Here is a 112217-nt window from a genome sequence, read left to right as displayed (position 1 = left end):
AATTTGCCAGCAAAGCCAAAATCGATGTCACCCATGTGCCCTTCAAAGGCAGCGCCGACGGGGTGCAAGCGGTGTTGGGTGGCCACGTCATGTCGCACAGCGACGCGACGGGATGGGCCCCGCAGGTCGAGGCGGGCACCATGCGCTTGCTGGCCACCTACGGCAGCAAGCGCACCAAGCGCTGGCCCAATGTGCCCACGCTCAATGAACTCGGTTTCGACACCGTCTCTGATTCGCCCTTTGGCATTGGCGGCCCCAAGGGCATGGACCCGGCCGTGGTCAAAAAGTTGCACGACGCCTTCAAGCAAACCTTGCAAGACCCGGCCGTCATGGCCAGCTTTGACAAATACGACCAATCGGTGATTTACATGGGCACAGAGGAATACACCCAGTTCATCCGCAACACCTTCCAGTCCGAAAAAGCAACCATCGAGCGACTGGGTTTGGCCATGAAAACCTGACACCCCAGTCCCGCACCAAAACAAAAAGGCAGCCGAGGCTGCCTTTTTGTTTGCGACGCTGGCAACGGTTTGAGGACCGCTGCCAGAGGGTGCAGCCGATCAGTAAGCCTGACCCAGCTGACCCAAAATCGCCGGGTTTTCCAGCGTTGAGATGTCTTGCGTGATGGCTTCGCCTTTGGCCAGCGAACGCAGCAGGCGGCGCATGATCTTGCCCGAACGGGTCTTGGGCAAGTTCTCACCGAAGCGGATGTCCTTGGGCTTGGCGATGGGGCCGATTTCTTTGGCGATGTGGTCACGCAACTGCTTGGCAATCGCCTTGCCTTCTTCGCCATTGGGCAGCGCGCGCTTGAGCACCACAAAGGCGCAAATGGCTTCGCCCGTGGTGTCGTCGGGGCGGCCCACCACGGCGGCTTCGGCCACCAGCTCGGTGCAGCTGACCAGGGCCGATTCGATTTCCATGGTGCCCATGCGGTGACCCGACACGTTCAGCACGTCGTCGATGCGGCCCGTGATGGTGAAGTAACCGGTTTTCTCGTCGCGGATCGCGCCGTCGCCCGCCAAGTAGTACTTGCCCTTGAAGTCTTCAGGGTAGTAGCTCTTTTTGAAGCGCTCGGGGTCGCCCCAGATGTTGCGGATCATGGAAGGCCAGGGGCGCTTGACCACCAAGATGCCGCCTTGGCCATTGGGCATGTCCTCGCCGGTTTCGCTCACGATGGCGGCCTGGATGCCTGGGAAAGGCAAGGTGCAAGAACCGGGCACCATGGGGGTCACGCCGGGCAGAGGCGTGATCATGTGGCCACCGGTTTCGGTTTGCCAGAAGGTGTCCACGATGGGGCAACGGCCGCCACCGACGTGCTGGTGGTACCACTCCCACGCGGCAGGGTTGATGGGCTCGCCCACCGAGCCCAAGAGGCGCAGGCTGCTCAAGTTGTAGCTCTTGGGATGCACGGCGTCGTTGGCTTCAGCCGCCTTGATGAGCGAGCGGATGGCGGTGGGCGCAGTGTAGAAGATGGTGGCTTTGTGGTCCTGGATCATTTTCCAGAAACGGCCGGCATCGGGGTAAGTGGGCACGCCCTCGAACACGATTTCGGTGCCGCCCAGCGCCAGGGGGCCATAGGTGATGTAGGTGTGGCCCGTGACCCAGCCGATGTCGGCGGTGCACCAGAACACATCGTCTGCCTTCAAGTCGAAGGTCCACTTGGTGGTCAATGCGGCATGCAGCAAATAGCCACCGGTGCTGTGTTGCACGCCTTTGGGTTTGCCGGTGGAGCCGGAGGTGTAGAGCAAGAACAAGGGGTGCTCGGCGCCGACCCACTCGGGCTCGCAGGTGGTGGCTTGCTGGTCAGCCAGATCGGCCATCCACTGGTCGCGACCTGCGGTCATGGCGATCTCGGCACCCGAGCGCTTGACGACCAACACATTCTTGATCGAGCCGCAACCGCCCAGGTTGATGGCTTCGTCCACGATGGACTTGAGGGGCAGCAGCTTGCCACCGCGCACTTGGTTGTCGGCGGTGATCACGGCCACAGCGCCCGTGTCTTCGATACGGTCACGCAGTGACTGGGCCGAGAAACCACCGAACACCACCGAGTGGGTGGCGCCAATGCGGGCGCAAGCTTGCATGGCCGCCACGCCTTCGATGGACATGGAGATGTAGATGACCACACGGTCACCCTTTTGGATGCCCAGGCTCTTCAAAGCGTTGGCGTACTGGCAGGTTTTGGCCAGCAGTTGGCTGTAGGTGACCTTGCTCACTTCGCCGCCATCGGCTTCAAAAATGATGGCGGTCTTGTCGCCCAGGCCTTTTTCGACGTTGCGGTCGAGGCAGTTGTAAGAGGCGTTGAGTGTGCCGTCTTCGAACCACTTGAAAAACGGCGCATTGGACTCGTCGAGCACCTTGGTGAAAGGGGTCTTCCAGCTGATCAGCTCTTTGGCCAAACGGCCCCAGAACCCTTGGTAATCGGTTTGCGCCTCTTTGCACAGGGCTTCATAGGCGGCCATACCGGAGATGTTGGCGTTTTGAACGAAGTCTGCGCTGGGTTGATAAAGGTTGGAACTCATCGGATTTGTCTCCTCAATGACATGGGCGTTTTCTAAACTGGTGCAAATGTCGGCTTTCGCTCTTACAAAGCACTGACTGACATCAGACTTGCACGGGCATGGGAGAGAACAGCCCTTCTACCGCCTAAAATCTCATCTCGCCTCAAGGCCAGGCCTACAAGCAACATTCAGGAAAACCATGTCCCCCAAGCAGCCCGCCCCCAAAGGCAAATTGAGCCCCTTGAACAGCTTTATTTTTGCCAGCCGTTGGCTGCAATTGCCCCTTTATTTGGGCCTCATCGCCGCTCAAGCCGTGTACGTTTTCCACTTTTGGGTGGAATTGGTGCACCTCTTGGAGGCAGCATTTGGCAGCCAAACCGCCCTGCAGGCCTTGATCACCAGCATCGGTTACAAAACCGACGCCCCCATCACCTCACTGAACGAAACCGTGATCATGCTGGTCGTTTTGGCCCTGATCGATGTGGTCATGATTTCCAACTTGCTGATCATGGTCATTGTGGGCGGCTACGAAACCTTTGTCTCCCGCCTCAATCTGGAGGGCCACCCCGACCAACCCGAATGGCTGGACCATGTCAACGCCTCGGTGCTCAAAGTCAAACTGGGCACCGCCATCATCGGGATCAGCTCCATCCATTTGCTCAAAACCTTCATCAACGCCGCCAACTACGATGAAAAAGTGCTGATGTGGCAAACCATCATCCACATGGCTTTCTTGCTCAGCGCCATTGCCATTGCTTATGCAGACCGCCTGATGTCGCACCACGACAAGGCCCATTGAACAAACCGTTTTTGATTTTTCTTGGACGCCACCACCATGACCACACTGATCCAACAAGACGACCTGATCGAATCCGTCGCCGCTGCCCTGCAGTACATCAGCTACTACCACCCAGCTGACTTCATTTCCCACCTGGCCAGTGCTTACGCGCGTGAACAAAGCCCTGCCGCCAAGGATGCGATTGCGCAAATCCTGACCAACAGCAAGATGAGCGCCATCGGTCACCGCCCGATTTGCCAGGACACCGGCATCGTCAACGTCTTCCTCGAAGTCGGCATGGACGTGAAATTTGACGGCTTCACGGGCAGCTTGGAAGACGCCATCAACGAAGGCGTGCGCCGGGGTTACAACCAATCGGACAACATGCTGCGTGCCTCTGTCGTGTCTGACCCGCACTTCAACCGCAAAAACACCAAAGACAACACGCCTGCAGTCATCTTCACCAAAATCGTGCCCGGCCACCATGTGCATGTGACTGTGGCGGCCAAAGGTGGCGGCAGCGAGAACAAGTCCAAGATGATCATGCTCAACCCCGGTGACAGCATCGTCGACTGGGTGCTCAAAACGGTGCCCACCATGGGCGCGGGCTGGTGCCCGCCTGGCATGCTGGGCATCGGCATCGGCGGCACCGCCGAAAAAGCGGTCCTGTTGGCCAAGGAAAGCCTGATGGACGACCTCAACATGTACCAGCTGCTCGAAAAATCCAGCCAAGGCCAAAAGCTCGACCCCGTGGAAGAAATGCGCTTGGAGCTGTACCACAAGGTCAATGCCCTGGGCATTGGCGCACAAGGCTTGGGTGGCCTCACCACCGTGCTGGACGTGAAGATCAAGATGTACCCCACCCACGCGGCCAGCAAGCCCGTGGCGATGATCCCCAACTGCGCAGCCACGCGCCACGCGCACTTCGTGCTGGACGGCTCTGGCCCCAGCTACCTCGAAGCCCCCTCGCTCGACCTGTGGCCCAACGTGGGCTGGACGGCCGACACCGAAAAGAGCCAGCGCGTGGACCTCAACACCCTCACGCCTGAGCAAGTGGCCGCTTGGAAACCCGGCCAAACCCTCTTGCTCAACGGCAAGATGCTCACCGGCCGCGATGCCGCACACAAACGCATCCAGGACATGCTGGCTAAAGGCGAAAAACTGCCCGTGGACTTCACCAACCGCGTCATTTATTACGTGGGCCCGGTCGACCCTGTGCGCGACGAGGCCGTCGGCCCTGCCGGACCCACCACCGCCACCCGCATGGACGGCTTCACCGAAATGATGCTGGCCAACACCGGCCTGATCGCCATGATCGGCAAAGCCGAGCGCGGCCCGGTCGCCATCGAAGCCATCAAGAAGCACAAGAGCGCTTACTTGATGGCCGTGGGCGGTGCTGCTTACCTGGTGTCCAAAGCCATCAAACACGCCCAAGTCGTGGGCTTTGCCGACATGGGCATGGAAGCCATTTACGAATTCGACGTGGTGGACATGCCCGTGACGGTTGCGGTGGATGCGGGCGGCACCAGCGCGCACATCACCGGCCCGGCCGAATGGCAAAAACGCATCGCCACGGGTGAGTTCAAAGGCATCGGCGTCAGCGCAGGCTGAGCATGAACGCGCCCATCGGCGTTTTTGACAGTGGCATTGGGGGCCTGAGCGTGTTGCGGGCCTTGCAAAAAGAGCTGCCGCACGAACGCTTCGTGTACCTGGCCGACAACGCCTACGCGCCCTACGGCGAAAAAAGCGAAGCCTTTGTCAGCCAACGCACCCACGCGGCCGCCGAATATTTGCTGGCGCGCCACCAGATCAAGGCCTTGGTGGTGGCTTGCAACACCGCCACTGCGGCGGCCATCCAAGCACTGCGTTTGCAACACCCCGCCCTGCCCGTCGTGGGCTTAGAGCCTGCACTCAAGCCCGCTTTGGCGCTCAGCCACACCCGCCGCATCGGGGTGATGGCCACCCGCGGCACAGTGGGCAGTGAGAAATTCGCACGCCTGCTGTCCAGCGTGCAACACGAAGCGCAGTTTGAGGTGCAAGCCTGCAACGGCCTGGCCTTGGCCATTGAACAAAGCACCCTGCCCGATCAGGCCGAGGCCGCACACGCTCAGATCGCGCATTTGGTGCAGACCTACACCCAAGCCATGGGCCCCTTTGGATCGGCACCGGGTGAAATCGACACCTTGGTATTGGGCTGCACCCACTATGTGTTTGTCGAACAGGTTTTGCAGCAGCTGTTGGGGCCGCATGTCCAACTGGTCTCGACCGGAGAACCCGTGGCGCGTCAAACCCACCGCTTGCTGGCTGCCGCCGAACGCTTGAACACGGAAGTGGCGCAAGAGAGCGAACAGCCCATGCGCTTGTTGACCACGGGCAACTTGCAGGGGCTGCAAGCGGCTGCCCAGCGTTGGCTGAACGGGACGTCCGAGATCTGCCAGGCTGTCCCGGCGTCACTGGCCCTGGCTTGATCAGGCAGAGGCTTGCGCGGCCAATCGACCACGTTCCACGTCCACCGGCAGCAACAGCACCCAACCCAAAATGAACAACAGCGCGGTGGACCCGATCGCCAAACGCTGGTTGCCATCGCTCAACCAAGTGATCAGACCGTAGGTCAGCGGCCCCAAGATGCTGGCCAAGCGAATGGCAAATGTCCACAAGCCGAAAAACTCACCCAGACGCTGCGGAGGCACCATCAAAGCCGCCATGGCACGGCCTGACGATTGGCTCGAGCCCATGCAAAAACCGGCAATGGCTGCCGCCCACCAGAACACGTCCTTGCTGGTGGACAAAGCCGCGATGATGCAGGTGGCCACCCAACCCCACAAGGTCAGAGACAAGGTCAGCTTGTGCCCGAGATGGTCTTGCAGATGCCCCAGCAAAAAGGCGCCCACAAAAGCAGCGATGTTCAGCACAAAGATCAGCACCATGGTTTCCTGGGGCTGGAAACCGATCACCTGCTCGGCGTAAATGGCCGCCAGCGTGATGGCCACGGCCACGCCACCTTGGTAAGCCACGGTACAGGCCAGCAGCCGCAAGAAGTCGGGGTAAGGCTGGGCATCACGCAAGGTTTGTCGCAGGCCACGCAAACTTTGCAAAACGGTGCGTGCAGGCATATGGGGTTGCGCTGCCGAATGCTCTTTCAAAAGCGCGAAAGTCACCAGCGCCGCTGCGCCGTAGATCACCGCGGTGATCAGCATGGTCACAGGCACGAACTGGCTGCCTGTTTCGCCGCGCGCCTGGGCGGACAACACGTAGGCCAAGCAAATACCCAAGGTGAGCATGCCGCCGATGTAGCCCAAAGACCAGCCCCAGCCACTGACACGGCCCATGGCTTCGGGCCGAGCCAGCTCCGGCAGAAAAGACGCTGTGAGCGACTCGCCGTAAGAAAAGAATGTGTTGGACACCACCAAGATGCCCAGGGCCAAAGCGACCTGCCCTGGCCCGACGAAAGCCAGGGCGGCTGTGCTGAGCACACAGCCGGCCGTGACCCACATGAGCATGCGTTTTTTGCCCGCCACACGGTCAGCACGGGCGCCCAAGCCGGGCATGGTCAGCATGACGATCAGGTAGGAAACACTCAAACCGGACGTCCAAGCCAAAGTGGCCCAATCGGCTCCGCCGGCCACGCCACCCACAAAATAGGCCGCAAAAACGGCCGTGATGACCACGGTCGTATAGCCCGAGTTGGCAAAATCGTACATGGCCCAGCCCAACACCTCGCGCCTTCGAACGCCGGGATTGAGGGCTGCGCGAGAGATCAGAGGGGGCATGGAAACCATTTCAGTGAAGGTGTCGTGGTCGGCGGCCACCGCCATGGCCACTGCCGCCGCCATTCCCGCCTGGGCCTCGGGGCGGTTTGCCCAGCTCCAAGGAGCTGACGAGGTTGTCAAAGCGTTGGCTGAACAGCTTGTCAATTTCAGCGACAACGCCAGACAACTCGGAGCCATCAAAATGGCGCTCCATCATGTTCACCACATCGTGAATCAAGAGGTCACGCTGCGCTTGCATGATGGCGCCTGGATCAGGCCCGACAAACAGCATGACGAAATCATCGCGCGATTCGGTACCGCTGGCTTCGTCTTCGTCGTCGAATTCGGTGTCGTAAAAGGTGACCTCGATCTGTGCCCCTGCAGCCGACAAATCATTGATGTTCATGCACAGGTCTTCCATGACCATGCGGAAATCATCGTCACCACGAACCGTCCAGCACATTTGCAGACGACTCACATCGCTGTCGAAACGGATGCCGGGTTCTTCTTCGTAGAGGCTGGAGGAGCCATCGCTCAAATTGCGAGCGCCGGCGTAACGCCAAAGGGGTTTGAGGGCTTCTTGGATGGCTTGGATGTCCGTCCCAGGTTTGATGGGCACATCACCATGCACATGAATTTCAAGCGGTGCGTTGTCGTTTTTCATGATGGTGTTTCCCCAGAATGGTGCCCCGAACCGGAATCGAACCGGTACGCCCGCTATGAACGAAGCAACGGATTTTAAGTCCGGTGTGTCTACCAGTTTCACCACCGGGGCAGAGCGCTTATTGTGCCTTGATTCACCGGGGTTTTGACCTCAATCCATCTGCAAATTGAGCATGGCCAAAGCGTACAGAGCGAGCACAGTCAAATAGGCTGCCGACCACACCATGGTGCGCCACTTGGCCTTGTCGCTGACATAGCAAAACACATAGGCCACACGCATGAGCACGAAAAACACAGAGGCGCCATCCACGATGCGGGGGTCAACCCCCGTCAACAAGGCCAAGATGACACCCACCGCAAAGAAGGGGAAAGCCTCAAAACAGTTGGCCTGCGCGGCATTCGCCCGGGCCCGAAAGCCCGTTTGCCGCGCCAACCAAGCGCGCGGGTCGCTGTTGTCATAGCCCTTGAAGCCTGACTTGGCAATGCCCGCGCACACCACAGGCATGAGACCGGCCACCAACAATGCACCGTAAGACATCAGCATTCACAGCTCCTCAAGTTTCAGGCCTTCACGCAAAAGGCCTGCAGCCACACAAAAAAAAGCCACTGAGATCATCAGTGGCCGTTCACTGGCTCGGCGCACGGCCGAGCGCATGGGGATCAACCGCCTTTTTTGGAGCGCTTGCCTGGGTTCTTCTTGCTGCGGGTGGCGACACCACGCTCAAGGCTCACGCGCTGACCGCGGCCTGCGGTACGCAAGGTCACGCCGGGCAATGCTGGCAATGGTGGCGTGAATTTACGATCTGCTTCGGTAACGATTTTGTTGCCCATCTACGGCTCCAGATAAATAATGCAAAGCGATATTAAGCCACAAGAATGGACCGTTTTGACAGCGTCAAGCGCCAAGTTGATCGGCAGGTGATTCAAATGCCGCGTGTCGGAGGCGATAAACTGCCGACATGGACTTCACCATTTGGCTGATCGTGGCCTATTTCGCCATGCTGGCGATCAATCTGCGCAAACGCTGGGGCGTCATCGACGGTCCTTGGCTGTTTTTTTTCCGGGCTTTTTTCCCCAACTGGAAGTTCTACCATGGCATCCAGCTGTCACCCAGACTGTATGTGCGGGGACAATCCGACGCATTGACCTGGACCGATTGGCAGCTGATTTATCCCCGATTGACCCGCAAAGCCCTTCACCTTGTTCACAACCCTGACGTGAATTTGGCCTTGGCCCACCAAAACCTGGTGGACCACCTGGCCAACGACATCAACGACATGGCTGAAGGTGAAGACATTCGGGACCGCGTGACCTACCAAGGGGTCGAGCAACTGGCCAGGCAAGCCATCTCAGGAGCATGCTGGGACGAGCGACCCATGCTGCCCCATCCTCTGAAATCCAATCTGTCCGCCTTTCAGTTTCAAGTGCGCATGGAGCTGCCCGATGGCCAAAACAGCCAATTGATGCTGCAATCCCCGGTGGTCGATCGATGACCTTGACATGGGCTGTTCGCGCCTTTGAAATTTTGCTGGGCTGGAGTTTGCTCGTTCAAACGCTGGAGTACCTGCGCCTGCCATCGCTGGACAAGCTCACCCGCTGGCCCCTCTTGCTGCAAGAAATTCCGGCGCGGCCCGCCTGGCTCAAAGCCCTGCTGAATCAATTTTTCCAGCCCAAACCGTACACAGCTTGGCTGTGTTTGCGAGGTGTTTTGGCGCTTGGGCTGATGTTGGGTCAAGTGGGCTTGTTGGGCGCCGCCTTGTTGTTTGTGATGGCGCTGCTGCTGCTTCTGCGATGGCGGGGGGCCTTCAACGGGGGCAGTGACTTCATGACCCTGGTGGGCATCTCAGGCTTGCTGCTGTCCCACCTCGTGGGTGCATTCACGGATGCTGCGTTGGGCTGGCAGGCTGGCTTTTGGTACATCAGTCTGCAGACCGTCAGTTCGTACTTTGTCTCCGGCTGGGTCAAGCTCCTGCGCCCTGAATGGCGCTCTGGGCGCGCTCTGCCCCTGTTTTTGGACACGGGGGTTTACGGCCCACTGGCCAAGCGCAGCATTTACCGCAAGCGCTGGGTCGCACTCGTGTGTTCATGGTCGTTCACACTGTGGGAGGGACTCTTCCCGTTGGCGCTGCTCGATCTTCGACTGGCCGTGATTTGGTGCGCTGTCGCCACCCTCTTCCACTTTCTGGTTTTTTGGTTTCTAGGGCTCAACCGGTTTTTTTGGGCCTGGGTCAGCAGCTTCCCGGCCGTGCTCTATTGCGCCAGCATGACGCCTCATGTGCTCAGAGGCTGACGGGTTGGCGACTGCCCACCCATTTCTGCACCGTTAGGATGGGGTTTTGATTGTCAGGCTCTGATCATGACCCAACTCACACTTGAAGCATTCACCGCCCAATCCATGGATGAGGGCTTTGACGAAATCATCGTCCGGGAGTGGGATGCCCACCTGAAACTGGACATGCACACCCACCCCTTTGACGTCAGCGCCCATGTCGTTCGTGGTGAGTATTGGCTGACGGTGGGTGAAAAGGTCCAGCACCTGAAAGCGGGCGACGATTTTCGACTGGCTCGCAACGTCCTGCATGCGGAGTTGTATGGCCCAGAAGGGGCGACAGTGTGGGTGGCCCGCGCCAACTGATCGAGCGCCAAGGTGCTGTGAGGTCAAAAAAATACCCCTGAGGCATGAACCGCAGGGGCATTTGTTTGGAGGCGCGACCCAGAGTCGAACTGGGCTAGACGGATTTGCAATCCGTTGCATAACCGCTTTGCTATCGCGCCAAAACCGTTGCTGACTGACAAAAATGGGAAGCATTTGCTTCCCATGATTCTGAAAACTGTCTGTTTTTCACAGATTTGGAGCGGGAAACGAGATTCGAACTCGCGACCTCAACCTTGGCAAGGTTGCGCTCTACCAACTGAGCTATTCCCGCAAACTGGAAAAATCAAATGAAAGAGCTTGGTACCTCTTTCAGAATGTGGAGCGGGAAACGAGATTCGAACTCGCGACCTCAACCTTGGCAAGGTTGCGCTCTACCAACTGAGCTATTCCCGCGTATTTCACAAAACTCAGCATTCTATGCTTTGTCTTCTGGAATGCCCAAATTGTAATGCAATTTCAGGGGGGCTTTGAACTCCCCCTGAAAATTTTGCATCAATGCTTCACCGCCTCAGGCTTGGCCGTCGCTGTCGCCGCAGACAGGGCCGCAGCCGCCACTTCTTCGTCGCTCAAAGGCGTGGGCTTGGCTTCCAAAGCGACCTCCAAAACCTGGTCGATCCATTTGACCGGGACGATTTCCAAACCATTTTTGACATTCTCAGGAATGTCCTGCAAGTCTTTCACGTTGTCTTCGGGAATCAACACCGTTTTGATCCCACCGCGCAGAGCCGCCAGCAGCTTTTCCTTCAGGCCACCGATGGCGGTGACTTCACCGCGCAGGGTGATCTCTCCCGTCATGGCCACATCGGCTCGCACAGGGATCCCCGTCATGGCAGACACCATGGAGGTGGTCATGGCGGCGCCAGCGCTCGGGCCGTCTTTGGGGGTCGCGCCATCGGGCACGTGGATGTGCAGGTCCTTCTTTTCAAAGACCTCGTCCTTGATGCCCAAGAGTCGAGAGCGGCTGCGCACCACCGTGCGGGCGGCTTCAACAGACTCCTTCATCACATCACCCAAAGAGCCGGTGCGGGTGATGACGCCTTTGCCGGGCATCAGCGCGGCTTCAATGGTCAGCAAATCGCCACCCACTTCCGTCCACGCCAGACCGACCACCTGACCCACTTGGTTTTTCTGTTCCGCACGGCCGTAGGTGTACTTGCGCACACCCAAAAAGTCATTCAAGTTGTCGGCGTTCACCACCACCTGCGGCGTCATCTGTTTGAGCAACAAGGCTTTGACGACTTTGCGGCAGATTTTGCCCAACTCGCGCTCAAGGGATCGCACACCCGCTTCACGGGTGTAATAACGAACCACGTCGCGAACGGCCGCTTCCGTCACCTGCAACTCGGTGTCTTTGACGCCATTGTTGGTCATTTGCTTGGGCAGCAAATACTTCATGGCGATGCTGGTTTTCTCATCTTCCGTGTAACCTGACAAACGGATCACTTCCATGCGGTCCAACAAGGCCGAAGGGATGTTCATCGAGTTGGAGGTCGCCACGAACATGACATCGCTCAAATCAAAGTCCACCTCGACGTAATGGTCCCCGAAGGTGTGGTTTTGCTCGGGATCCAACACTTCGAGCAATGCACTCGAAGGATCACCCCGGAAATCCGTGCCCAATTTGTCGATTTCGTCCAGCAGGAACAACGGGTTCTTGGTGCCCACTTTGTTCAGGTTTTGCAGCACTTTGCCAGGCAAAGCGCCAATGTAGGTGCGGCGATGGCCGCGAATTTCGGCCTCATCGCGCATGCCGCCAAGCGCCATGCGCACGTATTTGCGGCCCGTGGCCTTGGCGATCGACTGACCCAAGGAGGTCTTGCCCACACCCGGTGGGCCGACCAGGCACAAGATCGGGGCTTTGACTTTGTCCACGCGTTGTTGCACCGCGAGGTATTCCAAAATGCGGTCTTTGACTTTGTCCAAGCCAAAGTGGTCTTGGTTCAGAACATCTTCCGCATTGGCCAAATCATGCTTGAGCTTGGTCTTTTTGCCCCAAGGCAGACCAATCAAGACATCCAAGTAGTTGCGCACCACGGAGGCTTCAGCCGACATGGGCGACATGAGCTTGAGCTTTTTCAGCTCGCCCTCGGCCTTTTTGCGGGCCTCGGCCGACATTTTGGCGGCCTTGATCTTTTTCTCGAGCTCCTCAATGTCGGCGCCCTCTTCGCCATCTCCCAGTTCCTTTTGGATGGCTTTGACCTGTTCGTTCAGGTAAAAATCGCGCTGGTTCTTTTCCATCTGGCGCTTGACACGACCCCGGATGCGTTTGTCCACATTCAGGATGTCCACCTCATGCTCCAACTGGGCAAACAGGTTTTCCAGGCGTGACTTGATGTTGGCCAGATCCAGCACCTGTTGCTTGTTTTCAAGCTTGAGCGGCAGGTGGGCCGCAATGGTGTCGGCCAGGCGACCCGGGTCGTCGATGCTGGAAATCGAGGTCAGAATTTCTGGCGGAATTTTCTTGTTGAGTTTGACGTACTGGTCAAACTGCTGCATCACGGCGCGGCGCAGCGCTTCGATTTCGCTGCTGTCATCGGACAACTCGGAGACCGGGTCCACTGGGGTCACGGCAGCCACAAAGTGGGCTTCACCATCCACGATGGTCTTGACCAAGGCGCGCTGCTGGCCTTCCACCAAGACCTTCACGGTGCCGTCGGGCAGTTTCAGCATCTGCAAAATGGTCGAGACACAACCCACGTCAAACATGTCGTCCACGGCGGGTTCATCTTTGGCGGCGGTTTTCTGAGCCACCAGCATGATGCGGCGCTCGGCAGCCATGGCCGACTCCAGGGCTTTGATGCTTTTTGGGCGCCCCACAAACAAAGGAATCACCATGTGAGGGAACACCACCACATCGCGCAAAGGCAACATGGGCAGTTCAATCAAGGTGGGCGGCAAAGGTGTGTGTCCAGACATGGTGTGTCCCTCGTGTCAATTCAGCTACACATGGTTGCTGCTCGCGCGATTTCAACCCAGCAAGAGCAAAGGGTAAAAGGCAATGCGCAGCGCATGGGGGTCAGGCCTGCTTGGCCGACTCGCGGTAAACCAGCAACGGTGGCTTGTTGTCGTCGATGACGGACTCGTCCACCACCACTTTTTCAACATTCGCTTGGTTGGGAAGTTCAAACATGGTGTCAATCAGGGCCTGCTCCATGATGGAACGCAGTCCGCGGGCACCGGTTTTTCTGGCCAGGGCTTTGCGAGCCATGGCGGTCAAAGCATTGGGGCGAACTTCCAGCTCAACGCCTTCCATGGCCAACAATTTGGTGAACTGTTTGACGACGGCGTTTTTCGGCTCGGTGAGAATTTGCACCAAAGCCTCTTCGGTCAACTCGGCCAAGGTGGCAATCACGGGCAAACGGCCCACCAACTCGGGAATCAATCCGAACTTGATCAAGTCTTCGGGTTCCACATCGTTGAACACGTCGGTCAGCGAGCGCTGCTTTTTGCTTTTGACAGAAGCGCCAAAGCCAATACCGCCGGATTCGGTGCGGTTTTCAATGACTTTTTCCAGCCCTGCGAAAGCGCCGCCGCAAATGAACAAAATGTTGGTGGTGTCGATTTGCAGGAAATCTTGGTTGGGGTGCTTGCGGCCTCCCTGAGGCGGTACGCTGGCCATGGTGCCTTCAACCAGCTTGAGCAAGGCCTGCTGCACGCCCTCGCCCGACACGTCACGGGTGATCGATGGGTTGTCCGATTTGCGGGTGATTTTGTCGATCTCGTCGATATAAACAATGCCGCGCTGGGCCCGCTCGACGTCGTAATTGCAGGTTTGCAACAACTTGGCCACGATGTTTTCGACGTCTTCACCCACATAACCGGCTTCGGTCAAGGTGGTGGCGTCGGCCATGACAAAAGGCACATCCAGCATGCGGGCCATGGTTTGGGCCAGCAGCGTCTTGCCCGAGCCTGTGGGGCCGATGAGCAAAATATTGCTCTTGGCCAATTCGACCTCGTCTTTTTTGGCCGTTTCTTTGTGCTTGAGGCGTTTGTAATGGTTGTAGACCGCCACCGCCAAGCTGCGCTTGGCCTTTTCCTGGCCAATCACGTAGTTGTCCAGGTTGGTTTTGATGTCCAGCGGCGTCGGCAAACCTTCTTTGTTGCCTTCGGCCACTGTGGTGGTGGCCAATTCATCGCGCACGATGTCGTTGCACAAATCAATGCATTCGTCGCAAATGAACACCGATGGACCTGCGATCAGCTTTTTGACCTCGTGCTGGCTTTTGCCGCAAAAGGAGCAGAACAGGTTTTTCTCAGTCGTTGAGCCTTTTTTATCGGCCATAAATGTCGCCTCGGTATCCGGAATTCGTCAATGATAACGAAAGAAAAACGGCGCTCACCCTTTGGAGGTAAACGCCGTCAGCTGGGGTGCCGGTCAGCCCGGCCACACTCAAGCGCGTTTGGAGATGACTTCGTCCACCAAACCGTAGTCTTTGGCCTCGGTCGCAGACAGGTAATAGTCGCGTTCTGTGTCAATTTCGATCTTGGACAGCGGCTGACCCGTGTTCTCCGACAAGATGCGGTTCAAATGGGCGCGGGTCTTGACGATTTCGCGGGCTGCAATCTCAATCTCCGTGGCCTGACCCCGTGCGCCGCCCAAAGGCTGGTGAATCATGATCTTGGAGTTGGGCAAGGAAAAACGCTTGCCTTTGGCACCGGAGGACAGCAAAAACGCCCCCATGCTGGCGGCCATGCCGTTGCACAGCGTGGAGACATCGGGTTTGATGAAGTTCATCGTGTCATAGATGGCCATGCCGGCGCTGACCGAACCGCCCGGTGAGTTGATGTAGAGCGAAATGTCCTTTTCAGGGTTTTCGCTCTCCAAGAACAAGAGCTGGGCCACGATCAGATTGGCCATGTGGTCGTTGACCTCACCCACCAAAAAGATCACACGCTCCTTGAGCAAACGCGAGTAAATGTCGTAGGCCCGCTCGCCACGGCCCGATTGCTCGACGACCATGGGGACCATGCCCAAATTTGTGATGTCCAGTGCGCTCATCTTTTCTCCAGAAGTTTCTTGGAAGACTTTAACCGGGTTTTCAACCCCACCAATGAGATGGGGCTTGTGAGCCAGACTACAAGCCCGGCACAAGCCCCATGCTTCATGGATTCAAAAGACCGATCAGGCCTGTTGACCCATCAGTTCTTCAAAAGAAATGGCTTTTTCGACCACTTTGGCCTGGGCCAGGACGAAATCGGACACATTGCTCTCGATGACCACGGCCTCGACTTCGGCCATTCGCTGGTTGTCGCTGTTGTACCAGCGCACCACGTCGTCCGGACGCTCATAACTGGCGGCCAGCTCTTCGATGTGGGCTTTGATCTGCTCGGGCTTGGCGTGCAGGGTGTTGCCACGCACAACTTCAGCCACCACCAGACCCAAGCGCACGCGCTGCTCGGCTTGAGGACGGAAGATGTCGTCAGGGATCGGGGCCTTGTCGGCATCTTTCACGCCACGCTGCTTCAGGTCGGCACGGGCACCTTCTTTCAGGCGCTCGATTTCGTTTTGCACGATCGACTGAGGCAGGTCCAACTCGGCCTTGGCGACCAAAGCGTCCATGGCGGCTTGCTTGTTGCGGGCCAGCAAGCGGAATTTCACTTCGCGCTCGAGGTTTTTGCGGATGTCGGCACGCAGGCCTTCAACGGACGCATCGGCAATGCCCAAAGACTTGACCAAGGCTTCGTTGACTTCAGGCAAATGGGCCGCTTCGATTTTCTTGACGGTGACCAGAAAATCGGCTGTTTTACCGGCCACATCTTGACCGTGGTAATCGGCGGGGAATGCCAAGGGGAACGTCTTGCTTTCGCCGGACTTCATACCGCGCACGGCGTCCTCAAATTCCTTGAGCATCTGGCCGTCGCCTAGGATGAACTGAAAGTCTTCGGCTTTGCCGCCAGAAAACACTTCACCGTCGATCTTGCCTTCGAAGTCGATGGTGGCCCGGTCACCGTCTTGAGCGGCGGCGTCTTGCGCGCGCTGAGCGAAGGTGCGGCGCTGTTTGCGCAGGATGTCCACGGTCTTGTCGATGGCGGCGTCGGAGACTTCAGCCGTCAATTTTTCAACTTCGGTGTCGGCCAGGTTGCCCAGCTTGACTTCGGGGTACACCTCGAAGATGGCTTCAAAGTTCAGCTCGCCCTCAGGCGCGCCTTCTTTTTCGGAAATGCGGGGCTGACCTGCCACGCGAACCTGGGCTTCGTTGGCCGCGATGGCGAAAGCCTGACCGACTTGGTCGTTCAGGACTTCGTACTGAACCGAGTAACCGTAACGCTGAGCGACCACGTTCATGGGCACTTTGCCTGGACGGAAACCGTCCATCTTGACCGTGCGGGCCATTTTCTTCAGGCGTGCATCCACTTCGGTCTGAATGGCCGCCACAGGCACCGTCAGGTTGATCTTGCGTTCCAGCTTTTCAAGGGTTTCAACAGTCACAGTCATCGTCGTTCTCGGTTAATTGAATGTCTCACAGGCCGCTGGTTGTCCCATCGGCCACAAGTCGGTTGGTGCGCGGGGCGGGACTCGAACCCGCACAGTGTTGCCACCGTCAGGACCTAAACCTGGTGCGTCTACCAATTTCGCCACCCGCGCCTGTCCAAACAAAAAGGGCGACAGGTGGGCAAAAGGGCTTCAAAGCTCTGCGACTCACCTGACCGCCCGCTTGAAATCGGTCAACTTTCTATTTTAGCCGCTTCAAATAGGCAATTTCAGGCCCGGGCTTGATTTGGCCGCTCAATTCGGAACCAGGCCGCGTACATGGCGGGCAGCGCCAGCAAGGTCAAGGCCGTGGCCACAATCAGCCCCCCCATGATGGCCACCGCCATCGGGCCCCAAAAGATGCTGCGTGAGAGCGGAATCATGGCCAAAACAGCCGCCGCTGCGGTCAGCACGATGGGTCTCAAGCGCCGCACGGCCGACTCCACAACCGCTTGCCAAGCGACCATGCCCGCCGCTCGGTCTTGCTCGATTTGGTCGATCAAAATCACCGAATTGCGCTGAATCATGCCCATCAGGGCGATCACGCCCAGCAGCGCGACAAATCCAAAAGGCCTGTCCAAAACCAACAAAGCCCCCGCCACGCCCGCCATGCCCAGAGGTCCGGTCAAGAAAACCAGCATCGCACGGCTGAAGCTTTGCAGCTGCAGCATGAGCAAGGTGAATGTGATGAACAGCATGACAGGCACACCTGCGGCAATCGAAGCGGAGCCTTTGGAGCTCTCCTCCACCGCACCGGCCACCTCGATCCGGTACCCATTCAAACCCTGGCCTTGCCAGTAGGCTTCGGTCTTTTTGAGGTCCGGCAGCAACTGCGCCGTGACGGTGGCGCCCTGTAGCCCTTCGGCAATGTCGGCCTGCACCGTGATGGCAAACTGCCGCCCCTCGCGCCACATGACACCAGGCTCCCAAGCCAAGACCGGGTGGGCCACTTGGAGCAAGGGGATCGAGCGGCCAGAGGCGGTGGGGACATAAGCTTGGCTCAGATCCGACAAGGCATCCCGCTCGGCCAATGGTTGGCGCAACACCATGTCGATCAATTTGTCACCCTCGCGGAATTGCCCCACAGGGACACCCGACAACAAGGTCCGCGAAGCTTGCGCGATGGATTGGCTGCTCACCCCCAGAGCCCTGGCTTTGGCTTGGTCGATCTCCAGCCGGACCGACTTGACCGATTCGTTCCAGTTGTCGTTCACGCCACGGGTGTTGGGGTTCAGTCGCATTTGGGCTTTGATCTCGTCCGCCTTTTGGCGCAGAACCTGGGGGTCTGAGCCCACCACGCGGAACTGCACCGGATAGGGCACGGGTGGGCCGTTGGGCAACAACTTGACCCGCCCACGCACTTCGGGGAACTCCTGCGCCAGCAAAGCGGGCAGCTTGGCCCGCAGCACTTCGCGGGTTTTCAGGTCAACCGGCAAAACAATCAGCTGCGACACGTTGGTCTGCGGAAAAACCTGATCGAGTGGCAAATAAAAGCGTGGAACGCCTGAACCAATCCAAGCCGTGACCGATTTGACACCCGCCTCTTGCAACAGGCGTTGCTCCACACGCCGCGTGATGTCCTCACTGGCCAGGACGGGCGACCCCTCGGGCAACCACAAATCCACCATGATTTCTGGGCGCGAGGAGTCCGGGAAGAACTGCTGCTGCACCTTGCCCATGCCCACCATCCCCATGGCGAACAAGAACACCGTGATACCGATGGTCTTCCAGCGGTGCGTGACACACCAGGTCACCCAAGCGCGAAAGTGCCGGTAGAACGGGGTGTTGTACATCTCGGCCGAATCGAGTTGTTCGGCCGTCAGCGCGTGCGCCGGGGGTTTGAGCAAGCCAGCGCCCAAATACGGCACGAAGTACACCGAAGCCACCCAACTGACCAAGAGCGCCACCACCGTGACGGCAAAAATCGCGAAGGTGTATTCACCCGTCATGGACTTGGCCATGCCAATCGGCAAGAAGCCGGCTGCCGTGATCAAGGTGCCCGTGAGCATGGGCATGGCCGTCAACTCATAGGCAAAAGTCGCGGCACGCACCTTGTCGTAGCCCTCCTCCATCTTGCGCACCATCATCTCCACCGCAATGATGGCGTCGTCCACCAGCAAACCCAAGGCGATGATGAGGGAGCCCAGCGAAATTTTGTGCAGGCCAATGCCCAAATAATGCATGGCCAAAAACGTGACGGCCAGCACCAGTGGAATGGTGATGCCCACGACCAAACCGGGGCGAATGTCCAATGTCCAGCGGCGCCACAAGGGATTCACGCCAGGCCGCTTGTGCAGCCCCAACGCCAAGAAACTCACCGCCAACACGATCACCACCGCCTCGATCAGCACCTTGATGAACTCATTGACCGAATTGGACACGGCGCTCGGCTGGTCCTGCACCTGGGTCAAAGCCATGCCCGCAGGCAAGCCGGCTTGGATGGACACGATCGTTGAACGCAAAGACGCGCCCAGGGCGATGATGTCACCGCCTTTGGCCATGGACACCCCCAGGGCGATGACCTCTTGTCCGTCGTGGCGCACTTTGACGCTGGCCGGATCGGCATAGCCCCGGGTGACCTGGGCAATGTCCGACAAGCGGATCTGCGCGCCCGATGAGCCACGGATCGGCATGGCTTGAAGGTCTTCCAGCGTCTGAAACTGTCCGCCCACGCGCACCTGCACCACATCGGCAGGTGACTGCACGGCACCGGCCGACTCCACCGCATTTTGTTGGCCCAACTGGGCCAGCACCGCGCCCATGTCGAGCCCCATTTGCGCGAGTTTCTTTTGCGAGACCTCGACGAAGACTTTTTCGTCTTGCACGCCAAACAATTCGACCTTGGCCACATCGGGCACGCGCAGCAGCTGCTGGCGCAAGCTGTCGGCTTGCACCTTGATCTCGGCCGGGCTAAAGCCCTGCCCACCCAAGGCGTAGATCACGCCGTACACATCGCCAAACTCGTCGTTGAAAAACGGCCCCACCACGCCCGGCGGCAGACTGCCGCGCATGTCACCGATCTTTTTTCGCACCGCATACCAAAGCTGCGGCACATCGCCGGGCTTGGAGTTGTCCTTGATCTGAAAAATGATCTGCGCCTCTCCCGGCTTGGAGTAGCTGCGGATCTTGTCGGCAAAGGGCACTTCTTGCAGCGTTCGCTCGATCTTGTCGGTCACTTGCTCGGCCACTTGCGCCGCCGTAGCGCCTGGCCAATAGGCGCGCACCACCATGGCCCGGAAAGTGAACGGCGGGTCTTCGTCTTGACCCAGCTGAAAATAGGACGCCATGCCCAAGACCATCAGCACCACCATCAGGTAGCGGGTCAGGGCCGGGTGCTCCAGCGCCCAGCGCGAGAGGTTGAATCGGGTGTTGTCAGATTGACTCATGCCATCACCGCTGCGCTGCAGATGCGCCAGCTTGGGCGGGCGCAGCCGATTCGGCTGAAACAGGCACGGCGCCTGGTGATGAACGGCTCGCTTGGCCGGTCGCGTTGTAAATCGTCACCTTCTGACCGGGTGACAGCACATGCACACCCGCGCTGACCACCTGCTGCCCCAGTTGGAGGCCCGAGGTGATCACCACCTCGTTGCCGTCGACCCTGCCCACCTGAACGGGCTGGGTACGCACCGTCATGCTGACCGCATCCAACACCCACACCGCCGTGCCCGCACCCTCTTGGCGCAATGCGCTGGTGGGCAACTTGATCACACCCGCCTGGCTGCCCGGCAATTGCAAAGCCTGCACATTGACCGTGCTGCCCAGAGGCAAGCGCTCGGACGCTTGCAGGGCCAACTTGACGGCATAGGTGCGCGTGACCGGGTCGGCACTGGCGGACAATTCGCGCACTTGGCCTTGCAAGGCTTGACCCGTGCTGAGCAAGGTGGCCTTCATTTTCTGCCCGACTTTCAGGGTCAGGGCCATCGCCTCAGGGACGGCAAACACCGCATCACGGGGTCCATCGTGCGCCAATCGCACCACAGGCTGTCCGGCCGAGACCACCTGGCCGACTTCGGCATCCACACCCGTGACCACGCCCGAGTGGCTGGCCGTCAAACGGGCGTAACCCGCCTGGTTGCTTTGGGCTTGCGCTTGGGCTTTGGCTTGGCTCAGCTGCGCATCGGCAGCTTTCAGGGCCGCTTCGCGGCGCTCCAACTCCGCACCGCTGATGAAGTTTTGCGCTTTCAGTGCTTCAAAGCGCTTGAAATCTGCCAAGGCCAAATCGCGCTGGCTTTGGGCCGACACCACTTGTGCGGCTGCAGCCTGTGCAGACAATACATAGTCCTTGGCGTCGATCAAGGCCAACAACTGCCCTGCCGCGACACGCTGCCCCTGTTCAGCAGGGCGCTGGACCAGCTTGCCTGCCACCTGAAAGCCCAAGCGCGACTCCACCTGCGCTCGCACCTCACCGGCGTAGTCACCCGAAATGTTCAAATCTGCGCCCGCCACGGTGATCAGCTTCACGGACCTCAAGGGCTCTTGGGGAGCTTCTTTCTTAGAACAAGCTGCCAATACAGTCCAAACAGCAGCGGTGGCCAACAAACGAAAAACTCGCCGGTTGGCGAGTGACAAAGAGCTTGGCATGGGGTTTCCAGGAAAATAATGACTGACTGGTTAGTAATTTAAGCAATGACGCCCCATTTGTCAAGCGACAATCCGCATTGACCATGCCCTTCAGCGCCCTCTTCAACCGCCCCCCTGGCCCCGCCATCAGCGCCCAACTCCGGCGCATTTTGCGCGGGGTTTCACGCTCGTTTCACCTGTCCATCCAGCTGCTGCCTCCCGCTTTGCAGTCTCCGGTGGCGATTGGCTATTTGCTGGCCCGCGCCACAGACACGGTGGCCGACACCACCGCTTTGCCCATCGCACAGCGCCACGTCTTGCTGGACCTCCTCACGCAAAGCATCGCGGACACGACAAGGTCGAGCGAACAGATCGAAAAACTGACAGGCCTGACCCAGGCTTTTGCCGCGCAACAAACAGACCCTCAGGAACGCGCCCTGATGCAAGCCTTGCCCCAATGCCTGCCGCTCCTGCACAGCTTGGGGCAGGATGACCAGCGCAGCGTGCGACTGGTCCTGAGTCACATCACGCATGGCCAGCAGTTGGACATGACACGCTTTGGCCCGGGTCTCCATGCCTTGCAAACCGAAGCCGAACTGGCCGAGTACACCTGGCTGGTGGCCGGCTGCGTGGGGGAATTCTGGACCGAGCTGTGTGGCCGCCATCTGCCCGGTTACAGCCTGCTGCCGCAGCAAGAGATGGTGCAAATCGGCCGCTCTTACGGCATGGGACTGCAACGCCTGAACATCCTGCGCGATGCGGGCGCCGATCTGGAGGGCGGGCGTTGTTACTGGCCCATGGAGACGCTCGCAAAGGCAGGTTTGACCCCAGCCATGCTGGCGCAAACGGCGCAAACATCACAAACGGCCCCAACCCATCATGCCCACACGCTCAAAGCGCTGAGCCCGCTCTTCAACGAGGGCCTGGACCGCACCCAGGCCCATCTGGCCGATGGCATGCGCTACGCCTTGGCGCTCAAGCCCCTGCGCCTCAGATTGGCCAGTGCCTTGCCCGCCTTGATCGGTGCGCGCACCGTGGCGCTGCTGCGCCAGGCCGGACCTGCGGCCCTGAACCAGCGCGTCAAAATGCCACGCCAAGAAGTGCGCAGCCTGCTGTGGCGCATCGCCTTGGGCCGGGGAACTGCTGCCGTTCTGGAAAGAGAATTTCTCCGAGCGGCAGGCAAGCCCTTGCCGTGAACCTGCGCTTTGAATGCGAGAATCGGAGCCCATGAGCCCGCAAGACTACGTCCAGCAAAAAGCCGCCGCCTCGGGCAGCAGTTTCTATTACGCCTTTTTGTTTTTGCCCCCCGAGCGGCGTGCGGCCATCACCGCTTTTTATGCCTTTTGCCGCGAAGTGGACGACGTGGTGGACGAAATCACGGACCCCGGTGTGGCCGCCACCAAACTCGCCTGGTGGCAAAAAGAAGTGCTGCAAGCCTACGCAGGCCAAGCCAGCCACCCCGTCATGCAGGCCCTCATGCCCCTGGCCCCCACCTTCGGCATTGAAAGCCGCCACCTGATGGCGGTGATTGAAGGCTGCCAGATGGACCTGAACCAGACCCGCTACCTGGACTTTGCGGGCCTGCGCCAATACTGCCACTTGGTGGCGGGCGTGGTGGGCGAAGTCGCCGCCCGCATTTTTGGCCAGACAGACGACGCCACCACAGCCTACGCACACAAGCTGGGCCTGGCCTTTCAGATGACCAACATCATCCGCGACGTGGGCGAGGACGCCATGCGCGGGCGCATCTATCTGCCACTGGACGAGCAGCAACGCTTTGGTGTCAAAGCCAATGAATTGATCCAGCGCACTTATTCAGACAACTTCACCGCGCTGATGAAGTTCCAGACCGACCGGGCCCACGCCCTGTACGACGAAGCCCTGGCGCTGCTGCCCGCCGCCGACCGCCGCGCTCAAAAACCCGGCCTCATGATGGCCAGCATCTACCGCACCTTGCTGCGCGAGATCGAAGCCTCAGGTTTTCAGGTGCTGCACCAACGCATTGCCCTCACGCCGCTGCGCAAGTTGTGGCTGGCCTGGAAGATGCAGGCGCTGGGGCGGTTTTAAAAATTCCAAGCACCTTGAGCACAGTCTTTGTGCTGCGGTGCGGTCATTCGAACGTGATCGTCTTGCGCCCGCGCCTTCATTGGTTGCACCTGGCGGCGCAAGTTCCCTTCATCGCCTTGAGGGCTATTGACCTTCTGTCTGAATCGACAAATAATCTCCAGAACGTTTCAAGTCGGAAACGATGTTTTACTAAAGAAACAACATGAGCATCCTCGGCATTGACGAAATCACCTTCGGCGCACACGACATCGCCCGCTGCCGCCAGTTTTTTCTGGATTGGGGTTTGACACTGGTCGAAGAAACACCGCTGCGCTTGGTGTACGAATCGCTCAATGGCTGCCGCGTGATCGTGGCCCACTCCGACACACCAGGTCTGCCTGCAGGGATTGAAGCGGACCCCACACTGCGGGAGGTGGTGTGGGGCGTGGCCAACGCGGCGGACATGGCGCATTACGGCGCTGCCATGCAACAGTGGCCCGGTTTTGTGCAAAGTGACGCTCGCGTGGGGTGCACGGACCCGAGTGGTTTGACCATTCGTGTGCAGATCAGCCGCAAAAAAGACATTGACCTGGATTGCGCGCAGGTCAACACCTGGAACGAGCGGTCTCGCGTTGACCAAGCCAGCCCTGCATATGAGCGCGCTTGCCCCATCGAGGTCGGTCATGTGGTGCTTTTTGTCAAATCGCTGGAAGCGGTCACACAGTTCTACCAAGAGGTCTTGGGCTTTGTGATCTCGGACCGTTATCCAGGTCGTGGCCACTTCTTGCGCTGTGCCCCACGAGGAGGTCATCACGACTTGTTCTTGCTGCAATTGCCCGAAGCCCGCAACGGGCTGAACCATGTCGCATTCACCGTGCGCGATCACCACGAGGTCTTTGGGGGTGGTTTACACATGTCGCGCTGCGGCTGGGACACGGAACTGGGCCCCGGCAGGCACCCCATCTCGTCGGCCATCTTCTGGTACTTCAACAGCCCTGCTGGCGCTTTGGTCGAGTACTACGCCGACGAGGACGAGTTGACCGAAAACTGGCAGGCCCGTGAATTCACGCCCGGCCCCACCATGTTCGCCGAATGGGCCATCAAAGGCGGCATCGATGGGGAGACACGTCGGCAAAAGAACGCCGAGGCACCCAGCGGACGGTTCATGACCGACAAACCCAAGGCCTGAGCGGCTGCCATCTCATTTCATTTTGTATCTTGGAGCAAGCTTTCATGTCACACCACCCCGCTGCGCTTTACAACGAAACCCACCAGTCACGAACCAAGGCCCCCACCAATTACGAGAGTTTGCTGGGTGACTCGATTGAACGCGCCTTTGGTGCAGGCATCCAAGACCTCGACGGTCTGGTTCAGTACCTCAACACCACCGGGCCATCCGGACCCAATGGTCAAGCATGGACGGCAGAGTCCTACAAGCAAGAGATGGCCCGTTTGGCCGCCTGAAGCAACACCAAGGAAAACACATGAACGCTCACGTCATCAACGTTCAACTTGACCCCGTGGATGCCGTCCTGGAAGTCGGCTTGAAAGACCTTTGGTTTCCGGTGTGTCCTTCCGGCTTTGTCAAGGACAACCCGGTTTCTCTGCGCCGACTGGGCTACAAAATTGCGCTGTGGCGCGATGCCACGGGCCAGGTGCATGCCCTCGAAGACCATTGCCCGCACCGCGGCGCACCGCTGTCCTTGGGGGTCATCTTGGGTGACCGCATTGCCTGCCCCTACCACGGCGTGGAAGTGCGACATGACGGCACGGTGATGCGCGTGCCCGGCAGTCCTGGCTGCAAACTGGAAGGCTCACGCCCCACACGACGGTTTCACACCGCCGAATCCAACGGCGCCATCTTTTTGTTCAACGCCAGCAACCCGGCGCTGGACGAGGCCCCCGCCCTTAGGCTGCCAGAACAATTGACCTCGCCCGAATGGTCGTCCTTCCTTTGCTACACCGAATGGGGCGGTGACTACCGCTACGTGCTCGACAACATCATGGACCCGATGCATGGGGCCTACCTGCACAAACAGTCACACACCATGGCCGAAGGCGACATGACGGCTGAGTTCCAAATCCGGGACCTTGAGAATGGCTTCATCTTTGAAAAGAAGCACCAGCGCGATGTGAACTTTGACTGGACAGAGTGGATGGACACCGACATCCACCTGATGCGCTTGGAAATCCCCTACCCCAAAACCGGCGGGCCTGGCGGCAACTTCTCCATCATTGGCAGCTACACCCCCATCACCAACCGCGCAGCGGCTGTCTTCCACTGGCGCTGCCGCAAGGTCGAGGGCTGGCAGCGCGACACTTGGCGTTTCCTGTACAAAAACCGCTTAGAACAACGCCACTGGAATGTGCTCGAGCAAGACCGTGTGGCGGTGGAAAACATGGAGCCTGACGCCAACAAGCGCGAGCACTTGTACGCGCACGACATGGGCATCGTTCGCTTGCGCCGCCACCTGCGCAAGCTCGCCACCGAACAACTGAGCCAAGCCAGCACCTGACATGAGCACGATGCAAGCCTGGGTGCACACCCTGAAGTACGAAGCCCAGGACATCATCAGTGTGGAGCTGCGTCCCATGCCGGGCGAAACCCTGCCTGTGTTTGAGGCCGGCGCCCACATCGACCTGCATCTGCCTGGCGGTTGGGTGCGCAGTTATTCGCTGGCCAACGATTGCCGCGAGCGCCACCGCTACCTGCTGGGCATCCTCAAAGACAAAGCCAGCCGGGGTGGTTCTCGGTCCGTCCACGAGCAACTGCGCGTGGGCATGACACTCACCATCGGCGCACCCCGCAACAACTTTCCTTTGCACGAGGACGCCGACCACGCCGTGCTGATCGCTGGCGGCATTGGCGTCACGCCCATCTTGAGCATGGCGCAGCGCTTGCAGTCTCTGGACCGGTCTTTCGAGGTGGTCTATCTGGCACGCTCACGCCCGGCTGCGGCCTTCATTGAAACACTGAAGGCCTTGGCATGCCCGGTGCATTGGCATTTCGACAGCGAAGCTGGCGGCCCCCCGGACTTGAAAGCCTTGCTGGCCCAACGCAGCCCCAAGGGCAACACCCATTACTACGCCTGCGGCCCGGCTCCGATGCTCGACGCCTTCGAAAAATCCTGCGCCGAATTGGCCTATGCCAACGCGCACATCGAGCGCTTTGCGGCGCTCGAGGTCAAGGCGGCAGACGATGCGCGCCCACATTTCACTGTCGAGTTGCGCAAGAGCCAAAAAACTTTTGAAGTCACACCGGACACATCCCTGCACAAGCAGCTTTTGGCACTGAAAGTCAATGTGCCTTTCAGTTGTGAGGAAGGCATTTGTGGCTCGTGCGAAACCCGCGTACTGGAGGGCACGCCCGATCACCGGGACATGGTGTTGAGTGCTTCAGAGCAAGCCAGCAACCAAGCCATGATGGTGTGCGTGTCGGGTTGCAAAAGTGCGCGCTTGGTGCTGGACCTCTGAGCGCTCAGGCCGACGCCAGCGGGTAGGGGCTGGTGTTTGTCTGGCCAAGCATGGCATAAGCCAATTCGCCCATCAAGCGCATGCGCAGCAGCTGACTGGCCGGGTCGTTCCAAAGGTTGCGCAACTCCAAGGGGTCTGCGCGCAAATCGCACAGTTCGCCCCAAGGCTGGCCATCGTAGATGCTGATGCGGTGATCCAAGGTGCGCAAGGTCCGCATCCGGATGCGTTGGTCTAAGCCGAAATCCAAGCGCTGCCCTTCCTCTTCAATCAACACACTGGCGCGCAGCACATCGGTTTGACCTGTCACCACTGGCAACAAAGACCGCCCCTGCATGCCGTGGACTGGCGCAAGGCCTGCACGCGCCAGCACCGTGGCAGCGATGTCAATGGTCTGAGCCAATGCGGTTGTTTCTCGAGGCGCAAGGGATGACGGTGATGCAGATGACGCCAGGTCAGACCAAATAAAGGGAACCCGAGTGAGCCCGCCGTCATGCAAGCCGCCTTTGAACATCAGCCCGCGGTCGCCCAACAAATCACCGTGATCGCTGGTGAACATGACCACCGTGTTTTCGGCCAGGCCCAAGCTTTGCAACTCGGTCATGACGCGGCCAATGGCATCGTCAATGCAAGCGATGTTGCCGTAATTGAGGGCCAGGGCTTCACGGGCCTCTTGGTGAGTGACGGCAAAGGAGCCGTGACCTGGCTTGAAGTGGGCAGGTCGGTTGGCGCGCTGTGCGTGCAGCCAACGGACAGGCGGCGGTGCATCGATCAGTTCAGCATCAAAGCTGTGGGGCAATTCAACATCGCTTGGCCGGTACATGTCCCAATACCGGCCAGGCGGCGTGAAGGGATGGTGCGGATCGGGAAAAGAGCATTGCAAAAAGAACGGTGCATCACCCGCAGCAAAGCCCTGAAGCATCTCGCAACTTTTCTCAGCGATGTAACTGGTGGGATACAAGGCCTCGGGGACTTGGGTGCGCCAAGCTTGCCGCAAATGGGTCAAGGCCCAGTCGGGCGTTGGCAAGGCGTTGTCAGGCCCGATCAGGCGGTCGGCATCTGGCAATTGCCGACGCAACCAGCGCCGCCAATGCCCACTTTGCTCATCGGCATGGCCAATCGTCAGTGCCACTTGCTCAAAGCCGTAATAGGGCAAGTCCAATTCAAAGGCATCGTCTTCATCCCAACGGCGAGCCACCTCTTGGCCATACCGACCTGGAAACAAAGCTTTGGACTCTTGCACCAAACGCTCAACACCTTGCGGCCAAAAGGGCGGCACCGACGTGATGTTCTGCAAATGGCTCTTGCCGGCCAAGGCCGTGCGGTAACCCGCCTCGCGCAAGGACTGCACAAAGGTTTTCTCGCCATGGGAGAGTTCGCGGCCATTGAGCTGCAAGCCATGTGCGCTGGGCAGACGCCCCGTCATCAGCGAGGCTCGGTTGGGCTGGCAAATGGGCGTCGCGACATGAAACTCGGTGAAACGACAACCCCGCGCAGCCAGCGCATCGATGTGCGGTGTGCGCAGCAGAGGGTGCCCTGCGCAGCCCAAGTGGTCAGCTCGGTGCTGATCTGTGATGAACAGCAGGAAGTTGGGCCGCTCAGACCGGATCATCAGTCGGCTTTGATGTTCAGCTCTTTGGCCAGTTGGCCATAGCGCTGGCGATCGGCCTTCATGAACTCCCCCAAAACCTGCGACGATCCGCCCAGCACATCCAGGCCTGCAGCCGCCAGTTTTTCCCGCACGTCCGGCAATTTGAGAAGGTCGTTGATGTCGGCGTTGATTTTGAGGCGCACGGACTCGGGCGTTCCGGTCGGCGCAAAAACGCCATACCAGGCATTGACCTCCACACCGCGCACCCCTTGCTCTAAAGCCGTTGGCACTTCGGGCAAGAGTGGCGAGCGGGTCTTCTCGGTCAAAGCCAATGGCACCAGCTTGCCGGATTTGATGTGTGGCAAAGCGCCCCCCAAACCGACGAACAGAAACTTCACCTCGCCCCCCAGCGCAGCCATGACCGAAGGATTGACGCCTCTGTAGGGCACATGCAACAGGTCCACACCAGCGGCGCGTTTCAGCATTTCCCCGGCAAAGTGCATGGGAGAGCCATTGCCTGCACTGCCATACGGCATACCGCCCTGCTTTTTGGCCAGTGCCAGCGCCGATGGCAGGTCCTTCACGTTCAGCGTCGGCGTCACCAGCAAGGCCATCGGTGTGGTCGCAGGAGCCACCACCGGCATCAAATCGGTATGCACATCCACGCCACCGCCTGCACCCGGAGCCAACACATGGGGCGATATCACCATGGTGTTGGTGGTCAGCAGCAAGGTGTGTCCATCGGCGGGTGACTTGGCCACAGCCTGTGCACCGAGCAAGGCCCCTGCGCCGGGGCGGTTTTCCACCACGACAGGTTTACCCCATTGAGCCGCGAGTTTTTCTGCGAACACGCGCGCCATCAGGTCCGGCCCACCTCCGGGCGGAAACGGCACCACAAGGCTGACGTTCTTTGATGGGAAAGACTGGGCCCAAGCAGGCTGAAGCCAGCCCATCGCGAGACAGGCCACGGCCACCAGTGAAGAAAATAATCCCCATTTCTTTTGCATCCATCGTCTCCTGAGGGTGAATTAAAAAAATTGGAACGCTGGGTTCAGCCTTGCAAGCCCAGATCCACGGCCCAAGCATCGTAACCATAAACACCATCGGCATTGCCCTGGGTTTTCATCCATTGATTGCCACGCGAACCCAATTGAATTTCAGCCGTGCGCGTTTGGCGGGCCGCCGCATAACGTTGCAGAGCTGGCCCCACATCAATCAATGTCTGCGCCTTTTCCAGACAACGCGCCACCACCACACCATCTTCGATGGACATGCCCGCGCCTTGTGCCATGAAGGGCAACATGGGGTGGCAAGCATCCCCCAACAGACTCACACGACCCAGCGACCATTGCGGCAGCGGCTCACGCTCGTACAAAGCACTTTTGAGCACGCTCTCACAAGCAGCCAACAGCGCGCGTGCATCCGGGTGGTAGTCACGGTAGAAGCTGCGCAATTCGTTCACATCGCCCGGACTCGTCCAGGATTCCTCATGCCAGGAGTCCTGTCCCGTGGTGGCAAAGATGAAGGTGTCACGCCCCCGATTCAAAGGGAAGGTCACGATCTGACTTTGCGGGTTGGGGCCCCACCATTTGGTGAATGCCTCTATCTCGGGCACTTGCCGAACCTTATCGGTGGGCACGACCGCGCGAAAAGAAACAACGCCTGTAAAGCGGGGTTGCTCTTCGCCAAACAAGGCGGTACGAACCTTGGAGTGGATGCCATCGGCACCCAACACCACGTCATGCAGCGCTTGTTGACCGTCTTCAAACAACAGTTGCACTCCGGCATCACTTTGGCTGAGCGAGCGCAGTCGCTTGGCAAACTTCACCGCCTCGGCGGGCACCTGTGCAGCCATCACCGCCAGCACGTCAGCGCGGTGAATCGTGAGTTGAGGCGCGCCGTAGCGCTGCTCGGCTGTGTCACCCATGGGCAAACGCGAAGTTTCCAGTCCGGTGTCCCAATCGCGGCTGATGCGGAAAGTCGGGCGTGCGCCGCTGGCGCGAATGCCTTGCGCCACGGCATCGCCCAAACCATCCAAGGCGCGCACGGCATTGGGCGTGAGGTTGATGTCTGCCCCCACGCGCATGAATTGCGCTGCCTGCTCGTACACGGTGACTTGGTGGCCTTGCGCGCGCAAGGCAATGGCTGCGGTCAAACCACCAATTCCAGCACCCACGATGGCGATGTCGAGTGAAAGTGTCATTTGAAAATCCTGAAAGTGAAGAGAGACTTGGCGGCCCGGATGGTCAGAAGACCCCAGGAAAAGAACCACCATCCATCAAGATGTTCTGGCCGTTGATGTAGCCCGCATGCACGCTGCACAAATAGGCACAGGTGTTGCCAAGTTCATCGGGTTGACCGAATCGGTGCGCTGGGTGTTTGGCCAAACGTGCCGCGATGGCCTGATCGGTGCTGATCCCTTGCCTGGCAGCTTGCGCAGCAAAGTTACCGGCCAATCGCGCGGTGTCGAAAGTGCCAGGTAACAAATTGTTGATGGTCACGCCCTGGGCCACGGTGGAACGGGCCAGACCCGCCACAAAGCCCGTCAAGCCGCTTCGCGCACCGTTGGACAAGCCCAACCCGTCAACTGGGGACTTCACCGCACTGGAAGTGATGTTGACGATGCGGCCAAATCCACGTGCCATCATGCCGTCAACCGTGGCTTTGATCACGGCAATGGGCGCCAACATATTGGCTTCCAGTGCACGCAGCCAGATGTCACGGTCCCAGTCCCGAAAATCACCGGAGGGCGGCCCGCCTGCGTTGGTCACCACGATGTCAAAGTTTTGCTGTGCTTGCCAAATCAGCGCGCGGCCGGCTTCGGTGGTCACATCGGCGGCCACGCTCGAGACCGCGCCAGCACCCAACAGCCGCAAGCGCTCTGCCGCAGCCAACAAGGGCGCTGGCGTTCGCGCCACCATCAGCACATCAACGCCCTCGCGGACCAGGGCTTGCGCACAGGCGTAACCCAGCCCTGCGCTGGCACCGCACACCAAAGCTTTTTTTCCAGCAATCCCCAAGTCCATGTCTCAACTCCTCAATCGGCACACCCACATGCAACGCCCATTTGACAACGGGTATTTTTCAAGAGGCCGCCCAAGCCATGGGGGCCGTGTTCATGCCCCAGTAAAAGCTTTTCTGTGTGGTGTATTCCAAAATGCCTTGGCGGCCTTTTTCACGGCCTGTACCACTGAGCTTGACCCCACCAAAGGGGGTGCTGACTGAAAACAATTTGTAGGTATTGATCCACACCGTACCGGTTTGCAAAGCACGCCCGATGCGCCAAGCGGCTTTGTAGTCGCGCGTCCAGATGCCTGAGGCCAGGCCGTAATCGTTGTCATTGCATTGAGCGATCAGGTCAGCCTCATCCGTCCACGGCAAGAGCGCCAGCACCGGACCAAATATTTCTTCCCGGCACATGCGTGCGGTATTGGGCAGGCCCTCCATCACGGTCGGCAAATAATAGCTGCCCAGCTCGTAATAGCCGCCTTGTGGCCGCGCACCACCACACAGGATGCGGCCACCTTCGTCTCGACCGATTTGCACATACCGTTCAACGGAATCGCGGTGACCCCGATTCACCAAAGGCCCCATGTGGGTGCTTTCCAGCGACGGGTCGGCCACCCGCAAACCCTTGACCGCAGCCAACAATCGCGATTTGAACTCGTCGTACACCGAGGCATGCACAAAAGCCCGGGAACCCGCAATGCAAGACTCGCCCGAGGAACTGAAGATCCCGTACACCACACCCGCCACCGCATGGTCCAAATCGGCATCGGCACACACGATGGTGGGTGATTTACCGCCCAATTCCAGTGAAGTCGGCATGAGCTTTTCAGCAGCAAGGCGCTCAATGCCCATGCCCACCGACGTCCCCCCGGTAAAAGCGATGCGCTTGACCAGCGGGTGGCGCACCAACGCGTCGCCCACGACCGAGCCTTTGCCTGGCAGCACACTCACGATGCCGTCGGGCACACCGGCTTGCTGGGCCATGCGGGCCAGCTCGATCGCCATGCGGGGTGTGATCTCGGCCGGCTTGATGACGATGGCACAACCCGCAGCCAGCGCTGGGGCCATTTTTTGCGCTTCACTGGCAATGGGCGAGTTCCACGGCGTGATGGCCCCGACCACGCCCAATGGTTCGTGGAGACTCAGGGTCAGAAAATCACCTCGGACAGGCGTGACCGCATCCTCCCACGTCTCAGCGGCAGCGGCGAAGTACTGGAATGTTCCCGCTGCACTGGCCACCAGGGCACGGCATTCTTTGATGGGTTTGCCGTTGTCCAGGCGCTGCAATTGCGCCAAAGTTTCCGCTTGCTCACGGATGCCTTGGGCCATGCGGTGCAGCATGCCCGCGCGCTCGTGGGGCATGAGGCGAGCCCACGCGGGCTGCAAGCGCGCTTGCTCGGCTGCCTGGACAGCCTCGTCCACATCGCCTACGGTCGCCGCATGCAGCTGCGCCACGGCCGAGCCATCGTGCGGGTATTCGGTCACATAGGCTGGACCGGAAGCATCACGCCAACGGCCAGCGAGCAAGGTTTGGATTTTTTCAGTCATCTGGAAAGCTTCGGGTCAAGTGGTCACGCTGGCAGTTCGGTTGAGCAAAAAACGCACTGCCGACAAGACAGTGAGCGCCGATGTTTTGGGGTTGTCGGGTAGGGGCTTGCCGCGCATGCGCACCTGCATCTCGCCAAAAGCACCCTTGGCCTCAAATTCGTGGATGTTGTCGGTCACACCCGGATCGGCAATCAGCCGCACGCGCGTGCGGTCCAAGCCCAGACCGGCCCATGACAAAGTTGCGGCGACATTGGCATTTTTGGGGTAGAGTCGCGCCGCTTCGCGAGCGGTCGCTTCCAGAATCACCGTGGGCTCGGTCAAAGCATCCAGGTCCACCAGCTGCTCCGCAGGTGAGCCGCGCCAGCCGGCTGGCGGCTTGCGGCCAATGTAGGTCACGCTGTCCAAGCCCGCTTCCTTTGCCGCCGACAGTGCATCCACGCCACCGATCGCGCCTGCCAGCAAGTGCAGTTGCGTGCCGCCCTGCTCGGCCGCTGCTTGCAGCTGTTCGGGCAAGCCTGGCTCTGACAAGGCGCCAATCGACAACACCGCGCATTCCGTGCCCCGCTGCAAAGCGGGTAAGACATGTGCGGTCAAGGCGGTGTGCCCAGCGCACTCCAACACCAGAGGGGTGTTGACAGGCACCTGGTGCGTCACCGTGACGCCAGCGCCCAATTCGTTTTGCAAGGCGGCCACTCTGGCCTTTGTCACCACGATGTGCGTGATGCGCACACCCGCATGCCCAAGCATGCGTTGATGAACAGAACGCCCGATGGCGCCAAATCCAATCAGGGTCAGCTCTTGGATGCGCATGGCTCAATCCGTCTTTTTGGGAGGGCCGGCAAATTTCACCGCAAACGCACCCCAAGCCGCCATGTCCACTTCGACCACCACAGGGCCGGGGGTTTTCAGGGCCTGTTCCAGCACGGCATCGGTCTGCGCCGGATCGCTGAGTTGGTGATGGACCACCTGCAAACTGGCACAAAACTGAGCAAAGTCGGGGTTGTGCAGTTCCACGTAGCAGTGTCGGCTGCCATACACGGCATCTTGAATGTTTTTGATCACGCCGTAGCGGCTGTCGTTCATCAACACAATCAGCAAGTCGGCGCGCTCTTGCGCAGCGCATGCCAGCTCGCCCACGTTGAGCATGAAACCGCCGTCACCTGCCAACACCACGGTCTTGCGTCCAAGGGCATGTTCTTGATTGGCCAACGCCACACCAATGCCCATGGCAAGTCCCTGACCGATGCCGCCGCCCAAAGCGTGCACACCTGCACGCGGGTGGTCCAAGACGGGTGCACGGTTGCCCCACATCGTGTTGGACAAGGTGATGTCACGCACCCACCACAGGGCTTTTCCGGTTGCCGCTTGCAAGCTGTTTTTGAGTTGCACATAAGGCCCTAAGGTGCTGTCCACCAAAGCTTCGGCTTCACGGCGGGCATTTTTCAGATCCGTCAAGAAGGCCGGATCGGTCTGCATGCGGCCTTCCAGCGCATCGGCCAGCGCGTCCAAGGTCAAGGCCGCATCGCCCTGCACAAAATATTCACTGCCATAGGCGCGGTTCTGGGTCAGTGCATGGGCGTCAATGCGAAAACGGTGCGCAGGCAGTTGCAGTTTGTAGGTGAGCGTCTCATTGCTGCGCAAACGCGAGCCCACGACCAACATCGCGTCCACGCTTTGGTAGAAAGCCTCGCTGGGTTTTTGCAGGTTGTACGAGCCCAAGCTGGCCGGGTGGTCTTCGGGCAGAATCCCACGCCCTTGCACCGACGTGACCACCCCCCACCCCATCGCCACCAAGCGCTGCACCGCAGCCCCTGCGCCTCGGGCACCGCCACCCAGCCACAACAAGGGACGCTTTTTGGCAGCCAACAAGTCAGCCAAGGTCTGCACCGCTGAAGGTGCAGGCACCAGCGGCGCGACGGGCAGGGGCATCAGATCCAGCGGCAAAGGCAAGCGCATGGCTTGCACATCGATCGGGATTTCGATGCTGACCGGCCCACAGGGCGGCGTGAATGCGAGTCGCACAGCTTCGCGCAATGTGGCCAGGGCGGTCTCTGGATTGCGGATGCGAAACGCCTCCTTGCCCACCGACTTGAGCATGGCCAGCTGGGCCGGGTGCTCATGGATGAAACCCAAATCACGGTCCAGAAATTCCGATTCAATTTGACCGGTCAGGTGCAGCATGGGCGTGCCTGCGGTGATGGCTTCGACCATCGCGCCGGCGGCATTGCCGCAACCCGTCCCTGTGCTGGTCACACACACGCCCAGCACCCCACTCACGCGCGAGGCGGCATCTGCCATGTTGCAAGCACCGGCTTCCCCGCGGGCTGAGACAAAACGAATCTGCCCGCGTGTATGGAATGCATCCAAGATGGGCATGTTGTGAATGGAGATCACGCCAAAGGCGGTTTTGACGCCACAGCTCTCCAAAAATCGGGCGACCAATTCGCCCACAGTGATGGTCACGGCAGATGTGTTCATGTGCTTCTTTTGTCCTTGGTTTTGGCCGGAGTCACGCTGCGCTGCGGCAAATGGCTCAAGCGCTCGGTCAATTGTGAGGAGGCCGTCTTGACCAATTCGACGAGGGGCATGAGCGCATCGTCTTCAATCCGTTGAGAGGGCACCGAAATGCTGATGGCCGCAGTGACTCGTCCTTGTCCGTCAAAAACCGGCGCGGCAATGGTGGAGATACCGGTTTCGTAGCCCCCCATGCTGACGCCGTAACCCTTGTCACGGTCCTGATCAATCAACACCTTCAGGTCGTGCAAATTGGTGGGCGTCTTGGGCGTATAGGCTGGCAATGTTTTTTCGGGATACAGCGCAGCGAGGTCTTTCATGTCGACATCGGACAGCAAAGTGCGGCCCAGCACAGTCGCATGCGCTGGCAACCGAGCCCCCACCTGAATCGAGTGGAACATCGCATTGCCACCGGCAGCCTTGGCGATGAAGACCACCTCTCGTGCATCACGCACCACCAAGTGGGCAGAAAAGCCGCTCTGATCACGCAATGACTCGATGACGGGACGCCCGACTTCCGTCAACTCCATGGAGGACAGCAGCTCAAAGCCGAGCCGCAATACGGCCAAGCCCAGCTTGTAGCTCACCCCGTCTGGGCAGCGCTCCAAAAAACCGCTTTGCTCCAAGGTAAACAGCATGCGAAAAACCGAGGCTCTGGGCAAACCCAATCGGCGTGACAGTTCCGCGCCACTGAGTTCACGCTCATCGCGGTTGAATTGCATCAACAACTGAAGGCCTCGTGCCAGACCGGGCACCGTGTAGCGGTCGTCGCTGCTGGGCTTATCGTTCATCTCAAACACCTAAAGCGGGCAGGCCCAGCACATGGTTGACGGCATCGGCAGCCTCCAAAGCGCAAGCATGGCCAACAGGGCCCAAACTGATGCGCTCCAGGTCCAGCACCTGGGCCACGCGTTCGCAGCCCTCGGGGCTTGTGACCGTGTCATCGTCGCCACTGGCCACCGCCACCGGGCAACTCAGACATTTCAGGTCTTGCGCCAAGTTGGCTTGCCCCAGCATGTGCACCGCCTGGCTGTAACCTGCCGGATCAATTTGGGACATGGTCATGCGCACCGCCTCTTGCAACACGGGCGAGGCACGGGATGACAGCATGGCCGCCGCACGGGCCGCAGCCATGCCTTGCGGTCCAAGTTGCCGCAAATTTGTCAATCGGCCTTGCACCACGCGTTCACGCTCGGCCAAGGGCGCATCACCATAGCCACGGGCGGGTGCCAACAAAACAAGCCGGCTGACGCCCTGGGGCCTCAAACGCGCCGCACTGGCCGCCATCAAAGCGCCCAGGGAGTGCCCCGCCAGGATCACGGGGTGGCTCACATACAAAGCATCCAACCAGGACCACAGGCGCTCGGCATAGTCTTGAGCGCTGGGCACATCCATGGGCAAATGCGTGCTGCGGTCGTACCCCGGCGCGTCCCACGCCAGCAGGCGCACATCGCTGCGTCCGACAGCCGCCCCCAACTGAAAAGCCCAACTGGCTGAGGACGAGCCAATGCCATGCAACAAGACATGGGTCACTTGCGGGGCCATACCCGCACTGCGGAACTGGATCTTTCCGTGCGCGGTGTCCACGGTGGAGCGCACCACGCCCGACAAAGCATCCGATGGGGTGAGCTTCATGTCAACGCTTGATTTTGGACAAGGGTGAATCGGGCGGATAGACCGGCGTGATGGGCTTGGGCGTGCCCAACATCACGCACATCAAGGCATCTTCGTCGCCGATGTTCTGCTCTTCGCGGTAGACACCCGGCGGCACTGAAATCAAGTCACGCTCACCCAGCGTGGCTTCCCAGCGCTCGCCGTCTTTTTCGCAAATGACCTTCATGGTCCCACGCAAAACAAAGAAGATTTCCTCCACGTCGTAATGGATGTGCGATGGGCCAATGCCACCGGCAGGAATCAACATGGTGGAGAACGTAAAGTGGGCGGAGGGCACGGTGTTGCCGTCTTTGGCGACCCCCGTGGCACCCGTGCCGACATAGCGCATTTGGGCACGGCGGTATTTGGGGTCAAAGTCGGCTTGAAACTTCAAGGCATCCCAGTCGTAACGGCGAGTGGACTTGAGTGCAACCCGGCCTTGCATCCAATCCGCAAAAGACTGACCCGTTTGTTGCAACATGCTGGCCTGGATTTGCATCTCGGGCGGAATTTGGGCATTGAGCAAGCCGTTTTCATTGAAATGCGGCTGATTGGCCGCCTCCAGTACTTTCTTCGCGTGTGCGTCCATGATTTTTCCTTGTTTTTAATGCATGACAAAGCCGCCGTTGACCGGCAGCAACTGGCCCGTGATGAAGCCACTGCCCTGGGTTAACAGGAACAAGGCGGCCGCGTTCACGTCCTCTGGAATTTGGGGGCGTTGGATGGCGCGCCCGTTCAGGTAATGGTCGTGCCGCGCTTGCGGCACGTATTCAGTGGCCTCGACCAAGGTCAGGCCTGGCGCGATGGCGTTCACGGTGATGGCATCGTCGCCCATCTCTCGGGCCAACGACCGGGTCATGGCGATCACAGCCCCTTTGCTGGCCGCATAAGCGAGCAAACGGGGGGCGCCCCACAAAGCGGTGTCTGAGGCCAAATTAACCACCCGCCCCCGTCCACTGGCCGCCAGATGCGGCTTGGCCGCCTGCGTCACCAACCAAGTTCCGCGCACGTTCACATCCATCACACGGTCCCACATGTCGAGCGTCAACTCGTCCATGTTGCGACCCCCGGAGTTGGTGATGGCGGCGTTGTTGATCAAGCCGGTCAAGCCGCCCATGGCCGCTGCTGCAGCGTCGACACCGGCACGGATACTGGCTGGATCCAACAGGTCCAGCGGTACATACACCGCCAGCGGTCCGAGTTGCGCAGCCAGCGCTTGGCCGCGTTCATGCAAAACATCGCTGATGGTCACTTGCGCACCGGCTGACACCAAAGCCCGTGCGAAGCTCTCACCCAGACCACGGGCAGAGCCGGTGACCAACACTTTGCTGCCCTGAAGATTCATTTCTTGCATCATGGATCCGTTTCTCAGGCGCCAGGCCGTTGTGCGTTGACCAGGTAATGCAAGACGCGTTGTTCGGCCAAAACCACCGCGTAGTAGGCCAAGATGCCAATCACCGTCAACGCACCAATCACCACAAAAACACCTGAGGTGTTGCCCTGGCCTTCAAAAAACACCAACAAATAACCCAGCCCCATGTTGCCGCCCACCAGCTCACCCACAACCACGCCGATCACGGCCAGCGTGCTGGCAATCCGTAAGCCAGAAAACAAGGGGGGCAAGGTGGTCGGAAACTCGACCATGCGAAACACCTGAAAGCGTGTGGCTGAAAAGGAGCGCGCCAAATTGATCAAATCTGCGTCCATGGCACGCATGGCCGACAACACATTGATCAAAACCGGGAAAAACACAATCAACACGGCCACCAAAATCTTGGGGTAAATGGTGTAGCCCAGCCACATCACAAACAGGGGCGCAAAAGCCACCTTGGGGGCAATCTGCAAAGCCAGCAAATAGGGCGACAAGATGGCCTCTACGCGTGGCGAAACACCCAAAGCGTATCCAATCACGGCGCCAAGAGCAGAACCCAAAATGAAACCGATCACCACTTCAGCCGCCGTGATGCCGGCGTGCCAAAGCAAGCGCTCTGCCCCCCAAATGCGCGCCCCTTCGCTCATCACCTGACTGAAGGGTGGCAACACAAACTGTGGGACACCCAACCAGGCGGGAACGTACTCCCACAAAAGCAGGAACAGGACCAATACAGCCAAGCTCCAGGCCGAGGTGATCAGTTTTTCTTGGGTCATATCGATGCGTTCCAGGCTGGGTCAGGCGCTTCCAAGGTTTGGCTTATTTGCCGCCCACAAACTGGTTGGTGTAGAGATCTTTGGGGGCGGCTTCTTTGGGCACGACACCATTGCTGACGTAGAACTTTTGCAGTTCAGCCAAACGAACCTCGTCCATTTGGCCCAGGACTTTTTGGTTGGCATACACGTATTTGTTGTACATCTCGAACACGTTTTGAATATTGGCTTCCTTGCCCTTGTGAGCCGGCACGTGCTGTACATACGCGATGGTGGCCTCTTTGGGGTTGACCATGATGTCTTTCATGCCTTTGAGCGTGGCGCGAACCAATTTTTGAATCAATTGCGGATTCTTTTGAATCGTCTCGTCAGAGGCCAAGATGGCTTGGGCCATGCTTTTGAAGTACACGTCGGCAGGCAAGATGTCGACCTGGGCACCAGCCTCCATCGCGGTGGCGGTCCAGTCGGGCACGCCCGCCATGGCCACGGCTTTTTTGGCCGCAAATTGTTGCCAGACACCGGCGGGTCCTGCGGCTTGAATGTTCACATCGTTCTTGGTCAAGCCCACTTTGCTCAACATGCCCAACAAAGCGTAGTAGGTCGTATCGGTGTACGAGATGACCGTGACCGTCTTGCCTTTGAGTTCGCGCGGGCTTTCAATTCGCTCATCTTTGTGACTGACCAACTGGGCCAAAGAGCCCGATCCCAAAACGGCCACAGACTTGACGGGGATACCTTGTGCACGGGCAATGATGGGCGTGTCGCCGATGGCGCCGCCGATGACCGCATTGCCTGCGCCCACTTGTTTGGCGACATCCACACCACCCCGTGCAGCCACGAACTTCACATCCAGACCTTCGGCTTTGTAATAGCCCTTGGCCTGTGCCAGCATCCATGGACCAAAGGCAGGCAATGTGCCCGGTGCCGGCAGCAAATACGTGATCTCTTGCAACGGGGCTTGCGCTTGCGACACGCCCGGCAACACCGCCAGCAAGGCCGAAGCCAGCAAGCTCACACAAGTCATGCGTTTGTTCATCAAGGCAGGGGCTTTTTTCACAGTCGTCTCCAGTTTTTTGAGGTGGGAAGAAAAAAAATCAATGCACATCGCTGTGCGCGTCGAGCTTGAGCAATTCCATCAATCGGCTCACGTAGTCGGCCAACAAGGGGTGTTTGCGCCTTTGCAGCGGATTGGCTCGATCGGGAATAGCCACGTGGATTTCTTCGATCAGTGTCCCAGGACGCTCACTCATGACCAAAATCCGGTCGGACAGTGCCACGGCTTCGGCCAAATCATGGGTGATGAACACCACCGTCTTACCCTCACGCTGCACGGTTTGTGCAAGGTCTTGCTGCAAGATCATTTTGGTCTGCGCGTCCAGCGCCGAAAACGGCTCGTCCATCAACAGCACCAAAGGGTCCACGGCAAGGGTCCGGGCCATGGCAGCCCGCTGACGCATGCCGCCCGATAACTGGTTGGGGTAATGCTGGCCGAAACCTTTGAGGTGGCATTGGGTCAAAAGGCGATCGGAGATTTTTTGGCGCTCTTCACGTTGAACGCCACGCAGCTCCAAGCCAAACTCGATGTTTTGGGCAATCGTGCGCCATGGCATGAGCAGGTCTTTTTGCAGCATGAAGGCCACATGCTTGCTCGGCCCAGACACCACTTCCCCGTTGACTTTGACAAGACCTGCCGAGGGTTTGGACAAACCAGCCCCCATGTTGAGCAAGGTGCTTTTGCCGCAACCTGAAGGGCCAATGATGGAAACCACTTCGCCCTGGGCAATCGAAAAGTTGATATCGCGTGCAGCCAAAACAGCGGAAGAACCGCCGCGGGCTTCAAATCGCTTTTCAACCCCGATAAATTCAATCGCGGGGCTCTTGGAGTCCTGTGTCATTCTTTGACCTTTGTTTCACCAAAGAAACGTTGGTTTATCAAAGAATCAATAATACACTTTTACCGCCAATGCGCAAGACCGGACTTTCCACAAGAAAAATCCGCATTGAGGCCCAGGAGCTGGCGCACAAATCAGCCCATCGTTCGCGACTTCACGTGCGCCGGACGGTCTAAACAGGCCTGGAGCCATGCATCCACCGCCGGGTATTCCAGCAAGACATGGGGGGCCGGGCGAATCCAGCTGGCCACACTGGCCACACACACATCGGCCACGGTGAAACGCTTGGCGGCCAGATAAGCCTCACCTTGGGCGTGCTGCGCTTGCAGGTGCTGCTCCAACACGGCCAGTGGTACTTTCAGGCGGCTCTCGGCCTTGTCCGCCAGCTCGGGCTTGCGCTGCGCTTCGGGCATGGCCAGGCGATGCATCAGCACCGTCAGCGCGTCGCTTTCCAGTTCCGTCACCGTCCAAAAACTCCAGCGCAGGGCCTCGGCTTCTTCTCGCGGTGTGGCGGGCGTGATCGACTGCCCGTCGGCCTGTCCGTGGACCCGGGCCATGTAGAGCGCGCAAGCCATGCTTTCCCAGACCGTCACGGCGCCTTCGGGCCGCTCGTCCACCACCACGGGAATGTGGCCATTCGGGTTGAGCGCCAGAAACTCAGGCGTGCGTGTCGCTCCGCCTTTGTAAGTCATCGCGTGGTGCTCAAAGGTCAAGCCCAATTCCAGAGCGGTCCACAAAGGCCGCACCGCACGGGATGCGCTGATGCCGTAAATTTTCAAAGTCATGTGCGTCTCCTGAAGATCAGATCCAATCCATGCCCTGTCGGCGTGCTTACCGCCCGATCAGCGTTGGTAATCAGGCCAACTGGCGCACAGCGAATGCAAGTCTGGCACCACCACGTGGGGACGAACATCGCCGTGGGTCCATTCATGGCCTTCGCGGTTGAGCCAGGCGACCTGCATGCCCGCGGCCAGCGCCCCCACGCAGTCGGCATGCGCATCATCGCCAATGTGCAAGACCTGGTGGGGCTGCACGCCCGCGGCAGCGGCAGCGGCCTCAAAAATGCGCACGTCCGGTTTGGCCACGCCCAGCGACTGGGCGCTCACGCTGGCGTGAAAGTGCTGGCCTATGCCCACGCGGTGCACATCGGCATTGCCGTTCGACAAGGCCACCACGGGCATGCGCTGGCTCCAAAAAGCCAGTGCGGGCAGGGCATCGTCGAACAAATCCACCCGTTGGCGCTCGGCAAAAAACACCTCGAAAGCCGCCTCGGCCAAATGCGCAGGTTCCCCGGCTTGCTCTAACAAGGCGCGGATCGACTCCCGGCGCAGAAACGACAAATCGTGCGCCCGATCGGCATGGCGGGCATTGATGTCGGCACGGGTCGCTTTTTTGACTTCGGCATCTGCAGAAAGCGCTGCAGTGGCGGGGGCATGGGTGCTGAGCCAAGCCTGCAACACCGCCTCGGCACGGCCGATCGTGGGCCAAACTGGCCACAAAGTGTCGTCCAGATCGAGGGTAATGGCTTGGATTCGGGAAATGTCAATCATGGTGAGGGAGAATACCCGACATGGCATTTCAAAAAGAACCCTCCTTCCAGCATGGTCAGGCCGCCAAAACGGCTGTCTTGTATTGCAACTTGGGCACACCCAGCGCGCCCACGGCCCCTGCCCTTCGCAAATACCTGGCCGAGTTTCTGGGCGACAGCCGCGTGGTCGAGATCCCCAAACCCATTTGGTGGCTGATCCTGCACGGCATCATTTTGCGGGTGCGTCCGGCCAAATCGGCTGCGAAATACGCCAGCATCTGGACCGCGCAAGGCTCCCCCCTCAAAGCCTTCACCGAACAACAAGCCCAGTCCTTGGGCACCGCTTTGCAAGAGCGTGGCCACCATGTGGCGGTGCGCTACGCCATGCGCTATGGCCAACCGTCTGTCCCCGAGCAGCTCAATGCTTTGAAGGCTGAAGGGGTGCAACGCGTGTTGATCGTGCCCGCCTACCCGCAGTACAGCGGCACCACCACGGCCAGCGTGTTCGACGCGGTTTACCGCTGGGGCCTTAAAACGCGGCTCATCCCCGAGCTGCGCTTTGTCAACCGTTACCACGATGACCCCCGTTACATCGCAGCGCTGGCTCAAACCGTGCGCGATCACTGGGCCAGCCACGGCCAGGCAGAAAAATTGGTGATGAGTTTCCACGGCGTGCCCGAGCGCACCTTGCAACTGGGCGACCCTTACCACTGCGAATGCATGAAAACCGGCCGCCTGCTGGCCGAGGCGCTGGGCCTGACAAAAGACCAGTACAAGCTCACCTTCCAGTCCCGCTTTGGCAAAGCCAAGTGGCTGGAGCCCTACACCGAGCCCACGCTGATCGCGCTGGCCCAGCAAGGCGTGAAAAAAGTCGACGTGATCTGCCCGGGCTTCACGAGCGACTGCCTGGAAACACTGGAAGAAATCCAGCAAGAAGCCCAAGAAGCCTATCTGCACGCTGGCGGAGAAAGCTTCAACTACATCCCCTGCCTGAACAACAACGCCCAGTGGATCGAAGCGCTGACCGACATCAGCTTGGATCACATGCAAGCTTGGAATCTCGCGGCGCCCGATGAAGCGGCCTTGGCGGCCAGCAGGGCAAGGGCTTTGGCCCACGGCTCAAAAGTCTGAGCGTTTTTTTGAGGGGGTGGTCGAGCACTGGTGCTCGGCCCATCTCACTCAAACGGAGTTCAAAAAGTCTGTCACCCACTCCAGCTGCTGCAGCACATTCAGCGCTGGCGCATGCCCACAACCTGGCACTTCGATGTGCCGGAGCAGGCCTCGGGCACCCGGCCCACGGCGGCGCATTTCAGCGGCGGTTTCGGGCAAGACCAGATCGGAATGGACGCCGCGCAACAGCAACACCGGCAGTTTCAAAGCGTCGTAATGGTCCCAGATCAGGTAGTCGTTGGGGTGCGCGGTGAACTGCGTCGCCATGGCCGGGTCGTAATGCGGCGTCACGCGTCCGTCGGGCAGGCGGCGGGTGGAGGTTTCGGTCAGACGCCGCCACTGGGCGTCACTCAGCCAGCCATAAGGTTGGTAAACCTGCCGAAAAAATGCTTCCAGTTCGCTCACCGTGGCAAAGGCCGGGGGCGTGCCCGCATAGGCCTTGATGCGGTCGATGGCCGTCTGCGCCAGCTCGGGCGCGTTGTCGTTGAGCGTGAGGCTCAGGATGCGGTGCTTCAAGGTGGGCTCCACCAGAGCCGCCGCGCACAGCGTGCCGATCGCCCCGCCCATGGAGGTGCCCACCCAATGCACGGCGCGCAGCTGCAGCCCGTCCATCAGCTCGCGGGCGATGCGGGCATAGAAGGCCAGGCAATACTGCTGCTCCGGCGCCCTGCTCCATTGCGACAGACCGCGACCCACGGTGTCGGGGCAAATGACCCGGTAGCCCTGTGCGCTCAGGTGCGCTGCCAGTTCGTCCATGTCGCGCCCGGTGCGGGCCAGGCCGTGCCAGGCCATCACCGTGCCTTTGTCGGCCTTGCCCCAGTCGGTGTAGTGGATTTCCAGTCCAGCGCAGGTGATGTAGTGGGATGTGAAAGCCATAGGGACCTCAGATCTTGGACGAAGCCGCTTGGCCTGTCCCCAGTCCCACCAGCGCGGCGCGGGTGCGCAGACGCCCGACCACCCCGGTCGGGAAGTAATAGACCGACAGCACAAACAGCAGGCCCAACCACAGCAGCCAGCGGTCGGGCGAGAGCAAGGCCGACAGCAAAGGCACGGCAGCCGCCGCTTCGCTGGCCAGTCGCAGCAGGTCCTGCAAATAGCTTTGCGCCAGCAAGAACAGCACCGAGCCGATGGCCGCACCATAAATGGTGCCCATGCCGCCAATCACCACGATCAAGAGCACGTCCATCATGATTTCAAAACTGAGCGAGGTGTCCGGCCCGTTGTAACGCAGCCATAGGGCCAGCATGGCCCCGGCCACACAGGCATAAAGCGCTGACAGCACACTCGACAGCGTGCGGTAAACCACCACCCGGTAGCCGATGGCCTCGGCACGGAACTCGTTTTCTCGGATGGCTTGCAGCACGCGACCAAAAGGCGAGTTGACGATGCGCAGCAGCGACAAGAGCATCCCCACGGCCAGCACAAACAGCAGGTAGTAGCAAAGCAGACGCCCATCCAGCGACACGCCTAGGAAGGGCTCTTCGCTGAACTCGGTGCTGGGCAGCAGCAGCTCGGGCAGTTTGAAACTCAGGCCGTCCTCACCGCCCGTGAAGTCGGACAGTTGCGAGGCCAGCGTCTGAAAAGCCGCGGCCACGGCCAGCGTGATCATGGCGAAAAAGATGGCCCGCACGCGCAGCGAGAACAGACCAATGGCCAGCGACAACACCAGCGTGAGCGCCAAAGACAAAGCAAAGCCAGCGGCCAAAGCGCCCCAAGTCGGCCCCCAAGTGTTGGACGCGATGGCGATGCCATAGGCCCCGATGCCAAAAAACAAGGTGTGCGCAAAACTCACAATGCCGGTGTAGCCCAAGAGCAAGTCAAAGCCCGCCACCAGCACCACAAAAATCAGCACCTTGGCTGCGACCGACAAGGCCTTGACGCCCGGGAATAAAAACGGCGCAAAAGCCAGCCCCAGCAAAATGGCGATCAGCAAAACGGCCAGCACGCGGCTGCGCGGCTGGTCGTTGGAAATCAAACGGTTGAGCATGTCCGGACTTTCAACGGTTGGCCACGGGGTAAACACCCTGCGGGCGCCACAGCAACACACCCGCCATCAGCGCGATGTTGGAAAACAAGGCCAGCTTGGGCGCCAAAAAGCCGGTGTAATTGGCCATCAGGCCCACCAGCAAAGCACCGATCAGCGCCCCGCCGGTCGAGCCCAGCCCGCCGATGATGATGACGATGAAGATCAGCACATTGACCTGAGCGCCCATTTGCGGCACCACGTTTTGCTGGTACAGCCCCCACATGACGCCGCCGAGGCCGGCCAAGGCGCTGCCCACCACAAACACCCCCACAAACAGGCGGCGGATACGGTAGCCGAGCGACTCGACCATCTCGCGGTCTTGCACACCCGCGCGGATGAGCAAGCCGATCTTGGTGCGGCCCAGCACCCACATTTGGGCGGCGAACACGGCCAGCCCCACGGCCACGGCCAACAGGCGGTATTTCTCGATCGCCGCATCGCCCCAGAACACCGAGCCGCGCATGGCTTCGGGCAAAGGCAAAGCGATCTGCATGGGCCCCCAGATGACCTTGATGAGTTCCTCGCCAATGATCATGCCGCCCATGGTGATCAGGATCTGCTTGAGGTGCTGGCCGTACACAGGCCGCACGATGAAGCGCTCAAAGGCCAAGCCCACGGCTGCGGCCACAGCCATGGCGATCAACATGGCAGGCAGCACCGCCACCAGGTTGCGCCACCACTGGCCCGAGCCGGTCCAGTCGGCCATGGCGCCGAGCACGCTGGTGGCCACAAAAGCACCCAGCGCGATGAACAGGCCGTGCCCGAAGTTCAGCACGTCCATCAGGCCAAACACCAGCGTCAGGCCCGAGGCCATGATGAAGATGATCATGCCCATGGCCAGGCCCGCCACCGTCAGCGTCAGCCAGGTCGAGCCCGAACCGATCAAGGGCCAGGCCAGGAGCGCCAGCAAGGGAACCAGCAACAAAGGCCGGATATCGGTGTCTTGCAGGAATTTCATAAAGCCAGTCCCAACAAGGATTGCTGCAAAGCCGCGTCTTCGGCCAGCGCCTGCATGCGGCCCGCGTACACCACTCGGCCGTTGTCCATCACGGCCACGGTATCCCCCAACTGCTGGGCAAAGTGGATGTTTTGCTCCACCAGCAAAATCGTCACGCCGCTCTGCTTGAGCTGCTCAAACGCCTCGATCATGTTCTGGATGATGGCCGGGGCCAAGCCTTTGCTGGGCTCGTCGATGATGAGCAGATCACGCGGCTCCACCATGGCCCGCGCCACGGCCAACATCTGCTTTTGCCCGCCGGACAATTTGCCCGCAGGGTGGTTCCAGAACTTCTCCACAGCCGGGAAGAGTTTGAAAATCCACTGCAAGCGCGCGTCGTCCATCTGTGCCGCGTTCTTGGCGTTGCGAGCGGCCAGCAGCATGTTTTCCTTCACGGTCAGGTCCGAGAAGATGCCCATGTTCTCCGGCACATAGGCGATGTTTTTTTGCGCAATGGCGGGCGTGTGGAGTGCGGTGATGTCTTCACCCCCCAGTGTGATGCGCCCTTGGGAGGCAGACCACAGGCCCATGATGGTGCGCAGCGTGGTGGTCTTGCCCGCGCCGTTGCGGCCCAGCAGCATGGTCAGCTCGCCACGCGGCACCACCAAGTCCACACCGTGCAGGATGTGGTAGACCCCGATGTGGGTGTGCACGCCTTCGAGGCAGAGCAAATTCGCGTTCATGTCAGGCGGGTTCATGCGGCCACCTTTGCTTTGCCAAGGTAAGCCTCTTGCACGATGGGCGATGCGATCACCTCGTTCGGCTCGCCATCGGCCACCAAAGCGCCGTTGTGCAGCACGATGATGCGGTCGGCCAACTCGCGCACCACATCCATCTTGTGTTCCACGAGCAAGATGGTTTTGCTTTTGTCTTTTTTGAGCTGGCGGATCAAATCCAGAATCACCGGCGCTTCGTCGTGGCTCATGCCGGCGGTGGGCTCGTCAAACATGTAAACCGAAGGCTCCAGCGCCATCAACAGCGCCACCTCGAGCTTGCGCTGGTCACCGTGCGGCAGACTGGCCACAGGGGCGTCTTGCTGCGCGGTCATCGACACCGACTCCAAAATGTCCAAAGCGCGGCTCGTCAAGGCCGTGTGGTCACTCCAGATGCTCCACAAATTCAGACCTCGGCGGTGCGCGCCCTCTTTCGTGGCCTGCACCGCCAGGCGCACGTTCTCCAACACCGACAGGTTCGGGAACAGATTGGTCAGCTGAAACGCCCGCCCCAAACCTGCACGGGTGCGCGCCGAAGCGCTCAAGCCCGTCAATTCCCGACCGTTCAGGTGCACCACGCCATCGGTGGGCGGCAGCTGCCCTGAAATCAGGTTGAAGTAAGTGGTTTTGCCGGCCCCATTGGGGCCGACGATGGCGGTCAGCGTGCCGGGTTCAAAACGGCACGAGACCGCATTGACCGCCACATGACCGCCAAACCGCACGGTCAGCTTGTGGGTTTCGAGCATGGCTTGGCGTGAAATCAGCGCTTGTTGCGGATCGGCACGTTCATTTCTTCGGGCTTGATCTCGCGGATCAACTCAGGCACCCCCCAAGCGAAAGCCGGGTCGACCTTGATCTTGAAGTGGTACATGCTTTGCATGGCTTGGTGGTCTTCCTTGCGGAAGGTCATCTTGCCCTTGGGCGTGTCAAAACTCATGCCCTCCATGGTGCTGATGAGCTTGTTGGTGTTGGTGTCGCCATTGGTTTTTTTCAAAGCCGTCACCAAAGCCATGGCCGATGAGAAGCCACCCGCGGTGAAGAAGTCCGGTGGTGTCTTGAATTGTTGGTAGTGCGAGGCCACCAGCGCATCGTTGACCGGGTTCTTGGGCATGCCGAAATAGTAGTAGGCCGCGCCTTCCATGCCAGGGAACTGTTTGTAAGCCACCATCGCGGGCAGGATGTTGCCACCCGTGGCGATCTCGATGCCATAGCGCTTCAAGTCCATGTCGGCGATCTTGAACGGGTTGCCACCGGCCCAGATGATGAAGATGATCTTGCGTCCAGGCAAACCCTTGAGCTTGTCGATCATGCGCTGGGCACCGGCGGTGAAGTCGGTGGTGGCGGGCGGCAGGTACTCTTCGTGCACCAGCTTGGCTTTCTTGACCGAGTCCTTGAAGGCCTTCACGCCGTCCCGGCCAAAAGCCGAGTCCTGCGCCATCGTCACGATGCTCACGCCATCCTTGTCCACCGCCACGGCGTTGGCGATCGCGTCCTGGCTGCTGTTGCGACCGGTGCGGAAGATGTATTTGTTCCACTTGTCGCCCGTGATGGAGTCGGCCACCGCAGGCTCCACCAACAAAATCTTTTTGTACTCTTCGGCCACCGGCAGCATGGCCAAGGCCACGGGCGATGCGGTTGGGCCCACGGCCAAGTCCACCTTGTCGTCGCCATAAGCAGCGGCCAGCAGGTTTTTGCCCAGGTCAGGCTTGCCCTGATCGTCCTTTTCGATCACCACAATCTTGCGGCCACCCACTTCCATGGTGCCGCCTGTGGCATAGCTCAAACCCATCATCAAACCGGTTTGGGTCTGTTTGCCATAAGCCTCCAGGGGGCCTGTTTTGCTGTAAATGTGGGCGATTTTGATGTCTTTGCCCTGGGCCATCACAGCCGGAGCCAAAGAAGAAGCCACCGCCAGGGCGGCCAAAGAGATGAGTTGTCGACGGAACATGGGGGTCTCCTGTTGGGATGATCGTGCGTTGGTCACGCCATACCCTGTGCACAAGCCGTGCCAGAGCCCTGGCAAAGCCCCACCCTCCTAAACCCTTGTCGTCACTGACAATTTTCCAAACAAGCCAGCAGCCCACCTTGAAATGTATTTTTATAAGACAAAATAAATGTCTTTTAAAAATACACATGCCTCATATAAAGACAAATCAAGGCAAGCGGAGGTACAGTTTGGCACGCGATACACCCAACATTTTGGCCGCAGCCACTTTGTTGCCCTGGGTCACTTCCAGGGCTTTGGCCACGGCCAAACGCTCCAGCGCCTCCACCTGCTGAGACAGGGGCCCCAACAAGGCATTCACATCGTGCGTCACCATGGGCAGGAGGGACTGACGGGTCGAAGGTGCCGGTGAAATTTGACTCAAACCCGACTCGCGCAAAACGACCTCCACTTCGGACGCGTCCATCACGCCGGTATCGCTGCGCAGCAGCAATTGCTCCAAAACGTTGCGCAACTCCCGCACATTGCCGCGCCAGTATTGAGCTGACAACAAGGCCACGGCTTGCGCACTGAATTCGGGGTGCGGTAAATCGCTGCGCAAGGCCAGGTCTTCGGCCAGCACCTCGATCAGTGCCGGAATATCGGCGGCCCGCTCGCGCAAAGGCGGCAAGCGCAAGGGCAACACATTGAGTCGGTAAAACAAGTCTTCCCTGAACTGGCCCGACTGCACCAGCTTGACCAAGTCACGCGAGGTGGCTGCGATGATGCGGGCATCAAACGGGACCAAGCGGTTAGACCCCAAGGGCTCCATCTCGCCCTCTTGCAATGCGCGCAACAACTTGGCCTGCAAGCCCAAGGGCATGTCACCAATTTCATCCAGAAACAGGGTGCCGCCATCGGCCAGTTTGAATTTGCCTTCTCGCCCCTTGCGGTCGGCACCGGTGTAGGCGCCAGGGGCCACACCAAAGAACTCGGCCTCCAGCAAGGTCTCGGGCACAGCCGCAATGTTCACGCTGACCAGTGGGCCTTTGGCGCGAGGGGAAGACGCGTGGATGGCATGGGCCAACAACTCTTTGCCTGTGCCCGTCTCACCCAACAACAGCACCGGGCTGCTGGACTGGGCCGCTCTGCGCGCTTGGCGCTTGAGATCGACCACAAGCGCGCTCGAACCAATGAAGCTGGCAAAACTGTGCCGCGCCTGACGCAGCCCCACGCCCGAGCGGCGTTGGACGGCCAAAGCGTCCCGCGCCTCATCCAACTCACGCTGCATCAGGGAAAACTTCGCCAAAAACGGCTGCAAATTCGATTGCGGCTGGTCAAACAACACCACCCCCAAAGCCCCGATCACCTGACCCGCATCGTCGCGCAAAGGAAAACGGCTCACCACAAACGTGCCCGCCTTGTTGGTGAGCAGGTCGATCAAGATGGGTTTTCCAGTCTCCAGCACGCGTTGCATTTGTGTGTTTTGCACCACCGCGGCGACGGGTTGCCCCACAAAGTCCGCTTCACTGGCAAAACCCAACGCTGGCAAGTAACGGCGGTACTGGTCATTGATCCAAACCACACGGCCCGATCGATCGACCAAGAGCATGCCCTCGCTGGCATTTGCAAAGACATCGAACAATGATTTGGCGGCCAAACTCAGGATGCTCTGCGCATCTTTGGGCAAAACTGTGACATCAAACTCTGGGGATAAAGGCATGCCGTGATCTTAACCATGCGCCCTCAAAATCCAGACGCGTGGTGCAGCCCAAAAGAAAAAAGCCCGTGAGACGAATCTCACGGGCTTGCTTCTGGCGGAAACGGAGGGATTCGAACCCTCGATGAGGCTCTACACCCCATACTCCCTTAGCAGGGGAGCACCTTCGGCCACTCGGTCACGTTTCCAGTGGGCAAATTATAACTTAGGCTTGGTCCAGATCGAAGGCTTTGTGCAGTGCGCGCACCGCCAACTCCATGTATTTTTCATCGATCACGACCGAGGTCTTGATTTCCGATGTGGAGATCATCTGGATGTTGATGCCCTCTTCGCTCAGGCTGCGGAACATCTTGCTGGCCACGCCCACATGGCTGCGCATGCCGATGCCCACGATGGACACTTTACAAATCTTGGCATCGCCCGACACTTCGGCCGCGCCCAGTGCGGGCAAGACTTTTTCCTTGAGCAGGTCAATGGTCTTGGCGTAATCGTTGCGGTGCACCGTGAAGCTGAAGTCGGTTTTGCCGTCCTTGCTCAGGTTTTGGATGATCACGTCCACTTCGATGTTGGCATCGGCCACTGCGCCCAGGATTTGGTAGGCAATGCCGGGCTTGTCGGGCACGCCCAACACGGAGATTTTGGCTTCGTCGCGGTTGAATGCGATGCCGGAAACGACGGCTTGTTCCATTTGTTCGTCTTCCTCAAAAGTGATCAGGGTGCCGGATGCGGCTTCTTCGTTGATGTCGATGTCCCAAGGCGTGAAGCTCGAGAGCACGCGCATGGGCACTTTGTATTTGCCAGCAAATTCGACCGAGCGAATTTGCAAGACCTTGGAGCCAAGGGAAGCCATCTCCAGCATTTCTTCAAAGCTCACGGTGTGAAGGCGACGCGCTTCGGGCACCACGCGGGGGTCGGTGGTGTAGACGCCATCCACATCGGTGTAGATCAAGCATTCGTCAGCTTTGAGGGCGGCGGCCACGGCCACAGCCGAGGTGTCAGAGCCGCCACGGCCCAAGGTGGTGATGTTGCCGTGCTCATCCACCCCTTGAAAGCCGGTGATGATGACCACTTTGCCTGAATTCAAATCGCCCTTGACGCGGACATCGTCGATCGACTCGATGCGGGCCTTGGTGAAAGCGCTGTTGGTTTTGATGGCCACTTGCCAGCCGGCATAACTGACCGAAGGCTGGCCTTCGGATTGCAGCGCAATGGCCAACAAAGCCGACGAAGCTTGCTCGCCTGTAGAGGCGAGCATGTCGAGCTCGCGGCTGTAATCATCGCCAGGTTTGGCGGGGGCCAGCTCTTTGGCCAGGCCGAGCAGTCGGTTGGTTTCGCCGCTCATGGCACTGGGGACCACGACAATCTGGTGGCCTGCACGCGCCCATTTGGCCACGCGCTTGGCGACATTGCGGATGCGCTCGGTCGAGCCCATCGAGGTGCCGCCGTATTTGTGAACGATCAAAGCCATGTGTTGTGTTGAAGTGAGGATGAAAACGGGGTTCAAGCGACAAGCCAGCCTGTGATTGACCCCGGAAAAACCCTCTATTGTACCCATGGGCCTGACAATTTCTTGACCCCTTTGTCACGGATGCCGCACGTCCCCAAGGCTGCAGCGGGGCTTTGGCGTCAAGCGCTGTGCCAGGCCAAATGCTGCACATCCCGCACCATAAAACCCTGCCCCACCTTCAAATGCAGCCGATGGCCACGGGTGCTGCAAGCGGCCAACTGGTCGAGCAGTTCATGCAGCTGCGCCGTGCTGGGCGTGGTGGCATGGTGGTGCCGCAGCCAATGGCGCAGCACCAGCCCTTGGCGGGCGCGGCTCAGTTGCTGCAAAGCCTGGATGCGCGGCGGCACGCCCACCAGCGCCAAGTCTTGCGCAGCCACTTCGTTCAAAACCTCTTGCGCTTGGGCCGCGTGTGCGGCGCTGCGGGCAAACGTTTCTCGAAAAGCAGGCAAAGCCTCGGCCAGTGCGGGCAAGACGCGGGCACGGATGCGGTTGCGGGTGAACTTCTGGTCGGCGTTGCTGGGGTCTTCCACCCAGTTTTGGCCCTGGCTGTGCAGCCAGTCGCGCAATGCCGCGCCCGGCACGGACAAACAAGGGCGGTGCCAGTGCAAGCCCTGGCGTTGCCAATGCGCCGGCATGCTGGCCAGACCAGGCAAGCCAGCGCCGCGCGACAAGGCGATCAGCAGCGTCTCCACTTGGTCGTCCGCATGCTGGGCCAATGCCACGTCTTGGACATCGGGCCATTCGGTGTGCACCGCATCGGCCAATGCGGCATAACGGGCTTGGCGTGCGGCGTCTTCCGGACTTTGACCGGGTGCATGGCCCGCCTGCACACGGCGCACGACCAAAGGCACGTCCAGTCGCACGCACAAGGCACGGCAATGCACCTCGAAATCGTTGGCCGCGTCTTGCAAACCGTGGTGGATGTGCACCGCCCTCACCTGCCCAGGCCAACGTCGGGTGCAAGCCAAAAGCAGCGCCATCGAATCGGCGCCCCCACTGAAGGCCACGGCAAAAGGAAGGCCCGGGCTGAAGTCAGCCAGGGCCTGTTCAAAGGTTTGCGCCATGAGTGAAGCCTGACGCCTCAGCTGGGCATCATTTGCCCGCTTTGGTATCGGTGAAACGCCCGTAGCTGTTCAGCCGCTCGTAGCGACGGTCCAGCAGCTCTTTGGGCTTGAGGTCTGCGACCTGGCGCCAAGCATCGCCCAAAGCGCGCTTGAGGAAAGACACCATTTGCTCGGTGTCGCGGTGTGCGCCGCCCACGGGTTCGTTGACGATCTTGTCGATCAGCCCCAAGGCCTTCAAGCGGTGGGCGGTGATGCCCAAGGCGTCCGCCGCCACTTCGGCCTTCTCGCTGGTTTTCCACAAAATCGAGGCGCAACCTTCAGGGCTGATGACCGAATAGACCGAGTACTGCAGCATCAACACCTGGTCGGCCACCGAAATGGCCAAGGCGCCACCCGAGCCGCCTTCGCCAATGATGGTGGTGATGATGGGCACTTCCAACTGGGCCATCTCAAAGATGTTGCGGCCGATGGCTTCGGACTGCCCGCGCTCTTCGGCGTCGATGCCGGGGTAAGCCCCAGGCGTGTCCACAAAGGTGAACACCGGCAGCTTGAACTTCTCGGCGGTCTTCATGAGGCGCAGCGCTTTGCGGTAGCCCTCGGGCTTGCTCATGCCAAAGTTGCGCAGCGTGCGCTCTTTGGTGTCGCGCCCTTTTTGCTGGCCCAGCACCATGCAGGCCTGGCCATTGAAACGGGCCAAGCCGCCCACAATGGACAAATCGTCGGCAAAGTGGCGGTCGCCGTGCATCTCGACAAAGTCGGTGAAGATGCCGTGGATGTAATCGAGCGTGTAAGGCCGCTCGGGGTGGCGCGAAATTTTGGTGACTTGCCACGCGGTCAAGTCGCTGTAAATGTCTTTGGTCAGTTGCTGGCTTTTCTTGCTCAGCTGCTCGATCTCGAGGGTGATGTCCACCGCCGACTCGGTCTGCACATAGCGCAACTCTTCGATCTTGGCTTCGAGTTCGGCAACCGGTTGCTCAAAGTCGAGAAATGTTTTTTTGGCCAAGGGGGACTCCTCTGTTCTTAACCGGGTGGACGCCTCGTCCAGCCCTCAATACGCCACTGGAACCGGGTCCAGCGAGCGCCAAATATACCAAGTTGCCACCGTCGCATAGGGACTCCAGGCCTGGGCCACCTCACGGGCGTCACTGCGGCTGACGGGCTCGCCCGAAAAATAATTGCGGCTGATGCCGTTGATCAAGCCCACATCGTCCAGCGGCAGCACATTGGGCCGCATGAGGTGGAAGATCAGGAACATCTCGGCCGTCCAGCGGCCAATGCCGCGAATGGCCACCAACTCGTCGATGATGGCCTCGTCGTCCATCTCTTGCCAGGCCTTGACGTGCACCGTGCCCGAGCTGAAATGCATCGCCAAATCGACCAGGTATTCGACCTTGCGGGCCGACAAACCGGCCGCACGCATGTCGTCGACCTTGAGTTTGAGAACGGCAGCAGGCGTCAGCCGCTTGGTGAGCAGCGAAAAACGGTCCCAGACCGACTGGGCGGCTTTGACCGAAATTTGCTGGCCCACGATGGAGCGGGCCAAGGTCACGAAGGCATCGCCCCGGGTTTCCAAAATGGCATTGCCAAATTGGGGGATGAGCTTTTTCATGACCCGGTCTTTCTTGGCCAGGTGTGCACAAGCCTCGGCCCAATAAGCGGGCGTCACGGGGGTCACCGAAGTTGTCGCAGCACTCATGGCGCCGCCTCCCAAGTCGTGCCTGTGGCAGCGTCTTTCAAGACAATGCCTTGCGCCAATAAATCGTTGCGAATGCGGTCGGCCTCGGCAAAGTTTTTCGCCTTTTTGGCATCTGCCCGGGCCTGGATCTGGGCCTGAATGGCCGCCTCATCCAAACCGGCCCCCGCCTGGAGGTACACCGTCGGGTCGGTTTGCAGCAAACCGAGCAAGCCGCCCAAGGCTTTGAGCAAGCCCGCACGCTCGGCCGAGCCGCTGCGGTTGACTTCTCCTGCCAACTCGAAGAGCACGGCCACCGCCTCGGGCGTGCCGAAGTCTTCGTCCATGGCCGCCTTGAAACGGGCGGCCAAGGGGTCGGCCCAATCAATGCGCGCATCGGCGGGCGGCACCGCTTGCAGCGCGGTGTACAGGCGTTTCAAAGCGCCTTTGGCATCGTTCAGGTGCACATCGCTGTAGTTGAGGGCGCTGCGGTAGTGGCTGCGCACAATGAAAAACCGCACCGTCTCGGCGTCAAACGCCTTGAGCACATCCCGGATCGTGAAGAAGTTGCCCAGGCTCTTGGACATCTTTTCATTGTCCACATTGATGAAGCCGTTGTGCATCCAAAAACGCGCCAAGGGCTGGCCGTTGGCCCCTTCGCTTTGGGCAATCTCATTTTCGTGGTGCGGAAACTGCAAATCGGCCCCGCCGCCGTGGATATCGAATGTCTGGCCCAGCAATTCGCAGGCCATGGCCGAGCACTCGATGTGCCAACCGGGCCGCCCCGTACCAAATGGGCTGGCCCATTTCACGTCGTCAGGCTCGGTGGGCTTGGCGCTCTTCCACAGAACAAAGTCCAGCGGATCTTGCTTGTCCGTCTCCACGGCCACGCGCTCGCCCGCGTTGAGCTCATCGAGCGATTTGCCAGACAACTTGCCATACCCCGCAAACTTGCGCACCGAATAGTTCACATCGCCATTGCCCGCGCGGTAGGCCAAGCCTTTTTGCTCCAGTGTGCCGATCATGCTGAGCATTTGGGGCACGAAGTCGGTGGCGCGGGGCTCGTGTTGGGGGCGCTCAATGCCCAGGGCATCGGCGTCCTGGTGCAAGGCCTCGATCATGCGGTCGGTCAAGCCGCGAATGGTTTCGCCGTTTTCAAGCGCGCGTTTGATGATCTTGTCGTCAATGTCGGTCACGTTGCGCACATACGTGACCTGGTAACCACTGGCCTTGAGCCAACGCTGCACCACATCGAACGCCACCATCGAGCGCGCATGCCCCAGGTGGCACAGGTCGTACACGGTCATGCCGCACACGTACATGCGCACATGGCCGGGTTGGGCCGGTGAAAACTCGGAGACAGCACGGCTCAGCGTGTTGAAAATGCGCAGACTCATGTCAGATCAAAGATGTTTAGTACAAGCTCCCACGCGACAGCGTCCGGCATCGGCATCAGACTGTCTCAGGGAAATTCAGGAAATTCAAGGTCATGCTGCAGGCCCCAAACCCGGCTTTTCGGTTGGGAAACTGGCCGTGGTGCCGGCCTGATGGCCGTATGCCCTCCGCTACAATGACCGTTCAGTATATCCCCGACGAGGGTCCTGCTCCCAGTTTCTGGCAGCCCGAATTCAACACTTTTGGCGCGCATGCAAGCTCTACTTTCGTTCGTCTTGACCAGTCTCTTGCTGCTCACCTGTGCGGGTGCTCAAGCAGATGTTTACCAGGACGTGAACCGACTGATCGTTGGCGAGCAATGGTCCAAAGCCCAATCCCAAGCCCAGGAACACCTCCAGACCCGTCCGACAGACCCGCAAATGCGCCTCTTGCTCAGCCGCATTCAAGACGGACAAGGCCAGACCCAAGAGGCCATGGCAACCCTTCAGGGTCTGACCCAATCCTTCCCCGAGTTGCCCGAACCGCACAACAACCTGGCTGCCCTTTTGGCGCGCCAAAACCGTTACGCCGAAGCCTTGGAAGCCTTGCTGGCGGCGGTGCGTGCCCGCCCCGATTACGGCACGGCCTTGGAAAATTTGGGCGATGTTTACATGGCACTGGCCATTCAGGCCTACCAGAACGCCAGCCGCGCACCGGACCCACAGCCCCGTGTGAGCCGCAAACGCTTGGCAGCGGAACAACTGCTCAACGCATCGGCCCCTTGAGGCGGTGAATTCCCCGCGCAAGCCATCCAGCACCGCCCTCCTTTGCACCCTTGAAAGAAACAACATGCGCCGCTCCCGCTTTTTGACCTCTTTGGCCCTGACGCTGGCCCTGCCCTTGGCACTGGGGCTGCCCCTGGCCAGCCAAGCTCAGACGGGTGGCGTGAGCCAAGTACGCATCAGCACCAGCCTGGGGGACATCGAAGCGGAGCTGTACGCTGACAAGGCGCCCAAAACCGTGGCCAACTTTTTGCAGTACGTGAACGACAAGCACTACGACGGCACCATCTTTCACCGGGTGATTGCGGGCTTCATGGTGCAAGGCGGTGGCTTTGATGCGCAGTACAAAGAAAAGAAAACCCGCGCCCCCGTGCAGCACGAAGGCCGCCAAGCGCTGGCCGCAGGCCTGAAGAACACCACCGGCACTTTGGCCATGGCCCGCACCAACGACCCGCAATCGGCCACATCGCAGTTCTTCATCAACGTGGTGGACAACGCGTTTTTGGACCCCACGCCCATCCCGGATGGCGATCCCGTTGCGAAGTTTGAATACCAAGGCCGTGTTTACGAAAAAGTGTCCCGCGCCCAATTGCTGAACGCCCCCCAGCTGTTCGGCTACACCGTTTTTGGCAAAGTCACGTCCGGCATGGACGTGGTCCAAAAAATCCGCAATGCGCCCACGGGCGCAGGCGGCCCCTTCCCGACCGATGTGCCCCGCACGCCGGTCGTCATCCAATCCATCACTTTGTTGAAGTAACACCATGAGCAACCCACAAGTCGAACTGCATATCACCGGCTACGGCGTCATCACCCTCGAACTGGACGCCGAAAAAGCCCCCAAATCGACTGAAAATTTCTTGGCCTATGTGAACAAGGGCCACTACAACAACACAATTTTTCACCGCGTGATTCCCGGCTTCATGGTCCAAGGCGGCGGCTTTGAGCCCGGCATGGGCCAAAAACCCACCGATGCCACCATCGAGAACGAAGCCAACAACGGCCTGAAAAACGACAAGTACACCGTGGCCATGGCCCGCACTTCGGCGCCCCACTCGGCCTCTTCGCAGTTCTTCATCAACGTCGCCGACAACGGTTTTTTGAACCACACCGCACCTTCCATGCAAGGCTGGGGCTATGCCGTCTTTGGCAAAGTGGTCAAGGGCACCGAAGTGGTCGACCAGATTGAGGGCGTGAAAACCGGCAACCGCGGCGGCCACGGTGACGTGCCCAAAGAGGACGTCGTGATCGAAAAAGCGGTTGCCATTTGATGGACTGAGCCATGTCCGCTGACCCGCGCACCACCGCTGCCCCCCTCGGTCGGCTGACAGCGCCAGCGACATGGCAAACCGTCGACCTGATCTCAGACCTGCATTTGCAGGCCTCCGAGACCGCCACTTTTGAGGCGTGGCGTGACTACATGGCCAGCACCCGCGCCGATGCGGTGCTGATTTTGGGTGACTTGTTTGAAGTCTGGGTGGGCGACGATGCGGCAGCCCAAGACCCCTTTTCGCAAAGTTGCGCCGAGGTTTTGCACCAAACCGCGCAGCGTGCCCAAGTCGCCTTCATGCCCGGCAACCGCGATTTTTTGGTCGGCCGGGATTACCTGGGCCCTTGTGGTGTGGCCACCCTGAGCGACCCCACTGTGCTCGAACTGGGCGAGCAACGCATTTTGCTGAGCCACGGCGATGCCCTGTGCCTGGACGACAAACCTTACCAAGCCTTCCGACTGCAAGCCCGCAGCCCCCAATGGCAAGAGGATTTTTTGGCCAAACCTTTGGCAGAACGCCAGGCATTCGCCCGCAGTTTGCGTGCGCTGAGCGAATCGCAAAAACACGAAGGCATGAGCTTTGCGGATGCCGATTTGGAGATGAGCCTGTTCTGGCTGGCACAAGCCCAGGCCGATCGCTTGGTCCATGGCCACACCCACCGACCTGCAGACCATGCCTTGGGCCTGGCAGAGCGCCACGTGTTGAGCGACTGGTCACTGGACCACACGCCTGTGCGGGCGCAGGTGTTCAAACTCCACCGCGATGGCGCTTCTGAGCGCATCGATTGGCTTTAAAGCGGTTGTCTATTCCAGCGCCATCACCAGCGTTATCACCATCAAAAACGGCCGCTCGAAAGCGGCCGTTTTCTATGCAAGGGTCGCTCAACCGCGCAGCAGGTTTTTCAAGACGTTTTGCAAGCGGCGTGCCGTGGCCTCTTCGTGCGGACCGGACAAGACCTGCGCCACATCCTGACCCCAGGTCTCGCGGGGACCGGGTTGGTTGCGCCGGGTCAGCAATTGCAGCTGCAGCATCCGGCGCTCGCTCAAGTGGTCAGCGGGTGTGGGCACTTCGGCGGCCATTTCAAGGCGCAGCAATGCGGTAGCGGCCGGGGTCTTGACCTCGGCACCGACGGCTTGCACCCAGGCTTGGCGCGTGGTCGCGTTGATGGCCCGGCCCAGCTCCTGTGCGCTGGGCAAGGCATCGGCTTGCCGTTCTTGCCAAGCGCCCATCAAACGGGTCAGCGTTTCACCATGGGCTTGCGCGGCCAATTTGCGCAGTGACATCTCCGCCCGCTCCATGGCTTCACGTTGCGCACGGAATGCGGCATCGCCCAAACGAGGGCCTCGGTCTTCACGGACATCACGGCCTTCGCCGCGTGGGCCTCGGTCGCCAAAACGGTCCCCTCCGCGCTCACCTGGGCGGCCGGCTCCACGGTCGCCACCAGGCCGCGCACCCCGTTCGCCGGGACGGCCATCGCGGCGCCCGTCGCGTGCGTCTCGCCCCATGGCGGATTCGGTTTTCTTCTGCCCAGGACGGTCATCGCCGCGCACCGCCACGACGGGCTTGGCCGGTTTGGGGGGCGCCGCGGCAGCGGCTTGAGCCGGCGTGTCATCGGGGCTGTGGCTGCTGGCTTGGGCGCCATCAACAGGCGCATCCGATGCCGAGTCCGCTGCCGAATCCCCTCCAGCAGTGGTTGCGGCTTCGGCAGCCACATCTTGGGCGGGAACATCAGAAGCTGCGAGCGCTGCTGGCGCAGGGCTCGCGGCGACTTGCGCAGCCTGCGCCTCTTGGGCTTGGCCACGCAAAGCCGCATCCAATGCCGCCATGGCCGCGCGAATTTGGCTGGCATCGCCCGCGGCGTTGGCTTCTTCCAGGGCTTTGGACGCATCGATCACGGCGCGGTCGCGGGCGGTCAAGGGAGCCGCCGAGCTTTGTCGCTCGCTGCCTTTGCGCTGGAAAGCTTCGTCCAGCGGAGCGCGGAACACTTCCCACAGTTTTTGTTCGGTCTTGCGGTCCAAGGGCACGGCTTGGGCCTCGAGCTGCCAGCGTTGTTGCAAGGCTTTGACCGCGTCCACCCGCAAAGCAGGTGCGGCGCCCAGTTCACGGGCTTCGGTGATCAGGGCTTGGCGACGTTCCACGCTGGCTTTTTGGGCCGCTTCAAGGCGTGCTGCTGCGGCTTTGAAAATGGCTTTCCATTGCGACTGCATTTCACCGAAGGATTTTTCGCTCAGGTGACCGGCATTGCGCCAACGGTCAGCAAACTGGTGCAAGGCACGCAGTTGCGCACGCCAGTCCTCGCTTTGTGCATGGTCCGTGGTCCAGGCCTTGACCTCGTCCATGAGGGCCACACGTTGTGCACGGTGGTCGGCGGACTCTTTCTTCATCTGCTCGAGCCAAGCCAAAACCGCTTTGTAGGCTTCGTTGCAAGCGGCATCAAAACGCTTCCAAAGGGCATGGTTGGGCAAACCACCTTGGTCGGTTTGCTTCCAGCTGTCGCGCAATTGGCGCAGCTTGTCTTGCATTTTCCGCCCCCCCACGGTGGGCACTTTGTCGGCGCCCAAAAGACCTTCAGCTTGGGCCACCAAACTCTGGCGGACTTGGTCGGCCAACCAACGCTGCCAGCCCTCGGTGTCACCCGCAGCCGTCAAGGCCAGGTGCACGCGCTCGTCCAAGGTGGTGTCCAGGTTTTTGCCGTGGATTTTGAGCGCAGCGCGCAAAGCTTCGGCGCCGTCGGGCAAGGCGGCGCCCTGGCTTTCTGTGATTTGCTTTTCCAAGGCTTCCAAGACTTCGCTCACGGCCTTGCCCGCTTGCTCGCGCAGGGCTTGGCGTTGGGTCGCATCCATTTTGGGTTTGGCAGGCTTGGCTTCTTTGGCAGCTTCTGCCGCTTGGCCAGTGCCAGCACCGCCCAGAGCGGGCGTCTGCACTTCGGCCACCACCTCACCGCGCAAACGGCGAACTTCATCGGCCCATACCGGTACCGAGGGCAAGGGGGCAGAGGCATCCATCTGGGCTTGTTGGGCCAACGCCCATGCGGCTGAAAAGCCTTGCCAGACCGCGAGCAATTGGTTCGATGCCGCATCCAGCTGCGCCGGAAACTTGGGGTCCACGCTGGGCCAGACCACGTTGGTGGTCAATTGCTGGGCCTGGCCTTGCCACATGTCCACATCGCTTTGCAAACCTGTCATCGCCATGTGCGCTTCGGCGATCGGCTTGGTCGAGAGCACTTCGATGCGCTGAGCCAACAGCACCGCGGCTTCGCGTTGCACCATCACTTGGTGCTGCAAGTCCTCCACGCCTTTGACCACTTCGGCCAAACGGACCTTCAAACTGGCCAATGGCTCGCGCGAGAGGGGTGCACCGGCTTTGGCCGCATCCCGTTGCCAAGCCATGGCGTCGCCAATGTTCAAGCGAGGCGCCTGCAACAACTGCTCGGCCTTTTGGGCCCAGTCGCTGGCCAAAACGTCTTGGCCTTGCAAGCGCTTGAGTTCATCGAGTTTTTCCTTGAGCAGCTTGGCGGCCCCTTTGTCACGGGAGGACATCTCGCGGTACACCTCGGCCAACACATCGATCGAGGGTTCCGTCGTGAGCCATTCGCGTAACTTGGCACTGCGCTCGCCGGAGGTCATGGCATGGAATGCACCCCCGGTGGATTGGTCAAGGGCAGCGAGGTCAAGGGGCTTGGAGGTTGAGGTCACGGTAAAAACTTTAAAACACGGTTCATGCCAATGCGGCATCGGAGTCACCAGACAGAGCCAGGCCCAATGCCTGAAGCCACTGACAACAACCCCGTATTTTCGCCGGGATTTCACTTGCCATGGGGCTCGGGCTTGAATCGGGCGCATTCTCTTGCGTTTTGCGCACCTGAGCGCCACCCATATGCGCTTCGAATCTATTGATTAACTTTGATAGTCTTGACTCGGTATTTGATGTTTCTAAAATCCGCCCAGCCTGTGCCCAACAGCGGCACAAGGCTGCCCCGCAGACCTGAATGCGCTGGGGCGTCGCCCGCTGTCTTGAAAGCCAAGCACCAGCGCCATCCATCCCCCCGCCACGATATGAATCGCCAGCCCCTGCGACGGGCCTTTGATGACAAGCTTCTACGCCGCCATGAACATGCCCCACCTGGTCTTGTGTTTGAAGACCTTTGTCACCGATGTCCGGGAAGGGTTTGTCGAGATCACCCGGCACGGCCTGGCCTTGTTTGGCTTGGCCGTCGTGTTGGTCTCACTGACCTTTTCTGCGCGGCCTGACCTGCAAGCCAGCGCCAGCGGCGCCCTGCTGGGCTGGCTCGAAATACGCCAATCAGAAAACCAAGAACCCACCCCGCAGCGAAATGCGGCCAGCCGCTCAACGGCCAAGGACCCCCAGACCCTCACCGAGCCGCAATGGGGGGTGACCCGTTGGCTCAGCCGCAAATACCGCGTGTCTCCAGAGCCATTGGCAGCCATGGTGGCGGAAGCCTGGACCTTGGGAGAGCGCAGCCAGTTGCCACCCAGTTTGATTCTGGCCATCATGGCCGTCCAATCTCGCTTCAACCCTTTTGCTTCGGCCATGGTGGGCCAAGTCGGGTTGATGCAAATCGAGCTGCAAGCCCACACCGAGACCTTGGCCCAGTTTGGCGGCACTTTGTCGGCTTTTGACCCCTTGACCAATGTGCGCGTGGGGGTGCGGCACCTTCAGGGCCTGATTCAACAGGCCGACTCCCTGGAGGAAGCCTTGGCGCTTTATGGCCTGTCCACGGGGTTCAGCGACGAAGGCCAGTTTGTTGACCGGGTCTTGGCCGAGCAACTGCTGATTGAAAAAGCCTACGGAAAATGATATCGGCCATCGGGGTGCACCCAAGATGCCGAGGCGGGTTCTTCTAGGGGGTGCGCCTGTCTGAAAGCCCGGCCAGCTGAGCTACACTTGGGCCGTGCGCGACTGGCGATAGGAGCCCCTGCTCGGTTGGACCGAAATGGATCACTCTGACGTGGAACGCGTCGGCCGACGAGGCCAACCCAAACCACTGGGAAGCGCACAGCCCGAGACGGTTTTGCAAACCCAGTTTCGGGTTATCAGCCGTTCGCCTGGGCAGCCCTTGTCAAAGAACCCCCCGGTTTTGGTCAAGGTCACATCCATCCAAAGGACTGCCATGTACAACCGCAACACATTGATTGAACACACCGATCCCGAGCTGTTCGCCGCCATTCAGGCCGAAAATGCCCGCCAAGAGCACCACATTGAGCTGATCGCCAGCGAAAACTACGCCTCGCCCGCCGTCATGGCCGCCCAAGGCAGCCAGCTCACCAACAAGTACGCCGAAGGCTACCCAGGCAAGCGCTATTACGGTGGCTGTGAACACGTGGACGTGGCCGAGCAACTGGCCATTGACCGCATCAAGCAAATTTTTGGCGCCGAAGCCGCCAACGTGCAACCGCACTGCGGCGCATCGGCCAACGAGGCTGTTTTCTTGGCTTTCCTCAAGCCTGGCGACACCATCATGGGCATGAGCCTGGCCGAAGGTGGGCACCTGACCCACGGCATGCCGCTGAACATGTCGGGCAAATGGTTCAACGTGGTCAGTTACGGTCTGGACGCCAACGAGGCCATCGACTACGACGCCATGGAAGCCAAAGCCCGCGAAACCAAGCCCAAGCTGATCATTGCCGGCGCATCGGCCTACTCGCTGCACATTGACTTTGCCCGCTTTGCCAAAGTGGCCAAGGAAGTCGGCGCCATCTTTTTGGTGGACATGGCCCACTACGCAGGTCTGATTGCTGCAGGTGTCTACCCCAACCCGGTGCCGCATGCCGACGTGGTCACCTCCACCACCCACAAGAGCTTGCGCGGCCCCCGCGGCGGCATCATCTTGATGAAGGCGGAGCACGAAAAAGCCATCAACAGCGCCATCTTCCCGGGCCTGCAAGGCGGCCCGCTGATGCACGTCATCGCGGCCAAAGCCGTGGCTTTCAAAGAAGCGCTTCAGCCTGAGTTCAAGGCCTACCAAGCCCAAGTAATCAAGAACGCACAGATCATGGCCGAAACCTTGACCGCTCGCGGCCTGCGCATTGTCAGCGGCGGCACGCAGAGCCACGTCATGTTGGTGGACCTGCGCGCCAAGGGCATCACCGGCAAAGTGGCCGAAGCGGCCTTGGGCCATGCACACATGACCATCAACAAAAACGCCATCCCGAACGACCCGGAAAAGCCCTTCGTGACCAGCGGCGTGCGCATCGGCACCCCGGCCATGACCACCCGCGGTTTCAAGGACGAAGAAGCCCGCGCCACCGCGCACCTGATTGCCGACGTGTTGGACAACCCTCTGGACGAGGCCAACTTGGCCACCGTGCGCGCCAAGGTGCACGCGCTGACCAGCCGTTTCCCGGTCTACGGCTGATCGGCTCAAGCGATGAAATGCCCTTTTTGCGGCCACCTCGAGACCCAAGTGGTGGAGACCCGCTTGGCCGAAGATGGGGATTTCATCCGGCGGCGGCGCCAATGTGGGGCGTGTGAAAAGCGCTTCACCACTTACGAAAAGCCGGAAGTCAATTTTCCGGCCATCGTCAAAAAAGATGGCAGACGCATCGATTACCAGCGCGACAAACTGCTGGGCAGTCTGAACCTGGCTTTGCGCAAAAGACCCGTCAGCACCGATCAGGTGGACGGGGCGATTGAACGGATCGAAGAAAAACTGCTGAACCTGGGCATACGCGAAGTCGCGTCGCACCGCATTGGCGAATTGGTCATGCGCGAGCTCAAAAAACTCGACAAAGTGGCCTATGTGCGCTTTGCCAGCGTGTACCGCAACTTTGAGGACATCGACGCATTCAAGACCTTGGTGGACGAAGTCCAAAGCTGACCTGGAGGGCACGCGGGTCAGCACTCACGGGCACTGCTGGACCGGGTACTTCTCCACGCGCGGCTGACCCAAGGCGTTGCTGACCACTTGCCAGCCCTGTGCGTCCGCTGAGCGACAAAACCGCCATGTCCCGGCCATGAACCCGCCACCGGGGCTCTGGCTGCGGCCATCGGGGCCATACGAAAAATAAGCTTTGACGGTGCTGTTCGCCGCTAAAAACATGTGAAGCGGGAACGCCTCGCGTGCCTCCAACAGCGCCTCCCCCTCATCGCGGCGGGCATTGTGGTTCGTGTCCACAAACACCCACCAGCCCTGCTGCCAATTGGGCTGCGTGTCACATTGCGCCGCGGCACGGGCGCACAAAGTCACCGGCTGCTGGTGCTTCAAGGCCTCCGAACGGGCCATCATCAAACTGTCCAGCAAACCCTCCGCTTGGGCCTGTAACTGGTGCTTGGCGTAAAGATTGGACAGGTTGGGGACGGCCAAACTGAGCAAAACGCCCAAGACCGCCAGCACCACCAAGGCCTCGATCAGGGTGAAGCCCATGAGACGGCACACCGCAGCGCTGCGGCTCAGTGGGGTGAGCGTGGATGGCATGGCATCTCTGTTGGCATGTTGCACTTCACAAAATGAATACATAAGATGGCATTTCATTTTAAACGGAGGCATGCCCAGCCATGCAAAAAACCCACACAAGACCGCACGACACGCACAAGACCAGAAAAGCCTCAGTGTCTCTCGCGCGCCCCAGTCATGGCTGGACCCTGGCCGAACTGCTGATCACCTTGGCGTTGATGGGTGTTTTGGCCGCACTGGCTTTGCCGACGTACCAACAGCAACAGCGACAAGCCCGGCGCAGCGATGGACAAGCCGCCTTGCTGCAACTGCAAGTGGCCCAGGCGCGTTGGCGCAGCCAACATGACCGTTACACCGAATCACTCTCTGACTTGGGCTGGGCCGGCGACAAGTCGCCACAAGGGCATTACCAAATCACCGTGACCGAAGCTTCTGCCGAGGCCTACACCGCCCAAGCCACGGCCCTGGGCGCTCAAGCGGCGGACCGCGAATGCAACCCCTTGCGCCTGACTTGGCAAGGCAGCGCCAGCGCGGTTTGGGGCGCAGGTGAACACACCAACAGCGACCCGGCACGCTGCTGGCGCCGCTGAGGGTTTGCCACCTATGCACAGCCTGGCTTGCAAGCGTTTACAGGGTCGGCAGTCAGCCCTGCACAGCGGCGAAACCTTGATGGGGCTGCTGGTGGGCCTGGCTGTGGGCTTGGTGGTTCTGGCGGCTGGCAGCGCGCTGCTGGCGACGCATCTGCACGGTCATCGCATGGCGCTCCAAGACAGTCGCCTGCACCATGACCTGCGCTCGGCGGTGGACTGGATGGCCCACGGGTTGAGCCAGGCCCACTACGCCGCCAACGCTTGGAACACGCGTGCGCCCAGCCACTGCGACGACGCATTTTGCGCAGGACCGGATGACTTCAGCATCAACGGCAGCCGCATCGCCTTCAGCCTCGACCGCAACCACAATGGCCAAAAGGACAACAACGAATGTCTGGGCTACCGCTTGGTCAAAGGTGCACTGCAAGCCCGCACTGCTTGCAGACCCGAAGTGTGGACCGCCCTCACCGACGCAGGCAACGTGCAATTCATGCAACTCGATTGGCAGCTGCATTGCGCCAAGGTAGAAGGCTGGTTGCAACGCCGGATTGACATGGCCGTGACCGCGCAGTGGCCTGGCGAGGCCAGCCGCCAGCTCAGTCTTCAGCGGACGGTGTATTTGCGCAATGCCTTACCAGCCAGCCACATGGGGCTTTTTTGTCCATGACAGCCGTGCCCCCACATGCGCCGCAGTCCGGGGCCATCACACTGCTGGTGGCGATGGGCTTGGTCATCCTGGCCAGCTTGACCAGCTTTTACAGTGCCCGCAGCGTTCTGGTGGGGCAATTGGCCACCCACAACCACGCCCACGCGGCGCAGGCTCGAATGGCTGCCGATGCGGCTTTGGCCCGGGCCCAAAGCGCTCTGCCCAGCACCCCCTCCTGGCTGGCCACCCTGCTTCAAGGCGGTGCGCCATGCCCGGCTGGCACCACGGGCCCGCAATGGCAGTGCACCCACATGAACTTGCCCCAGCACCCCGCCTTGCCACAGGCCGAACTCAGCTCGATCGCGGTGCGCGATCTGTTGCTGTCCCCTCACGTGCTGGTGCTCCAAGCGAGCGCCCGCATCCAGGGGCACCACAGTCAGGCGCACGTGCGCGAGAGCCTGTTCATCCCCGCTGTGGCACCTGCCCCCGCTTTGGCAAGGCCAGCGGCATTGGTGGTGAACGGCTGCATCAGCGAAGCGGTGGGGGCCCGCTTGCGCGTGTGCCCCTTGGTCGCCAACGGGACGGTCTGCGTGGGCAGCGCCAAGGGCCCTGCTGTTCACACCCATTTTGTCGTGGACAGCAACCGTGATGGCGCCATCTCTGAGGCAGAAATTCACGCCTGCCTGGCTTTGAGCCCCACCAGCTTACCCGGTGCCGGCGGCCCCAGCGCAGCAACCAAGGTCCTCGCACGCACGCCATGCAACCGTGCCGCTTGGCGCAGCGTTTTGGGCGACATCACCGATGCGCAACTGCAAGCTTGGTCCAGCGCACAAGAGCGCAATGGCCTCTCAGCGCTCACCCGCCCTGCCCGCACGGTGTACTGGATCGACAGCCCTCAAGAATGGCAGCTGAGTGTGGGCAGCGCTGAACAGCCCGCCCTGTTGGCCTTCTCTGCCAAGGCCTGCGCCCAGCGCTGCCCGCGCATCCACCCGGGCGTTCGGGTGGTGGGCAGCGTCTTGCTGGACTCCGGCTGCAACGACGAAAAAATGCGCGGCTGGCACGCCGGGACCATCGAAGGCCAACTGGTCGTGGAGTCGGGCTTGCCCGAATGGCAGCAAGGCACGGTGCTGGCTCACCCCGAGGGACGCAAAGCCTACAGCTTGAGCTGGCCTGTGGGCATCGATGCGGCGCAGGTCCAGCGCATCCATGGCAGCTGGAGCAGCAGCGCACCATGACAAAGCCCCAAGGCCAACAGCAGGGCATGGCTTTGGTGGAAGCCCTGATCGCCTCGGCGATTTTGGGCATCGGGCTGGTGGGTGCCACGCAATTGACCCTCAAAACCCTGCACACCGCCAGCCAGAACCGCCAACTCACGGTGGCCCAACAACTGGCCGAAGAGGCCATGGACTGCTTGCGTGCGACGGCTTTCATGCCTGCTCAAGCTGGGGCAGACCCCTGCCCTGGCCCACAGATGGTGCAAATTCATGGGGTCCCTTACACCCTTCAAGCCCAAAGCGTCACCGGGGCCGCCGGCCATTGGCGCGATTTGAAGGTGCGTGTGCGTTGGCCAGACCCTCCAACAGGGCCTGAAAATCTGCTGGAATGGCACAGCAGTGTGTCGCTGATGCCGTCTTGGGTTGGCGTATCCTTGCCCTGATGCGAACAAGGCCAAGGGCCCGCACCGAACCCACTGAAACACCTTTGCTTTTTGTCCTTGCCGTGACCCCACCGATCTCTCCCCCCTCCCCCATGCACCGGGCTTTGAATTTGGCGCGCCAAGCGCTGTGGCTGACTTCGCCCAACCCACGCGTGGGCTGCGTGATCACGGCCGCCGATGGCACCTTGCTGGGCGAAGGCCACACCCAACGCGCAGGGGGGCCGCACGCCGAAGTGATGGCTATGCGCGATGCAGCCGCGCGGGGCCACAGCGTGCAAGGCGCAACGGCCTGGGTCACGCTGGAGCCCTGTGCCCACCACGGCCGCACCGGGCCTTGCTGCGACGCGCTGGCGGCTGCAGGCATCGGCCGAGTGGTCTCGGCCATGACCGACCCCAACCCGCAAGTGGCCGGCCAGGGCTTGGCGCGCTTGTTGGCCGCCGGAGTGCAAACCGAGCTGCTGGCGCCCAGTTCCGAAGAAGCCCTGCAAGCCCGTGAGCTGAACATTGGGTTTTTCAGCCGCATGGAACGCCGCTTGCCTTGGGTGCGCATGAAAGTGGCCGCATCGCTCGACGGCCAAACCGCCTTGCAAAACGGCCAAAGCCAATGGATCACGGGCACAGAAGCCCGCGCAGACGGCCACGCTTGGCGTGCCCGCGCCTGTGCCATCCTGACCGGTATCGGCACCGTGCTCGAAGACGACCCGCTGCTGAACGTCCGCGGCCTGCAAGCCCCCCGCCAACCCCACCTGGTGGTGGTGGACAGTCGCCTGGACATGCCTTTGACGGCCAAGCTGTTGGGCACACAAGGCACGGGCGAGCAAGCCCGGCAGATCTGGATTTACACCGCCACACGCGAACAGGCGGACAAACGCGCCGCGCTGACGGCACGCGGCGTGACGGTGATCGACTGCCCCGGCCCTGGCGGCAAGGTCGATCTGGCGGCCATGCTGCGCGACCTGGCCGGGCGCGAGATCAACGAACTGCATGTGGAGGCTGGGCACAAGCTCAACGGCTCATTCATCCGCGAAGGGCTGGTGGATGAGTTTCTGGTTTACCTGGCCCCCCAATGGCTGGGCCCAGGCCAGGGCATGGCCCAGCTGCCCGCACTCACCGATTTGGGTGGCGCGGTCAAGCTGGCCTTTCATGCGGTGGACCGGATCGGGGCCGACCTGCGCTTGCTGCTGCGCCGACAGCCCGACTGAGGACAGCGGGCGCAAAGACCTTCGCGAGACAGCCTCAGGGGCACACTGCGCACCACAATCCCAACTCATTCAGAGGGAGCCGACGAATTGAACCTCGCCCATTTGCTGCAACGCCAGGCCCGCACAGCGCCTGAGCAACCCGCCATCCTCAGCGGCACCCAAGTGGTGGCCACACACCGCCAATGGGCGCAGCGTTGCCAGCAACTGGCGCGCCAATTTCAAGCCGCAGGATTGCAGCCCGGCGACCGGGTGGCCCTGTTCATGCGCAACCATGTGCGTTACCTTGAAGTGCTGTTCGGCGCTTGGTGGGCCGGTCTGGCGGTGGTGCCCATCAACGCCAAACTGCACGTGCGCGAAGCGCAATGGATCATCGACAACGCCCAAGCCCGCTGGGCTTTTGTGACGGCCGACATCAGCCCTGACACCGGCGAGCGCCTCACAGGTTTGGCGCGTGTGATCGATGTGGACAGTGCCCAAGCCGATGCGCTTTGGCAGGGGCCCGATGCACACTTTGAGACCCCCATCACCGAGCGCGCGGCCGACGATTTGGCTTGGCTCTTCTACACCAGCGGCACCACGGGACGGCCCAAGGGCGTGATGATCACCCACCGCAACCTGATGACCATGGGGCTGGGCTATTTCTGCGATGTGGACGCTGTCAGCCCGCAAGACACCCTGGCCTACGCGGCCCCGATGTCCCACGGCGCAGGCATCTACGCCATTCCACACCTCATGGCCGGGGCACGGCACATGGTGCCGCCCTCGGGCGGGTTCGATCCCGCCGAGCTGTTTGCGCTGGGCCAGCAAGTCGGCCCGCTGTCCCTGTTTGCCGCGCCGACCATCGTCAAAAGGCTGGTTGACCATGCGGAAACTGCCGGCTTGTCCACCCGCCAATGCGGCCAATCCTTCAAAACCGTGGTCTACGGCGGCGCCCCCATGTATGCGGCCGACATCCAGCGGGCCCTGCGCGTCATGGGGCCGTGCTTTGTGCAGATTTACGGCCAAGGCGAAAGCCCCATGGTGGGCACCGTCCTGGCGCGCCACCACCTGCAAGACAGCCAACACCCCCGCCACCCGGAACGACTGGCCTCCATTGGCGTGGCGCAAACCCCCGTTCGCATCCGCGTCACCGACGCGCAAGGCCGCGACTTGCCGCTGGGCGACATTGGCGAAGTGCTGATTCAGGGCGACAGCGTGATGGCCGGTTACTGGCGCAACCCCGAGGCCACGGCCAAGGCCATTCAGAACGGCTGGCTGTTCACGGGAGACATGGGCTGTCTGGACGCCGACGGCTTTTTGACCCTGAAGGACCGCAGCAAGGACATGATCATCAGCGGCGGCTCCAACATTTACCCCCGCGAAATCGAAGAGGTGCTGCTGCACGCGCCGGGTGTGGCCGAAGTCGCGGTGGTGGGCGCCCCCGATGCCGAATGGGGCGAGGTGGTGGTGGCTTTTGTGGTGCCGCACCAGGGGCACACCCTCGACACCACGGCGCTCGACGCGCTGTGTCTGCAGGCCATCGCCCGCTTCAAGCGGCCCAAACGCTACGAAGTGGTGGAGAGCCTGCCCAAAAACAATTACGGCAAGGTGCTCAAAACCGAGCTGCGCCAGCGACTGGCCTGAGCTGCCCCCATCAGAAGTTCAGCGTCTTCACGCCAGCGGACGTTCCGAGCAAACACACCTGCGCTTTTTGCAAGGCGAACACGCCCACCGTCACCACGCCGGGCCACTGGCTGACGGTGCTTTCAAAGGCCACCGGATCGGTGATCTTCAAGCCCTTCACATCGACGATGTGCTGGCCGTTGTCGGTCACCAGCGGCTGGCCGTCTTTTTGGCGCACCACGGCACTGGCGCCCATGGCCACAAACTGGCGCATCACCCGGGCCGTGGCCATGGGGATGACTTCCACAGGCAAAGGGAACGCGCCCAATGCGTCGACCAATTTGCTCTCGTCCGCAATGCAGACAAACTGCTTGCTCTGGGCGGCCACGATTTTTTCGCGGGTCAGCGCCGCGCCGCCGCCCTTGACCATGTGGCCCTGGTGGTCGATTTCGTCTGCGCCGTCGATGTAGACCGAGAGGCTTTCGACCTCGTTGCTGTCAAACACCGGGATGCCCAGCGCTTTGAGGCGCACGGTGGAGGCTTCGGAGCTCGACACAGCGCCTTGGATCTGGTCTTTCATGGCGGCCAGCGCGTCGATGAATTTGTTCACCGTGGAGCCGGTGCCCACGCCCACGATGTCGCCGGGAACAACGTATTTCAGGGCGGCTTGGCCCACCAGGGCCTTGAGTTCGTCTTGTGTCATGGAGTCTGTTCTGGGTAAAAAATGGCGGGGGGCCGGGGGTTTGAGACAATCACGGCCATTGTTGTCAATGCCTTTGCTGGCCAGAATTATCCAATGTCCCTGATCCCTTACGCCCTCGCCCGCTCCTTTTTGTTCAAGATGGACCCCGAAGAAGCCCACGACCTGACCATCGAGGGCCTGGCACGGACCCAGAACACCCCCCTCGACCGCGTTTACCGCCAACCCTTTGTGGCGCAGCCCATCACGCTGGCGGGTCTTCAGTTTCCCAACCGGGTGGGCATGGCCGCCGGTCTTGACAAAAACGCCCGCTGCATCGACGGCCTGGGTGCCATGGGCTTTGGCTTTGTCGAAGTCGGCACCGTCACGCCCAAGGCGCAAGCGGGCAACCCCAAGCCGCGCATGTTCCGTCTGCCCGAGGCGCAAGCCTTGATCAACCGCTTGGGCTTCAACAACGATGGGCTCGACGCCTTCATCGCCAACGTCAAGCGCTCCAAATTTCGCCAACAAGGCCGACTGCTGGGCCTGAACATTGGCAAAAACGCCGCCACCCCCATTGAAAACGCCACCGACGACTATGTGATCGCGCTGGCCGGTGTGTACCCGCATGCCGACTACGTGACGGTGAACATCTCCAGCCCCAACACCAAGAACCTGCGCGCCCTGCAAAGCGACGAGGCGCTCGACGGTTTGCTGGGCGCCCTGGTGGCGCGGCGCGAAGAACTGGCCACCGAGCACGGCCGCCGCGTGCCCATGTTCCTGAAAATCGCGCCCGATCTGGACGAAACCCAGGTGGGGGTGATCGCCGCCACGCTGCAAAAGCACGGCATGGACGGCGTGATCGCCACCAACACCACGCTGGCGCGCGACGCGGTCAGCGGCCTGCAGCACGCCGAAGAAATGGGCGGGCTGTCCGGTGCACCCGTGCTGCAAGGCAGCAACCGCGTGATCCGATTGCTGCGTGCGGCTTTGGGCAAGGACTTCCCCATCGTCGGCGTGGGCGGCATTTTGAGCGGGCACGACGCGATTGCCAAAATTGAGGCCGGTGCTGACGTGGTGCAGATCTACACCGGGCTGATCTACAAAGGCCCGGCGCTGGTCACCGAGGTGGCCAGTGCGCTGCAGCAGATGAAGCGCTGAACCCCAGCACCGTGGGTCAAGCGGCCTTGGCCCTTGTGCTCAGTCTTTGAAATACACCAGCTGGTGCGTGCTGGCCAGCAGCTGCCCCTCGGGGCTCCACAGCTCGCCGGTTTGGTCAAAGTAGCCGTGGCGGTAGTTCAGCGCCTTGGCCACACCCAGCACATGGCGCGTGCCCACCTGCGCCAGCAAGGCGCTGTCGGCGTGGAAATAGGTGGTCAGGGACACCGTGCCAATCAGGGCGCGGCGGCGGCGGCGAATGTAGATGCGCGGGAAAAAACTGTCGCTGATGGCCGCCAGCGAGGCGAAGTCCAGCGCCCGCTCGGGTTCGTCGCACACCCACAGGGTCGAGCGCGAATGGGCTTGCTCCACCTCATCAAAAGCAGCGGGGAATGCGCCTTCGACAAAACGCATGTCGTAGCGCTGCGGCCAGGCTGGCATGCCCTTCACGGGCATGCGGGGCACAGCCTCAGGTGTGGGCAGGTGGGCAGGCATCACGGCTTCGACCTCAGACCAGGTTTCACGGCGCACCGCAAACACCGCCGTGGCGGTGGCCACCACGCCTTCACTTTGATGCGCTTCGATGATCCAGTGCTGGGTGGAGCGGTTGGTGCGCACGGGCCGGGCCACAAAGCGGATAGCCCCGTCGGCCACCGGGGCGGCAAAGTTGACCGTGAGCGCCACCGGCTCGCCCAGGCGTTCGGGGTGCAGCAAGGCCGACTGCAGCAACTGGGCTGCCGTGGTGCCGCCAAACGGCCCGACCATGTTGGCGTAGGCCGGGTGGGTCGCGCCTGTGAATGCGTGGGGAGCGTCCTGATGTGAAGAGGCGCGCAGGTCAATGGCTTCGTCGAAAGGGTGCATGCGGGTCATGATAGGTGCGACCGGCCGCCCTGCGCTGTCTCTCTAGCGATAAACAGCCAAGGAATGCGCCTCAAGAATGGCCTGGGGCTGTTCAAGTGCCTTGGCTGAGACACCTCGCACGCCGGCGGATGCGGCGGCAATAGGCCACAAAACGGCTTGCGCGTCGCGGCAGCCATTTCACCCCCCATGGCCCCGCACCGCGCCACCTGCGCACCCTGGAGGGCAAGTGGTGGATCAACCACAACAGCCCGGTGTAGAGCATGAGTTTGCCGATGAACACCATCGCGCCGATCGACTCAGGCGACACGCCACTCAAGGCAAACAGCGCGATGGCGGAACGCGGAGCGTCTGGAAAGACCGAGAAAAACACCATGCTGACCGGCCCTGCGTCTCGCAGCATGGCCAAGGCTTGTGGGCCTTGTGACCCCATCAGCTTTTGACTCAACGATTCGGCCGATTCCGTCAGCGTCCCCATGCCCAAGGCCAATAAGAAGGCACCCAGTGCAGAGGCCAGTGCAAAGACCACCACAATCACTTTGCCCTTTTTCGGCTGAAGCACACACAAAGCCAGCACAAACATTTCGGCAGGCAACATGGGCACAAATCCATCCAAAACCGAAAAAACCGCCAGCAAAAAGATGGTTTGGGGCTCTGAGCCATGGCGCAAAACCACGGTTTCCACCCTTTGAAAGAAGCGCTGAAAAAATGAAGGCGAAGAGGGCATGGAGGGCTGACGATGGGGCAGGAGGGTCTCAAGCCAGCCGGGCGCAAACCTCATCGGCCATCGCCAAGGAGCTCGTCAGTCCCGGTGACTCGATGCCCAGCAGGTTCACCAATCCCGGCACGCCATGCTCGGCGGGGCCCTGGACCATGAAGTCGGCCGCTGCCTCGTGTGGGGCATTGATCTTGGGGCGCATGCCCGCGTAGCCCGCTTGCAATGCACCCTGTTGCAATCCGGGCCAGTATTTGCGCACCTCGGCATAAAAAGCATCGCCCCGGCGCGCGTCGACCTGCAGGTCCGCAGGGTCTTCAACCCATTGCACGTCCGGACCGAACTTGGCCTGTCCGCCCAAATCAAGCGTCAGGTGCACGCCCAAACCGGCTTTTTCGGGCACGGGGTAAATCAAGCGCGAGAACGGTGCCTTGCCCGCCAGCGTGAAATAGTTGCCCTTGGCGTAATGGGCTTGGGGCAGCAGACTGGGGTCCAGCCCGTCCATGCGCCGGGCCAAGGCCACGGCGCTCAGCCCTGCCGCGTTGACCAACGCCTTGCAAGCCAGCTCGGTGCCGTCTTGCGTTTGCACCACGATCGGGTGCGTGGCCGAGCCTTGCCGCAGGGAAATGTGCTGCACGGGTGAAACCAGCGCCAGCAGACCGCCTGCGTTTTCCATGTCGCCCTGCAAGGCAAGCATCAGGCCATGGCTGTCCACCACGCCCGTGCTGGGCGAGAGCAAGGCCGCTTCACAAGCCAGTGCGGGCTCCAGGGCCTTGGCTTGTGAAGCGCTGAGTTTTTGCAGGTCGTGCACACCGTTGGCCGCCGCCTTGGCCATGATGCCGTCCAGCGCCAGCACCTGCTCAGGGCTGGTGGCCACGATCAGTTTGCCCAATCGCCGGTGCGCCACACCGCGCTCAGCGCAATAGGCATAAAGCAGGCCCTTGCCCTTGACACACAAGCGCGCCTTGAGCGAGCCTGCCGGGTAATAAATGCCCGCGTGGATGACCTCGCTGTTGCGCGAACTGGTGCCCGTGCCGATGGCGTTTTCCGATTCGAGCACCAACACCTCACGGCCCGAAAGCGCCAGCGCCCGCCCCACAGCCAGGCCGACCACGCCAGCCCCGATCACAACAGCATCAACTTGTTCCATGGGCAGCATTGTGGCGCAGGCTCGCCCCACCCGCTGGCCAAGTGACACCCGCAAGACAGACACAGGCACCCCACACAGGCAGACTGACAAGCATTCAACAAGGAGGCCGTTTCATGTCGCTTTTCAATCTCCAAGGCAAAGTCGCCGTCGTCACAGGCTCCAGCCGGGGCATTGGCCGATCGATTGCCCACCAACTGGCCAAGCAAGGCGCCAAAGTCGTTGTGTCCAGCCGCAAGCAGGACGCCTGCGAAGTGGTGGTCAGAGAAATCCAGGCCGCAGGCGGCGAGGCCATGGCGATTGCCGCCAGCATCTCCAGCAAAGAGCAGTTGCAAAACCTGATCGAGCAGACCCGTGCGGCTTGGGGCCCCATCGACATCCTGGTGTGCAACGCGGCCACCAACCCCTATTACGGCCCGACCACGGGCATGAGCGATGAGGTGTTCGACAAGGTCATGCGCAACAATGTGCTGTCCAACACCTGGCTGTGCACCATGGTCTACCCGGACATGAAGGCCAAAAAGGACGGCTCGATCGTCATCGTGTCCTCGATTGGGGGGCTGCACGGCTCGGCCATCATCGGGGCGTACAACATTTCCAAAGCGGCCGACATGCAGCTGGCGCGCAACCTGGCCGTGGAATGGGGCCCGGACAACATCCGGGTGAACTGCATCGCGCCGGGCCTGATCAAGACCGACTTTGCCAAGGCGCTGCACGAGGATCCGGTGCTGAGTGCCAAGTACAACAACGAGACGCCGCTGCGCCGCATGGGCGAGCCGGATGACATTGGCGGGGTGGCGGTGTTTTTGGCCAGCCCGGCTGGGCAGTATGTGACAGGCCAGACCATCGTGGCCGATGGCGGGATGATGATCCGCTGAGTTTGCTTGGTGCTTGGTGCTTCGGGTGCCGCTGAGGATGGGCTGGGGCCGGGCACCTCATTCGCTGAATTTGACTGGTGCTTCGGGCGCCGCTGAGCATGGGCTGGGGCCGGGCACCTCATGAGGGAGTACCCCAAATCGGTGCCCGGCCCCAGCCCACGCTCAGCTCAGTGGTCGATTGAAGGTCAACCCAGCAGCAGTATGTTGGCGCTGGTCGAACCTCTGTCCTTGGGGCCACATTCACGTTCGGCCCAATAAGCAAAAAGCCCGCATCCGCGGGCTTTTTGACTTGGAGAAAACCTCGATCAGCCGAAGTTCTTCTCGGCGAAAGACCAGTTCACCAACTTGTCGAGGAAGGTCTCGACGAACTTGGGGCGCATGTTGCGGTAGTCGATGTAGTAAGCGTGTTCCCACACGTCCACGGTCAACAAGGCGGTGTCGCCTGTCGTCAGCGGTGTGCCAGCGGCGCCCATGTTGACGATGTCCACCGAGCCGTCGGCTTTCTTGACCAGCCATGTCCAGCCGGAGCCGAAGTTGCCCACGGCGCTCTTGACGAAGGCTTCTTTGAAAGCGGCGTAGCTGCCGAATTTGGCGTTGATGGCTGTGGCCAGGGCGCCTGCGGGCTCGCCACCGCCGTTGGGTTTCATGCAGTTCCAGAAGAACGTGTGGTTCCAGATCTGGGCCGAGTTGTTGTACACGCCACCGCTGGACTTTTTGATGATCTCTTCGAGGGACATGCTCTCGAATTCGGTGCCTTTTTGCAGGTTGTTCAGGTTCACGACGTAAGCGTTGTGGTGCTTGCCGTGGTGGAACTCCAGGGTTTCCTGGCTGTAATGAGGGGCCAAAGCGTCGATCGCGTAAGGCAGTGCGGGCAGGGTGTGTTCCATGAGGGTGTCCTTTGGTTATTGCGGGTTAAAAAAGTGTTTGAGGCATTTTAAGGGAGCGCGATGCCCCTTACCGTGTTCAGGGTCACTGCAGCGTTAGCGGTGCGTTCGGACAGGGTGGGGCCGGGGCTCCTCATGCTGGGGTACCAGAAATCGTCGCCCCGGCCCCACCCCGCCCGAACGCGCTGGGGTATCAGCCTTTCACCACCAAAGGCACCAGGCCATCGGACAAAGTGGCCTGAATGCTATGACCGGGTTGAAACTGGGCAGCGTGGGTCAAAGCCTGGCCGTGCTCATCGCTGAGCCAGGCATAACCGCGCTCAAGCACCTGACGCGGGTCCACAGACGACAAGCGCAAAGCGGCCCGCTCCAAGCGCTGGGCGCGTTGCGGCAGCAGCTGCGTCCAGTTGAAGCTCAAACGGTCACCCAAGCGCGCCAATTGGTGGCCCTGCTCGGTCAACTGACTTCTCAAGCCGTTGTGCAAACGGCCCGCCAAGCGATCGAGCCACTGGCTGTGCTGACCCAGCAGGGCTTGCGGGCGACTCAGGCGGGTGGCCAAAGCATTCAGGCGCTGCACTTGCCGCTCTTGCTGGCGCGCCATGCCCACACCCCAACGGGCGGCCACGCTGTCCAAGCGTTGGGCTTGCCGGTCTTGCTGGCGCAGCAGGCCGCGGCTCAAACGCTGCGCTAAAACCGACAAAGCTTCAAGGCCCACCCCGCGGTCGGTGGCCGCCATCTCCGCGGCGGCGGTGGGCGTGGGGGCACGCACATCGGCGACAAAATCGGCGATGGTGAAATCGGTCTCGTGGCCCACGCCGCAAATCAAGGGGACCGGACTTTGCGCGATCACACGGGCCAGGTTTTCGTCGTTGAATGACCACAGGTCTTCCATGGATCCGCCACCGCGCACCAGCAAGATCACGTCCACTGGCGGGCTCAAAGGGTTGTCTTCCGCCGTGAAGGCATACAACTGCTGCAAGGCCTGAGCCAAACTGAGGGCCGCACCCGCGCCCTGGACCAGAGCGGGCACCATCAGCACGGGGATGTGCGGCACGCGCCGCTGCAAAGCGGTCATCACATCGTGCCAAGCCGCGGCGCCCAAAGACGTCACCACACCCACCGCACGGGGTTGACCGGGCAATTCGCGTTTGTGGGCAAGGTCAAACAAGCCTTCGGCTTCGAGCTTGGCTTTGAGACGCAAAAACTGCTCAAAAAGTGCGCCCTGCCCTGCCCGCTCCATGGACTCCACGATCAACTGCAAATCACCCCGGGCTTCGTACACCCCCAAACGGCCACGCACCTCCACCAACTCGCCATCTCGCGGAGCAAAGTCCATCAAGCTGGCGGCACGGCGGAACATGGCGCAACGGATTTGGCCCGTCTCGTCCTTGAGCGAAAAATAACAATGACCACTGGCCGCGCGCGAGAAGCCCGAGATCTCGCCGCGCACCGTGACCGGATTGAACTGCGCGTCCAGCGTGTCCGCCATGGCGCGGCACAGCGCAGAAACTGTCCATGCGCGCGGCTTCAAATCGTCATTTACAGGCATAACTTGTCGTTTTGATGGGGCTTGCAGGGGTGATTCAGGCGTCCAAACCCCGTGCCACCTTGAGAAGTACTCCACAAGTGAGGCCACACAGGGGTTTCAAAGAGAGCACAAGACGAGGCTTCAGAAAAGCTTTGCAAACCATTGATTTCATTCAGTATTTTAAAAATGACCGTTCAAATTCACTGGCATTTTTTCATACCGGAGTTTGCCAGGGCGTCAAAAAGACAAAGTTCTTCACAAAGTTATCCACAGCTTGGGGCATCCGAACAGGCGCCACAGGGCCTTTTCACGAACCGCCATGGCCTTCACCGATAATCTGGCTTCTTTGTTCACCGAAAACTGGAAGGTTTGCTCTTGTTGTCCATCATACAAGCCGCTGGTTGGCCCATTTGGCCCTTGATCCTGTGTTCCGTTCTGGCCTTGGCCTTGATCTTGGAGCGCGGGTTCCAGCTGCAAGAGAGCAAAGTCATGCCGCCGCAAATCCTGGCGCAAACCATCGAAGCCCTTGAGCGCGGCGTGCCGTTGCCCGAGATGGTCGAAACCTTGGACAAAGCGGGCGCCATGGGTCCGGTTTTGGCCCGTGGCCTGCGCTGTTTACAAGACAACAGCCAAGCCAGCAGCGAAGACATCCACGCGAGCATGCAAATGGCGGGCCGACTGGCCGTTCAGCAACTCGAACGCTACTTACCGGCCTTGGCCACCATCGCCTCTGCCGCCCCCCTGCTCGGCTTGCTGGGCACGGTGGTGGGCATGATCGAAATTTTTGGGGCACACACCGCGGCCAACAACCAACCGGCTTTGTTGGCGCACGGCATATCGGTGGCCTTGTACAACACCGCCTTTGGTTTGATCATCGCCATCCCGGCCTTGATGTTCTGGCGTTACTTTCGCGCCGTGGTCGATCGGCATGTGCTGGCCATGGAAGTGAGCGCCGAAACTTTTGCCCGGCACTTGAGCCGCGCACGCGCTTGAAGGTTGCTTGTGAATTTCAGGCCTCGATCCGCCGCGCCGGAACCCGAAATCAACCTGGTGCCGTTCATTGACGTGCTCTTGGTGGTGTTGATCTTTTTGATGCTGACCACCACTTGGTCGCGCCTGACAGAGATCCAATTGAATCTGCCTGTGGCCGATGCCAGTGCGGCAGGCAACAAGCCCCGTCAAATCGTGCTGAGCATCACCGCGCAGGGGCAATACGCCATCAACAAGTCGCCCTTGGGAACCCGTTCGGTGGGTGCTTTGGTGGCGGTGCTCACGCCCTTGGCCAAGCCAGACACTTTGCTGGTCATCAGCGCCGATGCGGCGGCAAGCCACCAAAGCGTGGTCCATGCCATGGAAGCAGCCCGACGAAGTGGCTTGTCGAAAATCAGCTTTGCAGCCCAGTCTGCCGAGGCCCCGGGCTCCTGAGGGGCGCCAATTCTCATGGGCTTGACCGCTTTCCTTCACCACCATCTGCCGCGCGTGTGGCTGCAACGTGGCCCCATGGCCTGGGCCTTGTGGCCTGTGTCGCTTGTTTATGGTGCCTTGGGTGCTTGGCGGCGCTGGGCTTATGCCAAGGGCATTTTCAAAACACAGCGGGTACCGGCACTGGTCATTGTGGTGGGCAATGTGGTGGCGGGAGGCGCGGGCAAAACCCCCGTGACCATCGCTGTGGCCAAACACCTGATGGCGCAAGGATTCAAAGTTGGGGTCATTTCCCGTGGCCATGGTCGTCAGACCCGCGACACCCGGGCTGTCACGCCGGACAGTGCCCCCATGGATGTGGGCGATGAGCCCTTGCTCATCCACCAAGCCACAGGGGCACCCGTCTGGGTCGCCCGGGCTCGGGCCGATGCGGCGATGGGCTTGCTGCAAGCGCACCCCGATGTGCAAATTTTGCTGTGTGACGATGGATTGCAACACTGGGCATTGGCGCGCGACATCGAGATTTGTGTGATGGACGAGCGTGGCGTTGGCAACGGCTGGTTGTTGCCCGCCGGCCCCCTGCGAGAGGCTTGGCCACGCCGGGTTGACGCGGTACTCCAGACGGGCCCGGTGTCTTCCAACGGGCCCGCCAACACCTACCACGCCCCCCGCCAATTGGCCGACCATGCACGCAGCGCAGATGGCAGGCGCATCGCGCTTGAAAGCCTGGCCGATGCAAACGCTGCGCCACTGCACGCGGTGGCAGGACTGGCCCGACCCGAGGCATTTTTTGAAATGCTGCGCCAATCCGGCCTGCGCCTGGCCAGCACCACCGCTTTGCCCGATCACCACCCTTACCTCAACTGGCATGCGCAGCCTGGTCTGACTTGGTTGTGTACCGAAAAGGACGCGGCCAAGCTCTGGTTGCACGAACCCGGCGCACTCGCCGTTCCCTTGGTGGTGACGCCAGAGCCCGGTTTTTGGTTGGCCCTCGATGCGCGCATCGGACAACTTCTGCAGCGCTGAGGCGGCATTCGAGCCACCCCGCCGGAAAATTCAAGGCCGTTATCATTCACCCATGGACACCAAATTGCTTGAACTGCTGGTTTGCCCAGTGACCAAAGGACCGCTCAACTTCGACCGCGAGCGGCAAGAACTGCTTTCGCGCAGCGCACGCCTGGCGTACCCGGTGAGAAATGGCATTCCGATCCTGCTGGAAAACGAAGCACGCACGCTGAGTGACGATGAAGTTGACAAGCTCGCGGCCCTGCGCCCACCACTCTGAGACTTGCGCATGAGCCATTCCGACAAGCCGCACGGCTTCACCGTGGTCATTCCCGCACGTTTGGCCTCCAGCCGTTTGCCGAGCAAACCGCTGGTCGACATCGCCGGACTGCCCATGGTGGTGCGCGTGGCGCAACGCGCCATGCAATCGCAAGCCACACAGGTGGTGGTGGCCGCCGATGACGAGCGCATTGTGCAGGCCTGCAAAGCCCATGGCGTGCAGGTCTTTTTGACCCGACAAGACCATGTCAGCGGCAGTGACCGATTGGCCGAAGCGTGTCAGCTGCTGGGTTTGCCCGATGAGGCCTTGGTGGTCAACGTCCAGGGCGACGAGCCCTTGATGCGGCCCGACCTCATCGACCAAGTGGCCCGGGTACTGACCGAGCGCCCGGAGGCCAGCATGAGCACAGCCGCCCACGCCATCGGGTCGCTGGAAGAGTTCGGCAACCCCAACGTGGTCAAAGTTGTCATGGATGCGCGCCAAATGGCCTTGTATTTCAGCCGGGCCCCCATCCCTTGGTGGCGAGACGGCCAAAGTGGCGCGGGCTTCAAAAGCTTACCCCATCCAGCGCCTTTGCGGCACATCGGCATCTATGCCTACCGGGCTGGGTTTTTGCGCTTGTTCCCTCAATTGCCCCCCGCGCCCATTGAAAGCATGGAGTCACTCGAGCAACTTCGCGCCTTGTGGCACGGGCACCGGATTGCGGTTCATGTGACTTCTGAGGCCCCTGGACCGGGTGTGGACACGCCTGAAGATTTGGCCCGCGTGCGGCAACTGCTGAGCTCAAAGCAGGGGTTTACACCGTAAGCCAGCTTTGAGGCTGGCGTGATATTCTCAAAACCAATCAAGTGGTTGGGCCTCTGGTCTTGCCGACTGAACCGATTTCAAACGATAAGGACCTACCCCATGAGACTGATTCTGTTGGGCGCACCCGGCGCCGGCAAGGGCACCCAAGCCTCTTTCATTTGCCAGAAATACAACATCCCTCAAATCTCCACCGGTGACATGCTGCGTGCAGCTGTCAAGGCGGGCACGGCGCTTGGCCTGCAAGCCAAAGCCGTCATGGAATCGGGCGGCTTGGTCAGCGATGACCTGATCATCAATTTGGTCAAAGAGCGCATCGCCCAGGCCGACTGTGCCAACGGCTTCTTGTTCGACGGTTTCCCACGCACCATCCCCCAAGCCGACGCCATGAAGGCCGCTGGCGTGAAACTCGATTACGTGCTTGAAATCGATGTGCCTTTTGACGCCATCATCGACCGCATGAGCGGCCGCCGCTCGCACCCGGCATCGGGCCGCACGTACCACGTCAAGTTCAACCCACCCAAAGTGGAAGGCCTGGACGACGTGACGGGCGAGCCCTTGGTTCAGCGTGCGGATGACCAAGAAGAAACCGTCAAAAAGCGTCTGGATGTTTACAGCGCGCAAACCCGCCCCTTGGTCGACTATTACTCGGGTTGGGCCCAAAACGACGCAGCCGCTGCCCCCAAGTACCGCGCCATCAGCGGCACAGGCAGCGTGGAAGACATCACCGCTCGGGCGTTTTCGGCACTGGCTGGCTGAACGGTCAGCGGACCACCTCCCAAAACAAAGCCCCGCTCAGCGGGGCTTTGTGCTTTCAGGGCCTGGCGTGAAGCAGGCACTTTGCAATCTCTAGCCCAGCAAATCGAGCAGCAAACTGACACGGGCCTTGACCGCATTCAAACCCAGCGGCGCTGCCGTGAACACAGTCTGACCGACGATTTGACCCTGCGCACAGCGCGAGACAAGCCGCACAACAACGCCCTGCGCTTGGGCCTGCAACAAGGCGCTCGCGAGCGTTTCGTGCACCGTCCCGTTCCCTGTGCCAGCCATCACCAGTCCTTTCACCCCCGCCGCCACCAAGGCCTGAATTTGACGCGCATCGGCTCCTGCATGGCTGTGCAGCACGGCCACCCAGGGCCATTGCGCCACAGGAACGCTCAAGGCCGCGCGGGCATGGGCATGCACCTGGGACAAATCAGCCCCGCCCTGCCACCGCACTTGCCCCTGCTCCACAAAACCTCGGGGACCCGACTCCCCTGAGCTGAAAGCGTCAAGTCGGTAGGGGTGCACTTTTTGAACCGCCCGGGCGCTGTGAACCTGACCGGCACAGACCACCAAGACCCCGCGGGCCAGGGGGTCGCAGGCCACCACCATGGCATCGAGCAGATTTTGAGGGCCATCCGGCGCCAAGGCCGTTGCAGGTCGCATCGCACACGTCATGACCACCGGTTTGTTCGTGTCCAGCACCTTCTGCAAAAACCAAGCGGTTTCTTCCAGGGTATCGGTGCCATGGGTGATGACAACAGCGTCCACCTCCTCTTGTGCCAGCCAATGCGCACAACGCTGCGCGAGCGCCTGCCAAGTGGCGTGGTCCATGTCTTTGCTGTCCAGTTGCGCCAGCTGCTCACCCACCAAGTCATGACCTTGCAAGCTGTCATGCAGCGCGGGCACGGCGTCCAACAGGTGCTGGACGCTCAGCTGACCGGCGGTGTAGCCGGTGTGGTCACTCGCGCTGGCCGCCGTGCCGGCGATGGTGCCGCCTGTGCCCAAAACCACGATTTTTTGACATTTTTTTGCGTTGAGCACTTGCACAGCCTTGAAAACTGGTTAAAAATACAGTCACTGGATGAAAAAACAGCTCAACCAGTCCTCACACGGAGACCGCCATGATTGACAGCCCCAAACTCACCGCCCGGCAGCAGGAAATTCTGGAACTGATCCAGAACACCATTGCCAACACAGGTGCACCTCCCACGCGTGCCGAGATCGCCAGCGTGTTGGGCTTCAAATCGGCCAATGCGGCTGAAGAGCACCTCAAAGCCTTGGCCCGCAAAGGCGCCATCGAGTTGGTCAGCGGCACATCCCGCGGCATACGCCTGAAGGGCAGCAGCCGCAGCCATTTTCGCGCACCTTCCGACCTCTTCAGTCTGACGCTGCCCGGTTTGGGCCAACTGAGTTTGCCACTGGTCGGCCGGGTCGCAGCCGGCTCACCCATTTTGGCGCAAGAGCATGTGGACCGCACCTACCAAATTGAAAGCAGCCTGTTCACAGAACAACCCGATTACCTGCTTCGGGTTCGCGGCATGTCCATGCGTGACGCGGGCATCATGGACGGTGACCTGTTGGCCGTCAAATCCACCAAAGACGTTCGGAACGGGCAAATCGTGGTGGCCCGATTGGGCGATGACGTCACCGTCAAGCGCTTGCGCAAAACAGCCGATGGCATTGAGCTGCTGCCAGAGAACCCGGACTATCCGACCATCGTGGTCAACCCCGAAGAGCCTTTCGACATCGAAGGCTTGGCCGTGGGCTTGATCCGAAACACCCTGCTCATGTAAGGCATCTGCTTGCTGCACCAGGTGGCGGGCGCAGGCGGAATGGTTCCGCCGGCCCTGGTGCAACAGGCTCATTCAGCAATCCTGCCTGTGTCCAACCTCCATGCTTTTGAAAGGTTTCACATGGGAATCGCTCTGCTTGCTTTTTCAGGTCTGTTTCAAGGCCTCGCCAATTGGGGCCGCTCTGTGCCCGTCTCAGCCCCACCACAGCGGGCCCATGCGGCCTTGCGCCCGGTGTGGGCCACTCGTCGCCCGGCTTGTGTGCCTCAAGGACTGAAGTCCAGCATTCAGCCTCATCGGGTTCACACCAGCCCAAGGGCACCAGCCCTGCGGGTGCTTCGCGTCTCTGAGAGCGACCAAAGGGTCAAAGGCGCGGGCCGAATGGTGATTTCCGGTCGCATGGCCGATGTGTGCGCCGAATTGGACCGCTTGGCCGCGATTGAGGCCGCACAAGCACGCATTTGACCTGAAAAGCCTGCCCAGCGACCGAATGCGGCCGCCTCGTCAAGGCACAATGGAGGGATGAACATTGTGATTCTTGACGACTACCAAGATGTGGTCCGCAAACTCGACTGCGCCGCCAAACTCGAAAATTTTTCGGCCAAGGTCTACACCAACACGGTCAAGGGCATGGGCCAGCTGACCGTTCGCCTCAAAGATGCCGACATCATCGTGCTGATTCGTGAGCGGACCCAGCTGCCCAGGGCCGTGATCGAAAAACTGCCACGCTTGAAACTCATCTCGCAAACCGGCCGCTTGGGCGGCCATGTGGATTTGGCGGCCTGCACCGAACGCGGTGTGGCGGTGGCCGAGGGTGTGGGTTCTCCGGTTGCTCCGGCCGAATTGACTTGGGCTTTGATCATGGCGGCCTCGCGCCGCTTGCCCCAGTACATTGGCAACCTCAAGCACGGCGCCTGGCAACAATCGGGCCTCAAAGCGGGCTCCATGCCGACCAATTTTGGATTGGGCACCGTCCTCAAAGGCCGAACATTGGGGATTTGGGGCTATGGAAAAATCGGCCAATTGGTGGCCGGCTACGGCAAAGCCTTTGGCATGGATGTGGTGGTCTGGGGCAGCGACGAGTCGCGCAACAAAGCCATTCAGCACGGCTACCGTGCTGCCTCCAGCCGGGCGGCATTCTTTGAAGAATCCGATGTGTTGTCGGTCCACCTGCGCTTGAACGAGTCCACCCAAGGCATCGTGAACAGCGAGGATTTGGGCAGAATGAAACCCACCGCCCTGTTTGTCAACACTTCTCGCGCTGAACTGGTTGAACCCAACGCCTTGATTGGTGGCCTCAACCGCGGCCGCCCCGGCTTGGCTGCGGTCGATGTGTTCGAGTCAGAGCCGATTTTGCAAGGCTCAGCCCTCCTGCGCTTAGAGAACTGCATTTGCACGCCTCACATTGGTTATGTCGAAAAAGACAACTACGAACTGTATTTCGGCACCGCTTTTGACAATGTGGTCAATTACATCAAAGGCACCCCTACAAACATCGTGAACCCCGGCGCCCTGCAGGTTCGCCGCTGAGGCCATCGTTTCTTTTTCCCCTTTCATTTTTCAATCCCACATGACGCTTGCATTTTCCAAAGTCGCCATCATTGGCGCAGGGGCCATGGGCCGAGGCATCGCTCAAATTGCCGCCCAAACTGGCAGCCAAGTCTGGCTTTACGACACCCAAGCCGAAGCCACCACCAAGGCCCGCGACGCCGTGTTCCAGCAATGGGACAAGTTGCAAGAAAAAGGCCGATTGACCGCCGAAGTGGTGGCGGGCCACAAATCTCGCCTGCTGTGTGCCGCCCAGCTGCAAGAGCTGGCGGCGTGCGAACTGGTGGTCGAAGCCATTGTCGAAAAGCTCGAAATCAAGAAAAGCCTGTTCACCGAGCTGGAAACCGTGTTGGCCCCTTCGGCGGTGCTGGTCACCAACACCTCCTCTCTGTCGGTCACAGCCATTGCCGCCGCCTTGCAGCGGCCAGCACAGTTTGCGGGTTACCACTTCTTCAACCCGGTCCCCCTCATGAAAGTGGTCGAAGTGATTGCGGGCCTGAAAACCGACCCGGCGGTGTGCCAGCGTTTGTCGGATTTTGCGCGCCAGATGGGCCATACCCCGGTGCAAGCGCAAGACACGCCAGGCTTCATCGTCAACCACGCCGGACGCGGTTACGGCACCGAGGCTTTGCGCATCGTGAGCGAGGGCGTGGCCGATTTCGCCACCATCGACCGCATCTTGCGCGACCAGGTTGGCTTCAAACTGGGCCCCTTCGAACTGTTTGACCTGACGGCGCTGGATGTCTCCCACCATGTGATCGAGTCCATCTATCACCAATATTACGAGGAGCCGCGCTACCGCCCCAACGTGATCACGGCCCAGCGTTTGGCTGGGGGCGTGGTGGGCAAGAAAGTGGGCGAAGGCTTTTACAAATACGTGGACGGTTCCGCGCAAATGCCAGCCGAACCGCCCGTCCCAGCAGTGGCACACATGCCGCCCGTTTGGGTCTCGCCCCGAGCTGCCCGGCGGATGGAACTTTTGCAAATTCTGAAAAACCTGGGCGCCACGATCGAAACAGGCGCTTCGCCTTCACCTGAGGCCTTGACCATCGTTGCCCCGCTGGGCTTTGACATCACCACCGTGGCGGTGGTTGAACGTTTGGACCCGGCCCGAACCGTGGGCATCGACATGCTGTTTGACGACGGCGCCACCCAACGCCGTGTGCTGGCCACCAACCCTGCCACACGCGCCGACATGCGTGACGCGGCCCATGCCCTGTTTGCCCGCGATGGCAAGGCCGTGTCGGTCATCCGTGACAGCGGCGGCTTTGTCACACAGCGCGTGGTGGCCACCATCGTCAACATTGCGTCGGACATTTGCCAGCAGCGCATCTGCACCCCGCAGGATTTGGAAACCGCCGTCACCTTGGGCCTGGCTTACCCCATGGGCCCCTTGGCCATGGGCAACCGCTTAGGACCCGACAGCATTTTGGAAGTGCTCTTCAACCTGCAAACGGTTTATGGCGATCCACGTTATCGCCCCAGCCCTTGGTTGCGCCGCCGAGGCGCCATTGGTCTGTCGCTGATGCACACGGAAGAGTAAAAAAATGACCGCCCAACTGCTCAGCACCAGCGAAGGCCAGACCCTGGTCCTGACCCTCAGCAACCCCGAGTTTCGCAACGCCCTCGGCCCAGAGATGTATGCCGCTGGCGTTGAAGCGCTGAGTGTGGCCGAATCCAGCGCAGAGGTGCGCAGTGTGGTGATCACCGGGGCCCATGGCATTTTCAGTGCGGGCGGCAATCTGCAACGCCTGCAAAACAACCGACAGTTGCCGCCTGAGCACCAAGCACAAAGCATTGAAGGTTTGCACAATTGGATCGAGGCGATCCGCACTTTTCCCAAGCCGGTGATCGCGGCCGTGGAAGGCCCGGCAGCCGGCGCGGGTTTTTCACTGGCCCTGGCTTGCGACATGATCGTGGCAGCCCGCAACAGCGTGTTCGTCATGGCTTACAGTTCCATTGCCCTCTCGCCCGATGGCGGCGGCAGCTGGAGCCTGTCGCGCGCTGTGCCGCGCCAACTGGCCACCGAGCTGCTCATGTGCGGCGAGCGCATCGGTGCCGAGCGTCTGCAGCAGCTCGGTGTGGTCAATCGATTGGCCGATGCCGGTCAGTCACTGACACAAGCCTTGGCGCTGTGCGCGCAACTGAACGCCCGCGCGCCCAATGCGCTGGCCAGCATCAAAGAACTGCTGTCCGAAGCGGACAGCAGCAGCTTGAATGTCCAACTGGGCCATGAGCGAGACCACTTTGTCAAAAATCTGCACCACAGCAATGCGGGCATTGGCATTTCTGCATTTCTCAACAAACAAAAACCCGAATACGAATAAAGCGGCTGGTCCCCCAGGCGACAAATATTCGATCACCAGTCACTCAAAGGACAGAGCATGGACGAACCGATTCTGACAATGGAGGAAAGAGAAGCGATCAATGCAGGTCGCTGGTTCTCCACCCTTTCACCTTCACTTCGACACGACATACTTCGATGCGCTTACGTCAAACGTCACAAAGACGGCGACATGCTGGCAGCACGCGGCGATCCACCCGAGCAGTGGATTGCCTGTGCCAAGGGCGCGGTGCGTGTGAGTTCCACGTCGGTGTCGGGCAAACAAATCACCCTGACCTACGTGGAGCCGGGCATCTGGTTTGGCGACGTCTCGATCTTCGATGGGGACCGCCGCACGCACGACTGTTACGCACACGGCGACACGACCACGCTGAATGTGGCCAAAGCCGACTTCAAGAAAATTCTGTCGCAACACGTCGAGTTTTACGATGCCATGCTTCGCCTGCATGCCCGGCGCATTCGCCAGCTGTACGGCTTGGTGGAAGACCTCAACACCCTGCCCTTGCGGGCCCGGCTGGCCAAACAGCTCAACCACTTGTTGCGCAGTTACGGTGTGCCCAGTTTGTCGGACGCCAAAGCGATCCGCATCAGCTTACAGCTGGCGCAAGAGGAATTGGCCCAGTTGCTCGGGGCATCGCGCCAACGGGTCAACCAAGAACTCAAGCAAATGGAGCGCGAGCAGATCATCCGCATCGAGCCCGGTGGTTTGGTGGTCCTGGACCGCGACGCGCTGCTCTTGATCGTGAATGCAGACCACTGAAACGACCGAGTAACACCCTCTCGCCGCTGACTGCTGCGGCCCTTGATTTTCGACGGGAAACCCCATGAGTGCTTTTGACCATTTCGTGGGGACCCGGCCTGTCACGGGCTCCCATGCCTTTGATATTGGAGCGCTTGAGCGTTGGCTCACGGCCCAATTGCCAGGCTTTGCGGGGCCCTTGAGCGTAGAGATGTTCAAGGGCGGGCAGTCCAACCCCACCTACAAGCTCATCACCCCATCACGCCAATACGTGATGCGGGCCAAGCCCGGCCCGGTGGCCAAGCTGCTGCCCTCCGCGCACGCCATCGAGCGGGAGTTTGCGGTGATGAAAGGCCTGCAAGGCACGGACGTGCCCGTGGCCGAAATGCATGTGCTGTGCGACGACGAGTCGGTGATCGGGCGAGCTTTCTACGTGATGGAGTTCGTGCAAGGCCGTGTGCTCTGGGACCAGTCACTGCCCGGCATGACGACGGCCGAGCGCGGCGCGATTTACGACGAAATGAACCGGGTATTGGCCGCGCTGCACAAAGTGGATGTGGCCAAACAAGGCTTGGCCAGCTACGGCAAACCGGGCAATTACATCGAGCGGCAGATCGGCCGCTGGAGCAAACAATACGCCGCCTCGATCACCCAGCCCATCCCCGAAATGGACCGGCTGATCGAATGGCTGCCGAACAACATCCCTGACAGTGCCAAGGATGAATCGCTGGTGGGCATCGTGCACGGCGACTACCGCCTGGACAACCTGATGTTCCACCCCACACAAGCGCGCGTGTTGGCGGTGCTCGATTGGGAGTTGTCCACCTTGGGCCACCCCCTGGCCGATTTCAGCTACCACTGCATGGCTTGGCACATCACGCCCGGCGCGTTCAGAGGCATCGGCGGCCTGGATTTCGCGGCACTGGGCATCCCCTCGGAAGCCGAATACATTCGCCGCTACTGCGAACGCACCGGCTTCACAACGCCTGAGGCCTTGGCCAAAGACTGGAACTTTTACCTCGCCTACAACATGTTCCGCATTGCGGCCATTTTGCAAGGCATTGCCAAACGCGTCGAAGACGGCACGGCCTCCAGCGAACAAGCCAAGAGCTCGGGCGCTGGCGCCCGTCCCATGGCCGAGTTGGCCTGGCGTTTTGCTTGCCAAGCCTGATTTTTCACACCCACACCCACACCCCAACCCCTAGGAGATAGACCATGGATTTTGAATACACCCCCAAGGTCAAAGACATGCAAGCGCGCTTGCTGGCTTTCATGGACGAGCACATTTACCCCAACGAGGCGCGGTTCTTTGAAGAGATCGCCGAAAACCGCGCCAAAGGCAATGCCTGGGTGCCCACCAAAATCGTCGAGGAACTCAAACCCAAAGCCTTGGCTGCTGGTTTGTGGAACCTGTTTTTGCCCAAGTCCACCCGCGCACCGCAGGGTCTGTCCAACTTGGAATATGCCCCTTTGTGCGAGATCATGGGACGCGTGCCCTTTGCCGCAGAGATTTTCAACTGCTCGGCACCCGACACCGGCAACATGGAAACCTTGGAGCGTTACGCCAGTGAAAGCCTCAAGGACACATGGCTCGAGCCCCTGTTGCGCGGCGAAATCCGCTCTGCTTTTTTGATGACCGAGCCCGATGTGGCCTCGTCTGACGCCACCAACATCGAGTGCGAGATCCGCCGCGAAGGCAACGAGTACGTCATCAACGGGCGCAAATGGTGGTCATCCGGCGCAGGCGACCCACGCTGTGCGGTCTACATCGTCATGGGCAAAACCAACCCCGACGCGGGCCGCCATGAGCAGCAGTCCATGATCGTGGTGCCCGCCAATTCACCCGGCATCACCGTGGTGCGCGCCCTCTCGGTCTTTGGCTACGACGACGCCCCACACGGCCACATGGAAGTGGTGCTCAAAAACGTGCGCGTGCCGGCCGAAAACATTTTGCTGGGCGAAGGCCGTGGCTTCGAAATCGCCCAAGGCCGCTTGGGACCTGGCCGGATCCACCACTGCATGCGCACCATCGGCATCGCCGAACGCGCCCTGGAATTGATGTGCAAACGGCTCAACGAACGCGTGGCCTTTGGCCGCGAAGTGGCCCGCCAGACCGTGTGGCAAGAGCGCATCGCAGAGTCGCGTTGCATGATTGAACAAGCCCGCTTGCTGACACTCAAAGCGGCGTACATGATGGACACCGTGGGCAACAAAGTGGCCAAGGCTGAAATCGCCATGATCAAGATCGTGGCCCCCAACATGGCTTGCCAAATCATCGACTGGGCGATTCAGGCCCACGGCGGCGGCGGCGTGTCGCAAGACTTCCCGCTGGCCTATGCCTACGCCCACCAGCGCACCTTGCGCCTGGCCGATGGCCCAGACGAGGTGCACCGCAACTCGCTGGCCAAGCTGGAACTGGCCAAACAACTGGCCTTGCCCGGCGATTTGGGCATGCCCATCACACGGGGCAGCTGACTTTTTTGGCCGCAAGGCCAAGAACGGGGTTTTTGAGGGTTAGAATATCGCTTGTCGGAGCGTAGCGCAGCCTGGTAGCGCATCTGCTTTGGGAGCAGAGGGTCGCGAGTTCGAATCCCGCCGCTCCGACCATTTCCTGATGTTTGACCTTCAAGAAATTCCAAAAGTCTGGTCACAGACACACAAACAACAAAGGCCCGTCAGGGCCTTTTGTGTTTCTGTCGATCTCGCCAATTCTGCCCGTAGCTCAGTTGGATAGAGCAACAGCCTTCTAAGCTGTGGGTCACAGGTTCGATCCCTGTCGGGCAGACCATTCGGCCTCACCCTGTGACAGGGTATCCCTTCTCAGTTGGCGTAGTGGGTCTTGCGACCGGTATCGGCCAGCAAGCTGGGCAATGTCTGCCAAGCTTGCGAAATGTCTTTGATCAAGGTTTTGACTTCTTCCAGCGCGTCCAAATCGTTGTAGGCGTTGATGTGGAAGAGTCGGCGGGTGATGTAGGCATACAGCTCGTTGAGGTTTTGCGCCAATTCACCACCGCGTTCAAAATCCAAAGCACCTTGCAAACCGACCACGATGCGACCGGCGCGGGCCAGGGCTTTCGATTTGTCTTCGATCACATTGTTCTGAATGTGACCCGTTGCAGAAGCCAAGCTCTCGAGCAAGCCATCAAAAAGCATCTGAATCAGCTGAATGTTGTCTGCCGTGGCCACACCGGTGGTGACTTGAACAGAACCGTAACTCTCAGCAAACTTGGAATAGGCACGCATGGAAAAAACCCCTTTACTACTTCAGTAACAGAGGAATCGGCGGTTCGGGGGGAAACTTGAGGCCTGTTTTGCATTTCTGCAAAGATTCAAGCGGATCTGGGCACAAAGCCTGCCAAAGGTGGCTCAGACCCCTGTCGCGGTCAGGCTCAAGGCGGCGTGGCGGTGTCCGACGACGGCATCAGCCATTCGGACAAGGGGCTGGTGGCGTCCAACTGGGCTTTGGTCCACAGAAACTGCCCTGCCTCGTCCATGGAGGCGCGAATCGGCCCCCATTCGGCCTCAGGGGTTTGGGCGGCACTCAAACCGCATTGGTACAAAGCGTTGGCCTGGGCTGTCGGAATCCAGGACTCCACCGGACCTTTGGCGGTCACAACGTCTTTGGTGTTTTTCGGCTCATTGGGGGGCGAACCGAGAATGCCGTCCTTGAAGCCATCTTTGTAGAGGGCCTCCGCGTGCTTCGACAAAATCAGGGCGTAGCGGCTGCGCAAGTCTTCAATGGCTTGGGAATCCAAACCCTCGGTGGATCGGCCCGTCATGACATCCCAGAGCTTTTTGGCACTCAAACCCATATTGGGCGTGGCCAATTTCGCGGCACTTTCATTGAGCGTGCTCACCACTTTGCGGGTTTCAGACTCGATCGAATTGACCCGATCGATCAGGTAAATGACCAAGATCAGAACCAGCAGCAAGCCAATGGCCATCAAAGCGTTGAGCAATGCGTCCATGGGGATCACGGCGTTAAATCGCCAGCGGGCGATGGTGAAGGGTCTGGCTCAGACTCGGCGGCTTCCAGCAAGGCCGCTTGTGCGGCCAGCTCTTCCCGCAAGAAATCCAGCACCTGAAAAGGCTCTGGCAAACGCAGCTCGTAGTAGCTGATTTGCTGGGCCAAAGCCTGCATGGCCTCAATGGCTTTGGGGGCCGATATCTCGGTTTTTTGGTAGCGTGAACCCAAAGCAAAGGCTTCAACAACGAACTCTTCGGGCAAATAGGCGTAAATGTCGTGGTCGCCTGAGCGGATTTTCTGGAATTTGGAGGGTTTGGGGGCCTCAGGCAGAGGTGAGCCCTCGAGCAAAGCCAGCCTCGCTCGCTCTTCCCAAGCCGCGGTTTGCTCGGCGCCGTCCACAAAAGTTTTGTCCAAATGGGCGCGGCAGATCAGACCCATGCGCAAGCGCAGGCTGCGCGCATCATGGGAGTCGCCCTTCAAAGAAGCCACCTTCTCGTAAGCCGCCTCCGCACGACGCATCTCGTCGATGGGTTTGTTGCGTGAAAAAAGACCGAACATGGACCTTGTCTGACCTTAAGCAATTTGCAAATTTTGCCGCAGTTTCTTCACAACCGTGGACAAGATTTGGCTGATCCGGGACTCGCTCACCCCAAGGACCTCACCGATTTCCTTGAGGTTGAGCTCTTCTACGTAATAAAGCGACATCACGAGCCGTTCACGCTCTGGCAACTCGTCGATGGCTTGGACCACGGCCTCCATGAACTCGGCCTCCTCCACCATCACCTCGGGCTGCATGGCGCTGTCGGCGGGCATGCTCATGACTTCGTCGTTGACCACTTCCATCGAGAAAGTTTCAAAACGTTTGGCTTGGCCGCGCTCTTTGTGAAATTCCTCGATCTCTTTGCCCATGAACAAAGCCAACTCGGCCTGCGTGGGCGCACGCCCCAACTCGGCGGCCAACACGTGCACCGCTTCGTTTTCATTTTTGTTGAAGGCCACGGCCGAGCGCGGCAGGAACGACTGCCGCCGCACCTCGTCGAGGATGGCCCCGCGCACACGGCTGAGCGCAAAGTGTTCGAACTCAAAACCTTTGGTGGGGTCAAAAGACCGGGCCGCTTCGATCAAGCCGACCATGCCGACCTGGACCAGCTCGTCAAGCTCCATGAAAGGGGGTAAGCGTGCCTTCAAGTGCACCGCCACACGTTTGACCATGGGCATGTGCGCCAAAATCATGGCCTCGTGCTGGTTACCCACCTCTTCGTACAGAGAGACGTTGCTGCTCATGCCTGTCACCCGTTGGAAGGAACACGGAGCATGCGCTCCATGAAAAACTGCATGCGACCCGAAGCCGTTTGGATGGGTGGCAGCTGGTCCAGCGCTTCGGCCAAGGCTCTGAAATCGCGCGAAGCGGCGCTGCCCGGGGCGTAATCCAGCACAGATTGGTATTTGCGCAAAGCTTGCAAGACCAACTCGTCGCCTTCAATGGCATGCAGGTAACGGATTGAAATGCCCAAGAAACGGGCACACACATCGTTCAGGCGCCGGTACAACTGGCGGCCTTCTTGGGCACTGCCCACCATGTTGGGAATCAAATAAATTTCGTCAAGCGACTGCTCGGTCGACATGACCTTGATCAGGCCATAGGCATCGGCGATCGACGACGGTTGGTCGCAAACCACGACAAAACGACGCTGGCAAGCGGCCATGAACTCCAACACCGCTGGCGCAATGCCTGCCGCCACGTCGACCACCAAGTAATCAACCGGCTCGTCCAGGCTGTCAAAGGCGCGGATCATGGTCGCGATCTGGGCGGCATCGAGCGCGGCAATGTTGCGCAGGCCCGAAGCGCCGGGCACCAAACGCACCCCTTGGGCGGTGGTCACCAGCACTTCTTGCAGGGTTTTGGTGCCACTGAGCACATGGCTGATGTTGAACGGGGCATGCGCGCCGAGTGCGATCTGCGCATTGGCCATGCCCAAATCAGCATCCAAGAGCATCACACTGTGCCCCCGCATCGCCAAGGCGACGGCCAAATTGATGGCCACCGTGGTTTTTCCGGCGCCCCCTTTGCCGCTGGCAACGCCAATGACTTGGGGGAAGTTTTTCTTATCCATGAACAGCCTTGGCAGACGACACGGTCTTGGCCCGAGGCTTGACGGCGCGGGACTGGGGTTGAACTTCTGCCACAGCCAGGCTGGCTTTGGGGGCCCGTGGTTTGCGTGCCGTTTTCACCGAGGGGACGGCGGCACCCAGATGCGCAATCTCTGGCAACAAGGCCTGCAAAGGCATCATGGCCAGGTCCACCAAGCGGGCAGCACCAAAAGCCACAGGCGGGACATTGATCTTGCTGTCCTCGGCCATGCAAGAAACCGCCAAAGGCTGCTCACACAGACCCTTGATCAGGGGCCAGGGGTAGGCGGCTTCATCCACTTTGGTCAACATCAGCGAGGACCAGCGAATTTCGGGGTTTTGGAGAATTTTTTGCACACTGGTCACTGTAGCATCAACCGGCAAGACCGCATGGAGTTGGAGGCTCAATTGCGACTGAAGTTGTTGCGCTTGGGCGAAAAAATCTGCGCCAGGGGTGTCGATCCAGATGGTCTTGCCCTGCAAATCGTCGAGCAAGGTCTGCAGCATGCCCATGTCGGCCGCCCGAAAGCAGGACGCGCCCGCTTGCGAAGCCAACAGTTGAATTTGCGACCAAGCACCGGGGCGCTGGTCGCCGTAACTGACCATGACCTGCTTTTCGGCACCCTGCGTCTGGGCCGCGGCATAGGCCAAGCGCCCCAACATCGAGGTTTTACCCGCACCCGAGGGGCCGCACAAAGCGTGCACGCCTTGCACAGGCGCGTCCACCACAGGACGGTCCATGGCTTGCACCAGCATGCGCTGAACCACCGGCCAGGCTTCGTCCAGCGTTTCGAGCTGCTGGATGCTGTCGGTGAGCAAGGAACGCAAGCCCGAAGGCATGCCCACTTCTTGCATCGCCATGATCAGTTTTTGGATGTCTGGCGACAAACCCAAGGTTTGCTGCCAAGGCTGGATTTGGCGCGACAGGGCAAATTCCTTGCGCAAAGCGGCCATTTCTTCACGCAGCATGTCCACAATTTCGTGGCTGCGTTGTTGTTCGTACTGGGCCGCCTTGGCCGCTTGCAGTTCCGGCTGGACCACAGGCGCTGCGGGCACAGGGACCTCTGGGCGGACACGCAAACGCGCCAGAGCCGTTTCAAAGGCCATGGCGTCTGACGTGTCGTCGGCAGGCACGGGTTCGAGCGGCGCGCTGGCGTTTTGAAACACTTCAGCGAAAGGCAAAAAGGACTCGTCAGCGGCCTTGAAAGAGGGTTTGGCCTCGCTGGTGTCGACGGGGGGCAAGGAAGCCTGTGGACCTTCTGAGGCCAGGGGTTCGCTGGCCACGTCCACCGCCACAATCAGTTCGGTCTGCTGGTCGACACGCTGGGTGGAAATGATCAAGACATCGTTGCCGTACAACTGGATGGCTTTTTCATTGGCGGAGCGGCTGTCGCGGGCAATGATGCGTTTGAGTTCCATGATTTATCAGGCCTTGGGGGCAGAAGAATTGTTGCGAGGATCGGCTTGCACGGTGTTGATCACCTTGACAGACTGATCGTCTGGAATTTCGCTGTAAGACAAAACCGTCAGATCGTTCACGCGGTAACGCACCGCGCGCGACATCCAGGGGCGAATGGCGGGTGACACCACCAGCACCGCAGGCAAACCCTGCTCTTCGGTCGTGCGTGCACTCTCGCGCAGGGCCGCAAAGAGGCTTTCGGCCAAACTGGGCTCCAGCACCATGCCGGCCGAGTTGGTGTTTTGTTGCAGCACGTTGTGCAGCAGCTGCTCCAACTGGGGGTCCAGCGTCAACACCGACAAGGTGTCGCGGTTTTCGGTCAGACTTTGCACGATCATGCGGCCCAACTTGGGACGCACCAGTTGGGTCAATTGGTCAGGGTCTTGTGTGCGGCCACAGACTTCGGTCAGGGCTTCGACGACGGTGCGCATGTCGCGAATCGGCACCGATTCTTGCAACAGGTTTTGCAGTGTGCGGGTGACCACGCCCAAGGACAACTTGCCGGGCACCAACTCTTCGACCAATTTGGGGGATTTGACGGCCAACTTGTCGAGCAATTTCTGCGCTTCGTCGTGACTCATCAGCTCGGAAGCGTTGTCGCGCAGCACTTTGTTCATGTGGGTGGCAATGGCCGTGCTCGGGTCCACCACGGTGTAACCCAAAGCGCGGGCCTGGTCGCGCATGACCGGCTGAATCCAAACGGCTTCCAGACCAAAAGCGGGCTCTTTGGTGGGCTGGCCTTCGACTTTGCCGTACACCTTGCCGGGGTTGATGGCCAATTCGCGGCCCACTTTCACCTCGCCACGGCCACGCACCACGCCGTTCAAAACGATGTGGTAAGCGTCGGGCTCGAGGTTCAAGGCATCGCGGATGCGCACAGGTTGCACCAAAAAGCCCAATTCGGCCGAAAGTTTCTTGCGCACGCCCTTCACGCGGGTCATCAACTGACCACCCGACTCCACATTGACCAAAGGAATCAGGCCGTAGCCAATTTCCAAACCAATCAAATCGACCTGCTCGACATCGTCCCAATCCAACTCTTTGGGCGCATCGCTGCTGGGCGCTGCGGGGGCAGCGGCGCTTTCTTCCAATTGCATTTGTTTGCGCAGGACCATGAAGGCCATGCCCGCAGTCGCACCCGCCAAAACCAAAAAGACCAAATGGGGCATGCCCGGGACCAAGCCCATGACGGCCAAAATGCCGGCCGAGATGAACAAAGCCGGCACGTTCGAGAATTGGGTGGTCGCCTGCTCGGTCATCGACTCGGAGGTCGTCACCCGGGTCACGATGATGGCGGTGGCCAGAGACAAGAACAAGGAGGGGATCTGAGCGACCAAGCCGTCACCGATGGTCAACAACACATACAACTTGGTGGCTTCGCCGACCGACAGGTCGTGCTGACCAATGCCAATCGCCAGGCCACCCACGATGTTGATGATCAAAATGAGCAGGCCCGCCATGGCGTCACCGCTGACAAACTTGGAAGCACCGTCCATGGAGCCGAAGAAGTCAGACTCTTGGGCCAGTTCTTCGCGGCGCTTTTTGGCGGTTTCTTGGTCGATCACACCCGCGTTCAAGTCGGCGTCGATCGACATTTGCTTGCCGGGCATGGCATCCAGGGTGAAGCGGGCATTGACCTCGGAAACCCGGCCCGCACCTTTGGTCACCACAAAGAAGTTCACGATCATCAAGATCACGAAAATGATGAAACCCACAATATAGTTGCCGCCAATCACGAACTCGCCAAATGCCGCGATCACCTTGCCTGCAGACTCTGGGCCTTCGTGGCCATTGACCAACACCACTCGGGTCGACGCCACGTTCAACGCCAGACGCAGCATGGTGGCGAACAGCAGGACCGAAGGGAAAGACGAAAATTCGAGGGGTTTGCGGGTGCCGATGGCGATCATGATCACCACCAAACTGATCATGATGTTGAAGGTGAACAAGATGTCCAGCAACAAAGGCGGCAGTGGAACCACCAACATCGCCATGATCAACAAAACCAAGACAGGCAAGCCCAAACCCGCCAAATCGAAGCGCGAGAAGTTCTGTCGGATGGCGGACAGGGTCAATGTGGTCATGGGTGGGTCGGGGCTGGCAGGGTGAAAAAGTGTCGGAATACCAATGTTTGAATACCTTTAAGCAAGGTACATGCCACACCTTTTGACACCCCTCACCGAAGCCCACCCGCCAGCCCCGCCAAAACCTGGTGCGCAAATTGCTGAGTAAGGGTGTTCCACAGGCAAGCGGCAAGAATTTTCCGCTGCCTGAGGCCTGTTTTCCCCGTCATTGCTCACTCAAAAATCCCATGTCCATGACCCTCGCACCGATTGAAACCCCCAGCCGTACAGCCAACAGCGCCAAAGTCGAGCTGACAGAACCTGCTGGCAGCCCCAGCGACCGCCCAGCCCAGAGTGAGTTCGGGCAAATCATGTCGGGGGTTTTGCAGTCCTCGCCGGAGAAAACCCTTGGAGCCGCAGGGCAAGAGATGGCCGCCGTGTCCGACCTCCAAGCAGGCACGCCCGGCTCATTTGGCGGTAATTTGAGTGCCTCCTTGGGCGGTGACTTTCTGAAGGCCGTCCATTTAGGTCCCCACATGAATGTCATCACCTCAGACGCCGCTGTGCCGGACGAGCAAAGCCTGGAAGCGTTTGCCCGTTCACAAGGGCTGGATGAAACCGCCGTCCAGTGGTTGATGGGCAGCAGCCCGGTGGTCGCTGTGCCCTCCCCCATGACCGCCACAGGCAGCCTTGGTACTTTGGACGGCGTGACCTTGGTCCAGGCCATGAATGCGGCCAGTCAGACGGACGGCTCAACGCCAGAGGACGCGCTGCAAGCCGCTGCGCCATCGGCACCTGTTCAGCCCCAAGGTGCAGCGCCGGGCAACGCGCTCAACGCAGATTCAACGGGCGTCGACGGCAAGGCCGATGGGCTGTTCAATCCCAACGCACTCACTGCGGCCGCACTTTGGGCCATGGCCCAAGGCAACGACAAAGCCAAAATGACCCCAGCGGCGCCAGAAGACCCCGCAGAAGTTGCCAAAGTTCAAATCAATTGGATGGCCTCGCCCGCACCCGCGGCATTCTGGATGCTGCGCAACCCCATGGTGGCTGCGCCCGTCAAGGAAGCCCTGACCACGCCCTCTGGCGTGTCCCAGAGCGAGATCGATCTGTCCCAGTCGGCCACACCAGAGTTGCTGGACAGCCTGAGCCAAGCCTTGGCCGAAGGGTCCAGTTTGAGCTCTGCTGAGGTGGGCGGTGAACACCCAACCCCCTTGTCCGGCCATTCGGGTCACCGCGTCGACTTGGCCGCCGCGGCACGCCAAGAGGCGCAAAACCCCGCTGCGGGTGCTTCGGCACCCGACACCGCAAGCGCGCAACGCAGCGAGAACATCCAGAACTTGGCCGAAAAAATGGGCCAAGCGGTGGGTCAGCGCATTTTGTCCGAGATCGAAAAAGGCCAGTGGCACCTGAAACTCTCCTTGCGCCCCGCCACCCTGGGTCACATCGAAGTGGACATGCGCATGCGCAGTGGCGAGTTGGATGCCGTCTTCACGGCGCCCCAAGCCCTGACCCGCGAATTGCTGCTGGAAGGCATGTCCAAACTCAAAGACACCCTGAGCCAAATGGGCATGGATGTTGCTTCTATGCAGGTAGGCGATGGTCAAACCCAAAAACGTGGCGGAGAGTCGACACCTGGACAAATGTCAAAATCGGCAGATGGCAACTCAGATGACCCACAATCCAGCCTTTCAGCCGTTCAGGCCCCCCCTCCTCCAATGAAGATGGGGCAAGATGGCTGGGATGTGTTGGTTTGACCCGCAAACAATCAAGGAAAAATGATGGCTGACGAAGAAATTGAAGTTGAAGGCAAGAAAAAGTCCCCCCTGATCAAGATCATTGTGATCGTATTGGTGGCGTTGCTGCTTTTGGTGGGAACGGCCGTGGGCACCATGTTTGTGACCGGCTTCTTTGACAAAAAAGACACCTTGGCTGCCGAACAGGCCATGAAAGCCATGGAAGAAAGCGCAGCCGACCCCAAATCGGCCGCCAGTGACAACACGCCACAAAAGAAAGCCAAAGAGTCCCCAGAGCTCGAGCGTTTCGAGAAAAGCTATATGGAGCTGGAAAAGCCTCTCGTCTCCAACTTGACCGGCACCCGCAAGGTGATTCAACTGAACGCGGCCATCATGACGCACTACGACGAGCGGGTTTTCAAAAATGCCAAAAAGCATGAATTCGCTTTGCGCTCGGTGGCTCTGGACGTCATGCGTCAAATGACCGAAGCGGACCTGGCCAAGCCCGAGTTCCGCAAGGAGTTGGCCGCCAAAATCCGCGAAGAAATGAACGCCTTGTTGCAAAAATACGAAGACTTCGGTGGCATCGAAGAAGTCTATTTCACCAGCTTTGTGGTCCAGTGATCCTGTTTGACTGATCGTTCCCCATGAGCTTGGCTGAATCGCAAAACCTCTTGTCGCCCGAAGAACTGGCCGCCCTGTCGGCCAGCTTCAACGACGGCAGCATGGAAGTGGACACAGGCTACAACCTGGATGTCCAAGTGCGCAAGCACGACCTGGCCGCCGAAGACAGCAGCCTGGGGGTGAACGTCGCCTCGCTGGACATGATCAACGAGCGCTTCATCCGCATGTTCCGCTTAGGCATGCTGGAAGTGCTGCGCACCAGCCCCAGGGTCAACCCCACCCGGGCGCAAATTGTTCGCTTTGGGGACTACATCAAAGATTTGAAGGCGCCCCTGTCGGTGAACATCATCCGCATGGCCCCTTTGCGTGGCTATGCCATGGTGGTGATCGACACCACGGTGGTCTTCAGCTCACTGGACAGTTTTTTTGGCGGCTTTGGCCGGGGTGTCGGGCAACTGCCGGCTGGCCGTTTGTTCACCCCGACCGAAGCGCGCATCATCAAGATCATCTTGCAGGTCTTTTTCCGCTCTTTCAAAGAGGCGTGGGCCCCGGTGGCGCCCATCGACTTTGAACACGTCAGCTCAGAAATCAACCCGCAATTTGCCCAAATTGCCGATGAGAACGACCTGGTGGTGCTCAGCCGATTCGAATCGGACTCCACCAACCAAGGCTCTGGCTTCATCGACATGGTCATCCCCTATGTCGCGCTCAAGCCGGTTCGGGACGTGCTGCGCAGCCGCGTGCAAACCGGCGACGGCAACGAAGAATCCGACAAGGTCTGGCGCACGCAGCTGGACGATGCGGTGCGCGATGCCGAACTGGAAATCCAGATTTTGCTGGGCAAGATGAGCATGTCCCTGCAAGATTTGAAAAACATGCAACCTGGCGATGTATTGCCTTTCAAAAAACCCGAATCGGCGCGGGCCATGATCGAAGACATGCCTGTCTTCGAGGTCGAAGTGGGTGCGATGGGCAGTCAAGTGGCTGTCAAGATCACCGAAGCCATCAGCCCTAACGTAATCGCCTGACCCCCCTGAGGAGCGCCCATGAATGAACTGAACAACCCCGAAGAATTCGTCCCGGATTCAGGCACCAAAGGCCAGATCCACGGCGATGTGCTGCAAAACATCCCGGTCACCTTGTCCATTGAAGTGGGCCGTGCCGTGATCAAAATCCGTGACCTGATGCGCCTGACCCAAGGCAGCGTGGTGGAGTTGGACCGCATTGCGGGCGAACCTTTGAACCTCTTGGTCAACAACACCGTGGTGGCCCAAGGCGAAGTGGTGCTGGTCAACGACCGCTATGGCATTCGCCTCACGCGCGTGGTCCCGGCCTCCGAACGTCTTGACAACCTCTGAACCCGAAGCAGGCACAGCATGAACTCGGTTTGGACATTAGGCGACTGGCTGCAATACCTGTTCAGCTTCATTTTTGTCATCGGCTTGCTGCTGGCCCTTTTGTGGACGCTGCGCAAGCTGCAAAATGGCCAAGGCCTGCTGCGCAAACACACCCAACGTCTTCAAACCGTGGAGACTCTCTCGGTGGGCGCACGCCAAAAAATCATGCTGATCCGCGTGGACGAGCGCGAAATCCTGGTCGGTGTCTCGGCCCAAAACATCACCGTGCTCTCGCCTTGGCCTGACCACCACATCCACAGTTCCGAGGCCAGTGGCAAAGCGCCAGCGGCCTTGGCGGCCTCACCGGAACCCCTCACCCCATGAAGCGCAACGTCCCCATCGGCTTGATCCTCACCCTTTTGGTGGGGCTTTTGCCTATTCTGGCGCAGGCGGCGCCTGACATGCCGGCCATCACCAGCACCAATACGGGCAAAGGCACGCAGTACAGCATCACGCTGCAACTGCTGGCCTTGATGACCACCCTGTCGGTGTTGCCCTCTTTGCTGCTCATGATGACCGCGTTTGTGCGCATCGTCATCGTCATGTCCATCCTGCGCCAAGCCCTGGGCACTGGCCAAACGCCTCCCAACATGGTCATCGTGGGTCTGTCGCTGTTTTTGACCTTGTTTGTGATGTCGCCCGTGTTGAACGACGTCTACCAAAACGCCCTGCTGCCCTACATGAACCAAGGCCTGGGCTTTGACAAGGCCTTGGCCGCGGCAGAAAAGCCGATTCGAGCCTTCATGCTGCTGCAAACCCGTGAAGACGACATCGCCATGTTCATGGAAATCGCCCGCAACAAAGGCGTCGCCAGTGCACAGGACGTGCCCTTCATGACCTTGGTGCCAGCGTTTTTGACCTCCGAGCTCAAAAGCGCCTTCACCATCGGCTTTCTGATTTACATCCCCTTTGTGGTCATCGATCTGATTGTGGCCAGCGTGTTGATGTCCATGGGCATGATGATGTTGTCGCCCATGATGATTTCGATGCCATTCAAATTGATGTTGTTTGTGCTGGTGGACGGCTGGAGCCTGATCATGGGTTCTTTGGCCGGCAGCTTTGCCATGCCTTGAAGGAGACAAGATGGACACCGCCATGGTCATCGACTTGGGTCGCCACGCTTTGTGGACGGCTGTGTTGGTTTGTGCACCCCTTCTGGCCGTGGCCTTGGGCGTTGGTTTGATCATCGGCATCATCCAGGCCGCCACTTCGGTCAACGAGTCGACACTGAGCTTCATTCCCAAACTGATTGGCGTGGCCTTGGCTTTGCTCGTGTTTGGCAGCTGGCAGCTGGTCACCCTGATCGACTTCACGCGCAGCATTTTTCAGCGCATCCCCACCCTGTTCAGCTGATTTCGGGAACTCATCGCCATGAACTTCCTCGCAGCCGACGTCATTGAAAGGTTTTACACCTTTCTCTGGCCCATGCTGCGCATCTCAGCGCTGATGATCACCGCCCCCATTTTCTCGATCAACGCCTTCAACGTGCGTCTGCGCATCTTGATGGCTTTGGTTTTGGCTTGGCTGGTTTACCCCCTGCACACTTGGCCCGTGATCGATCCCTCCACGGCTCCAGGCTTGGTCGAGGTGTTCAACCAAATCATGATCGGCTCCGTGATGGGCCTGATCATGCAAGTGGTGGTGGCCGCCATGGTCGTCGGCGGCCAGAGCATCGCCGCCGCCATGGGCCTGTCCATGGCCAGCATGATGGACCCCAACATGGGCAACGTGCCTGTTATCTCGCAGCTCATGATCGTGATGTCGACCCTGATTTTTGTCGGCTTCGGTGGCCACGCCATCATGCTGGGGATCATTTCGGAATCCTTTTTCTCCCTGCCGATCGGCACCTCCATCCTCAACCAAGATGTTTATGGCCGCGTCCTGCAGTGGAGCTCCATGGTGTTCTTGGGGGCGGTTTTGATGGCCTTGCCCGTGATGGTGTCGCTGCTGTTCATCAACGTGGGCTTGGGCGTGGTCACCCGCGCTGCGCCCAGCCTGAACATTTTTGCGGTGGGTTTTCCTGCGCTGATCATCGCGGGTTTTCTGATTTTGATCATGTCCCTGGAGAGCATCGGTGCCCGCATCGAATGGCTGTGGGTGCAAGGCTTCAACGTGGTGCGAGACGTGATGGGGGTGCCCCATGTCTGATGCATCGAGTGACGACAAAACAGAAGACCCGACGGGCAAAAAACTCAGCAACGCCAGAGAACAGGGCCAGGTGGCCCGCTCCTCGGAGTTGCCCGCTGCCGTGATCGTCATCGGCTCGCTCGTCATGCTCCTGATGAGCGGTGGCTGGCTGGTCAGCCGCATGGCCCAAATCTTTGCCAACGGTTTTGTCTTTGACCGGACCACCATTGACAAGCCCTTGCTTTTGCCCGCCCACTTTGGCGACCAGTTGCTCTCCTCTTTCATCACCGTGATGCCCATCATGGTGTTCACCGTCATCGCCGCGGTGGTGGCGTCTGGCGTGACAGGGGGCTACCTGTTCTCGCTGCAGGCGGTCACACCCAAAAGTTCCAAACTGAGCCTCATCAGCGGGCTCAAACGCATTTTCGGCACACACGCCATCGTCGAACTGGGCAAGGCCATCCTGAAATTCACCTTGGTCGCGACCGTGCTTTGGTGGTCCTTGATGGGCAATATGGACTCGCTCATCCAAATGGGCCGAATGGGTCTGGAGCCGGCTTTGACGGCTGCGGCGGTCATGATCATGAAATCGACTTTGTGGGTCGCCTTGAGCTTGGCGGTCATCGCGATGATCGATGTGCCCTACCAAAAATACGCCTTCAAGAAGCAAATGCGCATGACCAAGCAAGAGGTCAAGGACGAATACAAGCAAATGGAAGGCAGCCCGGAAGTCAAGGCCCAGATTCGCCGCCGTCAACGTGAGATGGCCAACTCGCGCATGATGGCCCGCATCAAAGATGCCGACGTGGTGATCACCAACCCCGAGCACTTCGCCGTGGCGCTCGAATACGACCCCACAGGCGACGGCGCCCCCATCATGGTGGCCAAAGGCTCAGACCACATGGCCAAACTCATCCGCGAAGAAGCCAAGGCCCATGGCGTTTACCTGTTTGAAGCCGCGCCCTTGGCCCGTGCGATTTATTTCACCACCGAAGTCGAGCAACAAGTGCCCGAAGACCTCTACCACGCCGTGGCGCAAGTCATTGCTTATGTCTTCAGCCTGGAGGCGGCATCGCCCATGAACCCACCGCAAGCCAAACCCCGCGTGAAAGTCCCCACCAACATGCAGTTCAACCCCGACGGCAGCCGGCTTGAGAAAGCGGGAGCCACAGCATGAACATCCAGATCCACCCTGAGACGACCGCTTTGAATTCTTACGTTTTTCGCGCAGCCGACCGGATGCGCATCGACGGTTGCGCCAACGCCGTGGCCAACGAAGGCCTGAGTCTGGCGCTGTATTGCCCTTTTGAGGCCTTGCTCGATCACTACATGAGTTTGCTGCTGGTGCGCGTGCGCCAGCAAGCGCCAGAGCACCGCATCGAGGTTTACTTTCCAGCCAACACCGACTCTTTGTTGGGCCGATTCAATGAAGTGCTGGCCAACCAGTCACTCAACCAGGCCGTCAAAGCCAACGCCACGGTGAACACAGCGCAAATCTGGATCGTGCACGACGCGCAAACCCTGCCAGAGAGCGAAATCCAATTGCTGGCACGCCTGATCCAAAATTTCCCAGGCGCTAACATCCGGGCCATTTTGCTGATGTCGGGCTCCCCCCAGGTGCAAAAGTCGCCTTTGTCGGCTTTTGGCCGGAAAATATTGCGCTGGGACATCGAGGCACCCACCGATGAGCAAGCGCAAGCCGTTCTGGAGCAGGCCCGCAGCGATGGGAATTTGAACGCCATTCAGCCCCTGATTCAACGCATCCAGCGCCAGCAGCGCCCCCCTTTGGGCGCGCCCTTTGACGCCCCGGAATTGCTCGCCAGCCCAGCGCCCGAGGCCCGCCCCGAGACCGCCAAAACGGCCAACTCCAAACTTCAGCAGCAACTGAACACCTTCCAAAAGAAGGGGGCCTCGGCCCTCCAAGCTTGGGCCGGTTCTGCGGCAGGCGTGAAAGGCGCTGGCGCCTGGCTGCGCCAGAACCACAAATTGGCAATCGGCATCGGTTTTGCCCTGGTCATGTCGACCCTCATGATGCTCTGGATTCAACCCGAGGCGTTTGGGCTGAAGGCGGCCAAGCCCACGGTGGCCGCGCCCTTGACCAGCCCGCAGCTGGCCGGACCCGCCAACACCACAGCCCCCAACAGCGCCGCCACAGCCGGGGCAGCCGGTGCCGCTCCAGAGGCCTCATCGGCACCGGCCGTGCCAGGCAACACCACCGCTGTGGCAGCGCCTGCGCAGCCCCCCAGCCCCCCTGCGCCCGTGGCCATGGCCACCACACCGCCAGAGCCGGCCATTGAGGCCCCTGAGGGCACGATGAAAGGCCAAGAGTGGTTGCGTAAGCTCGACGCCAACAGCTACTTGCTGCAACACGGTACGGCCAGCAGCTATGCCAAGGTCTTGGACATCCAACGCCGACACCCCCCCTTGAAGAATGCCCAAATCATCGCGGCCTACCGCCCAGGCGAAAAATTGGCGCACTTCGTGATCGTCTCAGGCCCATACAGCAATGTGGGACAGGGCTATGAGGCCTCGAAGCAGCCGGGCATCCCGCGCAGCTGGGTGCGACCGACACGTGGCTTGCAAGAGCAACTCAAAAGTCCGACCTGAGACCTGAAAGCCCCACCATGACCCAGAAAAAAGCCCCGTCTCAAGGCGTGCCGCAAGCCTCGGCGCCAGGCACCGACGCGCCACTGGCGCCGCAGGTCAGCGCCCCTCGCCAACGCAAGGCATCGGCCGTGAAAAAATCGCAGACCCCAGCGCCCACATCGCCCGCAACGTCCACGTCCAAAAAACGCACACCGGCTGCGAAGGTTCAAACCGCTGCAGACCCCGCCGATCAAGCCCTGGCCACCAAGGCCCCCAGCCGGTCCCCTGCCAGGTCTTCGGCGCGCGCACCTGCGCCCACCCAAACGCGCAAACCTTCGCGGGTGAAAACCAAGGCCCTGCCCGCCACGGCCGATCAGCCTTTGAAAATTGAGCCGGTATTGACCGATGCGGCCCTGGGCCAAGACGCCAGCGCGGCCACCCCGATCAAGCCACCCAACAGCGCGGCCACTGAAAAACCAGCCCCCGAGGCCGCGGCCCCGGCCGTGTTGAGCGTGGCCGAACTCTGGGAGCAAGGCAGCCCGATCAAGACCCGCATCGCCCAGCTGAGAACACGCAACTCACTCTTGGAAGAACAAATCCAAAGATTGCGTCCCCCCGTCCAAGTCCGAGGAAAGAAAAAATGAGCGAGAACACTTTCAAGCCCAGTGAGGAACCTGTCGACATCGCAGAAGTCGAAGGCCGCGAAACGCCGCCCACAGAAGCTGCTGTCGATTCGCCGCCGCCCGAGTCACCCCCCAAACCGGTTGCCGCGGCCAGCCCGGCACCTGAAAAACCCATGCATGTGGGCATCACGGTCGACCAAAGGGCTTACCAGCAATACCAATCTTTGGCGCAGGTGGTGCTCGACTCTGCTGAATTGGCCACCAAGTCCGCAGAAGCCGCCACCAGCGTGAGCGGCCAGCTGCGACGGGCCACCGAAGAATTCAAGGAAGTGACCGACGCAGGCCATAAAAAAGCACGCCTCTTGTTGGCCGTGATGGGCGGCGTCATGGTCATCAGCCTGATCTTTTTCCTGATCATGGGCGTGCGCTTGGTCAGCCGCATCAACCAACTGGACGCGATGCTGATGGCCGTGGGCAAACGCGTGGTGGAACTCAACACGGGCATGGAGTCTCTGGAAGGCGTCAACCAAAGCGTGAAAGAGCTGGCCTCCCAACAGGTGGCCCTGACCAAGTCACAAGGCGAGATTGAAGGCCGCATTGACGCTTCGCTCAAGCAATCGGAGAGCTTGGTGCAAAAAGTGCCCAGTGAAACCGCCAAGCAAGTGGCGGCCAGCAGCGACTCGGTGATTCGCCAGGTCCAGGGAATCAACGCCAAACTGCAAACCCAGGCCAACGCCGTGCAATCCTTGGGCAACGAAGTCAAGTCGTTGAAGTCGGCGGTCGGCAACGTCGACGGCCTCAAACGCGATGTGGAAGCCTTGGTCACGCTGCAAAAAGAGCGCTACCTTGAAACGGTGCAAAAGAACACAGCCAACACCTCACGCGAGCGGGCTGTTCAATTCCCGAGGTTCAACGCAGCCAAACCCGGTGAAGCCACCGCCCCCAACGGAGCGCCCGCTGCAGCGCCGAGCGCGCCTGCAGCCCCCGCCACCAAGCCCTGACCCAGCTTGAGGGCCTGACTCACTCGATGCACAGCGCGATGTAGGTCAGGGTAAAAACACCGTAGGGCGGAATCTTGCGCCAGTAACCCATTTCGTTCACGGTGAACAATTTCTGTCCTGTCATTTTGGGGCCCGCGTAGCTGGTCATTTGCCCCAATCGGTGCATTTTGTAATTGCAGTCGTACTCGTTGATGTAGGTTCTGGAGCGCACACCTTCGGCGTCGGGGCTTTTCAAGTCCTGCATTTCCCGGACACGGCGAATGGTGTCTTCTTTTTCAATGCTGCTGCGGTTGAGGTAAAGCGTCACCTCTTCGGATTCACCGATCCGGGTCCAGGCTTGGGCGGTGCTGGGCAGCCATGCAGCCCACACGGCCAAACAGCCCAGGCCAATCAGCCGCCGTGCGCGCATGGAAAACATTGGCAAAGTCATGTCTTTTCTCAAAAATAAGTTCCGGCCAAGGTGATGGCTTGGCCACCCGTGCCCAATTTGAACCGCGAAATGCCCGGCAAATCGTGGGTGTTGACGCCTCCCAAGTCCAGCACCTCGATGCCCAAACCTTGCAGGTGAACCACCGACGCCCACAACAAAGCGTTGTGGGCGCTGAGTTGGCGCCCTTGCTCATCGGCCCATCCCATATGGTAACTGGCCACCCGGCCATGGATCAAAAACAGCATGCCCGCCACCGTGTTCTTGCCCACCTCCGCATAGGCCACCACAAAGGCTTGCCGAGGGTCGGCCGCCGCCGCGATGTAGGCCTGCACAAAATGCGTGGGCAGTCCCTGAAACTTTTTCGCCTCACGTTGATCGCGTTCTTTGTCCAGCAACCATTCGCAGCGCTTCAAACTGGCTTGCACCTGCACGCGGATTTTTTCATTCGACAAGGCCTTGATCAAGCGGTTGCGCCACTTGCCCTCCAAAGCGGCTTTCAAGGTCGGCAGGCTTTGCTTTAAATCGAGCAAGACGGTGGCGTAACCGGTCATCACGCGCGAGAGGCCTTGGACCTCGACGGGGTCGACTTGATCGGCACAGCGGTCAGGCGAAAACAACACGACTTTGAGCCAAGGCGCTGGCAAGCTTTGTCGCAATTGTTTGTAAATGGCCGAACGTTGTGCGGGCGGCACCTGCGGGTCCCACACAGGCCCTCGGGTACAAGAAGCCACCGACAAATAGCCCAACCAGCGCTTGCACATGAACTGGGCCAGCGCCAACAGACGCCCGTCTTCCCAGACCATGGCGCGGTGAACGCGCACGCCCAGTGCCTTCAAAGCCTCACCGTAGAGCCAGGACTGCTGCAATGCGCCGTGCTGGGCCGAATGAAATTCTTCCCAGTCCGCCTGTGGCAAAAGCTCCCATTTCACTTCCATATCGTCATAATAGGCAAATTTTCCAAATTCGCTCAAGATACCGCATTTGCAACCGATTTACACCGGTGTGAATGGAATTTCAAGCCATGTCTTCACGACAAGTTTCAAGCATCCTCGGACACGATATTCCCAAAGCCCGTTTGACCCTCTCAGGTTGGGCTTGGATGGCACTGTATGTGGGTTTGCCTGTCCTCTTGCTGGGCAATGCGATGGACTTGTTTTTTCAGTGGGTATGGGGTTGGTGCATCGGTGTTTGGTGCATGGTTTAAAACAAAAGGGCCAGCATGTTTTTCTTTATCGGTTTGGCAGTGGTGTTCGGCGCCGTGTTTGGTGGCTACATTCTTGCGGGCGGCAAAATGGCCCCCATCATCAAGGCTGCGCCTTTCGAATTCATCATCATTGGGGGCTCCGCCATCGGGGCCTCCTTGATTGCGAACAGCTTTCCGGTCTTCAAAGCCGCCATGGGCGGTATTGGCAAATGCATCAAGGGG

Annotated in this window: 114 protein-coding genes, 8 tRNA genes and 1 riboswitch (2 of these 123 only partly in view); of the genes, 59 read left to right on the top strand and 63 right to left on the bottom strand. The window is 60.2% G+C overall.

Annotation, left to right across the window (positions count from 1 at the left end; translation table 11 throughout):
* Positions 1–461, top strand: partial view of a tripartite tricarboxylate transporter substrate binding protein gene (locus B9Z31_RS07705; protein WP_100118975.1) — the final stretch only. It extends 523 nt beyond the left edge of the window; the window shows 461 of its 984 coding nt (coding positions 524–984); the start codon falls outside the window, past its left edge; its stop codon occupies positions 459–461.
* 99 nt (positions 462–560) lie between these two features.
* Here the strand turns inward: B9Z31_RS07705 and acs are convergent, their stop codons facing one another.
* Positions 561–2522: an acetate--CoA ligase gene (gene acs, locus B9Z31_RS07700; protein WP_100118974.1), complete on the bottom strand. Its 1962-nt coding sequence runs from the start codon at positions 2520–2522 to the stop codon at positions 561–563.
* Between the two features lie 178 nt (positions 2523–2700).
* On the opposite strand from acs, the gene B9Z31_RS07695 reads away from it, so the two are divergent.
* The 3 genes from B9Z31_RS07695 to murI are packed head-to-tail and all read left to right on the top strand — an operon-like array spanning position 2701 to position 5747.
* Positions 2701–3300, top strand: coding sequence for a TIGR00645 family protein (locus B9Z31_RS07695; RefSeq protein ID WP_100118973.1), 600 nt, complete (start codon positions 2701–2703; stop codon positions 3298–3300).
* Positions 3301–3336: 36 nt separating this feature from the next.
* Positions 3337–4890, top strand: a complete 1554-nt coding sequence (locus B9Z31_RS07690) for a fumarate hydratase (RefSeq protein ID WP_100119132.1) — start codon at positions 3337–3339, stop codon at positions 4888–4890.
* A gap of 2 nt (positions 4891–4892) precedes the next feature.
* Positions 4893–5747, top strand: a complete 855-nt coding sequence (gene murI / locus B9Z31_RS07685) for a glutamate racemase (RefSeq protein ID WP_100118972.1) — start codon at positions 4893–4895, stop codon at positions 5745–5747.
* Here murI and B9Z31_RS07680 read toward each other — a convergent pair whose 3' ends face one another.
* The 5 genes from B9Z31_RS07680 to B9Z31_RS15545 form a co-directional block, all read right to left on the bottom strand.
* Positions 5748–7049 (bottom strand): MFS transporter, encoded by a 1302-nt coding sequence (locus tag B9Z31_RS07680; protein ID WP_100119131.1) that lies wholly within the window; start codon positions 7047–7049, stop codon positions 5748–5750.
* Positions 7050–7059: 10 nt separating this feature from the next.
* A complete protein-coding gene (locus tag B9Z31_RS07675) occupies positions 7060–7692 on the bottom strand; it encodes a DUF6806 family protein (RefSeq protein ID WP_100118971.1) in 633 nt (210 codons plus the stop codon).
* An 18-nt stretch (positions 7693–7710) separates the two neighbouring features.
* Positions 7711–7803, bottom strand: a tRNA-Leu gene (locus B9Z31_RS07670).
* Positions 7804–7842: 39 nt separating this feature from the next.
* Complete coding sequence (locus B9Z31_RS07665) at positions 7843–8235, bottom strand: MAPEG family protein (protein WP_100118970.1); 393 nt, start codon at positions 8233–8235, stop codon at positions 7843–7845.
* A gap of 116 nt (positions 8236–8351) precedes the next feature.
* On the bottom strand, positions 8352–8522 hold the full coding sequence (locus tag B9Z31_RS15545) for a hypothetical protein (RefSeq protein WP_199172540.1): 171 nt from the start codon (positions 8520–8522) through the stop codon (positions 8352–8354).
* 128 nt (positions 8523–8650) lie between these two features.
* On the opposite strand from B9Z31_RS15545, the gene B9Z31_RS07660 reads away from it, so the two are divergent.
* The 3 genes from B9Z31_RS07660 to B9Z31_RS07650 all read left to right on the top strand — a co-directional run bounded on the left by B9Z31_RS07660 (position 8651) and on the right by B9Z31_RS07650 (position 10326).
* Positions 8651–9184: a hypothetical protein gene (locus B9Z31_RS07660; RefSeq protein ID WP_100118969.1), complete on the top strand. Its 534-nt coding sequence runs from the start codon at positions 8651–8653 to the stop codon at positions 9182–9184.
* On the top strand, positions 9181–9981 hold the full coding sequence (locus B9Z31_RS07655) for a hypothetical protein (RefSeq protein ID WP_100118968.1): 801 nt from the start codon (positions 9181–9183) through the stop codon (positions 9979–9981). The genes B9Z31_RS07660 and B9Z31_RS07655 overlap by 4 nt, the downstream gene beginning before the upstream one ends.
* A 66-nt stretch (positions 9982–10047) precedes the next feature.
* Entirely contained in the window at positions 10048–10326 is a 279-nt protein-coding gene (locus B9Z31_RS07650) for a cupin domain-containing protein (RefSeq protein WP_100118967.1), read from the top strand.
* Positions 10327–10392: 66 nt separating this feature from the next.
* On the opposite strand, the gene B9Z31_RS07645 is transcribed toward B9Z31_RS07650, so the two are convergent.
* From B9Z31_RS07645 to B9Z31_RS07600, 10 genes are all read right to left on the bottom strand, one after another.
* Positions 10393–10466, bottom strand: a tRNA-Cys gene (locus tag B9Z31_RS07645).
* A gap of 76 nt (positions 10467–10542) precedes the next feature.
* A tRNA-Gly gene (locus B9Z31_RS07640) sits at positions 10543–10618 on the bottom strand.
* 46 nt (positions 10619–10664) lie between these two features.
* Positions 10665–10740, bottom strand: a tRNA-Gly gene (locus B9Z31_RS07635).
* Positions 10741–10839: 99 nt separating this feature from the next.
* Positions 10840–13263 carry an endopeptidase La gene (gene lon, locus B9Z31_RS07630; RefSeq protein WP_100118966.1) on the bottom strand — a complete coding sequence of 808 codons (2424 nt, stop codon included), beginning with the start codon at positions 13261–13263 and terminating at the stop codon, positions 10840–10842.
* A gap of 100 nt (positions 13264–13363) precedes the next feature.
* Positions 13364–14629, bottom strand: a complete 1266-nt coding sequence (gene clpX, locus B9Z31_RS07625; protein ID WP_100118965.1) for an ATP-dependent Clp protease ATP-binding subunit ClpX — start codon at positions 14627–14629, stop codon at positions 13364–13366.
* 108 nt (positions 14630–14737) lie between these two features.
* Positions 14738–15346 carry an ATP-dependent Clp endopeptidase proteolytic subunit ClpP gene (clpP, locus tag B9Z31_RS07620; protein WP_100118964.1) on the bottom strand — a complete coding sequence of 203 codons (609 nt, stop codon included), beginning with the start codon at positions 15344–15346 and terminating at the stop codon, positions 14738–14740.
* A gap of 123 nt (positions 15347–15469) precedes the next feature.
* Positions 15470–16783 (bottom strand): trigger factor, encoded by a 1314-nt coding sequence (gene tig, locus B9Z31_RS07615; RefSeq protein ID WP_100118963.1) that lies wholly within the window; start codon positions 16781–16783, stop codon positions 15470–15472.
* Positions 16784–16846: 63 nt separating this feature from the next.
* Positions 16847–16933 (bottom strand) — tRNA-Leu (locus tag B9Z31_RS07610).
* Between the two features lie 116 nt (positions 16934–17049).
* Entirely contained in the window at positions 17050–20205 is a 3156-nt protein-coding gene (locus tag B9Z31_RS07605; protein ID WP_100118962.1) for an efflux RND transporter permease subunit, read from the bottom strand.
* A gap of 4 nt (positions 20206–20209) precedes the next feature.
* Positions 20210–21400, bottom strand: a complete 1191-nt coding sequence (locus B9Z31_RS07600) for an efflux RND transporter periplasmic adaptor subunit (protein ID WP_100118961.1) — start codon at positions 21398–21400, stop codon at positions 20210–20212.
* 83 nt (positions 21401–21483) lie between these two features.
* Between B9Z31_RS07600 and B9Z31_RS07595 the strand changes: the two genes are divergently transcribed.
* The 6 genes from B9Z31_RS07595 (at position 21484) to B9Z31_RS07570 (ending at position 26899) form a co-directional block, all read left to right on the top strand.
* Positions 21484–22575, top strand: coding sequence for a phytoene/squalene synthase family protein (locus B9Z31_RS07595; protein WP_100118960.1), 1092 nt, complete (start codon positions 21484–21486; stop codon positions 22573–22575).
* A gap of 31 nt (positions 22576–22606) precedes the next feature.
* On the top strand, positions 22607–23446 hold the full coding sequence (gene hpnD / locus B9Z31_RS07590) for a presqualene diphosphate synthase HpnD (RefSeq protein ID WP_100118959.1): 840 nt from the start codon (positions 22607–22609) through the stop codon (positions 23444–23446).
* Between the two features lie 202 nt (positions 23447–23648).
* Positions 23649–24614 carry a VOC family protein gene (locus B9Z31_RS07585; protein ID WP_100118958.1) on the top strand — a complete coding sequence of 322 codons (966 nt, stop codon included), beginning with the start codon at positions 23649–23651 and terminating at the stop codon, positions 24612–24614.
* 44 nt (positions 24615–24658) lie between these two features.
* Positions 24659–24889, top strand: coding sequence for a recombinase-like helix-turn-helix domain-containing protein (locus B9Z31_RS07580; protein WP_100119130.1), 231 nt, complete (start codon positions 24659–24661; stop codon positions 24887–24889).
* Positions 24890–24909: 20 nt separating this feature from the next.
* On the top strand, positions 24910–25941 hold the full coding sequence (locus tag B9Z31_RS07575) for an aromatic ring-hydroxylating dioxygenase subunit alpha (RefSeq protein WP_100118957.1): 1032 nt from the start codon (positions 24910–24912) through the stop codon (positions 25939–25941).
* 1 nt (position 25942) lies between these two features.
* Positions 25943–26899, top strand: a complete 957-nt coding sequence (locus B9Z31_RS07570; protein WP_100118956.1) for a PDR/VanB family oxidoreductase — start codon at positions 25943–25945, stop codon at positions 26897–26899.
* Positions 26900–26903: 4 nt separating this feature from the next.
* Here B9Z31_RS07570 and B9Z31_RS07565 read toward each other — a convergent pair whose 3' ends face one another.
* From B9Z31_RS07565 to B9Z31_RS07490, 16 genes are all read right to left on the bottom strand, one after another.
* Positions 26904–28508, bottom strand: a complete 1605-nt coding sequence (locus B9Z31_RS07565) for a sulfatase (RefSeq protein WP_100118955.1) — start codon at positions 28506–28508, stop codon at positions 26904–26906.
* Positions 28508–29494, bottom strand: coding sequence for a tripartite tricarboxylate transporter substrate binding protein (locus B9Z31_RS07560; RefSeq protein WP_100118954.1), 987 nt, complete (start codon positions 29492–29494; stop codon positions 28508–28510). The genes B9Z31_RS07565 and B9Z31_RS07560 overlap by 1 nt, the downstream gene beginning before the upstream one ends.
* 44 nt (positions 29495–29538) lie before the next feature.
* On the bottom strand, positions 29539–30690 hold the full coding sequence (locus B9Z31_RS07555; RefSeq protein WP_100118953.1) for an FAD-dependent monooxygenase: 1152 nt from the start codon (positions 30688–30690) through the stop codon (positions 29539–29541).
* Positions 30691–30733: 43 nt separating this feature from the next.
* Positions 30734–31513, bottom strand: coding sequence for an SDR family oxidoreductase (locus tag B9Z31_RS07550; protein WP_100118952.1), 780 nt, complete (start codon positions 31511–31513; stop codon positions 30734–30736).
* Positions 31514–31571: 58 nt separating this feature from the next.
* On the bottom strand, positions 31572–33044 hold the full coding sequence (locus tag B9Z31_RS07545) for an aldehyde dehydrogenase (protein ID WP_100118951.1): 1473 nt from the start codon (positions 33042–33044) through the stop codon (positions 31572–31574).
* Positions 33045–33059: 15 nt separating this feature from the next.
* Positions 33060–33854 (bottom strand): aspartate dehydrogenase, encoded by a 795-nt coding sequence (locus B9Z31_RS07540; protein WP_100118950.1) that lies wholly within the window; start codon positions 33852–33854, stop codon positions 33060–33062.
* Between the two features lie 3 nt (positions 33855–33857).
* On the bottom strand, positions 33858–35522 hold the full coding sequence (locus tag B9Z31_RS07535; RefSeq protein WP_100118949.1) for a thiamine pyrophosphate-binding protein: 1665 nt from the start codon (positions 35520–35522) through the stop codon (positions 33858–33860).
* Entirely contained in the window at positions 35519–36349 is an 831-nt protein-coding gene (locus B9Z31_RS07530; protein ID WP_100118948.1) for an IclR family transcriptional regulator, read from the bottom strand. Before B9Z31_RS07530 ends, B9Z31_RS07535 begins: the two co-directional genes overlap by 4 nt.
* Position 36350: 1 nt before the next feature.
* Positions 36351–37193, bottom strand: coding sequence for an alpha/beta fold hydrolase (locus B9Z31_RS07525; RefSeq protein WP_100118947.1), 843 nt, complete (start codon positions 37191–37193; stop codon positions 36351–36353).
* A 1-nt stretch (position 37194) separates the two neighbouring features.
* Positions 37195–37710, bottom strand: coding sequence for a cupin domain-containing protein (locus B9Z31_RS07520; RefSeq protein ID WP_100119129.1), 516 nt, complete (start codon positions 37708–37710; stop codon positions 37195–37197).
* A 105-nt stretch (positions 37711–37815) separates the two neighbouring features.
* Positions 37816–38565: an SDR family oxidoreductase gene (locus B9Z31_RS07515; protein ID WP_100119128.1), complete on the bottom strand. Its 750-nt coding sequence runs from the start codon at positions 38563–38565 to the stop codon at positions 37816–37818.
* A gap of 14 nt (positions 38566–38579) precedes the next feature.
* Positions 38580–39359, bottom strand: a complete 780-nt coding sequence (locus tag B9Z31_RS07510) for an ABC transporter permease (RefSeq protein ID WP_100118946.1) — start codon at positions 39357–39359, stop codon at positions 38580–38582.
* Between the two features lie 43 nt (positions 39360–39402).
* A complete protein-coding gene (locus tag B9Z31_RS07505) occupies positions 39403–40413 on the bottom strand; it encodes an ABC transporter substrate-binding protein (RefSeq protein ID WP_369804666.1) in 1011 nt (336 codons plus the stop codon).
* 37 nt (positions 40414–40450) lie between these two features.
* Positions 40451–41251, bottom strand: coding sequence for an ABC transporter ATP-binding protein (locus B9Z31_RS07500; RefSeq protein WP_100118945.1), 801 nt, complete (start codon positions 41249–41251; stop codon positions 40451–40453).
* 131 nt (positions 41252–41382) lie between these two features.
* Complete coding sequence (locus B9Z31_RS07495) at positions 41383–42033, bottom strand: glutathione S-transferase family protein (protein ID WP_100118944.1); 651 nt, start codon at positions 42031–42033, stop codon at positions 41383–41385.
* A 57-nt stretch (positions 42034–42090) separates the two neighbouring features.
* Positions 42091–42798, bottom strand: coding sequence for an HAD family hydrolase (locus tag B9Z31_RS07490; RefSeq protein WP_100118943.1), 708 nt, complete (start codon positions 42796–42798; stop codon positions 42091–42093).
* 20 nt (positions 42799–42818) lie between these two features.
* On the opposite strand from B9Z31_RS07490, the gene hemH reads away from it, so the two are divergent.
* A complete protein-coding gene (hemH, locus tag B9Z31_RS07485) occupies positions 42819–43907 on the top strand; it encodes a ferrochelatase (protein ID WP_100118942.1) in 1089 nt (362 codons plus the stop codon).
* Between the two features lie 48 nt (positions 43908–43955).
* On the opposite strand, the gene B9Z31_RS07480 is transcribed toward hemH, so the two are convergent.
* The 13 genes from B9Z31_RS07480 to cysS form a co-directional block, all read right to left on the bottom strand.
* On the bottom strand, positions 43956–44822 hold the full coding sequence (locus B9Z31_RS07480; protein ID WP_100118941.1) for an alpha/beta fold hydrolase: 867 nt from the start codon (positions 44820–44822) through the stop codon (positions 43956–43958).
* 7 nt (positions 44823–44829) lie between these two features.
* Positions 44830–45933, bottom strand: coding sequence for a branched-chain amino acid ABC transporter permease (locus B9Z31_RS07475; protein ID WP_100118940.1), 1104 nt, complete (start codon positions 45931–45933; stop codon positions 44830–44832).
* Between the two features lie 10 nt (positions 45934–45943).
* Complete coding sequence (locus B9Z31_RS07470; protein WP_100118939.1) at positions 45944–46930, bottom strand: branched-chain amino acid ABC transporter permease; 987 nt, start codon at positions 46928–46930, stop codon at positions 45944–45946.
* Positions 46927–47667: an ABC transporter ATP-binding protein gene (locus B9Z31_RS07465; protein WP_369804664.1), complete on the bottom strand. Its 741-nt coding sequence runs from the start codon at positions 47665–47667 to the stop codon at positions 46927–46929. The genes B9Z31_RS07470 and B9Z31_RS07465 overlap by 4 nt, the downstream gene beginning before the upstream one ends.
* Positions 47664–48428 (bottom strand): ABC transporter ATP-binding protein, encoded by a 765-nt coding sequence (locus B9Z31_RS07460; RefSeq protein WP_100118938.1) that lies wholly within the window; start codon positions 48426–48428, stop codon positions 47664–47666. Before B9Z31_RS07460 ends, B9Z31_RS07465 begins: the two co-directional genes overlap by 4 nt.
* 14 nt (positions 48429–48442) lie before the next feature.
* Positions 48443–49630, bottom strand: a complete 1188-nt coding sequence (locus B9Z31_RS07455) for a substrate-binding domain-containing protein (protein ID WP_100119125.1) — start codon at positions 49628–49630, stop codon at positions 48443–48445.
* A gap of 205 nt (positions 49631–49835) precedes the next feature.
* Positions 49836–51329 carry a sigma-54-dependent Fis family transcriptional regulator gene (locus B9Z31_RS07450; RefSeq protein WP_100118937.1) on the bottom strand — a complete coding sequence of 498 codons (1494 nt, stop codon included), beginning with the start codon at positions 51327–51329 and terminating at the stop codon, positions 49836–49838.
* A 92-nt stretch (positions 51330–51421) separates the two neighbouring features.
* Positions 51422–51514 (bottom strand) — tRNA-Ser (locus tag B9Z31_RS07445).
* Between the two features lie 17 nt (positions 51515–51531).
* Complete coding sequence (locus tag B9Z31_RS07440) at positions 51532–52794, bottom strand: aspartate kinase (protein WP_100118936.1); 1263 nt, start codon at positions 52792–52794, stop codon at positions 51532–51534.
* A 158-nt stretch (positions 52795–52952) separates the two neighbouring features.
* Entirely contained in the window at positions 52953–53897 is a 945-nt protein-coding gene (gene tilS, locus B9Z31_RS07435; RefSeq protein WP_100118935.1) for a tRNA lysidine(34) synthetase TilS, read from the bottom strand.
* Between the two features lie 28 nt (positions 53898–53925).
* The gene (locus B9Z31_RS07430; RefSeq protein ID WP_100118934.1) at positions 53926–54900 is read right to left on the bottom strand and encodes an acetyl-CoA carboxylase carboxyltransferase subunit alpha; all 975 of its coding nucleotides are present in this window, start codon (positions 54898–54900) and stop codon (positions 53926–53928) included.
* Between the two features lie 45 nt (positions 54901–54945).
* A complete protein-coding gene (locus B9Z31_RS07425) occupies positions 54946–55593 on the bottom strand; it encodes a DNA-3-methyladenine glycosylase (RefSeq protein ID WP_100118933.1) in 648 nt (215 codons plus the stop codon).
* Positions 55590–56966, bottom strand: a complete 1377-nt coding sequence (gene cysS / locus B9Z31_RS07420) for a cysteine--tRNA ligase (RefSeq protein WP_100118932.1) — start codon at positions 56964–56966, stop codon at positions 55590–55592. Before cysS ends, B9Z31_RS07425 begins: the two co-directional genes overlap by 4 nt.
* Before the next feature lie 249 nt (positions 56967–57215).
* Between cysS and B9Z31_RS07415 the strand changes: the two genes are divergently transcribed.
* The 4 genes from B9Z31_RS07415 to B9Z31_RS07400 all read left to right on the top strand — a co-directional run bounded on the left by B9Z31_RS07415 (position 57216) and on the right by B9Z31_RS07400 (position 59787).
* Positions 57216–57728, top strand: coding sequence for a tetratricopeptide repeat protein (locus B9Z31_RS07415; protein ID WP_100118931.1), 513 nt, complete (start codon positions 57216–57218; stop codon positions 57726–57728).
* Between the two features lie 64 nt (positions 57729–57792).
* A complete protein-coding gene (locus tag B9Z31_RS07410) occupies positions 57793–58482 on the top strand; it encodes a peptidylprolyl isomerase (RefSeq protein ID WP_100118930.1) in 690 nt (229 codons plus the stop codon).
* 4 nt (positions 58483–58486) lie between these two features.
* Positions 58487–58993, top strand: coding sequence for a peptidylprolyl isomerase (locus tag B9Z31_RS07405; protein WP_100118929.1), 507 nt, complete (start codon positions 58487–58489; stop codon positions 58991–58993).
* Positions 58994–59004: 11 nt separating this feature from the next.
* Positions 59005–59787: a UDP-2,3-diacylglucosamine diphosphatase gene (locus tag B9Z31_RS07400; protein WP_100118928.1), complete on the top strand. Its 783-nt coding sequence runs from the start codon at positions 59005–59007 to the stop codon at positions 59785–59787.
* An 87-nt stretch (positions 59788–59874) separates the two neighbouring features.
* On the opposite strand, the gene B9Z31_RS07395 is transcribed toward B9Z31_RS07400, so the two are convergent.
* Entirely contained in the window at positions 59875–62727 is a 2853-nt protein-coding gene (locus tag B9Z31_RS07395; RefSeq protein ID WP_100118927.1) for a DUF349 domain-containing protein, read from the bottom strand.
* 373 nt (positions 62728–63100) lie between these two features.
* Here B9Z31_RS07395 and B9Z31_RS07390 point away from each other — a divergent pair, with 373 nt between their 5' ends.
* The 3 genes from B9Z31_RS07390 to nrdR all read left to right on the top strand — a co-directional run bounded on the left by B9Z31_RS07390 (position 63101) and on the right by nrdR (position 65831).
* Entirely contained in the window at positions 63101–63811 is a 711-nt protein-coding gene (locus B9Z31_RS07390; protein WP_158235663.1) for a lytic transglycosylase domain-containing protein, read from the top strand.
* An 88-nt stretch (positions 63812–63899) separates the two neighbouring features.
* Positions 63900–64072: riboswitch (ZMP/ZTP riboswitch) on the top strand.
* Positions 64073–64124: 52 nt separating this feature from the next.
* The gene (glyA, locus tag B9Z31_RS07385) at positions 64125–65369 is read left to right on the top strand and encodes a serine hydroxymethyltransferase (RefSeq protein WP_100118925.1); all 1245 of its coding nucleotides are present in this window, start codon (positions 64125–64127) and stop codon (positions 65367–65369) included.
* 12 nt (positions 65370–65381) lie between these two features.
* Positions 65382–65831 (top strand): transcriptional regulator NrdR, encoded by a 450-nt coding sequence (gene nrdR / locus B9Z31_RS07380; protein ID WP_100118924.1) that lies wholly within the window; start codon positions 65382–65384, stop codon positions 65829–65831.
* 24 nt (positions 65832–65855) lie between these two features.
* Here nrdR and B9Z31_RS07375 read toward each other — a convergent pair whose 3' ends face one another.
* On the bottom strand, positions 65856–66428 hold the full coding sequence (locus B9Z31_RS07375) for a GspH/FimT family protein (RefSeq protein ID WP_233200835.1): 573 nt from the start codon (positions 66426–66428) through the stop codon (positions 65856–65858).
* A 134-nt stretch (positions 66429–66562) separates the two neighbouring features.
* On the opposite strand from B9Z31_RS07375, the gene B9Z31_RS07370 reads away from it, so the two are divergent.
* From B9Z31_RS07370 to B9Z31_RS07345, 6 genes are all read left to right on the top strand, one after another.
* Positions 66563–66997, top strand: coding sequence for a type IV pilin protein (locus B9Z31_RS07370; RefSeq protein ID WP_233200834.1), 435 nt, complete (start codon positions 66563–66565; stop codon positions 66995–66997).
* A 13-nt stretch (positions 66998–67010) separates the two neighbouring features.
* Entirely contained in the window at positions 67011–67664 is a 654-nt protein-coding gene (locus B9Z31_RS07365) for a type II secretion system protein J (RefSeq protein ID WP_100118921.1), read from the top strand.
* The gene (locus tag B9Z31_RS07360; RefSeq protein ID WP_100118920.1) at positions 67661–68878 is read left to right on the top strand and encodes a hypothetical protein; all 1218 of its coding nucleotides are present in this window, start codon (positions 67661–67663) and stop codon (positions 68876–68878) included. Before B9Z31_RS07365 ends, B9Z31_RS07360 begins: the two co-directional genes overlap by 4 nt.
* The gene (locus B9Z31_RS07355; RefSeq protein ID WP_100118919.1) at positions 68875–69300 is read left to right on the top strand and encodes a prepilin-type N-terminal cleavage/methylation domain-containing protein; all 426 of its coding nucleotides are present in this window, start codon (positions 68875–68877) and stop codon (positions 69298–69300) included. Before B9Z31_RS07360 ends, B9Z31_RS07355 begins: the two co-directional genes overlap by 4 nt.
* A 92-nt stretch (positions 69301–69392) precedes the next feature.
* Positions 69393–70502 (top strand): bifunctional diaminohydroxyphosphoribosylaminopyrimidine deaminase/5-amino-6-(5-phosphoribosylamino)uracil reductase RibD, encoded by a 1110-nt coding sequence (gene ribD / locus B9Z31_RS07350; RefSeq protein ID WP_199174456.1) that lies wholly within the window; start codon positions 69393–69395, stop codon positions 70500–70502.
* Positions 70503–70589: 87 nt separating this feature from the next.
* Positions 70590–72125: a class I adenylate-forming enzyme family protein gene (locus B9Z31_RS07345; protein ID WP_100118917.1), complete on the top strand. Its 1536-nt coding sequence runs from the start codon at positions 70590–70592 to the stop codon at positions 72123–72125.
* Positions 72126–72135: 10 nt separating this feature from the next.
* Here B9Z31_RS07345 and rpiA read toward each other — a convergent pair whose 3' ends face one another.
* Positions 72136–72807 carry a ribose-5-phosphate isomerase RpiA gene (gene rpiA, locus B9Z31_RS07340; protein ID WP_100118916.1) on the bottom strand — a complete coding sequence of 224 codons (672 nt, stop codon included), beginning with the start codon at positions 72805–72807 and terminating at the stop codon, positions 72136–72138.
* 93 nt (positions 72808–72900) lie between these two features.
* On the opposite strand from rpiA, the gene B9Z31_RS07335 reads away from it, so the two are divergent.
* The gene (locus tag B9Z31_RS07335) at positions 72901–73944 is read left to right on the top strand and encodes a quinone-dependent dihydroorotate dehydrogenase (RefSeq protein ID WP_100118915.1); all 1044 of its coding nucleotides are present in this window, start codon (positions 72901–72903) and stop codon (positions 73942–73944) included.
* Positions 73945–73983: 39 nt separating this feature from the next.
* Here the strand turns inward: B9Z31_RS07335 and B9Z31_RS07330 are convergent, their stop codons facing one another.
* The 3 genes from B9Z31_RS07330 to B9Z31_RS07320 all read right to left on the bottom strand — a co-directional run bounded on the left by B9Z31_RS07330 (position 73984) and on the right by B9Z31_RS07320 (position 76664).
* Positions 73984–74811 (bottom strand): acyl-CoA thioesterase II, encoded by an 828-nt coding sequence (locus tag B9Z31_RS07330; RefSeq protein ID WP_100118914.1) that lies wholly within the window; start codon positions 74809–74811, stop codon positions 73984–73986.
* 82 nt (positions 74812–74893) lie between these two features.
* Complete coding sequence (locus B9Z31_RS07325) at positions 74894–75397, bottom strand: hypothetical protein (protein ID WP_158235662.1); 504 nt, start codon at positions 75395–75397, stop codon at positions 74894–74896.
* 157 nt (positions 75398–75554) lie between these two features.
* Positions 75555–76664: an NAD(P)/FAD-dependent oxidoreductase gene (locus tag B9Z31_RS07320; RefSeq protein WP_100119124.1), complete on the bottom strand. Its 1110-nt coding sequence runs from the start codon at positions 76662–76664 to the stop codon at positions 75555–75557.
* A 113-nt stretch (positions 76665–76777) separates the two neighbouring features.
* Here B9Z31_RS07320 and B9Z31_RS07315 point away from each other — a divergent pair, with 113 nt between their 5' ends.
* Entirely contained in the window at positions 76778–77539 is a 762-nt protein-coding gene (locus B9Z31_RS07315) for an SDR family NAD(P)-dependent oxidoreductase (RefSeq protein WP_100118912.1), read from the top strand.
* A gap of 305 nt (positions 77540–77844) precedes the next feature.
* Here the strand turns inward: B9Z31_RS07315 and B9Z31_RS07310 are convergent, their stop codons facing one another.
* On the bottom strand, positions 77845–78426 hold the full coding sequence (locus tag B9Z31_RS07310) for a superoxide dismutase (RefSeq protein ID WP_100118911.1): 582 nt from the start codon (positions 78424–78426) through the stop codon (positions 77845–77847).
* A gap of 190 nt (positions 78427–78616) precedes the next feature.
* The gene (xseA, locus tag B9Z31_RS07305; protein WP_100118910.1) at positions 78617–79972 is read right to left on the bottom strand and encodes an exodeoxyribonuclease VII large subunit; all 1356 of its coding nucleotides are present in this window, start codon (positions 79970–79972) and stop codon (positions 78617–78619) included.
* Positions 79973–80326: 354 nt separating this feature from the next.
* Here xseA and B9Z31_RS07300 point away from each other — a divergent pair, with 354 nt between their 5' ends.
* From B9Z31_RS07300 to adk, 6 genes are all read left to right on the top strand, one after another.
* Positions 80327–80944, top strand: a complete 618-nt coding sequence (locus B9Z31_RS07300) for a MotA/TolQ/ExbB proton channel family protein (RefSeq protein WP_100119123.1) — start codon at positions 80327–80329, stop codon at positions 80942–80944.
* Positions 80945–80953: 9 nt separating this feature from the next.
* Positions 80954–81376 carry a biopolymer transporter ExbD gene (locus tag B9Z31_RS07295; protein WP_100119122.1) on the top strand — a complete coding sequence of 141 codons (423 nt, stop codon included), beginning with the start codon at positions 80954–80956 and terminating at the stop codon, positions 81374–81376.
* 15 nt (positions 81377–81391) lie between these two features.
* A complete protein-coding gene (lpxK, locus tag B9Z31_RS07290; RefSeq protein WP_100118909.1) occupies positions 81392–82399 on the top strand; it encodes a tetraacyldisaccharide 4'-kinase in 1008 nt (335 codons plus the stop codon).
* Between the two features lie 52 nt (positions 82400–82451).
* Positions 82452–82658, top strand: a complete 207-nt coding sequence (locus B9Z31_RS07285) for a Trm112 family protein (RefSeq protein WP_100119121.1) — start codon at positions 82452–82454, stop codon at positions 82656–82658.
* 9 nt (positions 82659–82667) lie between these two features.
* Positions 82668–83465 (top strand): 3-deoxy-manno-octulosonate cytidylyltransferase, encoded by a 798-nt coding sequence (gene kdsB, locus B9Z31_RS07280; RefSeq protein WP_100118908.1) that lies wholly within the window; start codon positions 82668–82670, stop codon positions 83463–83465.
* A 99-nt stretch (positions 83466–83564) separates the two neighbouring features.
* Entirely contained in the window at positions 83565–84221 is a 657-nt protein-coding gene (gene adk / locus B9Z31_RS07275) for an adenylate kinase (RefSeq protein ID WP_100118907.1), read from the top strand.
* 90 nt (positions 84222–84311) lie between these two features.
* On the opposite strand, the gene B9Z31_RS07270 is transcribed toward adk, so the two are convergent.
* On the bottom strand, positions 84312–85274 hold the full coding sequence (locus B9Z31_RS07270) for an asparaginase (protein ID WP_100118906.1): 963 nt from the start codon (positions 85272–85274) through the stop codon (positions 84312–84314).
* Between the two features lie 74 nt (positions 85275–85348).
* Here B9Z31_RS07270 and lexA point away from each other — a divergent pair, with 74 nt between their 5' ends.
* From lexA to B9Z31_RS07220, 10 genes are all read left to right on the top strand, one after another.
* A complete protein-coding gene (gene lexA, locus B9Z31_RS07265; protein WP_100118905.1) occupies positions 85349–86020 on the top strand; it encodes a transcriptional repressor LexA in 672 nt (223 codons plus the stop codon).
* 120 nt (positions 86021–86140) lie between these two features.
* Positions 86141–86482: a hypothetical protein gene (locus B9Z31_RS07260; protein ID WP_100119120.1), complete on the top strand. Its 342-nt coding sequence runs from the start codon at positions 86141–86143 to the stop codon at positions 86480–86482.
* A 57-nt stretch (positions 86483–86539) separates the two neighbouring features.
* Positions 86540–87547 carry a D-2-hydroxyacid dehydrogenase family protein gene (locus tag B9Z31_RS07255; RefSeq protein ID WP_100118904.1) on the top strand — a complete coding sequence of 336 codons (1008 nt, stop codon included), beginning with the start codon at positions 86540–86542 and terminating at the stop codon, positions 87545–87547.
* A gap of 40 nt (positions 87548–87587) precedes the next feature.
* Positions 87588–89108, top strand: a complete 1521-nt coding sequence (locus B9Z31_RS07250; RefSeq protein ID WP_100118903.1) for a 3-hydroxyacyl-CoA dehydrogenase — start codon at positions 87588–87590, stop codon at positions 89106–89108.
* A 4-nt stretch (positions 89109–89112) separates the two neighbouring features.
* Positions 89113–89892: an oxepin-CoA hydrolase, alternative type gene (locus B9Z31_RS07245; protein WP_100118902.1), complete on the top strand. Its 780-nt coding sequence runs from the start codon at positions 89113–89115 to the stop codon at positions 89890–89892.
* 57 nt (positions 89893–89949) lie between these two features.
* Complete coding sequence (locus B9Z31_RS07240; RefSeq protein WP_100118901.1) at positions 89950–90669, top strand: Crp/Fnr family transcriptional regulator; 720 nt, start codon at positions 89950–89952, stop codon at positions 90667–90669.
* Positions 90670–90733: 64 nt separating this feature from the next.
* Positions 90734–91819, top strand: a complete 1086-nt coding sequence (locus tag B9Z31_RS07235; RefSeq protein WP_100118900.1) for a phosphotransferase — start codon at positions 90734–90736, stop codon at positions 91817–91819.
* A gap of 44 nt (positions 91820–91863) precedes the next feature.
* Positions 91864–93123, top strand: coding sequence for an acyl-CoA dehydrogenase family protein (locus B9Z31_RS07230; protein WP_100118899.1), 1260 nt, complete (start codon positions 91864–91866; stop codon positions 93121–93123).
* A 55-nt stretch (positions 93124–93178) separates the two neighbouring features.
* Positions 93179–93255: transfer RNA gene (locus B9Z31_RS07225), tRNA-Pro, on the top strand.
* 104 nt (positions 93256–93359) lie between these two features.
* Positions 93360–93436: transfer RNA gene (locus tag B9Z31_RS07220), tRNA-Arg, on the top strand.
* A gap of 32 nt (positions 93437–93468) precedes the next feature.
* On the opposite strand, the gene fliS is transcribed toward B9Z31_RS07220, so the two are convergent.
* From fliS to flhA, 7 genes are all read right to left on the bottom strand, one after another.
* Positions 93469–93891, bottom strand: coding sequence for a flagellar export chaperone FliS (fliS, locus tag B9Z31_RS07215; protein ID WP_100118898.1), 423 nt, complete (start codon positions 93889–93891; stop codon positions 93469–93471).
* 146 nt (positions 93892–94037) lie between these two features.
* On the bottom strand, positions 94038–94616 hold the full coding sequence (locus tag B9Z31_RS07210; RefSeq protein ID WP_100118897.1) for a hypothetical protein: 579 nt from the start codon (positions 94614–94616) through the stop codon (positions 94038–94040).
* A 5-nt stretch (positions 94617–94621) separates the two neighbouring features.
* Positions 94622–95173, bottom strand: a complete 552-nt coding sequence (locus B9Z31_RS07205) for a hypothetical protein (RefSeq protein WP_233200829.1) — start codon at positions 95171–95173, stop codon at positions 94622–94624.
* Positions 95174–95188: 15 nt separating this feature from the next.
* Positions 95189–95899, bottom strand: a complete 711-nt coding sequence (fliA, locus tag B9Z31_RS07200) for an RNA polymerase sigma factor FliA (RefSeq protein WP_233200827.1) — start codon at positions 95897–95899, stop codon at positions 95189–95191.
* Positions 95900–95904: 5 nt separating this feature from the next.
* The gene (locus B9Z31_RS07195) at positions 95905–96729 is read right to left on the bottom strand and encodes a MinD/ParA family protein (protein ID WP_100118895.1); all 825 of its coding nucleotides are present in this window, start codon (positions 96727–96729) and stop codon (positions 95905–95907) included.
* Entirely contained in the window at positions 96722–98164 is a 1443-nt protein-coding gene (locus tag B9Z31_RS07190) for a hypothetical protein (protein ID WP_100118894.1), read from the bottom strand. The genes B9Z31_RS07195 and B9Z31_RS07190 overlap by 8 nt, the downstream gene beginning before the upstream one ends.
* 6 nt (positions 98165–98170) lie before the next feature.
* Positions 98171–100288 (bottom strand): flagellar biosynthesis protein FlhA, encoded by a 2118-nt coding sequence (flhA, locus tag B9Z31_RS07185; RefSeq protein WP_100118893.1) that lies wholly within the window; start codon positions 100286–100288, stop codon positions 98171–98173.
* 227 nt (positions 100289–100515) lie between these two features.
* On the opposite strand from flhA, the gene B9Z31_RS07180 reads away from it, so the two are divergent.
* From B9Z31_RS07180 to B9Z31_RS07125, 12 genes are read left to right on the top strand one after another with little or no spacing between them, the layout of a single operon-like run.
* Positions 100516–102024 (top strand): flagellar hook-length control protein FliK, encoded by a 1509-nt coding sequence (locus B9Z31_RS07180; protein ID WP_100118892.1) that lies wholly within the window; start codon positions 100516–100518, stop codon positions 102022–102024.
* Positions 102025–102048: 24 nt separating this feature from the next.
* Complete coding sequence (gene fliL / locus B9Z31_RS07175; RefSeq protein ID WP_100119119.1) at positions 102049–102627, top strand: flagellar basal body-associated protein FliL; 579 nt, start codon at positions 102049–102051, stop codon at positions 102625–102627.
* A 23-nt stretch (positions 102628–102650) separates the two neighbouring features.
* Positions 102651–103655 (top strand): flagellar motor switch protein FliM, encoded by a 1005-nt coding sequence (gene fliM, locus B9Z31_RS07170; RefSeq protein ID WP_100118891.1) that lies wholly within the window; start codon positions 102651–102653, stop codon positions 103653–103655.
* An 18-nt stretch (positions 103656–103673) separates the two neighbouring features.
* Entirely contained in the window at positions 103674–103985 is a 312-nt protein-coding gene (fliN, locus tag B9Z31_RS07165; protein ID WP_100118890.1) for a flagellar motor switch protein FliN, read from the top strand.
* A gap of 18 nt (positions 103986–104003) precedes the next feature.
* A complete protein-coding gene (fliO, locus tag B9Z31_RS07160) occupies positions 104004–104348 on the top strand; it encodes a flagellar biosynthetic protein FliO (protein ID WP_100118889.1) in 345 nt (114 codons plus the stop codon).
* Positions 104345–105097, top strand: a complete 753-nt coding sequence (gene fliP, locus B9Z31_RS07155) for a flagellar type III secretion system pore protein FliP (protein WP_100118888.1) — start codon at positions 104345–104347, stop codon at positions 105095–105097. Before fliO ends, fliP begins: the two co-directional genes overlap by 4 nt.
* Before the next feature lie 10 nt (positions 105098–105107).
* The gene (gene fliQ, locus B9Z31_RS07150) at positions 105108–105377 is read left to right on the top strand and encodes a flagellar biosynthesis protein FliQ (RefSeq protein ID WP_100118887.1); all 270 of its coding nucleotides are present in this window, start codon (positions 105108–105110) and stop codon (positions 105375–105377) included.
* 18 nt (positions 105378–105395) lie between these two features.
* Complete coding sequence (fliR, locus tag B9Z31_RS07145; RefSeq protein ID WP_100118886.1) at positions 105396–106172, top strand: flagellar biosynthetic protein FliR; 777 nt, start codon at positions 105396–105398, stop codon at positions 106170–106172.
* On the top strand, positions 106165–107328 hold the full coding sequence (flhB, locus tag B9Z31_RS07140; RefSeq protein WP_100118885.1) for a flagellar biosynthesis protein FlhB: 1164 nt from the start codon (positions 106165–106167) through the stop codon (positions 107326–107328). The genes fliR and flhB overlap by 8 nt, the downstream gene beginning before the upstream one ends.
* Complete coding sequence (locus tag B9Z31_RS07135; protein ID WP_100118884.1) at positions 107325–108758, top strand: hypothetical protein; 1434 nt, start codon at positions 107325–107327, stop codon at positions 108756–108758. Before flhB ends, B9Z31_RS07135 begins: the two co-directional genes overlap by 4 nt.
* Before the next feature lie 17 nt (positions 108759–108775).
* Positions 108776–109381 carry a hypothetical protein gene (locus B9Z31_RS07130; RefSeq protein ID WP_100118883.1) on the top strand — a complete coding sequence of 202 codons (606 nt, stop codon included), beginning with the start codon at positions 108776–108778 and terminating at the stop codon, positions 109379–109381.
* Positions 109378–110361, top strand: coding sequence for a hypothetical protein (locus B9Z31_RS07125; RefSeq protein ID WP_100118882.1), 984 nt, complete (start codon positions 109378–109380; stop codon positions 110359–110361). Before B9Z31_RS07130 ends, B9Z31_RS07125 begins: the two co-directional genes overlap by 4 nt.
* A gap of 19 nt (positions 110362–110380) precedes the next feature.
* On the opposite strand, the gene B9Z31_RS07120 is transcribed toward B9Z31_RS07125, so the two are convergent.
* Both B9Z31_RS07120 and B9Z31_RS07115 read right to left on the bottom strand, forming a co-directional pair.
* Positions 110381–110791, bottom strand: coding sequence for a surface-adhesin E family protein (locus B9Z31_RS07120; RefSeq protein ID WP_233200826.1), 411 nt, complete (start codon positions 110789–110791; stop codon positions 110381–110383).
* 8 nt (positions 110792–110799) lie between these two features.
* The gene (locus B9Z31_RS07115) at positions 110800–111726 is read right to left on the bottom strand and encodes a GNAT family N-acetyltransferase (protein WP_100118881.1); all 927 of its coding nucleotides are present in this window, start codon (positions 111724–111726) and stop codon (positions 110800–110802) included.
* Between the two features lie 86 nt (positions 111727–111812).
* Between B9Z31_RS07115 and B9Z31_RS07110 the strand changes: the two genes are divergently transcribed.
* Together B9Z31_RS07110 and motA are read left to right on the top strand one after the other, a co-directional pair.
* On the top strand, positions 111813–111995 hold the full coding sequence (locus tag B9Z31_RS07110; RefSeq protein WP_100119117.1) for a hypothetical protein: 183 nt from the start codon (positions 111813–111815) through the stop codon (positions 111993–111995).
* Positions 111996–112010: 15 nt separating this feature from the next.
* Positions 112011–112217, top strand: the beginning of a protein-coding gene (gene motA, locus B9Z31_RS07105; RefSeq protein ID WP_100118880.1) for a flagellar motor stator protein MotA. Its footprint extends 657 nt past the window's final position; only the first 207 of its 864 coding nucleotides appear in the window; the start codon lies at positions 112011–112013; the stop codon falls past the right edge of the window.

This window comes from Limnohabitans sp. G3-2, assembly GCF_002778275.1.
Lineage (GTDB): Bacteria > Pseudomonadota > Gammaproteobacteria > Burkholderiales > Burkholderiaceae_C > Limnohabitans_A.
Note: the sequence above shows the minus strand (reverse complement) of the source record. Positions and strands in the feature narration are given on the sequence as shown.

Coding starts and splice junctions, on each gene's coding strand:
- acs (WP_100118974.1), bottom strand. CDS start 2,522: ATGAGTTCCAACCTTTATCAACCCAGCGCAGACTTCGTTCAAAACGCC.
- B9Z31_RS07695 (WP_100118973.1), top strand. CDS start 2,701: ATGTCCCCCAAGCAGCCCGCCCCCAAAGGCAAATTGAGCCCCTTGAAC.
- B9Z31_RS07690 (WP_100119132.1), top strand. CDS start 3,337: ATGACCACACTGATCCAACAAGACGACCTGATCGAATCCGTCGCCGCT.
- murI (WP_100118972.1), top strand. CDS start 4,893: ATGAACGCGCCCATCGGCGTTTTTGACAGTGGCATTGGGGGCCTGAGC.
- B9Z31_RS07680 (WP_100119131.1), bottom strand. CDS start 7,049: ATGCCCCCTCTGATCTCTCGCGCAGCCCTCAATCCCGGCGTTCGAAGG.
- B9Z31_RS07675 (WP_100118971.1), bottom strand. CDS start 7,692: ATGAAAAACGACAACGCACCGCTTGAAATTCATGTGCATGGTGATGTG.
- B9Z31_RS07665 (WP_100118970.1), bottom strand. CDS start 8,235: ATGCTGATGTCTTACGGTGCATTGTTGGTGGCCGGTCTCATGCCTGTG.
- B9Z31_RS15545 (WP_199172540.1), bottom strand. CDS start 8,522: ATGGGCAACAAAATCGTTACCGAAGCAGATCGTAAATTCACGCCACCA.
- B9Z31_RS07660 (WP_100118969.1), top strand. CDS start 8,651: ATGGACTTCACCATTTGGCTGATCGTGGCCTATTTCGCCATGCTGGCG.
- B9Z31_RS07655 (WP_100118968.1), top strand. CDS start 9,181: ATGACCTTGACATGGGCTGTTCGCGCCTTTGAAATTTTGCTGGGCTGG.
- B9Z31_RS07650 (WP_100118967.1), top strand. CDS start 10,048: ATGACCCAACTCACACTTGAAGCATTCACCGCCCAATCCATGGATGAG.
- lon (WP_100118966.1), bottom strand. CDS start 13,263: ATGTCTGGACACACACCTTTGCCGCCCACCTTGATTGAACTGCCCATG.
- clpX (WP_100118965.1), bottom strand. CDS start 14,629: ATGGCCGATAAAAAAGGCTCAACGACTGAGAAAAACCTGTTCTGCTCC.
- clpP (WP_100118964.1), bottom strand. CDS start 15,346: ATGAGCGCACTGGACATCACAAATTTGGGCATGGTCCCCATGGTCGTC.
- tig (WP_100118963.1), bottom strand. CDS start 16,783: ATGACTGTGACTGTTGAAACCCTTGAAAAGCTGGAACGCAAGATCAAC.
- B9Z31_RS07605 (WP_100118962.1), bottom strand. CDS start 20,205: ATGAGTCAATCTGACAACACCCGATTCAACCTCTCGCGCTGGGCGCTG.
- B9Z31_RS07600 (WP_100118961.1), bottom strand. CDS start 21,400: ATGCCAAGCTCTTTGTCACTCGCCAACCGGCGAGTTTTTCGTTTGTTG.
- B9Z31_RS07595 (WP_100118960.1), top strand. CDS start 21,484: ATGCCCTTCAGCGCCCTCTTCAACCGCCCCCCTGGCCCCGCCATCAGC.
- hpnD (WP_100118959.1), top strand. CDS start 22,607: ATGAGCCCGCAAGACTACGTCCAGCAAAAAGCCGCCGCCTCGGGCAGC.
- B9Z31_RS07585 (WP_100118958.1), top strand. CDS start 23,649: ATGAGCATCCTCGGCATTGACGAAATCACCTTCGGCGCACACGACATC.
- B9Z31_RS07580 (WP_100119130.1), top strand. CDS start 24,659: ATGTCACACCACCCCGCTGCGCTTTACAACGAAACCCACCAGTCACGA.
- B9Z31_RS07575 (WP_100118957.1), top strand. CDS start 24,910: ATGAACGCTCACGTCATCAACGTTCAACTTGACCCCGTGGATGCCGTC.
- B9Z31_RS07570 (WP_100118956.1), top strand. CDS start 25,943: ATGAGCACGATGCAAGCCTGGGTGCACACCCTGAAGTACGAAGCCCAG.
- B9Z31_RS07565 (WP_100118955.1), bottom strand. CDS start 28,508: ATGATCCGGTCTGAGCGGCCCAACTTCCTGCTGTTCATCACAGATCAG.
- B9Z31_RS07560 (WP_100118954.1), bottom strand. CDS start 29,494: ATGCAAAAGAAATGGGGATTATTTTCTTCACTGGTGGCCGTGGCCTGT.
- B9Z31_RS07555 (WP_100118953.1), bottom strand. CDS start 30,690: ATGACACTTTCACTCGACATCGCCATCGTGGGTGCTGGAATTGGTGGT.
- B9Z31_RS07550 (WP_100118952.1), bottom strand. CDS start 31,513: ATGGACTTGGGGATTGCTGGAAAAAAAGCTTTGGTGTGCGGTGCCAGC.
- B9Z31_RS07545 (WP_100118951.1), bottom strand. CDS start 33,044: ATGACTGAAAAAATCCAAACCTTGCTCGCTGGCCGTTGGCGTGATGCT.
- B9Z31_RS07540 (WP_100118950.1), bottom strand. CDS start 33,854: ATGCGCATCCAAGAGCTGACCCTGATTGGATTTGGCGCCATCGGGCGT.
- B9Z31_RS07535 (WP_100118949.1), bottom strand. CDS start 35,522: ATGAACACATCTGCCGTGACCATCACTGTGGGCGAATTGGTCGCCCGA.
- B9Z31_RS07530 (WP_100118948.1), bottom strand. CDS start 36,349: ATGAACGATAAGCCCAGCAGCGACGACCGCTACACGGTGCCCGGTCTG.
- B9Z31_RS07525 (WP_100118947.1), bottom strand. CDS start 37,193: ATGAAGCTCACCCCATCGGATGCTTTGTCGGGCGTGGTGCGCTCCACC.
- B9Z31_RS07520 (WP_100119129.1), bottom strand. CDS start 37,710: ATGCAAATCCAGGCCAGCATGTTGCAACAAACGGGTCAGTCTTTTGCG.
- B9Z31_RS07515 (WP_100119128.1), bottom strand. CDS start 38,565: ATGCAAGAAATGAATCTTCAGGGCAGCAAAGTGTTGGTCACCGGCTCT.
- B9Z31_RS07510 (WP_100118946.1), bottom strand. CDS start 39,359: ATGACCCAAGAAAAACTGATCACCTCGGCCTGGAGCTTGGCTGTATTG.
- B9Z31_RS07500 (WP_100118945.1), bottom strand. CDS start 41,251: ATGACACAGGACTCCAAGAGCCCCGCGATTGAATTTATCGGGGTTGAA.
- B9Z31_RS07495 (WP_100118944.1), bottom strand. CDS start 42,033: ATGACTTTGAAAATTTACGGCATCAGCGCATCCCGTGCGGTGCGGCCT.
- B9Z31_RS07490 (WP_100118943.1), bottom strand. CDS start 42,798: ATGATTGACATTTCCCGAATCCAAGCCATTACCCTCGATCTGGACGAC.
- hemH (WP_100118942.1), top strand. CDS start 42,819: ATGGCATTTCAAAAAGAACCCTCCTTCCAGCATGGTCAGGCCGCCAAA.
- B9Z31_RS07480 (WP_100118941.1), bottom strand. CDS start 44,822: ATGGCTTTCACATCCCACTACATCACCTGCGCTGGACTGGAAATCCAC.
- B9Z31_RS07475 (WP_100118940.1), bottom strand. CDS start 45,933: ATGCTCAACCGTTTGATTTCCAACGACCAGCCGCGCAGCCGCGTGCTG.
- B9Z31_RS07470 (WP_100118939.1), bottom strand. CDS start 46,930: ATGAAATTCCTGCAAGACACCGATATCCGGCCTTTGTTGCTGGTTCCC.
- B9Z31_RS07465 (WP_369804664.1), bottom strand. CDS start 47,667: ATGAACCCGCCTGACATGAACGCGAATTTGCTCTGCCTCGAAGGCGTG.
- B9Z31_RS07460 (WP_100118938.1), bottom strand. CDS start 48,428: ATGCTCGAAACCCACAAGCTGACCGTGCGGTTTGGCGGTCATGTGGCG.
- B9Z31_RS07455 (WP_100119125.1), bottom strand. CDS start 49,630: ATGTTCCGTCGACAACTCATCTCTTTGGCCGCCCTGGCGGTGGCTTCT.
- B9Z31_RS07450 (WP_100118937.1), bottom strand. CDS start 51,329: ATGCCTTTATCCCCAGAGTTTGATGTCACAGTTTTGCCCAAAGATGCG.
- B9Z31_RS07440 (WP_100118936.1), bottom strand. CDS start 52,794: ATGGCTTTGATCGTTCACAAATACGGCGGCACCTCGATGGGCTCGACC.
- tilS (WP_100118935.1), bottom strand. CDS start 53,897: ATGGCGCAAACCTTTGAACAGGCCCTGGCTGACTTCAGCCCGGGCCTT.
- B9Z31_RS07425 (WP_100118933.1), bottom strand. CDS start 55,593: ATGAGTGCTGCGACAACTTCGGTGACCCCCGTGACGCCCGCTTATTGG.
- cysS (WP_100118932.1), bottom strand. CDS start 56,966: ATGAGTCTGCGCATTTTCAACACGCTGAGCCGTGCTGTCTCCGAGTTT.
- B9Z31_RS07415 (WP_100118931.1), top strand. CDS start 57,216: ATGCAAGCTCTACTTTCGTTCGTCTTGACCAGTCTCTTGCTGCTCACC.
- B9Z31_RS07410 (WP_100118930.1), top strand. CDS start 57,793: ATGCGCCGCTCCCGCTTTTTGACCTCTTTGGCCCTGACGCTGGCCCTG.
- B9Z31_RS07405 (WP_100118929.1), top strand. CDS start 58,487: ATGAGCAACCCACAAGTCGAACTGCATATCACCGGCTACGGCGTCATC.
- B9Z31_RS07400 (WP_100118928.1), top strand. CDS start 59,005: ATGTCCGCTGACCCGCGCACCACCGCTGCCCCCCTCGGTCGGCTGACA.
- B9Z31_RS07395 (WP_100118927.1), bottom strand. CDS start 62,727: ATGCCGCATTGGCATGAACCGTGTTTTAAAGTTTTTACCGTGACCTCA.
- B9Z31_RS07390 (WP_158235663.1), top strand. CDS start 63,101: ATGAACATGCCCCACCTGGTCTTGTGTTTGAAGACCTTTGTCACCGAT.
- glyA (WP_100118925.1), top strand. CDS start 64,125: ATGTACAACCGCAACACATTGATTGAACACACCGATCCCGAGCTGTTC.
- nrdR (WP_100118924.1), top strand. CDS start 65,382: ATGAAATGCCCTTTTTGCGGCCACCTCGAGACCCAAGTGGTGGAGACC.
- B9Z31_RS07375 (WP_233200835.1), bottom strand. CDS start 66,428: ATGCCATCCACGCTCACCCCACTGAGCCGCAGCGCTGCGGTGTGCCGT.
- B9Z31_RS07365 (WP_100118921.1), top strand. CDS start 67,011: ATGCACAGCCTGGCTTGCAAGCGTTTACAGGGTCGGCAGTCAGCCCTG.
- B9Z31_RS07360 (WP_100118920.1), top strand. CDS start 67,661: ATGACAGCCGTGCCCCCACATGCGCCGCAGTCCGGGGCCATCACACTG.
- B9Z31_RS07355 (WP_100118919.1), top strand. CDS start 68,875: ATGACAAAGCCCCAAGGCCAACAGCAGGGCATGGCTTTGGTGGAAGCC.
- ribD (WP_199174456.1), top strand. CDS start 69,393: ATGCACCGGGCTTTGAATTTGGCGCGCCAAGCGCTGTGGCTGACTTCG.
- rpiA (WP_100118916.1), bottom strand. CDS start 72,807: ATGACACAAGACGAACTCAAGGCCCTGGTGGGCCAAGCCGCCCTGAAA.
- B9Z31_RS07335 (WP_100118915.1), top strand. CDS start 72,901: ATGTCCCTGATCCCTTACGCCCTCGCCCGCTCCTTTTTGTTCAAGATG.
- B9Z31_RS07330 (WP_100118914.1), bottom strand. CDS start 74,811: ATGACCCGCATGCACCCTTTCGACGAAGCCATTGACCTGCGCGCCTCT.
- B9Z31_RS07325 (WP_158235662.1), bottom strand. CDS start 75,397: ATGTTGCCTGCCGAAATGTTTGTGCTGGCTTTGTGTGTGCTTCAGCCG.
- B9Z31_RS07320 (WP_100119124.1), bottom strand. CDS start 76,664: ATGGAACAAGTTGATGCTGTTGTGATCGGGGCTGGCGTGGTCGGCCTG.
- B9Z31_RS07315 (WP_100118912.1), top strand. CDS start 76,778: ATGTCGCTTTTCAATCTCCAAGGCAAAGTCGCCGTCGTCACAGGCTCC.
- B9Z31_RS07310 (WP_100118911.1), bottom strand. CDS start 78,426: ATGGAACACACCCTGCCCGCACTGCCTTACGCGATCGACGCTTTGGCC.
- xseA (WP_100118910.1), bottom strand. CDS start 79,972: ATGCCTGTAAATGACGATTTGAAGCCGCGCGCATGGACAGTTTCTGCG.
- lpxK (WP_100118909.1), top strand. CDS start 81,392: ATGGGCTTGACCGCTTTCCTTCACCACCATCTGCCGCGCGTGTGGCTG.
- B9Z31_RS07285 (WP_100119121.1), top strand. CDS start 82,452: ATGGACACCAAATTGCTTGAACTGCTGGTTTGCCCAGTGACCAAAGGA.
- kdsB (WP_100118908.1), top strand. CDS start 82,668: ATGAGCCATTCCGACAAGCCGCACGGCTTCACCGTGGTCATTCCCGCA.
- adk (WP_100118907.1), top strand. CDS start 83,565: ATGAGACTGATTCTGTTGGGCGCACCCGGCGCCGGCAAGGGCACCCAA.
- lexA (WP_100118905.1), top strand. CDS start 85,349: ATGATTGACAGCCCCAAACTCACCGCCCGGCAGCAGGAAATTCTGGAA.
- B9Z31_RS07260 (WP_100119120.1), top strand. CDS start 86,141: ATGGGAATCGCTCTGCTTGCTTTTTCAGGTCTGTTTCAAGGCCTCGCC.
- B9Z31_RS07255 (WP_100118904.1), top strand. CDS start 86,540: ATGAACATTGTGATTCTTGACGACTACCAAGATGTGGTCCGCAAACTC.
- B9Z31_RS07250 (WP_100118903.1), top strand. CDS start 87,588: ATGACGCTTGCATTTTCCAAAGTCGCCATCATTGGCGCAGGGGCCATG.
- B9Z31_RS07245 (WP_100118902.1), top strand. CDS start 89,113: ATGACCGCCCAACTGCTCAGCACCAGCGAAGGCCAGACCCTGGTCCTG.
- B9Z31_RS07240 (WP_100118901.1), top strand. CDS start 89,950: ATGGACGAACCGATTCTGACAATGGAGGAAAGAGAAGCGATCAATGCA.
- B9Z31_RS07235 (WP_100118900.1), top strand. CDS start 90,734: ATGAGTGCTTTTGACCATTTCGTGGGGACCCGGCCTGTCACGGGCTCC.
- B9Z31_RS07230 (WP_100118899.1), top strand. CDS start 91,864: ATGGATTTTGAATACACCCCCAAGGTCAAAGACATGCAAGCGCGCTTG.
- fliS (WP_100118898.1), bottom strand. CDS start 93,891: ATGCGTGCCTATTCCAAGTTTGCTGAGAGTTACGGTTCTGTTCAAGTC.
- B9Z31_RS07210 (WP_100118897.1), bottom strand. CDS start 94,616: ATGGACGCATTGCTCAACGCTTTGATGGCCATTGGCTTGCTGCTGGTT.
- B9Z31_RS07205 (WP_233200829.1), bottom strand. CDS start 95,173: ATGTTCGGTCTTTTTTCACGCAACAAACCCATCGACGAGATGCGTCGT.
- fliA (WP_233200827.1), bottom strand. CDS start 95,899: ATGAGCAGCAACGTCTCTCTGTACGAAGAGGTGGGTAACCAGCACGAG.
- B9Z31_RS07195 (WP_100118895.1), bottom strand. CDS start 96,729: ATGGATAAGAAAAACTTCCCCCAAGTCATTGGCGTTGCCAGCGGCAAA.
- B9Z31_RS07190 (WP_100118894.1), bottom strand. CDS start 98,164: ATGGAACTCAAACGCATCATTGCCCGCGACAGCCGCTCCGCCAATGAA.
- flhA (WP_100118893.1), bottom strand. CDS start 100,288: ATGACCACATTGACCCTGTCCGCCATCCGACAGAACTTCTCGCGCTTC.
- B9Z31_RS07180 (WP_100118892.1), top strand. CDS start 100,516: ATGTCCATGACCCTCGCACCGATTGAAACCCCCAGCCGTACAGCCAAC.
- fliL (WP_100119119.1), top strand. CDS start 102,049: ATGGCTGACGAAGAAATTGAAGTTGAAGGCAAGAAAAAGTCCCCCCTG.
- fliM (WP_100118891.1), top strand. CDS start 102,651: ATGAGCTTGGCTGAATCGCAAAACCTCTTGTCGCCCGAAGAACTGGCC.
- fliN (WP_100118890.1), top strand. CDS start 103,674: ATGAATGAACTGAACAACCCCGAAGAATTCGTCCCGGATTCAGGCACC.
- fliO (WP_100118889.1), top strand. CDS start 104,004: ATGAACTCGGTTTGGACATTAGGCGACTGGCTGCAATACCTGTTCAGC.
- fliP (WP_100118888.1), top strand. CDS start 104,345: ATGAAGCGCAACGTCCCCATCGGCTTGATCCTCACCCTTTTGGTGGGG.
- fliQ (WP_100118887.1), top strand. CDS start 105,108: ATGGACACCGCCATGGTCATCGACTTGGGTCGCCACGCTTTGTGGACG.
- fliR (WP_100118886.1), top strand. CDS start 105,396: ATGAACTTCCTCGCAGCCGACGTCATTGAAAGGTTTTACACCTTTCTC.
- flhB (WP_100118885.1), top strand. CDS start 106,165: ATGTCTGATGCATCGAGTGACGACAAAACAGAAGACCCGACGGGCAAA.
- B9Z31_RS07135 (WP_100118884.1), top strand. CDS start 107,325: ATGAACATCCAGATCCACCCTGAGACGACCGCTTTGAATTCTTACGTT.
- B9Z31_RS07130 (WP_100118883.1), top strand. CDS start 108,776: ATGACCCAGAAAAAAGCCCCGTCTCAAGGCGTGCCGCAAGCCTCGGCG.
- B9Z31_RS07125 (WP_100118882.1), top strand. CDS start 109,378: ATGAGCGAGAACACTTTCAAGCCCAGTGAGGAACCTGTCGACATCGCA.
- B9Z31_RS07120 (WP_233200826.1), bottom strand. CDS start 110,791: ATGACTTTGCCAATGTTTTCCATGCGCGCACGGCGGCTGATTGGCCTG.
- B9Z31_RS07115 (WP_100118881.1), bottom strand. CDS start 111,726: ATGGAAGTGAAATGGGAGCTTTTGCCACAGGCGGACTGGGAAGAATTT.
- B9Z31_RS07110 (WP_100119117.1), top strand. CDS start 111,813: ATGTCTTCACGACAAGTTTCAAGCATCCTCGGACACGATATTCCCAAA.